The following is an 87,037-nucleotide window of genomic DNA, read 5'->3' on the forward strand; positions in this document are numbered from 1 at the left end:
TAATTGCAAGACTTTCAGAAGCCGCCGCATGGGCGGCTTCTTTTGTCTCAATGTTTGGAAAAGAGCGTTCAAAATGAATTATGAAAACCGCCGATCAGCAGGTGTGAAAGCTTCACCCAGTATGGCAGTTTCGATGGCCGCTAAAAAGCTACGCGCCGAAGGCCGTGATATTGTCGACTTATCTTTGGGGGAACCGGATTTCGAGCCACCAGCCCATGTTGTCGATGCCGCCTGTGCTGCGGTGAAAGCAGGTGGTGTTCGCTATGGGGCTGCCGCGGGAACGGAAGCACTTCGTAACGCGATTACTGCCAAGTTCAAACGCGACAATCAGCTGGATTTTAGCCTCGACGAACTGACGGTCGCGAATGGTGCAAAGCAAATCTTATTCGACGCATTTCTCGCCACCCTTGAGGAGGACGATGAGGTTATTATTCCGACGCCATGTTGGGTTTCATATGCCGATATTGTTTCACTGCACGGTGGCAAACCGGTTTTCATGAACTGCGGACCTGAAACGGGTTTTAAACTCACGTCAGCGCAGCTTAAAGCAGCGATCACCCCGCGCACGCGTTGGCTAATGCTCAACTCGCCATCCAATCCGACTGGTGCAGTTTACAGCGCTGATGAATATACGCAATTGGCTGCTGTGCTCGAACGACACGAACGCATTCTCATTCTTTCTGACGAGATTTATGAACACATCCTGCTAAGCGATGTCCCATTTGTCTCTTTTGGGAGTGTATGCCCGCAATTGCGTGAGCGCACGATGATCGTCAACGGTGTTTCCAAAGCATATGCCATGACGGGTTGGCGTGTTGGCTATGTGGCAGGCCCCAAGGGGCTGATCGCTGCGATCAATAAAATGCAATCTCAAAGCGTCACATCTGTGTGTGGCATTGCACAGGCGGCGGCAAAAGCAGCACTTGATGGCGATCAGGATTTTGTTGCGGATGCAGCGCACACTTTCAGCCGCCGTGCCGATTTGGTATCTGGTTATCTTTGTCAAATAACTGAGATTGAGTTTCTCAAACCAGCAGGTGCTTTTTATGCATTTATCGGGGTGGAGCAGCTGTTTGGAAGACAAACGCCGTCGGGCGTAACGCTTAATGATGATACGGACATTGCAAGTTATTTGCTCAATGCTTTTGGCGTTTCCAGTGTTCCAGGGATCGCGTTTGGTGCGCCGGGTTTTATTCGGCTATCGATTGCAGCTTCCGATGAAGAACTTATTCAAGCATGTTCGCGTCTGAAAGATATGGTTGCCTCTCTATCTTAGAAGAGTGCTTAAAAGTGAAAAGCCGCAGGTGAAAACTTGCGGCTTTTGTTTGTAGTTGGGACTTATGCAGCCTGCTTTCGAGCATATTTGCCGATCAAAGCTTCAAGCATTCCCTCTTCCTCACGCGTCAGATCGGAGAGAGGCGAGCGGACCTTGCCAGCGTTAAAACCTTGCAGACGAACGCCAGCTTTGACTGCTGCGACAGCATAGCCTTTGCGGCGGTTGCGAATGGCCATGAACGGATAAAAGAAGTCATTCAGAATGCGTTCACACGTGGCACGTTCGCCAGCGCGAAGGGCTTTATAAAACTCAACTGCCAGACCTGGAACGAAGTTGAATACTGCCGATGAATAGGTGGTAAAGCCTGCGCCGAGATAGGCTTCCGCAAAGAGTTCTGCTGTCGGCATTCCACCCAGATAGGTCAGACGGTCGCCCATTTTTGCCGTGATCTGACGAACAAGCCCGATGTCGCCGACACCATCCTTAAAGCCCACGAGATTAGGGCAGTCATCACACAAGCGAGCCAATGTGTCAGGCTGGATGACCGAGTTATCACGATTGTAGACCATGACGCCAATACCAATCGACTGGCAAACGCGTTTAATATGTTCGTACAAGCCTTCCTGTGGTGCATCAATCAGGTAATGGGGCAAAAGCAGAATGCCGTCTGCACCTGCTTTTTCCGCCGATCGTGCAATATCGATAGCGACTTCAGTTCCGTAACCGCAACCCGAAACAATAGCTGTGTCGCTGTTGCCTACAGCGTCCTTGGCGGCAGATACAATCGCAGGAATCTCGTCTGGAAGCAGTGAGAAAAACTCACCTGTTCCGCCAGCTGCGAAAAGAACCGGCGCGTCGAAGCTGGAGAGCCATTCGACATGCGCTTTATAGCTTTCAGGCGTAAACCGCCCTTCAGTATCGAAATGCGTGACCGGAAAAGACAGCAATCCGGCGCCCAGTTTTTGTTTGATCTGTTGCGGTTCCATATGAAGTTCCCTTTAGAGCGAAGTTTCATAGGGACTGTAGTAGAGTCAGATGATGAGTGTCAATAACTTATATTATAAGTTATCGCGTGCCTGCCGCAAAATTGCGCGATACCGCATCTGGCTACCCTTCAGGTGGCTACGCATCGCTTCTCGTGCACCATCTTCATCTCCGGTTGCGATAGCTTCGATGATCCGTTCATGCTCTTGATGCAGGTGAGCGATATAATTGCCAGAACTTGTATCATTACCAGGCTGAAGAGCTGCGCGTGGGATAACGCCGTTACCGATCATCGTCAGGAACTCTCGAAACCGCGGATTGTTGGATGCGTCGGCTATGGCAATATGTAATGCGAAATCCGCCTCGGCCGTGGATTCTCCAGCTTCAAGGCAGGCCAGAACTTGTCGGTGGCGAATGAATATATTTTCTTCCTGCTGCGGTGAGCGCCTTACCGCAGCAAGTCCGGCAGCTTCGATCTCGACGCCTGTTCTAAGCTCCAGAAGCTCAATAACAGACGAAATTCGCTCGTAATTCAGGTTTTGAAACGGCAATGTCTCTTGCGGCTGCGCTTCAAGCACGAATACACCTGCTCCTTGTCGCGCTTCAACAAGCCCGTCTGCGCGCAACGCTGCGATAGCCTCTCGAATGACTGTCCGGCTCACACCCATGGATTCCGTTAGCTTCGCTTCGCTTGGCAATTTCATACCTGGCTTAAAAGTGCCAGCTTGGATCGCCTCTTTAAGCTCGTCACTTGTTTTGACGACAAGACTGCCCCTGGTGCGAGGCAGCGGCTCATATTTATTGATCATTACCCTGATCTTCCTCAAATTATCTATTTTAGCTTTTAACAATTTGAGTTGCGGACAACAAGACAAAAGCTCCAGGTTATCTTATATGTCGAAGTGCTTTGACTATCTTGCATTATAAGTTAATGAGGTCGACGATGGGCTGCTGATGCCCATCACACCTCGTATTGTTATATGGGCCGACGAACTTGAATTGGAATGGAGAATCTTGCCTGGCACTCTGGATGCTGCGGATACCCTCGGGATTATAGGCCAGGTTTTTCGGCCTTGTACGCGCGTATGGGAATTTCATTGATGGTCTTAAGTTTCAATTAGGCTGCCTCATTGACATCTAAAAGTATATCCCGGACGGTTGGCTATCGATATGATATCAATATGGATAATGAGGTATTACGAAGATGGAACAGGGCGCAGTATTCCAAAGCAATCGAAGTCAAGCTATCCGCTTGCCAAAGTCAGTAGCTTTGCCTGCCGACGTGAAGCGTGTCGATATTGTTGCTGTGGGGCGCACTCGAATTATTGCACCTGCTGGGGAGGTGTGGGATAGCTGGTTTGAAGGTATTGAGCCCACATCCGACTTCATGATTGAGCGTGATCAGCCTGCATCGCAGGAACGCGAGGCGCTGTAATGCTGAAGTACATGCTGGCTACGAATATATGTATTTTTACGATTAAGAACAGACCACAGCAAGTTCGGGAAGCGTTTAACCGCTTCCGCGATCAATTGTGCATTAGCTCGATGAGCTTGATGGAATTGATTTACGGGGCGGAAAAATCCGACAATCCCGAAAAAACTTTGCAGTCGTGGAGGTGTTTGCAGCTCGCCTTGAAGTATTATCGTATGATGAACCGGCAGCAAACCATACGGCCCAATTACGTGCCGAATTGGCGCGTAATGGAACTCCTTTAGGCCCATACGATCAATTGATAGCTGGCCACGCCCGCTCACGTGGTCTGATTGTGGTTACGAACAATCGCAGAGAGTTTGATCGTGTTCCTGGTTTACGGGTAGAAGACTTGGCTGTTTGATTTCCAACAACATTTCGTGGGCTATTGATAGTCAGTAATTGTTTAATTCATCCCTATCACTAGCTGGTTGTGGGATTAGTTCCCTTCAAAAATATAGTGTACTATGTTGTCGTCAGTCACGGACAACCGCTGCGAAGCTTGACTGGAAGTCTGGAAAGCGGACAGCAGATTTTCTGCACGCGCGGATTCTTGATTTCAACTCTAAATCAGAAACATCCCACCGGATTTGCCCCACATACTACGGCGTTTAGCGTTAACACCCTTTCAGGGGTGAATTCGTGGGTCGCAGGGGTCTCTGGGGAGGCGCCCAAAACGTGATTGCGCCTGAACTTCGCTGCGGCCTATTGTCGAATTGATAAAGATGGATGATAAGGGTGTTGCGTTCGATACAGAAACGGTCGGTGGAGAAATCCCAGAGCGCCCTTCCTAAGGCCTTGGGATAGATCGAGTTTACGAAAGGTTTGAGTTGCTAGGCCGCAATTTTAACGCAAATGACTCGACTTTGGCATGGTAGAAACACTTGTGCAGAAGCCAGGGACTTGCACCGCCCTTTGTGAGTTGATTCTGACGCTTTAAAACCCATACTTATACCCCACCTGCTTGCCTTATCCCTGAACTCAGGTCCGGTTAGTGCTGTTAACTGTCCGCGTTGATCGCTAAGGAGTTTTTCATGGTGTGGCGATAATGCGCACGTTTTAAACGGACTTAGAAGTACAATACCTTGCCTGAATTTTATAAAAAAATTCTTAAATTTTATCTATTTAGCTTGATTCTTAGCGTATCTTTTACTGTTGTGGCTTCTTCCTGCATGAGAGTCATGAACTTGGCGATCAGCCGTGCATTCTTGCTTTTTTGTGGATGCCATAAGTGCATCGTATATGGGATTTCAATGCTGAAACGCCGTAGCGCAATGCCCATTTCAAGATAGTCACATGCTGTCAGAGGATTGACGATGGAAACGCCCAGTCCGGCCATGACCATTGAGCAAACACTGGCCGCGGTTGTGGTCTCAACAGAGTAGCGGCACATAATATCGTTCTGCGCAAAGATTTCATCGACTTTGCGACGGTACGGATCATCCTGCGAAAATGAAACGTAAGGAACGCAGTCGAAATCTTGCGGGGTTAATACGTTTTTCTGTGTCAGCGGATGATTGATTGGTATGACACATACGAGCGATCCAACGTCAATTTGCTCGTGGCAGAAACCTTGGTACTCGAACTGTCCCTCTGTGATACCGAGATCGAAAACAGTCGTCATCATCTCGTTTTGAAGCGAGATTTCTTCGTGGGAATGAAGCGAAAGATGAACGCTGGTCTTCGAATTTTGTAGCCTTTTTGCAACCCTTGGAATAATCGATTCCGCATAAGCGGGGATGGTTGCGATACGAAAGTTAGCTGCATTATGCGTGCGTATCGCTGAGGCTGCGCGGCTGATTTCGTCCATGCCAATGAATGCTCGCCGCACCACATCATGTAGAAGAAATGCCTGATCTGTTGGTGTTAAACGCTTGCCAAAACGAATGAAAAGATCAAAGCCGATCCGCTCTTCCATGTCGCGGAGTTCCCGACTGATGGTGGGTTGCGATGTGTTCAAATGAGCAGCCGCAACAGTCATGTTCTTATTGACCATAATGGCATTGAAAACTTCAATTTGCCTCTGGTTCAGTTTTCTCATCAGCCAGCACCCTCTCTATATATCAATTTTGAATAAAAAAGAGTTTTTGAGCATTTCACAAGCATAAAAAACTTTGGAATTATATTCCCAAAACACCCCCTACAACGATTGGGGAAAAATGGGTGATACAATGAAAACGTCGTCGTCGGTTAATCAGCGGCAGTCAAACTGCACGTGGTTCTCTTACAAAAAAGGAGAGCTTCACGCTGAAAAGGTTCGCCTTAGCGAAATTGCGCAGGATATTCCGACGCCATTTTATTGCTATTCTACGGATGCCATAAAATGGGCTTATCAAACGCTGGCGGAAGAGCTGAACAAGATTGACGTTTCGATCTGTTTTGCAGTTAAGGCAAATAGCAACATTGCTGTTTTGCGTTTGCTGGCTGAGTTGGGCTGCGGCATGGATATCGTGTCCGGTGGAGAACTGGAGCGCGTGCTCGCGGCTGGTATCCCGGCGAAAAGTGTCATTTTTTCAGGCATCGGTAAAACGCGTCAGGAAATTAAGAGGGCACTTAAGGTTGGCGTTCATCAGATTAATGTTGAATCAGCAGCTGAATTGGACGAGATCATTGACATCGCACGCCTTCTTAAAACGCGAGCACCGGTTGCATTGCGGGTTAATCCTGACGTCGACGCAAAAACTCATGCGAAGATTACGACAGCAACAAAGAAGAGCAAATTTGGCATTCCAATTGCCGAAGTGCCGCGCGTTTATGCATCGGCTTCTAAATGTGCGGAATTGGAGCTTAAGGGTCTAGCAGTCCATGTCGGCTCCCAGATGCAGGATCTGTCGCCATTCAGGAATACATTTTCAACGATGTCGGATTTGGTTCGCGATTTGCGTTTAAAAGGTCTTGAGGTTCCGCATCTTGATCTTGGTGGTGGCATTGGAATTTCGATCGGCGAAAAGCCCGGACCTGATGTCAAAGAATATGCGGCAATCATTGCTGAAACCGTGGGCAACCTTGGCTGCAAATTGACTGTAGAGCCCGGGCGTTGGCTCGTTGGTCGGGCAGGGCTTCTTGTAACCGAAGTTCTGTATCTGAAAGACGTCGATAGCGACGCTGTTGCTATCATTGACAGTGGCATGAATGATCTTATTCGTCCCGCACTCTATGACGCGACCCATCCTGTTATCCCGATTAATGAACCAGAACAGAATGCGAAGTCACAACATAGGATTGTTGGTCCCATTTGTGAAAGTTCGGATGATTTTGGTTATTACGAAGGTCTCGGAGAGCTCGCCGCTGGTGATCTGGTCGCCTTTGACTGTGCTGGTGCATACGGCGCAACCATGTCCTCCACCTACAATTCCAGAGATCTTATAGCGGAAGTCCTCGTTGAGGATGATCGTTACCGGCTCATTCGCAACCGGCTGGATATTCGGGAGCAGTTGAAGATTGAAGACAAAGGCGAATGGAAATCTGCCATTGGCTTTTAGAAGGATGTGGCGGAAAGCCTCGCCACTTTGAATTTTGATGAGAAAAAATACAAGAAAAAGGGGAATATAATGTTACAAAAAATCAAGACCATTCTATCGGCAAGCGTCGTCAGCTTAGCTTTGCTCGCACCAGCAATGGCATCCGACCATATGCTGCGTGTCTCATATCCTGAAGACCCCAAGACGGCGGATGTTCAAAAAACAACGGACGCCTATACTTTGCCACTCAACGTATTTGATCGGCTGATTGAGGCAGAGACAACCGCGCCCGGTAAGTCAGAACTCGTTCCCAGCCTTGCAGAAAGCTGGACGGTTTCCGATGATGGTAAAGTCTATACTTTCAAGCTGCGTAAGGGCGTGCTTTTCCATAATGGCGAAGAATTAAAGGCTGATGATGTCGTCTATACTTTTGACCGTATGCTGGATCCTGCTACCAAGGCATTAAGCACTGATATTCTGGACTTTGTTGATGGTGCGACCGAGCGATTGAATGGCAGCGCCGACAAAGTGCGCGGCATTGAAGCTGTCGATGATTATACCGTCCGCATAACGCTAAAAGAGCCATATGCAGCGTTTACTGCGCTCATGGCCAGTCCACAAGCATCGATCTATAATCGCAAATTTACTGAGCCACTTGGTGATCAGTTTGGCCTGTCACCGGAAACGACCAATGGCACAGGCCCATTTGTGTTGCGCGAGTATAATCTCAATGACAACCAAATGCTTGAGGCGAATGAAGCTTACTTTAAAGGAAGACCAAAGCTTGATCGTGTTCTGGTCCGCGTTGTAGCGGATTCAGAGACCCTGCGTCTTTTGTTCGAAGCTGACGAACTTGACGTGTTCGATCTCGATTACGCAATGAGCCAGACTCCATACTTCTATGGAAGTGACACATGGAAAGAGCACATCAAAAGCGGGCCGCGCGTTGGTATGTATTACTATCATATCAATCAGGCCAACAAACCATTTGATGATCCCAAAGTTCGTAAGGCTTTCCAGATGGGGATCAACCGTCAGGAAATTCTTGATAAGAACTTCTATGGCAAGGGTAAACTCGAAAACGGTGTCATGCCGCGTGGTTTGATCTGCTACACCGACGCGACCCCCATTGAATATAATCCTGAAAAGGCTAAGCAACTGCTTGCTGAAGCCGGCTATCCGGATGGTGTTGATATCAATCTCGCGCAGGTGAGCAGCTGGTCATCCAAATGGTCTGATATGAACCAGATCATTCAGGCGCAACTCAAGAAATCCGGCTTCAATACCCAGATTAAAACGATGGATGAATCCGCTTATTTTGATTTGCGGAAAGCAGGAAAAATCGACAATTACACGCAGACCTGGTCGGCGGACTTTAACGATCCCGACAATTTCTTTTATACGTTTTTCAGCAAAAGTGGGACGGGCGTGCGGGGTTTCAACAATAACGACCCTAAAGTCTTTGAAGATGTCGAGAAAGCGCGCGTTATCACCGATCCGGCAGAACGGTGTGCAGTTTATCAAAAGCTGACCGAACAAATTGTTCAGGACGATGCGGCTTGGGTGCCGTTGTTTAGCCTCGACCATAACTATGTGGTTCAACCAAGGGTCAAGAACTTTACGATCCCCTGGAATGGCTGGAGTGACATGAGCTATTACAAGACAGAAGTCGAATAGGGCTCTTAAAGCACGTTGCAGCAGCAAGACTGACTGCAACGTGTTTCGATCTCTCATCACATGCCGTTTTGGAAAGCAGTTGGCCCGCGAAAGAAAGCGGACCAGCAACTGCTTTTGATTAATTACGCCGCAAAAGCTGCTGGCGCATTGTAAAGGAACTCCTTGCGATGCTGAATTTCGTTATAAAGCGCATCGCGATTTCGATCCCGGTTTTGATCGGAATTACCGCTTTGTTGTTTATCATGCTGAATGTCATACCCGGTGATCCTGTAGCCCTTCTGATGAAGGAACATGCAAGCCCGGACGTGATTGCACGCGTGCGTGCGCAGATGCATCTCGATGACCCACTGATAACGCGCTATTTTCGTTTCCTTTTCGCCGCAGTGCAGGGCGATCTTGGTACGTCGATTAAGCTCAATCGCAGTGTTACGACGCTTATTATGAATGCCTTTCCAAACACATTGCTGCTTGCTGCATGTGCTGCAGTGGTGTCGTGGATGATCGGTATTCCTGCTGGAATTATTTCTGCTGTGCGCCGCGATACAATGGTTGACCATTTTTTCATGGGCTTTTCACTGCTCGGCGTTTCAATGCCGATCTTCTGGTCGGCTTTGCTGATGCAGTATGTGTTTGCGGTTCAGCTTAAATGGCTGCCGGTGTCGGGTTTTTATGGCTATCAATATGTCATCATGCCGGCACTTGTTTTGGGATGGAGTTCAGCAGGTGTTATTGCGCGTTTAACCCGCTCAAGTTTACTTGAAGTTATGCGCCATGATTATATTCGAACAGCGCGGGCGAAAGGCCTGCATGAAACCTTTGTTATCACCCGACATGCACTGAAAAACTCGCTCATTCCGGTTGTAACCATAATGGCTATTCAGGTGGCGAGCCTCTTGTCTGGTGCAGTGATTACCGAAGCGATTTTTGGCATTCCCGGAGTTGGGCGCATTTCAGTCAATGCAATTCAAGCGCGTGACATGCCACTTCTCCAAGGGTCGGTATTGTTTGCAACTGTCCTCGTCATTCTGGGCAATTTGCTCGCGGATATACTCTATTCCGTCCTCGATCCTCGCATCCGTAATCAAATGAAGGGTGGCTCGAAATGACGCAAATCGCACAAGTTGTTCAGAATATTGATGAGCAGATTCACGATGCGCAAAGCGACAGCTTTTTAAGTGATACGATCCGCAGTTTCAGAAGAAACAAGAAGGCGATGATCGGGCTTTTCGTTATTGCTGCCCTTGTTTTTATAGCGATTTTTGTTCCATGGATTAGCCCACACGATCCTTACCGTGTGGAATTGGATGAGCAGTTGCTGCCCCCGTCTTTGACCTACTGGCTGGGTACAGACAATTTTGGCCGCGATCTGTTGACCCGAATTCTTTACGGTGCACGTATTTCTTTGCTGGTGGGCATCATCCCAAGCATGATCGCATTGATCCTCGGCACGATCATGGGGGTAATCAGTGGCTTTTATGGTGGACGTGTGGATTTCGTCATCATGCGCTTGGCTGATATGATGATCTCCTTTCCGTCGCTCCTGCTTGCGATGGTCGTGATGTACACTTTAGGCGCAAACCTCTTTAACATTTTCATAGCATTGAGCTTGGTTGGTTGGGCGGGTGTGGCCCGTGTTGTTCGATCCCAAACTTTGGCAGTGCGCGAAAAGGAATTTATTGAGGCGGCTCGTGCGAATGGCACGTCTAAATCGGTCATTATGTTCCGGCATATATTTCCAAATGTCGTGCCGACGCTAATCGTGCTTTTTTCGCTCAGCATTCCCGAAGCCATTATGTGGGAGTCGAGCCTGAGTTTCCTTGGAGTTGGCGTTCAGCCGCCAGAGGCAAGTTGGGGGCTGTTGGTAGCAAAAGGCAAGGAGTATCTCTTTGCTGCGCCCTTAGTCGCCATCATGCCCGGCGTTGCCATTCTCATAACCGTTCTCGCGTTCAACTTCATCGGTGACGGTCTGCGTGACGCGCTGGACCCTTACATGAAAGATTGAGGCTCAAGTCATGTCGAACAGTGATATTCTTCTCAAAGTGCGGAATCTTTGCACCGATTTTAAAAAGCAAACTGGCTCAGTGCGCATTCTTGACCATGTATCCTTTAACGTTGGTCGGGGAAAAATAGTCGGGCTTGTCGGAGAGTCCGGCTCTGGCAAAAGCATGACCTCGCTTTCCTTAATGGGGTTGGTGCCAACGCCTCCCGGTAAGGTGACCGCAGACAGCATCACGTTGGATGGCTCGGATTTGAGCAAACTCAAGCCGGATGAGATGCGCCGCAAGCGCGGCCGCGAGATCGCGATGGTTTTTCAGGAGCCGATGACGGCGCTAAACCCTGTGAAGACAATGCTTCAACAGGTCGGCGAGCCACTCGAAATTCAAGGACAGTTGAGCAAACGTGAAATCCGCAAAAAAGTTTTGCAGATGTTTGAAATGGTCGGAATTCCGGAACCAGAAGCGCGTTTGAGTGCCTATCCACATGAGCTATCCGGCGGGCTTCGTCAGCGCGCAGCTATCGCCATGGGGCTGATCTGTGAGCCAAAGTTGCTGATCGCAGATGAACCCACCACAGCGCTGGATGTCACCACGCAGGCACAAATTCTTAGATTGATGCTTGAACTGCGCGACCGGGCATCAACGGCAATTCTGCTGATCACCCATGATCTTGGCATTATTGCTGAGATGTGTGACGAGGTGAATGTTATGTATGCGGGCCAAATTGTTGAGCAGGCAAATGTGTTTGACCTTTTTGACAAACCTTCCCACCCATACACACGTGGTCTTTTGGCTTCGATACCCAAGGCGACGGAACGACCAACAGGCAACCGTCTCAATAGTATCAAAGGTATGGTGCCCAATCTGGCTTACTTGCCGACAGGCTGTCGTTTTAGCCCACGCTGTGCAGACGCAATGCCAATCTGTCATGTGCAATCACCCGATATTTTTGACATCGGAAGCGGACATAAAGCCCGTTGCTGGCTTCATGAGAGAAAAGGAGTGGCAGCATGAACGAGGCTTTAATTTCCACCAAAGACGTCAGCAAATACTATCATATCAAGAGCGGATTTTTCACATCAAAGGAAAAGGTTGTCCGCGCGGTCGATGGTATTACGCTTGATATATACGAGCGTGAAACCTTTGCGCTTGTTGGAGAGTCCGGTTGCGGCAAGACGACCCTTGGACGGGTTATCTTGCGGCTTTTGGAAAAAAGCAGTGGCGGTATTCGTTATCGCGGGCACGACCTGCACGACCTGGACGACGATGCGATGCGATCCTTACGCAAGAAGCTTCAAATCGTCTTTCAAGACCCTTATGCGTCGCTCAACCCTCGTATGCGGATAAAGCACATTCTTGCGGAGCCTTTGCGTGCGCATAAGTATGGTTCGTCTGAACAGATCGAAGCAAGGTGTCGGGAATTGCTGGAAATGGTTGGTCTTCGCGCCGATCTTCTGAACCATTATCCGCATCAGTTCAGTGGCGGTCAGCGCCAGCGCATTGGCATCGCACGCGCACTTGCCAATAACCCTGAATTTATCGTGTGTGACGAAGCCGTGTCGGCACTTGATGTTTCAATTCAGGCACAGGTTCTTAATCTTCTGAGTGATTTACAAGAGAAGATGAAGCTCACCTATTTGTTCATTACCCATGATTTGAGCGTCGTGCGGCAATTTGCGGATCGCGTAGGGGTGATGTTTTTAGGCCGTCTTGTGGAAGTTGGTACAACCGAAGAGCTTTTTACAAATCCGCGTCATCCCTACACCATGTTTTTGATTTCAGCTGTTCCGCGTCCTGATCCGCATCAGAGAAAACGTGAGAGGCTGATTTTAAAGGGTGACATACCAAGTCCGATGAACTTACCTTCGGGGTGTCGGTTCCACACACGCTGCCCCTATGTGCAGGATATTTGTCGTGTAGAAGATCCTGTTTTGGAAATGCACCAATCAAGAAGTGTGGCGTGCCACTTTCCGTTGAACGAGAGTGCTATGCTATCCGTGTAAGAGTGCCCTCTGTAACATGGTGGCACAACGACGATGATGACTTATGGCTGAAGAGTAGAATAATGGACCTGTTGATCAAAAAAGTGGATGATAATCTCTGGCATGCACAGTTCGGCGACAAGATTTGGCGCTGTGCCGTTGGCAGAGGTGGTATTCAGCAGCATAAGGAAGAAGGGGATGGTGTAAGCCCCGTTGGGCGTTGGCCTCTCCGCCGTTTATTTTACCGAACTGATCGCATTTCAAAGCCGGAAACAGTCATTGATTGCCGTGAAATGACCGCTCTTGATGGATGGTGTGACGATCCTGCAAGCCCTGCTTATAATAAGCATGTGACTTTGCCTTTTGCAGCACGGCATGAAGTTTTCTGGATGGAAGACGATATTTACGACTGCGTTGTGGTCCTTGGGCACAATGACAGTCCAATTGTTCCCGGTGCGGGCAGTGCAATATTTCTACATATTGCCCGGCCGGAATATACACCGACCGCAGGTTGCGCAGCGCTAAGCAAAGAGGATCTGTTAGAGTTTTTGAAACTGGCGCAAAAGGATACTCATCTGCAATTTCTTGATAGATAACTCAGCTGTTCAAATTACCATTGTCTGATTGTCTAAGCCGTAGAATACGGTATATTTTATCACTGGTAATAGAATTTTTGCGCAATACAGTGAGTCCGATAGACTTAATGACTCTGATCGGCGGAAATTTGGACTGTCAGAGTTACGTAGAAATCAGGAAGGCAAAAAGGAGAGAGGGTGCTAAGTGCTCGCTCTCTGAAAATGGCTGGTATATGCAATTTCGGTTGTTAGAACGATTTGCTTAACGCCCGGAATGGTTGGTAAGATAGTGCAAGCTCATTGACTTAGAATTACTCTAAATGATTTTAGTTGCGTATGTTTTTTTGATCCACTAAGTCGAGCGCATCCTCAATAATACAGGTGCGTTTTAGTTTACGTATAGGTAATGTGGACAAGTTGAAACTTGGCAATCTTTTTTTAGCCTTTATGAAGGCCCGACCACGTCTTGAGGCGGCGGCGCGGATGCGGGCATCCAATAGCTCAATCGCTGAAGACGTTGTGCAAGATGCATGGCTGAAGCTTGAAGCTGCCAACGCTAGTACTCCCGTTGATAATGTTGGCGGTTATCTATCCCGTGTCGTCAATAATGCCGTTACCGATCATTTCAGAAAAGAGCGCAGACGCTCTGAAATTGATAAGGAGCTTTCCGAGATATTATGGGAAAGCGTTGATACAATCTCGCCTGAAAAGATGCTGATCGACCGGGAAAACCTTGCCTTGCTTTGCAACGCACTTGATGAGCTGCCTGACAAGACACGTGAAATCTTTCTGCTCAATCGTATGCAAGGGGTGCCTCATCGCAAGATAGCCGAGCAGATGGGAATGAGCGACAATGCAGTTTATTATCATATAAGGCGTGCGCTTGAGCATCTTGCCAGATTTCGTGATGAGTTTAACAGCTGATTTCTTGAATTTCTCTTTGGAAAATGCTGCGTTTAAACGTCTATAGTATAAGAGTATTTAATTTCCTACGTTTTGTGTGGGACCAGATCGCAAAGTTATAATGGCCGAACCTGAACAACGCTCTGACAATGAACGCCATACCGCAATGGATGCGCGCGACTGGATCGTGCGGCTGACCTCAGGCGATGTGAGTGAAGCGGATCTGAGGCGATTCAAGGTTTGGCGGGATGCATCAGACATAAACCGGCAGGCATTTGAACGTGAGCGTGTGTTCTGGCAGGAATTGCACGTGCTGGATGCAAAGCCTGTAACTCCTGTTCTCAAGCCAGATCAAATAGTCCTATCGCAACCACGGATCGGACGCAGAGCGTTTTTGGCTGGAGGTGGTATAGCGCTCGCTGCATCTGCGGCAGCATTTAATCTTCCAACGTTACGGACATGGTGGCAAGCTGATTTCACAACGGGTGTTGGACAACAGGCAGAAGTGCTTCTTGCAGACGGCTCTGTAGCTTTCCTGAATACAGACAGTGCAATTTCTGTCAATTTTCGTCCGGATTTTCGTTTCGTTCACCTTCTTAAAGGTGAAGTCGATTTCCGTGTTGCTCAGGAAAAGACACTGTTTCGGGTCACGTCGCAAAATGGCAACAGTGATGCACTAGGAACCGTATTTACGGTTCATGCAACGAATGAGACGACCACAGTGACTGTTACCAAGGGACAAGTTCGCGTATCTGCTGGTTCAGCTGCGAGTGATAAAGGTAGTGTCTTGCTGAACGCCAGTGAGCAGACAAGCTACGGCATAGGTGGTTTGCCAATGCGCGCGCATCGTGTTGATCTGGATACAGAGCTAGCATGGAAAACAGGGCGATTGATTTTTGAAGGTCGTCCTTTTGGCAATGTGGTCGCTGATATTGGCCGTTATCTGCCTGAACGGATTGTTCTTGGTCCGGGTGTCAATTCGGACGTGCCGGTCAGCGGCGTTTTCGCGACGAGTGAGCTTTTGCCCGCCATTCGTGCGTTATCACAGACGCAGGGACTCTCCGTTCATCGTGTTCCCGGTGTCGTTATTCTTATTGCCTGATATAATTTTTTAAATTTTACATTTTTCTCTTTGGGCAAATCACGCGGTAGCGCGTCTACATATCAGAGGGTTCAGGCAGCATTTCACCCACAATCCTTACAACGGGCTTCTCGGCCCGGCACTTTGACGTCTGTAAGAAGGATTGTGACGTTCGATGATAGTTACTGAGGGAGTTTCAGCAGGATTTTGGCACATGCGTGGTGGCCTGCTTGCGAGTTTGATGACAAGTACAGCGCTTTGTCTTGCTGTCGTGCCCGCTTCAATGCCCAAGGCCGCTTATGCGCAGACAACACAGACGCATCGGTTCAATATTCCGAGCCAGCCGCTCAATCGCGCCTTACGGCTTCTGGCTGATCAGTCCGGCATTCAGCTTGCCTATCAGACATCGGTTGCATCAGGCACAAATTCCCCGGCACTTTCGGGAGCAATGACCCGTGAAGAAGCGCTTTCGCGCCTCTTGAATGGTAGTGGTCTGTCCTATGGCTTCACAGGTGCCAACACTGTCACCATTCGCAGCAAAGAACCCGCATTGCCTCAGACGATGAGTGCTGAAGGTACGACGCTGCTCGACACAATTACAGTTACAACCGGATTGGGTGCAACACTTGCTGATGCGCCTTATCAGACAGCAGGCTCCAGCAATTATATTTCCGAAAAGGAGATTGAACGCTTTCGTGGGACTTCTGTTGGCGATTTCCTGAAAGGGACACCTGGTGTTCTTTCGGGCGATAACCGCAACAGCGGTGCCGTTGATATTAATGTTCGTGGTATGCAAGGCTTTGGTCGTGTGCCGGTGGTTATTGATGGCGCTCAACAGCAGAATGTTGTCTATCGTGGCTATTCTGGCGTTGCCTCGCGGAATTACGTCGATCCTGACATGATCGGCGGTGTGATGATCGAAAAAGGGCCAACGACTGGTGTTTATGGTGTTGGCGCTACGGGCGGTCTCGCGGTGATGCGTACTCTTGAAGCAGATGACATTATTACGGGTGATAAAAACTGGGGCATCCGCGTTCGTGGCAGTGTCATGTCAAATACCTCAAGCCCTCCGCCTGAAGGCACGACAGGTGGTATTTATGGCTATTCCGAGAAATCATACCGCACAGATTGCAGTTGGGCATGCAATCCGGTCGTTGCACCGGAAACGCTGCCAAATATCAACGATTATATGTCACCGACTGGCATGGATCGTCCGGCATTTTTAGAGCCGAAATCGGGCTCTGGCAGTGTAGCTTTTGCTGCGCGCTGGGAAAATGCTGAAATCGTTGCCGCTTATACGCGACGTAAGACGGGCAATTATTATTCCGGCACACATGGGGACGTTCCAGAGATTGAGCGCATCGTTGAACGTGTTCCGGCCACACGAGGGCGTTGGGTCGAGAATACGGTTTTCCGTCTTACGGGGCTCAATCGCTACCGTGGTGGCGAAGAAGTGCTCAACACTTCGCAGGACAACACGTCATACCTTCTGAAGGGAAAGATTACGTTTGAGGGTGGTCATTCACTGAAGCTTGGTTATATGCGCTATAACAGCCACTTTGGTGAGTTGATGCCATCGGTCATTGTCCGTGGTGAAGGCGTTGTGCAGGCACCTTTGAGTGAAGTGACAGTTAATACCTTTACGTCGCGATATGAGTGGAACCCCGATGATACTGATCTCATCAATCTGACAGCTAATCTCTGGCATACCAATACCGAAACGCAGATTCTAACACCCTATGAGTTCTTCGGTATCGATATGAGCGATGGTTATTGGGACATCGCCAAGAGGACAGGCTTTGACCTTTCTAACAAGAGCCTGATCTCAACGGGTTGGGGCGATGTTACTCTGAATTATGGCGGATCATACACCTATGAAACCCTTGCACCGCCAGACGATGTCGATCTCGGCGCATCCGGTGTAACGGCACTTCAAACGACGCGTGACGGCTGGCGTCGCGAGGCAAGTGGCTTTGTTGCATCCGAGTGGAAGCCGCAAGACTGGCTGAAACTTGAAGCTGCTCTTCGATATACCTGGAGCCACAGCTACGATAATAATCCTGAGCGGATTGTCAGAACCGATACATACATGAACAATGATCAGACAAATTCAGGCTTTGCGCCGGTCTTTGCTGGGACCTTAGAGCCGATCGACGGTATTCAGTTCTATAGCCGTTATGCAGAGGCAATCCGTTCGCCAAGCCTATTTGAATCGACGTCTGGCTGGTCGTTCGGCGCAGCACCGACGCTCGATGTAAAGCCAGAGCATGCCAAAAACTGGGAATTCGGCTTCAACGTTCTTGAAGATGACGTATTTACCAGTGGCGATAAGGTTCGCTTTAAGGCGGCATATTTCAACAACACAATTGATAATTATCTCACGCGAACCACACAAACCGTTACAGAAGGCGCAAATGTTCCTTCCGTGGCCATGCGTAATCTGAAATATGCCAAATTCCGTGGTTTTGAGGCGTCGGCTGAATATGACAACGGACGCTTTTTCACGCAAGCATCCGGTATTTATTACAAACACATGGAATTTTGCACGAAGGAAGAAGAAATCTATAGCATCATAGCTTGTCGTCCGGGCGGTGTTTCCAATGGCTTTGCACAATTGCATCTTCCACCAAAGATGACGGGTTCTATAACGCTTGGCACCCGCTGGTTTGACGAAAAACTCGAACTTGGCGGGCGTGTATCTTATACTGGAAAACGTGCGACAGACACTTCAAGTGCAAATAGCGGGTTCTATACTGCTGCGGTCAACTGGACATCCTACACTCTGCTCGATTTGTTCGGCAGCTATAAGATCAATGATAAAACGACGTTTGATTTTGCGGTCGATAACGCAACCGATGTCTATTATATGGATGCATTGACGCTTGGTCTAATGCCGTCGCCGGGCAGAACCGTGCGGGCCAGTTTGACAGCAAAATTCTAACACTTAATCCGGGTTCGGGCAAAGCTCGGATTTGACATTTCATGCTATGGCTTTTTTTAGCCTTGTCGTTCGGAAAATAGTGTTCTCAAACCTTGACCCCAGTCCCAGGCTCTCTCCAGTTTTTGGTGAGAGTCTTGGGTTTGTAATCCTCCTTCAATGCGGCGATCTCAATACCCGTATCAAGAACTGAATCTCATTGAGGTATGCATCGTAAAAACTGCCGTTGAAGCTTGCCACAATTTCGTTTTGCATCGGCCTGTCGGGTGCGATTTAGTGCCATTGGACATGAATATCCTTACACCCTTTCAAGCTGTCCGAGCTTGTCATGTCCGTGCCTTTGTCCGACATAATCGTTCAAGGCGAGCCCCTTCTTGTGATGATTGCATCCCAATTCCTGGTAAACCTCCGACGCGACGGAAATGTCTCCGCAAACAATGCCATGCACACTTGTGTGAAATCATCAACGACCGTCAGCATGCGGAAACTGTTGCCATCGGAGAAAGCGCCGCTGACGGAATCCAGGCTCCACTGCGCATTAGGGCGTGATGGCAATACCAATGGACGGCTAGCCCCAAGGGCACGCTTAAAGCGTACAGTTGGAAAAGATCTATAGAGTGTGTCATCTAAGACGACAGAGAGTTCAGTTTTGCAGTTGTATTTTCTTGACTTGCAATCTGTGCAAAAGGCATCGGCGTTCTCCCGGCATGGTGCCGAACATCATGTTCTTGACTTGAAATCAGATTATCTTTCTACATCACGATCAGGAGGCCGATAATTATGATTGTAATACCTATCGTACTATCAATGGTGATTAAAATCGAGCGTTATGCTGTAGTGTCTTTTGAATAAACTCGAAGTAGAGCGTCCTTTAATGCCTCGCGTGTCGCGGAAACCGTCATTTCTATGTGGCCGTGTAGAATTTTTACCCCGTTTTCGATATCACGGGTCATTGCAGCCGCGACAATACTGGAATGTGCGGAAATCAAATTCATGTCGTGGGTGGAGTGTTCGATTTGTATGCGACGAATGAAGCGGATTCTCGCATTGATTGATTCCAAAGTATTGACGATTTCTGGGTTTCCCGACAATTCGGCAATGAGAAGATGAAAACTTTCATCAATGGATAAGATCGCATCGGCCGGCAGATCATTATAGCCGATAACCTTGGCATCCCAATACGATTTTAGGCGGAGCAGTTCTGCGTCATCAGCGCGTTGGCACATCAGTTTAAATGCCGAACACTCCAGAATGGATCGCAATTCATAGAGGCCCAGTAAGCCTTCTATATTCAGGCTGCGCACAAAAAAACCGCGATTAGGGACAGCAGAGACGAAGCCCTCTGAAGCCAGACGGTTTAACGCTTCACGGATTGGAGTTCTTGAAACTCCAAGATTTCGTGAGAGCTGAACTTCGTTTAATCGTTCTTCAGGCTTGAGTTTGAATTCAACCAATAACTGTCGAATTGCTTGATAAGCTTTTTCACTACTATCGGCCGATCGGCGGGTGTCGCTCGTTGCTGAAAATTCCAGAGCCTCGGCCATATTTGTTGTGTCTTTCATAAAGTTTTTTGCCTATAACTATTATAGTGTCGACAGTTTGCAATACACATGTGCTTTTAATTTAGGACAGAGCAAAAGTCACGCGGTTGATTGGGGTCGAGTAATGATTTTCGGAATTTTGGGTGTAGGCCATCTCGCAAAGGTGATAATAAGTGGACTAATAGGTAACGGGTTTAAAGCTGATGATATACTTGTATCTCCACGAGGGAAAGCGCAAGAGGTATGTAGTCTATATGGCATCTCGATTGCTTCCGATAATCGAGATCTTGTAGACCGTTCAGATGTTATTCTTGTTGCTGTGCGCCCGTTTGATGCGATAAATTCTGTGGATGGGCTTCCGTGGCGCGAAAATCATGTGATTATTAATGTGTGTGCTGGTGTCTCAATTGACGCGTTGCCGGTAAATCCAGCTAGGGTTGTTCGAGCCATGCCGCTCACTGCCTCGGAGATTAATGCAAGCCCAACCGTTTGTTTTCCAGATTTGCCTGAAGCAACTGCCATATTAAGACATTTAGGTCCCGTTATTCCTTTAACTAGCGAAGCAGATTTCGAGGTCGCGACGGTGAATGCGGCGGTTTATGGTTGGGTTCAGGATCTAATCGGCCAAACGACAGATTGGTGTAGCGAAAAGGGTCTAAACCAAGCCACTGCCCGGCGGCTTGTTGCAAACACTTTTGTCGCTGCTGGCCGACTGATTGCGGAGAGGCCTGAGCCGATTGAGCAGCTGCTTTCGGAATTGGTCACTCCGGGTGGCATTACGGAGTTGGGTATAAAGGTGCTATCTGAAAAAGGGCATCCAATCATTTGGCGTGATGCCTCGGAAGCTGTACTAGAAAAATTGTTGCAAGACTAAACTTCTGCTGCGTAAAATCTGGGTCGTGTTTTCTACACGACCCCGACTTTAGAAAAGAGTATTTTTAGTCTGCTACTGGAGGGCTTTCAGGATATACAGCCCCGCCCGCGGCTTGCTCAGTTGGAGTAACCCACATCTTCGCTATATCAACATGCGAAGGAAGTGACAGTGCATCAATGAGTACTTGGGCGATATCATTTGGCACAAGAGGCCTTTGATGCCTGTACATCTTGTCACGTAGCTTTTCTTTGTCACCGCCAAAGGCCTGGACATAGAATTCAGTTTCCACGCGGCCCGGTGCAATTTCAGTCAGGCGGACGCCAGTCCCGGCGAGATCAAAGCGAAGAATATCTCCTGCTTGTGATAGTCCTGCCTTTGCTGCTCCATAAGCCGTTGTTCCAGTAAAGACAGCGCTGGCGGCTGTACTAGTAAGATTGAAGATGTGACCGCGCCGTTGTTCGATCATATGTGGCAACACAAGACGAATGAGTTGCAGCGGTGCGGTCAGGTTCAGCTCGATAGTTTCGGTCGTTTCCTCGGCTGTTTGCTCATGTAGCGGCCGCACCGTCGCTAATCCGCCCGCATTATTTACCAACACATCGATCCGCCCATCATTAAGAGCAGCAGCGATCGCTACATGATCTCGTACGTCGGCTGTGATTGGCCTGAAACGTTCACCAAAATTTCGGGCTTGCTCATCAAGTGCGGATAAATTGCGTGCCAGTCCGTAAACGGTTAGGCCAGCTTCAATCAGTTTCGCCGTGATCGCTGCGCCAATTCCTTTTGAAGCGCCCGTTACAAGTGCTGTTTTATATTGCATGGCAAACCTCCAAAGGGGCTATAGGGCTCCGTGGTCTGAGACAGTCTTGAGGATGTCAATAAGGCCGGTGTCACGTTGTTCTCGGAGTTCAGAAGATGAGCGAGACTTGACTGCTTCATCAGTTGAAGATGCAACGATCTTGATCGTGTCCTTATCAAGTTTCACGTCGAGTAACGTGTCCCAAATTGCCTGATAGGTCGGACCATATTTGACGAGAAAATCTTCAATATCGTTTGCATTAAGACAATTGGAAATAAAGGACCCCTGTAGTGTCCATTTAGGACCGGGGCCGTACATGAATGCGCGATCTACGTCTTCGACGGAAGCAACGCCGTCACGGACCAACGCAATTGCCTCACGCCACATCGCGCCCATCAGACGCAAGGCCAGATGGCCCGTCATTTCGCGATTTAGTATGACGACCTTCTTGCCAATTTCTTCATAGATAATCTTTGCTTTAGTAAGATTTTCAGAGCTTGTCACCCTGCCGCCAACGACTTCCACCAAAGGCATCAGATGAACTGGGTTGAAGGGGTGCCCGAGAATAATCCGATCTGGCTTGCGACAATCATTCTGCATATCGCTCACCAGTAATGCGGACGATGAAGATGCAATAATAATGTTGTCGCCAATATGGCTTTCGATTTCAGCGAGGAGCTTGCGTTTGAGCTCGATTTTCTCTGGCCCATTTTCTTGAATAAAATCAGCACCTGACAATGCTTCTGCAAGAGTTGGAAATAACTCGATCGTTCCCGGTTTCGATTGCTCTCCTTTCAGCATATCCAAATCGTGTAAGAGGGATGGCAAAACATCCTGCTGGTAAAGGTCTGCGTTCCCAGCCGGATCATAGACGCGGACTGGGTGACCCGCATGCGCAAAGGCTGCGGCCCAACGCTGGCCAATGACACCAAAGCCGATAATGCCAATTGTAATTTTAGCCATGGGTCACGTCTTTCTGTGGAGATGCCAAGCGAAATGCTTCGTTGATGTCGTTCCACGGGATAAGGAGATCCAACCATGCGCCAATGCGTCCAGCGATAAGAATAGCTTCGTCAATCAGTTGGCTAAATGGGATGTCTTCCAACATTGCCCTTTCCAATCGGAAAAGGGTCGCAGAGGTTTCATCAAGATGACAGAAGTCTCGCAGACGGGTTGCCGCCTTGTTGATAACAAGCGCCGCCGTTTTGCGTTGCGTTGACTCCTCAGCACGGCCAATCTCCGCACGAACCCACCATAGAAGTTCGTGCAGCACACGAGCCTCGGATTCTGCAGCAAAAACAGGGCCAGCCGGATGCATGATAGCGCGCGACTCCGTCAGCCGTATAATTTCTGTGGGACATGACTTCCACAATGCTATGCGCGCCTGAATAATATCGTCGGGAATGTCCGACCCTATTGCTGGTGAGGCTACAGCATTATCTGCCCGTTGCAGGGTGCCGTTGAAAATTTTCTGGCCTTGTTCAATCTTAAGAGATTGTGCCAGCGCAGCAATCCCTTCAATGGGGGCATCAAGATGGCCAAGAACCGTGATATGAGCGGTCTCAGCTTGCAAAGGCGCAAAAGTAATTTCTAGAAATTGGCGGACTGGCCAATAGATAAATGCACCGGGCTTGGCATCAAGCACATGCACAGCGCCTTCGACGTCTTCGACGAAAGGTGCGTGCCAGTAAATATGGCTTCCTGCAATTTTCGGTGTATGCAGTTGTAGTTGCATAGGGAGAGCGGCCAAAAGCGCCTTTTGCGTGCGCTCAGCCTTATCATTCAGTTTTACAGGCCATGACTGGCCTTGTGCAGAAAAAATCAGATCCATGTTATTTCTCTGTATTGAAGAAGGAAACCGGCTTGAGAATCTGATTGCTCATGTCCAACAGATAATCAGTTTCTATTACTTTCTGGCGGTATTCCTGCCATGCAGGATCAGCTTCCATCTTGTCGCGACGCGCCTCGCGGTCGGCCAAGCTTTCATATTTCCAAATATGAACTACTCTTGATAGATCGCCGATATGGGTTTGAAAGAAGCCAAAAGGTTCGCCAAGGTAATGCCGTTGCATAGGCAAACCGACTTCTTCATAGAGCTTGAGAAATTTAGGCAGCATATTGGGACGCGCGGTATAAGTGCGATGATCAAAAATCATATGTCTTGCTCCAAAATGACGAATAGGCGGTTGAAGGGATGGACGTGGCCGGGGTGATTGACTTTTCATTTGTCCCCAGTTGCTGTGTGTGATTGGGGCACCAGGTTGCGGTGGTCCCAAGCTAAAGCCATCGCCGAACTAAGATGCGCTTCGTACTGTTTGCAATATGAGACGTGCTGTCAGTGCAGGTGCTTCAAGCTGAGGCACATGTCCGATGTTCTCCAGCAGATGCGTTGCAATCTGCCCCGGGACACGATTGACGTGTGAGGCAGGAATGATCTGATCTGCGCGACCCCAGATAATGCGAGCTGGGATTTCCAGTTTTTGGAGAGCGGGCAACTGGTTGAATGCTTGGGTGCCGTCCGGGAAGATGTTTTGTGCCAATACACGCAACCCATCTTGTAGGCCATTAGTCTGCATTTGCCGCAGTGCCGCACGAGCAAACCCTTTTGGTAAGTTTGCTGCATCATCCACCATCAAACTTAACCAACGTTCAAGTGACTCTTCTGTAGTGGATCGAGTAAGTCCGTTGATAAAGTTGATGTTGATCTCTGGTCCAAGTCCAGCTGGTGCGAGAAGAGTAGCGGAACGAATAGAAGCTTTGCCGAGTGAGGTGAGGCCGAGCGCCACAGCACCACCAAGCGAATGGCCTACAATATGTGCGCGTTCTATACCCATCGTTTCCAGTCGGTCTGAAACATCGAAAACTATTTCGTCCAGGCTCGTTGGAGCGCTCCGAAGTTCAGCGCCATGAGCTGGCAGATCCAATGCAATTGTTTCGTATTCGGAAGGTAGAAGGGCGGTAACCTGTCGCCACGACGAACGATCGGCTCCAAATCCGTGCAAGAAAACAATGGTTTCTGATCTCAAAACAGGTGAGGAGATTATCGTTTCCGGTAATGCCGCTTTTGATATGGTCGCTGCAACCTTAACCGTGGCATCCGTTTGAGCATTTATTGCCGCCAGAACATCACGTTCCTTAATCCGCCCGTGTGGACCGGAACCTTTTATATGTGTAAGATCAAGTCCTGCACTCTTTGCTACACGTCGTGCCAATGGGCTTGCAACAACCCTCTGATCGACAATCTGTGCATTTAGAGTAGGCTGACTCACGGTGTCGGTAAGGCTTGGCGGAGTAGCAGTTGGAGCAGCTACCCGCGGAGCATTGCTTTCGAGAGATAGTTCGGTATCGGAGATCGTGCCAAGAACAGCGCCAAGAGGCGCTTCCTGTCCCTCATCGAAGAATACCTCAGCTAACCAGCCGTCGCGGTCGGCCTCAATCTCAGTTGCGGCTTTCGCCGTTTCGACCGTTAAGATGAGTTGACCTGCTTTGACAGTTTCACCAGGTTGGACAGACCAACCAACGATCACGACGGTTTCCATATATTCGCCGCCGGCGCTTTCGATGCTGATTGGGTGTTTTGCCATTGTTTCCCCCAATTATTTCAATGTCGCTAGAGCGGCAGCACGAATTTTTTCGGCATTCGGCAACATCGCAGTTTCGAGAGGTTCGGAATATGGGATTGGCATATCCGGCAGCGTGACACGGGCAACGGGCGCATCGAGATCATCAAAAGCATGGTCCATGATTGTTGCGGACAGCTCTGCCGCGTAACCACAGAAACGCCAGCCTTCATTCACCACAACAGCATGATTTGTCTTGGCAATAGATGCTTTGATCGTGTCCAGATCGAGAGGGCGTAGCGAGCGAAGATCAATTACCTCAGCTGTTACTCCATCTTTCGCAAGTAGTTCTGCGGCCTTGTTCGCCTCTATGACCATCTTTGATGTTGCAAAGATTGATATGTCTTTACCTTCGCGTGTGATGGCGGCTTTACCCAATGGCACGATGATGTCGCCTTCGGGCACTTCGCCCCGAATATTGTAAAGCAGCTTGTGTTCAAGAAATACGACAGGCTGATCATCCCGAATGGCTGCTTTAAGCATGCCCTTAGCGTCTGCTGGAGTGGAAGGTGCCACAACTTTGATGCCGGGAATATGCGCAAGCATGGAATCGAGAGCTTTCGAATGCTGCGCACCCGCACCCGCACCGCCGCCACCCTGCGTACGCAGTACAAATGGCATTTTTACCTGCTCATTCCAAATGTAGTTATAAATGGAAGCCTGATTAACAAGTGCATCCAGCGTTAGCGGGATGAAGTCTGCGTACATAATTTCCAGAATTGGACGAGTTCCGGTCATTGCTGCAGTCACAGCCATGGCGGTTAATGCTTGTTCTGAAATGGGGGTGTCACGGACGCGGCTTTCGCCGAATTCTTCCATCAGACCTTTACTGACTTTGAATACACCGCCGTATCGGGCGACATCCTCACCGAACAAAAAGACAGAAGGATCTGCGAGCATTTCTTCCCGAAGAGCAGCATTTAATGCTTCGGCATAACGCATAAGGGCCATATTAGTGCGCCTCACTATAAGGATTGCATTTTTCGTCGAGGCTGAACTCCGGTAATGGATCTGCGAGCGCCGTTGCGAATGCGGTATCGATTTCGACACGGGCAGCTTCTTCAACCTCCAGCAGTTTTTCTTCTCCAAGCTCACTCAACAGAGCTTTTCTGGAGATTATGAGAGGATCCCGTTCTCTCCAGTGGGCAATATCTTCAGGCTTTTGGTAGCCACCCATATCGGAGGTTGAAAAACCTTCGAGACGATAGGTTTTACATTCCACCATCCCAGGACCGTCACCTCTGCGGGCGCGCTCGACCATTGTCGAAACAGCGCGGTAAACCGCTACGGCGTCATTGCCATCAACGATTTCTGCGGGGATGTCATACCCTGCAGCACGGATGGAAAGATCTTGTATTGGAGACTGAACGTCAGTAGGGACCGTGAGACCAAATTGGTTATGTTCGAGTACGAAAACCACGGGTAATTTCCATAGACCAGCCATATTCATGGCCTCATGGCAGATACCTGTTTGCGCGGCACCATCGCCAAACACGCACATGGCGACGCCTTTCTGACCCAGAACCTGCATCGAAAGCGCCATACCTGTCGCCGCAGGAATGCCAGCGCCGACGATTGCATTACCGCCTATGACACCCTTATCAGCATCGGCGACAAGCATGTGTCCCGCGCGACCAGCACAGGCGCCAGTGGCACGTCCCAGAATTTCTGCGATGACCGGATGAGGTGCCATTCCTTTACCAAGATAGACAGAATGACCGCGATGCGTCGTTGCGACCTTGTCGTTGATTTCGAGTGTAGCAGTTGCAGCAACGCCAACAGCTTCCTGGCCATCACAACGATGGATCGGTCCACGGGTGCGACCTTCCTTATGCAGAGCACCCAAGCCTTCTTCCAGATAGCGGACCAGCAGCATTTTGCGGTAAATTTCGAGGTGTTCCTCGGTTGAGGGAGTATTTTTCACGAGTGCCTCCGATACAGTTGTCCTATTAAATACAAAAGTGTAGACACTTTGCAAGTGGTTGTGCAAGATTAGAAAAATTATTCAACAAAGGGGAAGTTTATGCGGCTGAAAAACAAGGTTGCTATCATTACGGGTGGCGGATCTGGAATTGGAGCTGCCGCTGCCGAACTGTTTGCAGAAGAAGGTGCAAAAGTTCTGGTGGTTGACCGTGATGCGGATCAGGCCCACATGGTAGCTCAACATATCGGTGCAGAGAGTTTTAGTTCTGATGTATCCGATGAAACGCAGGTTATCGCTATGGCTAGGTATGCCAGTGACACGTTTGGTCGGGTTGATATTCTCGTCAACAATGCTGGCTATGGCATTCGCGGTTCTGTCACGCAGACCCAAGTGGGAGATTGGGATGCCCTCATGGCTGTAAATCTTAAGGGCATATTCCTTTGCTCCAAACACATAATCCCTTTGATAGCTGATAGTGGTGGTGGCTCCATCGTAAATACTGCTTCGAACATTGCGCATGTTGGCATTGCGGATCGTGCAGCCTATGTCGCGTCAAAGGGTGGGGTGGTTGCTCTTACGCGCGCAATGGCGCTGGATCATGTCGCTGAAAATATCCGTGTCAACACAGTCGCGCCGGGTACGACCTGGTCTAGCTACTTTGACGAAATTCTCGCGAAGCACGAGGCTCCGGAAGAGTTCATCGCTGCCCTCAACGCGCGGGCGCCAATGAACCGTACGGCTAAGCCACGAGAAATAGCTCACGCCATTTTGTGGCTCGCTTCTGACGATTCATCCTATGCGACCGGGTCTGTACTCACAGTCGATGGTGGAATGACAGCTTGGTAATAGTTAAGCTGGCGAAACAGGGTTGGCCATCCGTCTCAGGGAGGCCAGCATGTCGTCTAAATTAACGCAGGGATAATACCCGAGTTCTGAAATCTCCTGCGATACTTCGACAGGAAGCCCCGAATTTGAATCTTTTGGTACTTCATTCAAGCGTCCGCCCATTATTACGGGAAGATCAAGATTACGCTCTTTTAGTACGGCTTTAACTGCCTTCGCGTAGGTTAACGCCACACCATTATAGGTGCTAATTGCAATAACATTTGCGCCATTTACAATCGCTGTGGTCACCAGAACTTCCGGATCAACGGCGACCCCGGCATCGACGATGTTGATGTTCATCCCTTCAAGCGCTTGCTCGACAAGGTATTTGCCGTGTTCGTGGACATCTGTAGTGCCGATACAAAGGATTAATGAATTTGCATTGGCAAAAGGGCTTTGCGCAGCCACCCAATGCTCGGCTTTTTCATTGAGTTCCCGTGCCCACTCAGCATGGATAAGCGGCTTACGCCCACGCTGTGTTTCTATGCCTGGCCCAAAAAGTGCTTCCATACGTTTTGGACCAATGCGGCGGATTGCCAGCAAAAGTGCTGCGGGGTCTTTGATGTCCACACCGCGCTCCTCCAATCCTTTCAGGACTGAGCTGGCGAATGCTTTGCCGCCCTCAACGAGGGTATCAGCCATCGCTTCCGGTTTAGACCAATCGTAGACGGGATTATAATAAGGTGCGTGCAAACTAAGGCGATGGGCGAAGGTTTGGGCATCGATGATCTCATCGACATCTGGTATTCGTTGGTTTTCGGTAACCGGGACAGGGTTGACTGCGTGACCACTCGGCCAACGACCAAGTGCGAGTATGTCTGCCAAAAGATAACTAGAAAGGCTCGCGTAATTTCCGGCCGGTGTAGATTGATAAGCGACGGTATTGCCGAAAATCATTGTACCGGGTGTCTCGCTCACTCGGATTAAAGCGGCATGAAATGCCGTTCTAGATAAAGGATCACTGAAATGGTGACCGTAGCAATGCGCGATTTTTGCGCCAATCAAATCTTCGATAATGTATTTTTCGACTAGCACCATACCGAGTGCGCAGGCCATATCGATGAACAATCCTGCGAAACCGTCGTCGAGATTGGAATGCACCAGCACTTCCGCTTCCTGTGCCGCGATCAACCCTAATGCTTTAACTGTAGACTCGGTTGTAGCGACATCGTCATCCCAATATGGCAGACGGAATGTGAAGTATTGTCCAAGGTTCCCTACCGCTGTTGCTCCCGCGGCCAGCGCAGCGCGGGTGTTCTCTACGGCTCCGGGCAGGCCAAGCATGAAATCACCAAAATGCGCTGCTGCGGGTGCCGCATTGGTAATTCGTGCGAAGTCTTCGGGCCCGGATAGAACAATTCCGGTGCCACGCGACGCTTTCGCACGCATGGATTCCGGGTATCCCATTGACCAGTCGAGGGTAATACCGAAGCGGTCAACAGTTATACCGCTTTTCAAACATGTGCCGTGAACTTCTGCAATGGCCTCAATTGTACGATTAACATCGCGAAAGCCAATATGTGCATGCTGCATCACGCGACCTTCAGTGATGGCCCTACGCTTCCACTCCAACTCCGAAGAAACATTCATTTCGGAAAGAAAGCGGCAAGTTCCCACGCGCCAGTCGCGCGCCATGGCGCGTCCCTCCGCCAGAAGATCGGATCCCGGTTTCAAGCGTGCATCTGTCAAGTTTGGAATTGGTTGAAACTGGTTCATTTTATTTAACCATTCGGCTAAGAAACTGTTGGATGACAGCCGCAAACTGGTCTGGACTGGCAAGCGGATGAAAATGCGCGCCTGACACCTGGGTCAGCGTAGAATCCGGTATTTCGGCGGTTATTTCTTCCGAAAGAACCGTTGGAGTTAGAATGTCGTCATTCGCTGAAATGACATGGACAGGCCGCTGTATTTTCGGCAAATCCGCTAGACGATCATGTTCCAATAGCATGCGGATTCTTGCTGCAGTCACTGAAAATGGTGAAAGACTGTTCGCGGCATCAGCAATACCAATGCCCCATATTTCAGGATTTTTTGTAATCCATTCAGCGGTGTGACCGAAGACGTAGGTCATTCGCTGATATGTTTCCGCCAGCCCGGCATCAATCATTTCTGCCCGGGCTTTGAAAAGCATCCTAAAGCGCTGATCGGCACGAGCCCAAGAACTGCTAATTGTATAACTCAAGCCGACATCGGAATGATCGAGTGCAATAACTTGGGTAATTGCACCACCTGTCGAGTGACCAATAACGTGCACTGGACGATCGAGTTCCCTTATAAGGCCTACTATGTCATGCGCGATCAGAGGGATGGAATAAGGTCCAGTAGGCCTGTCACTTTGTCCTGCCCCTCTATGGTCGGGCACGATTAGTCGAAACTTGTTTTTGAGTTGTTCGATGACCCCGTTCCAAAACCGCCCGTCGCCACCTAAGCCCGGAATCAGCACAAGGGAGGGGCCGGTGTGGCCGTAAAGCTGATAATGAATCCGACATCCATCTTGAGCTATATGATAAGGCATCAATCGCTTCCTTTCGTTTCCAGGAATTTCCGAAGCGATGATGCGAGACTGAGCGCTGTTATCATTGAAGTCTTTGGGTTCAATTCCGAGGGTACGTTTTCCAAACGAATGAATGCGGTGCCTGCTGCACTTTCGACTTCGATTTCATGTGTGTTGGCTTTCGCATCAGGGTCGACCAATACGCGAACTTCCAAATTGTGTGGTCTTATTGCTAGCGAAATGGTGAGCGCAGCGTTGAGGTTTTTCGGATAAAGACGTGCAGCTTCTTGCGATGAGCCTTCGAACAATATCAAAGCACCCCCATCGCAGACGAGATTTCTTTCCTCGAGTTCCGCCTTCCACGCGGCAGGTGGCTTCCTAGATGTGTAGCGGATTCGCACATCCTCAAGCGGAGCAATTGCGGAGAGGTAATCCAATCCCCCAACCGCGCCCGATGGAAAGATTAAAGATGCGTTTGTTTCTCGACAGGCTCTATCAAGAGTAGAAACAAGTGTTTCATCGGCAAAGGCGCCCACAGAAGCCGCAATAACAGAGATGCCAGCTTCGAGAATTGCGGGAACCTGATCGCGCAGTGCGCTTTGGGCTGCTGCTTCAACGACAATGCACGGACGCGACTGAATAAGTTCATCAAGGTTTTGTACGAAGGTGATGTTACATTCGGCGTCATCAACGACAGCGGCTGATCGTGTGTAAACGATCCACCTAACATTCTCATTTGTGAATCGCGTCAGAAGCTCTCGCGCAATAGCTCCGAATCCGATCAGCCCTATAACACGTGGTTGTGTAGCGTCTGATTGGAATTGATCCGATGAAAGCTGCCGTGACATTGTTTTAACGCTTGCTCTGGTTTACAGGATCGAATTTGTCGGAGAGATCTGCGCCAAAGACCGTTTGACGTTCAATCTCAAGAACATTTTCAGGTCGAGGGAAATTGGAAGGTACACGGTCCCCCGGCTTGCGTGGTTTGCCGATCAGTCGGAAGAAGTTCTCTAGTCCATTGGGAACGATTAGCCATACCCAGCGCATAGGCGTTTCGCCATCATTGATGAACATATGGCGCGTTGATTTTGGAATAAAGACGGTACTATCTGGCCCCAGCTTGTATTCCTGCCCCGCAATTACTGTTCGTCCGTGACCTTCGATTACGAAGACTGCTTCTTCATGTTCTTCGTGGGTGTGTTCACGTACGTATCCACCCGGCGCAAGCGATTGCGTACCCATACCGAAGGGATTTTCCATGCCAACAAGATGAGGGGCTAAGGCTATGCTGACATAGCCATTTGCTGGAACTGGTTGCCAATAGCTTTCGCGCTCCTCTGGACCAGAAACGTAGACTCCGCTGGGTGCAGATGCGGTCTGTATCGTGTCTTCCATCACTCAGTTCCCGATTGTTTATATGAGTTATTATGGCAAGGGATCGTAATCTGCAAAAAGTGTAGACACAATAGTAGACAGATAATTTTTTATTGGTTTATAAATGCCAATAACAATGCAGGGGAATTGCAATGAAGAATTTCGATGTCGTCGTCATTGGAACGGGCTCCGCAGCCTGCTCTGCCGCTTTGCGCGCCGCAAAAGGTGGATTGAAGGTTTTGGCAATTGAGAAGACTGCCAAACTTGGTGGAACTTCAGCAATGTCCGGTTCCGGTGTATGGATACCAGCCAATCATATTGCTGCTGCTCAAGGCGTTGACGATAGCCAGGAAGAAGCATTGGCCTATCTGCGTGCGGTTCAGCCTGTAGAATGGGGTGACAAGGAAAATGCACGTCATGCAGCCTTTGTCGCAAACGCACCGGCAATGTTGAAGTTCCTGACGGATAATACCCTTATTGATTTTCGGCTTATTGATGAGCCCGATCCTTATGTCGAAGCCCCCGGCGGCAAGAAGTATGGGCGGATGATGTCGCCGCGGCCATTAAGTCGCCGCCTGCTTGGGAAATATTCCAAGCATATTCGCCGCTCGACCTTGCCTCACACTTTCACATATCAGGAAAATGTAAATCTCGATCTCTACCACACACCTTTTCGTGCAGGTTTGAAGATGTGGCCGAAATTGCTCTGGCGCTGGCTTAACAATGCGGGTGCGCAAGGTACTGCATTGATGACAGGTCTGCTCAAAGCGTGTTTGGACAACGGTGTGGAATTGAGGCTTCAAACGCGTGCGGTTGGTCTCGTTCAGGATGAAACGGGACGCATTATCGGCGTTGAAGTCGAAAGCGACGGAAAACGCGAAACAATCGCGGCGAAGCGGGGTGTTATAATAGCATCGGGTGGCTTTGAGTGGGACAAGGACATGCGGGAAAAATACTTCCCCGGTCCATTTGATCGCATCGGGACACCATCTGGTAATGAAGGCGATGGCCAGAAAATGGCTGCTGCCGTTGGTGCCCATATGGATCATATGGAAGAGGCTAATGTTTACGCCTGTCTGCCCACTCGGTATGAAGGCAAGCGGTACGGATTACCTATCAATTTCTTATATGAGCCCCATTCAATCGTTGTGAATCGTTATGGAAAGCGCTTTGTGAGCGAAGCGCATTTCAACAGTGGCGAAGCCATTAATTTACGCAATGCCGATGGTTCTCCCGTTCATCTCCCTTGCTATATGATTGGCGATCATCGCTTCTTGCGCACTTCATTTCCTTTCCGCTGGTATGCATCTTATGAACCAGACTGGATAAAGAAAGCTGACACCATTGAAGAACTGGCAAAAAAGCTGGAACTGCCAGCAGCTGAGCTTCGTCAAACTGTCGAACGATGGAATGCATTGTGTGCAAAAGGGCGCGATGAAGATTTTCACCGTGGTGAGAATTACTGGGAGCATAAAAAAGATGGCTGCGGCGAGGATGGTTCAATTCGTCTGAAGCCAATCGATAAGGCGCCTTATATTGGTGTGTCCATGAACCGTTCTATTATTGGAACGAAGGGTGGACCAAGAACCAATGAGTTCGGACAAGTTGTTCGCCAAGATGGATCGATTATACCCGGTCTGTATGCTGCTGGGCTGGCGATGGCGAACCCTATCGGTACACGCGCGGTTGGCGCTGGAACGACATTGGGGCCCAATTTAACTTGGGGCTTCATTTCAGCTGAGACAATTTTAAAGCAGAACAGCTAGTATGGTGAATTCGAAATTTGGATCACTTTGAAGCAGCTTGCGGAGTGAATTTAGGTGTCAAATCCAGCGCACTAGCGCGGTTGCCTTTTCAGGGCTGGATGAACATATGTCCTAGCCAATGGCGTAAAATGAACTTCATCAACGGTACGGCCAGTGGTCGTATGTCCGATTAAATGCGCGCGCCTAACAAGCAGATTGGCATGTATGAAAAAATGAACGCAATAGTGTAGACACTTTCTTGACGTTTTATAAATTCTCTGCTTCCTTATGGCTTCAAGACTTTCAAAAAACATCTAGGGGAATAAAAATGAAGACCGTTTTTGCACTTTGCCTTGGCGCTGCTTTAATCAGTGCTCCCGCTATAGCTGAGGAAGTCACCATCGGCATCGCCGCGCCCTTGTCCGGCCCGCAAGCTTATTTTGGAGCAACCTGGCATAACGGCTTCAAGCTTTATGTTGAGAAGCTTAACGCCGCAGGTGGCGTCAATGGAACCAAGATAAATATCGATCAGCAGGATGATAAGGCTGACCCTCGGGAAGCAACCCTCGTGGCGCAAAAGTTTTGCGACAATGATGATGTCAGCATTGCATTGGTGAACTTCAATTCGGGTGTCGCTCAGTCGACTCTGCCGATCTATGAGGATTGCGAGTTGCCAAATATGACATTCGCGTCGAACCCAGCTTTGACCCACATGGACTATAAGTTTATGGTTCGTCCTGTCGGCAATGATCTCACAAATGCACGTCTTCCTGCCGAATATGCCCTCAACAAGCTAAGTGCAAAAACGGCCTTGGTCGTAAGCGACAAGCAGGTTTTTGGACAGGGCGTCGCGGAAATCTTTTCCGAGAATTTCAAAAAGGGTGGCGGCGAGATTGTCGATACGTTGAGTGTCGCCCCAGCAGACGTTGATTTCACAGCGGTTCTTGCAAAAATCAAAGCGAGTAATCCCGATGTTATCTTCATCGGCGCAGTGATGCCGCAGCTATCTCTTTTTGCAAAGCAGATGCACGAACAGGGCGTCAAGTCACAGCTGATCGTTCCAGATGGCGGTTACACGCCGGACTTTATCAATCAGGCCGGTGAAGCCAATGTGCAGGGTGTGGTTATGGCTATCCAGGTCCCACCTATGGATGCTTCGCCTGAGATCGCTGAATTCGCTAAGGCGTATAAAGCCAAGTTTGGTGAAGAAGCTGGCCCTTACTCGATATATGGTTATGTTCAGGGGCAGATTCTGGAAGAAGTTATCAAGACGACGAAGGGCTTCAGCCGCGAAGAGATGAACGCTGCTCTTCATGGGGTCAAAGTGAAAACGGTTGTGGGTGATCTTGAATTCGACGATATTGGCGAACTCAAAGTTGCACCATCTTATATCTATCAAGTTGAGGGTAAGGACTTTACACTCAAAGGATCAAACTAAGGTACAACCTCACTTGCCGGGACTAGCCCCGGCAAGTGAGACGCGTCGTGCGCCAGCCTTAACTTTATTGTAGGCGCACTCCTCTCCTTGTTCAGCAAAAAATGCTGACCCCTCGAGCAGGATCCCCCATGCTTGGAACGTTTATCCAACAAACAGTCAACGCTCTGACTATCGGTTCACTTTATGCCCTAATCGCACTCGGTTACACGATGGTCTACGGCGTATTGCGAATGATCAATTTCTCCCACGCAGAAATGTTTATGTTGGGAGCCTACGCTGCATTCTTCGGTCTCGTGCTTATAGTGGGGCAAATTGGAGGCGCTGGTACGATTGCTTTAACGATCGTCTTCTTTTTGGCCATTATAACTGTCGGCCTTATTGGCGTGGGCATCGAAAAAGTAGCGTATAAACCGCTGCGAAACTCATCTCGCTTAGCACCTATGCTTTCCTCACTTGGTGTTTCACTGACGCTTGTGACAGCAATTCAAATTCTTGCAGGCCCTCAGCCCATAGGCTTTCCAAGCTTTTTCCCATCCGTACGCTTTGAGATTTTTGGTGCAACAATCACTGCGATGCAGATCGGTATTCTGATCTCATCTTTCATACTCATGTATGGATTGCATCTGATCGTTAATCGGAGCCGGATAGGCGTTATTGTGCGTGCGGTTGCTGAAAATCGCGGGACTGCACGCCTTTTGGGTATAAACGTCAATCTTGCAATCTCGATGGTATTCTTCTTTGGACCGCTTCTAGGAGCCGCAGGCGGAATTCTGTACGCTAGCTATTACGGCATCATGTCACCAACTATGGGAGCGGTAATTGGTCTTAAGGCATTTACTGCAGCCATCTTAGGAGGAATTGGTTCCATACCTGGTGCGGTAATCGGGGCCTATATTCTCGCATTCATCGAAGTAGGTGGGGTCGCGCTGCTGCCTATTATTACAGGTGGAACATTGGGTACCGAGTACCGTGATGTCTTGTCGTTCGCGATCCTAATCCTTGTTCTGCTCGTCAAACCAGCAGGTATTCTTGGTGAGACAGTGTCCGAAGAAAGCATGGTCTATAAGAGGGAATTCTGATGTCGATCAATGCTGCTTCATTAACAAAAGAAAAACCAAAAGGGCGTTTGGCGGCATTCTTTGTGCTCGCTGTTGTTGTTGCCCTTGTGATTATAACCCCATTTTTACCGAACTATCATATCCGTGTCGTTAATGGCTTGCTGATCTATATCCTGCTTGGAATTGGTCTCAATATCGTGATCGGCTATGCTGGTTTGCTTGATCTGGGTTTTGTCGCGTTCTATGCTGTTGGCGCTTATACTTATGCACTGCTAGCGAGTCCCCAGTTCGATCTTCATTTACCCTTTTTCGCGATCTTATTTATCGCGGTTTTTCTGGGTGCTATGATGGGGATACTCCTCGGCATACCTGTTCTGAAGCTTCGAGGGGATTATCTTGCGATTGTCACTCTGGGCTTTGGTGAGATCATTCGTATCGTTGTCAATAATGTTGATTGGCTAACCGGTGGGCCGCAGGGCATTGCACGCCTCGATAAACTGTCGATTTTTGGACTCGACGTCAGCAAGCCTGGTCAAATTTATTGGCTGCTTCTGGTTACCGTTATCATCGTCGCCATCGTTGTCTGGCGTTTGGAACAATCCATTCTCGGCAAAGCATGGTCAGCAGTACGTGAAGATCAAGACGCTGCACGTGGCATTGGTATCAACACAACAAATGCCAAGCTTGCAGCCTTTGCGACCTCTGCATCGATTGGCTCGATTGCAGGTGTCATTTTTGCGGCGTCGCAAAGGTTCGTCAGCCCAGAAAGTTTTACTCTGCAGGAATCCGTACTCATCGTTCTGATGATTGTGATCGGTGGGATTGGAAACATTCTCGGAATTGTCGCTGGCGCAACTATTTTGATCATTTTGCCCGAAATTCTACGTGAATTTGCAGAATGGAGAATTTTGTTCCTCGGATTGTTGATGGTCACACTTATCATAATTCGGCCAGCGGGTATCGTGCCGCGCAGCTTTGGCCCGGATAAGCTATTCAAGAGGCTACTCGGAAAATGACTCTTGCCTTCAAAAATCTACGCAAGCAGTACGGAGAAGTTGTAGCAACAGATAATGTTACAACGCAGTTCGCACCGGGTTTGATCCACGGAATTATCGGCCCGAATGGTGCTGGCAAGTCGACTTTGATCAATATGACTGCCGGTTCGTACGAGGTTTCTTCAGGTTCAATTGTTCTTGATGGGCAACATCTTGAGAACCTAAAGAAATATCAGATTGCCAATGCTGGCGTCGCGCGAACCTATCAGAATATCCGGCTATTCGATCAGATGACGGTACTGGAAAATCTGGAGGTCTGTTTTTATCCCGAGGACGTAAAGAACACCTGGAAAGAGGTTCTTTGGCCACCATTCAGCCGCGTGGAACTGGCCAGGCGCCGTGCGATATGTATGGAAACACTCGGCTTGTTCAACCTCCAGGGTTATGCTGATCTGGAAGCTGGCAGCTTGTCTTATGGACGACAGCGGATGTTGGAAATAGCGCGGGCCTTAGTTCGGAACCCGCGGGTGCTGCTGCTCGACGAACCCGCGGCCGGCTTGAATCATCACGAAACTGCGGAGCTGACCCAGCAATTGGCCGCGCTTCGTTCTTCTGATCGGATTATGATCGTCGTTGAGCACGACATGGATCTGGTTATGACGGTTTGCGATAATATTGTGGTGATGCATCACGGCAAACTGCTTTTCGAAGGAACGCCTGAGCAGGTTCAGGCAAATCCCGACGTTCAACTCGCCTATCTGGGGACAGACAATGACATCGACGAAATCCGCACCGCTGCTGAAGATCGCCGGACTAAGCTCGGGTTACGGCCGCGTCGGCGTTCTTGAAGGCGTGAACTTGGAGGTTGATTCTCACGAGATCGTTGTTATCCTCGGGCCAAATGGCGCGGGCAAGACTACATTACTCAATTCGATCTCTGGTGTCGCACAGACTAGGGCTGGCTCGATCCATTTCGATGGCAAGGACATCACAGGCGCCAAGCCTGAGCAAGTCGTCCGCATGGGCCTGACCCATTGCCCTGAGGGCCGCCAAATCTTCCAGCGCCTCACAGTTGAAGAAAACCTCATTGCCGCACATGTTGGGCGAGTGGGAAAAAGCTTTGAAACGCTTCGTGAAGAAGTATTTGAGCTGTTTCCGGTTCTTAAAGAACGACGCAATGGTATGGCAAGCCGGATGTCGGGTGGGCAGCAGCAGATGCTGGCCATTGGGCGTGCGCTGATGTCTGAACCCAAACTATTAATGCTGGACGAGCCGTCGTTGGGGCTTGCTCCAAAAATCATTCATCAGATTTTTCGGATCATTCTTGATCTTTCACAGGCGGGTATTTCCATTTTGCTTGTTGAGCAAAACGTCCAGTTGGCTCTTGAATGTGGTGATTACGCTTATCTACTCAATACGGGTCGTGTTCGATTGCATGGTCCGGCACAAGAAATGATAGAACACTCCGATTTAAGTGATCATTATCTCGGTGGAGCGTCGGAAGAAAACATTCATGTTTGAAGTCGATTGGAAAACACCACATCTTTGGCGGAAGACGGCGTCAAACCGGATTACAGCATCAAAACTGATCGGAGAACATCGCACAGACCTCCTGGTAGTGGGTGGTGGTTTTACTGGCATGGCAGCAGCATTGGGTGCCCGCGATTGTGGTGCGAGCGTCATTTTGCTGGAAGGTAATGAGATTGGTTCTTCGGCTTCAGGTCGAAATAACGGGCTGGTTATATCGCATCATTCCAAGGCTTCACCAAGTGAGTTTGAGGCTGGTTATGGCAAGAAGGTAGGTAGCCGATTTAATGAAATGGTTGCAGAGTCTGGAGCTATTGCTTTTGGACTGATGCAACGATTTGGTATTGATGCACATCAGGTCCAGAACGGATGGATTCAGCCAGCGCACAATACAGCTAGTCTAGCGCGCGCCCGGCAGTTCTATAGCGAATGGAAATCGCTCGGCGCAGACGTTCAATGGTTAAACCGCGAGGAAGTCTCGGCAAGGATCGGAAGTCCGTACCTAGGGGGATGGATTGTCAACAACTCTGGTCACATCAATCCGTTTGCTATGACGATAGGGTTGGCAAAGGGTCTTGAAGATGATGGCGTTAGAATATTCGAGAATTCAAAAGCCTTGTCCCTTGAGAAAAGCGGCAGCGGATGGAAGGTCACGACAGTTAATGGTTCGGTTTATGCGTCAAAGGTAGTTTTGGCGACCAATGCCCTGACTGATAAACTATGGCCGGGACTGCAACAGACGCTCATCCCGTTCAAAGTTTTTCAAGCGGCAACAGAACCTCTTTCAGACGAGCTTCGTTCGCAAATACTTGTTGGTAATCCGGCGGTATCAGACATGCGTAACGACCTGCGTTATTTTCATTACGATTGCGACAACCGTCTTGTTAGCGGCGGCACGCACACTTTTTGGCATAATGAAGCTGAACGCGGTCGTCATAAGGTTGGACAACTCTTGAAAAAGGCATTTTCGGCGTTCGACCATACGCCGAAAATTACCGAATATTGGCATGGTACTTTTGCAGTGGTCCCTGATCGCAGTCCCCGATTGTATAGACTAGCACCAGGCTTGGTTTTTGGTGGTGTCTATTCGGGCCGCGGCGTGGCACTCTCAATGTCTTTGGGACAGGCGATAGGCCGTTGGGCAGTCGAGCATGATCAGGATGATCAGATGCCGCTACCTATTACAAACATGCAGCCCGTTCCGTTTCATCCGATTGCCAAGCAAGTCGCAAATCGAATACATTTTTGGAACCGTATACAAGATGCTCTTGATAAATAAATTTTTTATTGCCCATCACGGAAGTTAATACGCAACGGTATTGTTACGTGAAGATTAACGATCGCTTTCCTTGACTCCAACTCTAAATCAGAAACATCCCACCGGATTTGCCCCACGTACGTAAGCGAGGGGGTAAACGGAGCATATTGGTTGGGAACGCCGGTACAAACCGGTAAGGAGTAGATGGTGAAAGTCCATTACGATGAAGGATTAGCGATCCACATTGGCCCCGAGTCATGCGCGGGCACTCGTGAGGCTGTAAGTGAAGTGTTGACAGGGGAGTATGCAGGCCAGCCATTGAGCCGCGAAAGATTGGACATTTCGGGTGCCGACGCTCTCCAACTATGCGGAAGGCAATATGAACGGTCACGCTATCGCAAGTGGCCGTTCGACCCGGCGCGGTCGAAGACCCTGGCATGCATAGACGCTTCTTGCACGGGAACCGGGAGGCCTCATGATTGGCCAGCATGGCTAAGCCATACTGGTCCGCATTGGAAAGGTGAGGAACCGTAGCCAATGATGCACGATCATGAGGAGTCTGATTTCGCCATAGTAGCGATGAAGCTTGCGAACAAAACCGGCCTGCCGGTGGCGGAGCAGGGGGAGCGAAGGGTGGGAACCGAGAGGAATGCGGATCAGCACAACACGCGCCGGGCACAGGACCGGGAAAGTGTGTCCCATGAGCTGGACCGCATACGGCAAGCCGCAAGGCAAAGGAGGAATGAGAAGTTCACCGCGCTCTTCCACCACATTAATCCAGAGATGATGAGGACGGCGTTCTACGCACTCAGGCGTAACGCAGCCCCTGGTGTTGATGGACAAACGTGGAGGACCTACGAGGCAGACCTCGATCAACGTATTGTGGAGTTGCACGATCGGGTCCAACGAGGAGCGTACCGGGCGCAGCCATCGCGGCGGATGCATATACCGAAGCCGGATGGAAAGCAGCGACCGATTGCGATCGCCGCGCTTGAGGACAAGATAGTCCAGAGGGCGACGGCAATGGTTCTGAACCAAATCTACGAGGAGGAATTTCTCGGGTTCAGTTACGGGTTTCGACCGGAGCGCGGCCAGCACGATGCGCTGGACGCCGTTTTTGTTGGAATTGATACGCGAAAGGTGAGCTATATTCTGGACGCCGACATTGCGAGTTTCTTCGACCGGGTCAATCAGGATTGGTTGATCCGCTTCGTGGAGCATCGCATCGGCGATAAACGCATTATCCGTCTGATCCGCAAATGGCTCAGCGTGGGCGTTCTGGAAAACGGTGTTGTACAGACGAGTGAACAAGGGACTGGGCAAGGATCGGTAATCTCACCGCTCCTCGCCAACCTCTACTTATACTATGTCTTTGATCTGTGGGCTGAACGCTGGCGACGGCGCGAGGCTACAGGCGACATGATCATCGTGCGCTACGCGGACGATATTGTCGTTGGCTTTCAATATGAGGCTGACGCGCGTCGTTTCCGGAACATGATGCGAGAGCGGTTGCTGGAGTTTTCGTTGCAACTCAATCCGGACAAAACCCGACTGATCAGGTTTGGCCGCTTTGCGGCCCTCACCCGTGAGAAGAAGGGACTGGGCAAACCGGAAACGTTCAACTTCCTCGGCTTTACACATATCTGCGGGAAAGATCGGTAGGGCCGGTTTCAAATCCGGCGCAAAAGTCGCATCGACCGCAGACGCGCAAAGCTGAAAGAGGTCAGGAACGAGTTGCAGCGGCGTATGCATCACTCAATCCCTGCGCAGGGGAAGTGGCTGAAGCAGGTGATGAAAGGCTATTTTGTCTATCATGGGGTTCCAACCAACCATCGGTCGCTTTGGTCGTTTCGTGAAAATGTCAAACGCATTTGGCTTCGCACGCTGCGGCGTCGAAGTCAGAAACATGCGTTGCGATGGGATCGAATGCTGAGGATTGCCGATGAGTGGCTGCCGTTGCCAAAAATCTTTCACCCATGGCCGAATGCGCGCTTTGCCGTCAAATACTCAAGGTAGGAGCCGGATGCGGGAATTCTGCACGTCCGGATCTGTGCGGGGGCGCTCAGTAATGAGCGTCCCTACCGCGAACAGTGCCGTTTTGGTAGGCAGTCGCGCCTGATCGTAATCTATCATAAGGTGACAACTGACAGCAAACATACTTTCAATATAGCGCCGAACTTACTGGATCAGGACTTCTCGGCTGACAAGCCTAATCAGAAATGGGCGGGTGATATCAGTTACTTATGGACACGAGAAGAATATATCTCGCTGTCAAAATTGATCTTCATTCACGGAGGTTGTTGGTTTGGCTGTCAGTGATCGCTTGAAACAAGACCTTATATTACAGGCATTGAACAGAGCAATTGCTTTGCGCAGTCCAGAGCCCGGCTGCATTCATCATACAGACCGAGGCAGTCAATATTGTTCTCATGACGATCAAAAGCGGTCGAAGCAGCACGAATTTTAAGTCTCGATGATTGGAAAAGGAAATTGCTTGGATAATGCTGTGTCAGAAACATTCTTCAAGACACTGAAGGCCGAGTTGATTTGGCGACATGCCTGGCAAATACGTCAACAGCTGACAGATGCGCTTTTCAAATATATCAATGGATTTTACAATATACGCAGACGGCATTCGACGCTCGGAGGAATATCGCCCGCTCAATTCGAACAAATAAACGCCGAAAAGAGATAAAGAGGCGGAAATAAAACGGGACAAGTCCACCTCCTTTTGGCCTGATTTTATTCCGCCGTTGACTTACAATGGAGTATCAAAGTTTAGCGAGACGCTCAGTCAGTAGCGTGAAAAAACCATCCGCATCAACATCCTTGATGAAGAGTGCGTTCTTTGGACGATCGGTAACTTCCCACCAATCGACGACTGTTTCACCGATTGTCATTTCCGAATTGATCTCGATTTCCACGTTGCAATGACGGCCCGAGTAAAGTTCAGGCTTCAGCAGAAAGGCGATGACGTTCGGGTCATGCAGCGGGCCGCCATCGGTGCTGTATTTTGCTTCGTCATAGCGCTCGAAGAATTCAAGCCACGCAGCAACCACTTCGCCGACATGCGTGCCGAGGCCGCGAATGGCTGCGATGCGCTTCTCGGTGGTTAGAACCTTGTGCGTGACATCAAGCGGCATCATGGTGATTTGAATGCCTGACTTGAACACAACTGCGGCTGCATGTGGATCGACATAGATGTTGAACTCAGCCGATGGCGTGATGTTGCCGCCCTCGAAATAGCCGCCGCCCATCAGCACGATTTCTTTGACGCGTTCAGCGATCTTCGGCTCGCGGATGAGTGCAGAGGCAATGTTCGTGAGAGGGCCGAGCGGGCAGAGAGTGACAGTGCCAGCTTCTTCCTTCATCAGTGTTTCGATAATGAAATCGACGCCATGCTGTGCCTGAAGCGGCATGGTGGGTGCAGGCAGATCATAACCATCAAGGCCTGTTTTGCCATGAACGTTTTCAGCCGTTACGAGGGGGCGCACCAGCGGACGGATAGAGCCCGCAAATACTTTTGTGGCCGGCTTTTTCGCAACTTCACAGATGGTGCGGGTATTGATTTCAGTGCGAGCCAGCGGGCCGTTGCCAGCAACGGCGGTGATGCCGAGAATGTCGAGCTCAGGGCTTGCGAGTGCCAGAAGAATGGCGACTGCATCGTCCTGACCGGGATCGGTATCGATAATAATTTTACGGGCCATGATGTGTTCCTAATAGGGGATTTTAAAGAGCGTTGCGCGCTGCACTAACCGTCTGATCGACAAGCGCATCGAATGAGATTTTCGCCGGGCGGCGCATATAGGTGACGATGTCGTCGGCGAGGAGTGGCTTTGACCAGCGTTCTGCAATAATGCCGGGGCCGTGCTGGATGGCGATCATGCTCAGAATCTGCGCGGCATTGCAGTCAACGTCATGGCCGATGCCGCAGACGATTTCCAGCGTCTGATCGAAGTCGCCTTCGCCGAACCAGAGCGCCACAACTTGTGCCGCGGCATTTGGCGTGACGTGAATCCAGTTATACTCGGCATATTCAGCGTCGCATTTTGCCCAGGCGTCCTGCCAGTTGTCAGCAGCACGGCAGGCATCAAGCGCGAACGCGAGAACCGCACCATATTCCGTGTCAGTCGAGAAAAGCTCTGCGGTTGAGACCAGCAATTCGCGCGTGTTTTGAACCGCAAAGGCGCGGGCCGCCATGACGGCATTGAAAACTTCGCCCAGGATTCCGTTACCGGCGTGGGAGATTTCCGCATCCATCCAGGCAAGGCGGGCAGCTTCACGCGCACGTCCCGGCACGACCATGCCGCAGATTGTGCCGCGCATCTGAGCGCCGATCCATTCATCGAACGGATTGTCGGACGTGCCGGTTTCAGGCGCCGTGAGGCCGCGACGCATATTCGAAAGGGCGATTGCCTCTGCCGACCAGCCAAGCGGGATCAGCGACGTCCAGCGTTCGGCAATGTCGGCGCTGGTCACAGAAGAACCCTTCTCGCCAAAGGCTTCCAGAAAGGCGATTTCAAAGGTGATGTCGTCATTATAGGTGTTGGGCTCGCGCACATAATCGCGGATTGGACCGAAAACCTCCATGATGTTTTCAGCCGTATAGCCCTCAAGTGCTGTGCCAGCCGCAGCGCCCACCAACTGCGCCATCCATGCGCCCGCGGTACGGTCTCGGAAATCATCAGACTGGATAGGATAAGCCACATCGTCCGGCCACTTCACGCTCGCGTCAAACGCTTCCCATGATGCAAAGCGGATGGTTTTCTGCGATGGATGCTCGGGATCGGGCTTTGCCGCGCGCATGAGTATGCGCAAACGCATATCGATGCGATAAAGCGTTTCAAAATCAGAGCGCTCCAGTGCTGCAAGCCCGTCGCGCAGAAGCTCTGCATAGGGTGCCAGCACATAGCCCTTGTTTTCAAGCGATTGCAGCGCACCGGCCATCAGGCATTCGGGTGCGGCTGACCCCGGCACATTGCTTTTCCAGAACATGGCCATGAGATCGTCCTGCGCCTTCATGACGGCGCTTGCGTCCCATGTCTGCTCTTCTGCCGTGCGTATAACAGGCTTCGTGTCGCGCAGCAGATCGCGTGTCAGCTCCCAAGCTTTCATGTTTTTCTCGTTTTCATGCATTTCAGGATTTCTTCAACTGTCTTGCACGCCGCTGTCTTCTTGCGGCATGTACCGTCAGCACCACAACGGGCACGAGATAAGGGATCATCTGCATCAGCTCGAACGGCAGTCCAAGGCTTTGCAAGGTGATTGCCAGCGATTCCGCTGCAGCCAGCACAAGACTTGCGACCAGCGTTCCCCAAGCTGTTCCCTGTCCCATCACTTCGGCTGCAATCGCGATGAAGCCACGACCAGCGGTCATGTTCTGGCCGAACCATGTCACATAGCCGAGTGAGAGATAGGCGCCTGCCGCGCCGCCAAAGATGCCAGAAAGTATAAGCGCCTGCATCTGAACGCGTCCGGTGTGAATGCCTGCAGCGCGCGCGGATTTGGGATCAACACCCGTTGCGCGCAGATGAAGGCCGAACCGCGTGCGCATCATCAGAAGGCTGACGGCCGGAACAGCCAGCAATGCGACAAAGCTCAGGATATGGATATTGCCGATATAAGGAATGCTGAGGCTTGGCAGCGCCCCGCTTTTCAATGCGCCCGACATGCCCTTGTCGCCGGTGGCAACGAAAAGCCCCAGCGTTGTGCCTGCTGCCGCGGCAATATTGAGCGCGATGCCGGTCATGATGAGATCGGTGCCGAGCTTGTTGACCGATAGCGACATCAGCCAGCCGAGAAAGGCGCCGACTATAAGAGCCGCAAGGAGACCAATGGCCGGGCTTCCCGTCGCCGCACTTGCGAGAACCGCAATCAGCGCTGCAATCAGCATCATGCCTTCCATGCCGATATTCAGCACGCCTGCACGGTCAGAAATCATCACGCCGAGCGCTGCCAGCAAAAGTGGCGTGCCGACACGCAGAATGGTCGCGATGAAAGCTGGATCGAGGATTTGTGCGAGAACTGCGCTCATGACTGCTCTCCTTCACGATTGCGCAAGTTTCGGATCACACGCAGCACGGTTGGATGTTTGTGAATGACGCTTGCCGTGGCACCAACCATGATAGCGGCGGTGACAAGGCCCACAACTTCGGTCGGGATATTCATGTTGCGGGCGAGAAGATCGCCGCCAACCTGAACGAACCCAAGGAACAAAGCTGCCGGAATGAGCAGGAATGGGTTTTCGCGGCCAAGGATTGCAACCACCAGCCCCGTCCAGCCGTAACCGGGCAGGTCCAGCCATGCGAAGCGGTTATGCAAGCCCAAAACTTCGAGCGCACCGGCCATGCCTGCCACCAGACCACCAACGATCTGCGCGCGCATGATGATGCCCTTGAGTGGCAGGCCCAGATGATTTGCAAATCCGGGACTGGAGCCTGCAATGCGGATATTGAGACCGGAACGTGTCCAGTAAAGCCAGATGCCACCTGCGATACAGGCGAGAATGGCAATGATCGAGCCGGAGTTCAAGCGCGTGCCTGCCAGAAGCCGGTCGAGCTTTGCTTCGGGTGGAATGCGCATGGACATCATGCCGCCCGCAGCCGGGTCGCGAATGACATAATTGAGCACGAAGAGGCCGAGAAACAGGAAGGCGTAGTTGAGAACCAGAGACGTTACCATTTCAGATGCGCCGAAACGCAGGCGCAGCGCTGCCGGGATCGTGCAGGCAAAGCTGCCCGCAACCGCACCGCACAAAATGGCAACCGGCAGCGAGAACCAGCCAAGCGACGGCAGCAGAACGGCTCCCGCAACCGCACCCAGTCCACCAAGATAGAAACCGCTTTCAGCACCCAGATTAAACAGGCCGGAGCGGAAAAGAATGGTGATGGCGAGGCCCGTCAGCATGATCGGCGTTGCAGCTTCCACCACATTGCCCATGTGGCGAATGCTGCCAAATGGTCCGAGGAAGAAGGTCTTGAGCACACCTGCCGGATTATCCTGCATCAAGGCCAATGGAACGAGCAGCAGCGCCATGATGACGCCGATCACCAGCACGGTCAGAAAGAAGGGAATAAGATAGGATACAAATCTACGCATCAGGCTGCATCTCGCGTGCCCAGCATATAAGGTCCAAGGACCGCTGGAGTAATATCGGGTCCGTTTCTGAGAACGGCAACAATGCGACCATTGAAGAACACGACAATGCGATCGCTCAACCGCAGCAATTCATCGAGATCGGCACTGACGAGAAGCACAGCACAGCCACCCTGCGCCACTTCATCGATGCGGCGATGCAGGAAGGCTGCCGCTGAAACATCAATGCCGCGTGTTGGCTGATCGGCGATCAGGAATTTCGGTTTGGTGGCAAGTTCGCGCGCAGCGATAAGCTTCTGCGCATTGCCGCCCGACAACGAGTCGAGCCTTTCGGTGATCGCTCCTGCACGCACCGAATATTGTTTAATCATGCCGCTGACACGCGCTTTGATCGCGCTCCATCGCAGGAAGGGGCCGAAATCAGTGTCGCGGTTTCCGTCCGTGCCGGCAATTGTGTTTTCAGCCAGAGACAGGCCCGGCGCACCGCCTTGTGAAAAGCGGTCGGCAGGCAGATAGGCCAGGCCTTTTTTGCGCCAGCTGGCCGTGTCGGCAGCACACATATCTGCGCCGTTAAGGGTGATTGCACCTTGAGATGCGCGCATCAGACCAGACAATGAGGAAACCAGTCCACGCTGGCCGCTGCCATCCACACCGGCAACACCGACGATTTCGCCTTCGCCGATGGTGAGGTTTACATCGCGGATACGGTCGGCAGGGTCGAGGGCTTCAATGGTGACGCCCTTCATTTCAAGAACTGTTTGCGTCGCATTCAGCTTGTGTGCGCGTTCCGGAATTTCGACCGCGTGGCCCATAACCATCTGCATGATGGCATCGTCCGGCACATCGGCGAGCTTTTCGGTTCCTGCAACTGCGCCTGCGCGCAAGACCGTGACGCTTTCAGCCAGTTCGCGCACTTCATTGAGCTTATGAGAAATGAAGAGAATGGTGATGCCTTCATCACGCAGTGCTTTCAGCCTGCGCATCAGCTCTTCAATTTCGGGCGGCGAAAGAACGGCGGTCGGCTCATCCAGGATCAGCAGCCGTGTGCGACGCGCCAGCGCCTTGAGGATTTCGATCTTCTGCTGGGCTGCAACAGAAAGCGTACCGGTGATCGCATCCGGATCCGCGTGCAGATCATAATGCTGCATCAGCTCTTCGACCGATTTGCGCGCGCTCACACGGTCGATAAACCCGCCTTTCACCGGCTCATGGCCGAGAATGATATTTTCGGTGACGGTCAGTGTCGGCACCAGCGAGAAATGCTGATGCACCATGCCGATACCTCGGGCGCTGGCATCTTCCGGTGACCATGATGAGATCGTCTGGCCGTCGATCACGATCTCGCCTGCGGTGGCATTTTCGATGCCGAACAGGATTTTCATGAGCGTGGATTTGCCTGCACCGTTCTCGCCGCAAATGGCGTGGATCGAACCGGCGCGGATCGAAAACGACACATCGCGCAGTGCAACCGTTCCGTTCGGATAGACCTTGCTCACATCTCGGAAGGCGACGATTGCATCGCCGCCTTCAATGTTTTCAGCTTGTTTTTCCACGATTATGGACGAACCTTGTTGCGGATCGCATTGAGATCTTCGGTGCTCATGCCAAATGCGGTTGGGACCGTGACCTTGCCTTCGGAGATTTCATCGGAAGCCTTCTTGATGGCGTCCTTCATTTCCTGCGTGGCCATGGAAGCCATGTTGCCATCCTGCACGATGCCGACAGCGCCTTCCTTCAGGCCGAGCGCTTCAGCCTTGCCGAATGGAAGATTGCCTTCCTTGAAGCGGTCATAGGCTTGCAGAAGGCTGACATCGACATTCTTCAGCACGGAGCTGACGACCTGCTTGGCCATTGCCGGATCACTGTCCTTGAAGATGGCTTCCTGATCGGAATCGACGCCCAGAACGTACTTGCCGGTTTCTTTTGCAGCCGAAAGCTGACCAAGGCCAGTCTGCGAGGCAACGACGAAGCCGAGCGATACACCCGAACGATACTGCGCGAGGCCAAGTTCCTTGCCCTTTGCCGCATCCATGAAGGAGCCTGCATAGGAGATCGCGATTTTGGCGTCCGGCTCAATTGCCTGCACGCCAGCAATATAGCCAACGAGGAAGTCGTTGATGACCGGAATATCCATGCCGCCAAGGAAGCCGAGATTCTTTCCGGTATCGCCGAGCTTGCCGTCTTTCAGGAGCGAAGCCGCCAGCATCCCACCGAGATAGGAACCTTCGTTCTGCTTGTACTGGATCGAATAAACGTTGTCGTAGCCGCCTTCTTCATAAGGCACGCTTGCATCGTAAAGGACGTATTTCTTGTCCGGATATTGCTGCGCAACGGAGCCAACGGTTTCCGACATCTGGTAGGTACCGCCGATGATCAGATCCCAATCCTGTTCGGACGCATCAAGGAAAACCGGCTCCCACTTGGTCGGATCATCACCGATTTCCAAAATCTTGGTTTCGACGTCGTCGCCATACTTGTCCTTGATCATCTTCATGCCATTGGCAGCGGAATCGAAGAAGGATTTATCGCCGAGCGCGCCATTGATGATGAGCAGGATCTTGTCCTGAGCCTGTGCTGCCGTTGTGGCAAGGCTGCCCAGCGCCGTGGAACCGGCGAGAGTGAGAGCAAGATGAAACATTCCCCGTCTGGTGAACTTGAACACAACAGAACTCCATTTTTACATCAATAAAGAGATGGAATTTCTGCTTTGGGCTTTTGCCTCATTTTACAGATCCCCCACACTTGCCCGATCAAACGATGCCAACAAGTGTGAGTCAATCTTCAATTTTTGGAACCTCTGTGGACAAGATATCGCACCTTGGAAAAGCTAACCCAAATGTATCATGCTCTTGGTTGGGTCAAACCAACGGACCACTTTTGCAGGCTTGTTTTCACAGCATATGGAAACGTTGTCCGACGGGCTTTAATCAGAGCTGGGATTTTTGACTGGCACTCAAGCCTCGAACGCTTTCGATTCTTATATGGTAATTACAAATACGAGTGATTGCAAGAAACGCAGCAAAACGAACTTGTCTTGACGAACCATGACGGTTCATAGATAATCTAAGTGAACCATGGGGAGTTGCATCATGACTGCTGCGTTCACAGTTCGTGTTCAGGATGACATCGTCAGAAAACTTGATAAAATTGCTGCGCTGTCTGATAGATCACGTGCATATCTGGCTGCACAAGCCATCGAAGACTATGTGGCTCGGGAAGAGTGGCAATTGGCGGAGATTCATGCAGGTATGGCTGAAGCTGATCGCCAAGAATTCGCGACTGCAGAAGAGCTGGGCAACGTAATAGAAAAGTACGTAGGAACTGGCCGCAGCGCATGAGTGCTTCGACGTTATGGTGGACGCGCCGCGCCATTCGGCGACTCGACCAGATAGGTGGCTATGTCGCGAAAGACAATCCCGATGCTGCTGCTCAAATTGTAACGCGGATTGTATCGGCCGTTGATAATATCCTAAGTTATCCTTCAATGGGACGGGTGGGGCGTATAAAGGGCTCTCGCGAATATCCGTTGGGAGACATTCCGTATGTTATCGTATACCGGCGACAGTCCGGGGTAGTGGAAATTATTACTGTTTTCCATGGCGCTCAGAAATGGCCATTGCAGTTGGACTAATACGTAAAAAAAAGCATTGCACTGAAGCGCTGTGCAGGCCGTTAAGAATACTATTAAGGTTGTTGGCTGGACATAGTGACATAGTCGGTCGTGGCCAATCTTAATAGACATCGGGATGCCAGGATATCTTGGCGCGCATATATTAATGCCGATCCTCATTCTCTTTGCTGGCTATCATAGTTATTTTCTTTGATCCGTCACTCGCGGGCTCGCACTCTGTTTGCTTTGAACAGCTTGCTCGTTGACGGGATGATAATCCATTCATTATTTTTTCAGCAGGCTTTCCGCGATATCGGAGCCTAGCGTTATTTTTAATGCTTCAACTCCGTTTTTGGGCAATCTCGAAAGGCCACTGACGATGCCTTTTTTCCATGCGCCACCGCGATCACATGCTTCTTCCCACGCATCTCTCAGTTCATCACCGTGACGCGTTTACACCAGAGCTTCGAAGAGCAGAGCGGCCTTTGTAAGGCCTTTGTCAGCCTTCAAGTGTACTAACGTGTCTGTAAGCCTCCGCGAAGACATAATCAGTTTGTGAATGGCATATCTTTCGGGAGCAGGAACGAGGATGTTGACGCCTTTACGGAAAAGAAGCACCGTGCGGATAGGCTTGCTTTATCTGTCTTATGCGCAACAGCCCGGAAATGTGGATTAACCGACTGTAGTATTTTGAGGATTGGCGGCAGGCTGTTCTGGACCTCAGATGATATTGCGAAGTCCTGGGCAAAATCCGCGTCGCCTGTCTGCATCGCGGTGGCAGGCAAGCGGGCACCTGGCATTCCAGCGTAAGTGCTGAATGCCACTGACCCCATCAGCAAAGCGTGCAAGCGAAACAGTCCGGCCTCGGCTAAGGCTTTGGTGACATCGCCTGCAAAAGGATCAGAACCGGGAAAGCCAGCGCGTCGCAGCGTGCTGACCATGCGCCTTCTCTCCCTAATGTGGTCCTTGATCTCTTTGTCGGCATTTACCGGCTCACTGATCGCTTAGTCACTCGCAGGGCCTACGTAACTACGCTTATCTTTGCCTTCGGGTCTGGGGAGGTCGCGACACCAGTAATCACCATTTTTGACTGTAACGTTCACGAACCATCCTTCCAGAGGAAAGTCTGCTGCAAATTGTGCATCCATTGTCCGGTTGAGTAACTCCGCGAACATTGTTCGATAACTGATAACGATATCTTTCCTCGCTTACGCTTTTTTTCGGGTGATGGCTCTGGTGAGGGTCGAGAGAACCATTCTGCAGCGGCGTTATAAGTGTCTGTCAAAACCTTATAACGAGTAAGTCGGCAAAAGAACTCCAAATAGCGGAAGTAAATATTTTTCGTTTGATTCAATCACTGTATTGTCGTGAGGCTATAGCGTGCGTTTCATTCGTCGCTCCCTCCTGCCAGTCACCCGCTCGTGACGTAATTTCCCCCGGAGCTAATTGATTTTAAAAGTAGAATTTTTACAATGATTTTGGAGAAGATTCCGATGAAGACATCACAATTCACCGACTAGCTCTGGATCAGTATCATCCAACATTTGCTGATTTGCTGCGTTTAAATACTCAACTCGCCACCTCAGATCCTTGTTGCTGTAGCGGCGAGTTGAGGGTCACTTCCGTCAAACCCTTTGCTGCTTTTCCTGAGGCAGTATAATGTTCAGAATGATCGCGAAGATAGCGCCGAATGCGATTGACGAGCCGAGCAGGTACCGCACGAGATCAGGCAGGCCATCAACAAATTCTTTAGGCACTAAAGTTGCAAAAAGTGCCATCAGGATCGGCAGGCCAACCACCAGCATGTTGCGTTCGGTCAGCGCGCAATTACGGATCACGCGAAAGCCATTGATCGCGATGACAGCGCAGACGACGCCAAAAACACCACCGATGACGGGAGCTGGTATCACTGCGATCACTGCAGCCAGCTTGCCAATCAAACCGAATAGAACAAGAAAGATGCCAGCTGCTGCAAAGGCCACGCGGCTGGCAATACCCGTTACAGCAATAATGCCGGCATTCGACGAGTATCCGGTCACAGGAGTGCTGCAGAGCAACGCACTGGCAAAACAGCCGAGGCCCTCACCTATTGCACCGCGGTCCAGCTGCTTGTTGGTTAACGGTTTGTCGGTTACGGCGCTTATTGCAAACCACGTTCCCGTCGTTTCAGCCAGTACGACGAGATAAACCACAATCATTGTGAGTATCGCTGAGATGGAAAAGCTTACATCGAAATTAACAAACGCGATGCGGGGAGCGCTGAACCATTCCGCATCGTATACAGGCTGTAAGCTGAAACGCCCCATTAATGAGGCTGCAATGCAACCGCCGGCGAGCGCGATGATTACTGATGAGACACGAAGCCAATTGCCTCTGTTACCCATGCTGAGCCCAACGACAATGCAGGCAACGAGCAGTACAGCTGATGTTGCTGCAAGCACTATGTTCTGGGTGAGAGTTCCTGTTCCATGAACAGCAAATACGCTTTCGCGCAGCGCAACAGGCATGAGGGCGATGCCCACAACAATGATGATTGTTCCGCCAACCAATGGTGGCACCAGCCGGCCAACAATTTTATGGAAAACACGTGTCATTCCAAGCAGGGCAATAATTATGGCTCCGGGGATTAGTGCGCCGATGACGGTTGAAAGACCAGCTACGCCACCACCTGCACCGAAAGCTATAGCAAGAACAGCACCGATTGGCACGTAAGACGGGCCCTGGACAATCGGCAGCCGCATGACCCATTGCGATTGGATAAGAGTTGCGATGCCCGCTGCCAGAAAACCCGATTGGATGAACGCCGCTGAATCAGGAACGTTAAAGGCCAGCACAGAAGCAATGATAAACGGTACGATGTAAACATCCATCGCCAGCACATGCTGAAGGCCGAGAAACGCTGCCTTAGCAGGAGGGATTTTATCCTCAGGTCCGGCGACGAGAGCACCCTCATATGCTTGTTGTGATTCCATTATATGTCCCTTTTTGGCACCGCGTAGCCATTATTTGCTGGGCGCGTTCGTACCCTCTGATCTTAATATAGAAATGGATCGACAATTCACTTAGAAGATTTCCGTCAGTTTCGGTTTATCCCAAGTTTTGTTGCCGGTTTCCCAAGGCTTCACAAAACGAACGGTATTGAGGATTTTTATGCGTAATACGGTAATCTGCGGTGCGGCCTTCCACACTCCCGAGCGCGGTCGAATAGAGGCGATGGATTGCGTGGCGATAGCCGTTGATTCAAAAGGCGTCATTACCCACGTCGAGGCAGAAGGTACGCCGGATTTCGATGAGTTGGTCTTGAATGCAAAAGTCTCGAACCGGTTGATTGAGCTTTCTCGAGAAAGCATTCTCATGCCGGGCCTTGTTGATCTTCATATTCATGCGCCGCAGTGGCCGCAACTCGGCAAAGCCTTGGACGAACCACTCGAAGTCTGGTTGCAGAAATATACCTTTCCGCTCGAAGCCCGTTATGAAGACGTTGATTTTGCACGCATAGTTTATCGCGATTTGGTGCGCAGTCTGTTAGCACATGGCACCACAACTGCGGTTTACTTCGCCACGACGCATGTGGAGGCCTCAGTTGAACTGGCCCAAATCTGCCTTGATGAAGGTCAGCGCGCCTTTGTCGGAAAAGTGGCGATGGATGATGCCGGGCAATGCCCGGAATATTACCGCGATCAGAGTGCGCACACCGCGATCGAGGATACGCGCAGTTTCATTAATCGTGTACATGCTTTGGCGGGAAGAGAAGAGGCGTTAGTCAGGCCGATCATTACGCCGCGCTTTATCCCGAGTTGCACCGATGAACTTCTGCAAGGGCTCGGAGAACTGGCCGCCGAAACTGGCTGTCTCGTTCAGACGCACTGTTCGGAAAGTGATTGGGAACGCGACTTTGTTCTTGAACGGCATGGGCGTACCGACAGCGAAGTATTGCGCGACTTTGGATTACTGCGTGAACATACGGTGCTCGCACACTCAAATTTCGTGAACGAGCAGGATCTCGAGCTTATTCGAGAGAAAGGTGCAGCGGTTGCGCATTGTCCGTTATCGAATTTCTACTTCGCCAATGCGGTGTTTCCGCTCAGACTCGCACTCGATATGGATGTGAGGACGGGCTTGGGTAGTGACATTTCCGGTGGCCATAGCCCCTCAGTTCTTGATGCGTGTCGTCATGGCCTCATAGCATCCCGGGTTCATGGAAGCGGTGTTGATGCAACGACGCCAGCAGCCAACAGAGGTGTATCCAGTGCTCCGGTAACGGTTGCAGAAATGCTCTGGTTAGCGACCGCCGGTGGAGGTGAAGCAATTGGATTGTCAGTTGGAAAGTTCGCGCCAGGCTTCCGCTTCGATGCAGTCCTCATAGAGACTAATCGCCCGAATAGCCCCATTAAAATTTGGCCGGGCATCGACACCCTGGAAGAAACAGCTGCAAAGATCATACTGAACGCCAGCAGAGATGATATTGTGCGTGTGTGGGTCGAGGGTAGAGAGGTCTTGCGAGCTTAACGTTTCTTTCAAAGCTTTTTATGGAAGCGAACTGAAGCGCATCTTCAGACACCGCGACCACGTAGGCACGGCTCACATAATTGCGCCACGCAGACCAGGGCTTGCCACTCGTGCCCGGCTGCGCCGTGGTGACAACCATGTTTTGCGAAATGATGATTGTCATATTTACAATTCTCCAGCGCACTGCGTATTGTCTCCCGACACGCAAACGGGCCTTCTTATTTGCTTACTCGGTGGGGGATTTTTATTTGAACAAAGCGGTATCGACGGTCACAGCGCTGAGTTTGATTGCAGGATTATTTTTCTTGGGATGGTGGCTCGAAATTAGCTTCACGAACGACATGGGCAAATGGATGATGTCGTGGGTGCAGTAGCCTGAGCAGGCAGGGATAACGCCATCACTCCTCTGTTATATAATGCTGATGTAATCCAAAGTTTACATTTCTACTGACAAGCGCTTCTTTGTGAACTAAAGATTACGCATGATCGAAGTTCGCTAAACCACAACATTTGCTAAATGGCTCGCCGAGCTTCGAAACAACAATGCTTGTCTACGGATTGTTACACGTATCCGTAGAATGGAGCTTGGCAATCCTGGTGACGTGAAAGTCGTTGGAGAAGGTGTCGACGAAATGCGGATGACCTAAGGCCCCGGTTATCGGATTTATTTTGTAACAATGGGGTCAACCATTGTTATGCTGTTGTGCGGCGGCGATAGTTCATCACAAAGCCGAGCCATTTCATTGGCGAAGCAGATGGCAGAGGTGATTTAATATGCCTCTCGAAACCACCCGTTTTGACATTCTCGATTACCTTAAAACACCAGAGGATCGAGTTGCTTATCTCGAAGCCGCCTTTGAAGATGGCGATAGCGAGGATAATGCTATGTCTGTCGGAGACATTGCTCGTTCTCTTGATATGACCAATGTTGCGAAAGAAGCAGGCGTAACCCGCGAAGCCCTTTACAAAGCCCTGAGCGAAAAAGGCGACCCTAAGCTTTCAACTCTGCTTGGTGTGATGAAAGCCCTTGGTATCCACCTGATCGTAAGCGCCAACCAACAGGCGGCGTAAAAGTGGGCAGGGCAGTGTTATGTTAAGCAGAGTACAGACGTAAGTCATCCTTTGGCTCCCCTGTTATGCAGATCGCAAGCATGCAATTTCGCACCACATGCTGGTTGTGGCTTGTCGTAATTCACGGTGATCAGTCGGACCTGAAAGTATTTCTTGGGAAGAAATGCAGGTTGTAAATAGGATCGTGAATGGAAGCTTACTTTTTTAAATGTAGTGCTGATTTAAAGCGCTTCATAACACGCTCCTGTCGTCGGATCGGCTGATGCGAGTTCTCTGCCCGATTGTTAAAACCTTTATGCTGGCGATGATTGCAACCACCAATGCCTGTTACCCGCCTGGCAGCGCCATTTGATCGTAGTCTATCAGTGACCATAATTCGTGGTGCGCAGTCCGGAGCACAGAGTAGTTTGCGTATGAAACGCTTGGCTTCCTTAATATTGCGGGGTTTCTGAACAAGGCATGCAGCACGAAGCCATCCTGATCAAGCTATCACCAAAGAATGTTATGCTCACCTTTGATGGATACGCACATTCGTCGAGGTGCCATTTGTCACCCGCCGTGGCGTACGACGACAGATGGTATTGGCATAGGCTCGCCCGAACTTCGCGGATAGTCTTATATGTGACGATGATCCCGCGATATGCCCGCATGTCTTCAACCATGCGATAGCTCAAATGAAAGCGGAAATACAACCATAGGGCTTCTGCTATAATCTCAGCGGGATAACGGTGACGACGATAAAGCGAAAAAAGTGGTTCGGTAATCACCCGTTATCGCCACTGATGTTTACACTAAGGTTAAGGTAACAGGGCCCTTGAGAAGCTTAACTTGCATGATAGGTCAACGGCTCGATCCCTAAGAAAGAATTTAAATTTGATGCATTCTTTTATGTAAGTGGCGATATGACTGACGGGTCGCAGCTATTTTAATACTGTGATTAATGATGGAACGTTATTCAAACATGATCGTTAAGCACGCGAAATAGTCGCTTGTGGGAAAATGATGGAATAGTTTCAATCGGCACTTCATGAAGTTTTGAATGCGGATAATTTTAATGTCTGGCCGCATGTTATAACCTTAGCAGCTGCGTATATATTAGCTTTGCCAATTGGTTGGCATCGCGAGCGAGAGGAACGCAGCGCAGGTCTTCGGACATTTCCGCTTGTGGCAGTCGCGAGTTGTGGCTTTGTTCAAGCCACTGAAGGCTTAACTGCGGATAATCCAGAAGCGATGGCTCGCATCATAGAAGGGGTTATTACGGGAATGGGTTTCATAGGCGGCGGAGCGATTTTACGCCTGAGTACCTCAGTTAAGGGAACTGCGACTGCAGCAAGTCTCTGGTCTACCGGTGCCATTGGCATCGCTTGCGCTGTTAATGCCTTCGATGTGGCAATTATTATAATGGTCTTTGCTCTTGTCACACTTGCATTATTCTCTAACGGTAAGGATCATATCGTTAAGGAGACTGAGAAAAATTCAAACGTAGATTCCGAGTAAGAAAATACTATTCGGTCCTTATAATTCCAAATATATAGATCATATTTGATATTTTAACATAGTATAGATGAATAAAATGGGAAATACTATTTAATTAATAATCGATTCTTGTGGGACCCAAATTATTTTTGAAGGATCAATTTTCATATTTTTTGCAACAGATAATGCTTTGCTTTTGAGAGACCTGTTTAGCTTTGGTTTCCGTGATAGAATCCAAAAATATTTATCCGGATTCGGACCAACTATGATTGCCCACTGATAATTCTGATCGAGTGCAACAACATTATAACCACCGTAAAACGGACCGAAAAACGAGACCTTGAGTGCGCCTACATTTGGTGCATTGGCGAACTTTGCTTTACCGATAGCGCTGCGATATGCCCCCTTTGCAGGATCAAAACCCGCATTGATGACTTTTATTGTTCCGTCTTTATTCAACGAGTAATGGGCAGTTGTTTCTGTCATGCCACGCTCGAAGCTATTCTCGATGCGACCAAGCTCATACCATTTTCCGAGATAGCGATTTGCTTCAAAGTTTTCTACAGGAATAATGCGTGTTTGATTATTGAGGGCATCTTTGCCGACACAACCCATAAGAGCAGAAAGCAATAGAATTGCGAGTGCTTTGCTTTTCATTTTTGCTATCCAATGAACTCACTAATGACTTAGTGCCGACCGCGCTTGATTCAATATCGTGTGAAGAACAATTTACATAGTGAGCAACGAGCGCCATCGGGAAATACTAACAAGTCTTGAGTAATCGAAGCGGTATTCAGAATATGGCACGAAGAGCATTTATCGAAGTAATTTTTACTTTAAAAAACCATCCAGGTTAAACTCGTCCCAGCCTTGCAGTTTTGGTTCTGCGATGTTTGCTTCCGATTTGAGTGCACTAGCCTTTTTTCCTTTAGCAGCCCTGAGAATTTTTGCCTTCATTGCCGCACGTCGCCTGTTTTCAGCCGCGGTCACCAAATCTTCTTCACGCCAGATCATCACTATATCGCGATCCAGAATATCCTCGATTAACTCGATATCAAAAACATGGAAGGTTATCTTTTTTGCCCGACCTCTTAATCGTACTGTCCGGGTCCCGGCACTCGGCAAGCGCCCATCATTTAACCATCTGCGCCTTTCCGTACTCGAAATTACCAGAATATCTTCAATTTCACGCGGAATAATGGGTAAAGCAGCGATGTTTTTGAGCGCTTCATCCACAATCGTGATTGCAGCACGGAAAGTCGTTCGCAAATTGTAGGATGCAGTCAATATAAGCGTTTTTGAGTCCAGAGTAAGAGCTTTGCGAACCGTTATGGGAAGCCTGGCCCTAATCTCCTGTAGAATACCCTTCGCGCGTACAGAAGAACCGAGGGTCGCCGATAACGGTAACTCCCATGTTTTAATCAACTCAGTGGCGACAGTTGCGCCTTCTTTTTCTTTTGGCATCGCTTATCAAATGGTTGTCTTAAAGAGGAAATCAATACCGGTATTTCATCCTGAAGCGGCATGTGAAACGTCAAGCCGTCGGTCTGTCATCTGTACCCCAAATTCCATAAGACTATTATTCCTAATTTTTCTACTTGTTTGCTACTCTCTTTTCATGCGCGGCGCGCTGTCTATCAACTGACGTGTATAGGCATGTTGTGGCTTCGCAAAAAGGTCCTTGGCGGTCGCTTCCTCGACGATTTCCCCATAATACATGACGGCTACGCGATCGCTAATGGCTTCCACCACCGCAAGATCATGGCTTATGAAGAGATAGGACAGGCCAAACTGCTCTTTAAGTTCATCGAGCAGCAGCAGCACTTGCGCCTGAACGGAGACATCAAGTGCACTTACCGGCTCATCCAGCACGATGATTTCGGCATCTGCTGCAAGTGTGCGGGCAATGGCGATACGCTGTGCCTGTCCGCCGGAAAATTCATGCGGATAGCGCAGAAGAGTATCTTTTGGCATCTGCACGGCATCGAGCAGTTCTTCCATCCGCTTTCTGCGCATTTGACTATCAAGTTCACCGAGTAGTTTCAGGGGTGTTTCCAGTATCTGCCAAATGGTCTTGCGCGGATTAAGCGACGCCACGGGGTCCTGAAACACATATTGGATCACTTTGCCGAAAGCCCGCGGACCAGAGCGGCGAAGTGAACTGGCATCCTGTCCGGCGATTTTCATCGTGCCCTCGCTCGGCTCTGTAAGCCCCACCAGCATTCGCGCCAACGTGCTTTTTCCTGATCCGCTTTCGCCTACGATTGCCAGTGTTTCGCCGCGAGCGAGATTGAGCGAGACAGACTTGACTGCTTCAACAACATGGCGCTGTTTGCCGAAAAATGTACGTCCGCCACCAAAGGTTTTGCTCAGATTGTGGACACTGATTGCAGCCCGGCTCATGTGGCGGCCTCCGTCTGTTTGCGGCTGAACAGCTTTGCCACGCGCTCATAGAAGTCTTTGCCGTGGCCAAGTTCTGGCACGCAGGCAATCAGCCGCTTGGTATATCTGTGTTGCGGGTTGGCGAGCACCTCTCGGGCGGCTCCTGTCTCGACGATCACCCCGTCTTTCATGACGGCAACGCGATCGCAGATTTCGGAGACGACGCCAAAGTCATGAGTAATGAACAATAGCGCCATGCCGCGTTCGCGCTGGAGATCGCGTAAAAGCTCAAGAATGCGCGCCTGTACGGTCACATCAAGTGCGGTGGTCGGCTCATCGGCTATGATGATGTCCGGATCATTTGCAAGTGCCATGGCTATGCCGACACGCTGACGCTGACCGCCTGAAAGCTGGTGCGGGTAATGATCTGCACGCTCCTTTGCATCCGGAATACCCACTTTCTCCAGCAAGGCGATGGCTTCTGCCCGGCGTTCGGATGCGCTGATCGATTTATGCGCAGCGATTGCCTCCTCGACCTGTTTGCCGATTGAGTACATCGGGTGCAGCGTAGTCAACGGATCTTGAAAGACATAGGCGACCTTGCTGCCGCGCGTGGCGGTGAGTTCGGTTTCGCTCATGTCGAGTACGTCTTCGCCGTCAAGATAGATGGCGCCGTTGCGGATCAATCCGGGCGGAGAAGCGACCAGCCCCATGATGGAAAGTGCGGTAACGCTTTTGCCTGAGCCGCTTTCGCCAATCAGGCCAAGACATTCACCGCGATTAAGATGCAGGGAAACATTGTTGACCGCAGGCGTGTAGTTGCCATTGTTGACGAAGCCTGTTTCGAGCTTTTCGACCGCGAGGGCTGCATTCAGCATCCTCGTCTTGGGCGCGGTTCTGTTCCTGGCGATTGCCGTTACCGAGCCGGGACGGGCAAGAGCACCGGAGCGCAAACGCGGATCAAGCACATCGCGGATACCGTCGCCCAGTACATTGAGGCTGATGACAATCAGAAAGATCATCAGGCCCGGCACGATGGAAACATGCGGTGCCGTGAACATTTGCGCGCGGCCTTCACCGAGCATCGAGCCAAGATCAGCCTGCGGCGGCTGTGCACCGAGACCCAGAAAGCTGAGACCTGCCGTTTCAAGGATCATCCAGCCTGCCGTGGTCGACATGGTGATGACGATAACCGGCAACACGTTGGGCAACACTTCGGTAAGCAGGATTGAAATGTGCCCTTTGCCGGAAAGCCGGGCAGCATCGACAAATTCGCGATTGGCGAGGCCGAGTGTTGCGCCGCGCACATTACGTGCGAAGAACGGGATATTGACCACGGCAATTGCATAAAGCGCATTCATCAATCCCGGTCCGAGCGCTGCAACGATTGCAAGAGCCAGCAGGATATAGGGGAAGGCCATCAGCATATCGATGCCGCGCATCATAAAGTTGTCGGTGCGCCCGCCTGCATAGCCTGCGACGATGCCGATAGCCGAGCCGATCACGGCGGCAATCAGCGTGGCTGCAAAGCCAACCGCGACCGAGACCCGTGCGCCCCAGAGAAGGCGACTCAGAATATCGCGTCCAAGCTGGTCTGTGCCCAGCAGATGACCTGCAGAGAAGACGGGTTGCAGCCGGTTTGCAGGTGCTGTCGCATCCGGGTTGGGTAATGGCAGGATTGGCACGACTATTATCAGCACGCAGATGAGCGCGAGCAGAAAAAAGCCAAAAGCTGCCAGACGATTGCTCATCAGCAGACGCCATGACGACAGGCGTGCAGGAGCGGCTGGGGTGTAGGTTTCCGAAAGGGCGCTCATGTGCGTATCCTCGGATCAAGCATGGTCTGAAGGACATCGGCGAGCAGATTAAACAGCACATAGCTGGCTGCCACGATCAGCACGCCGCCCTGCACAAGCAGGATGTCGCGGGTCGAAATTGCCTTCACAAGCATGGCGCCAATACCGGGCCATTGAAACACGGTCTCGATATAGACTGCACCGCCCAGCACGAAGCCTGCCTGAATGCCGATGACGGGAATGACACTGACAAGGGCTGCACGAAAGGCGTGGCCGTAAATCACGCGACGCTCATTGAGCCCTTTGGCGCGTGCGGTGCGGATATAATCCTGACGCAGCACTTCAAGCATTGCCCCGCGCGTCAGCCGGGCAATCACACCGGCAGCAACGACTGCAAGCGTCGATGCAGGCAGGATCAGATGCCAGATTAGGTCCTTGAGATCACCGCCGCCATAGACTGCATACATGCCGGAGGCCGGAAGTATGCGCCAATGCACTGCGAAGAGATAAATCAACAGAAGGCCAAGCCAGAATGACGGGATCGAAATGCCTGCCAGAACGATGAAGGTGATGGTGCGATCTGCCCAGCCAAATTGACGAACGGCTGAGACAATGCCTGCGAAAAGTCCGAAGATTGAACAGAGCACGAGAGCAACGCCCGCCAGAATAAGCGTTGCCTGAAAGCGTTCCAGCACCTCATCGAGAACAGGACGATTGAGCACGAAGGAGCGACCGAAATCACCGTGCAACAGATTGCCGATCCAGATGAAATATTGCTGGACCAGTGGCTTGTCGAGGCCGAGATCACGATTGATACGCTCGACATTTTCCGGCGTTGCATAAGAGCCGAGCAGGGCTGTCGCGGTATCGCCAGGAATTGATGCCATCACCAGAAACACGATGATGGACAGCCCGAAAAGTACGGGAACGACTGCGATGAGCCGCTTGAAGATATAGGCTGGCATTGGCCCTCCTCCGCTTCATCTGGGGCGCATTTCGTGCAAAATCGGGTTTCGCTTCTGCTTAAAATGCGCAAGTAAAATTGCGCCAGCGGCCCTAGAGCGCCGTGCGTCCAATTGGGCGCACAAAGAACGCTCTAACTTATTGAATCTACGCACCGTGCTTTCCAAAAATCAAATACGATTTTTGGGCCAATGCTGTAACCTCTGGCGCAAAGCTTCATTGTTTGGTCACATCTTTGAGATGCAGCAGGAATGACGGCTGGAGCTTGAAGCCCTGAACCGCAGCTGTTGTGACAGCGTTCTGTTTCCAATTGGCAACAAAGAGCCATGGCGCATCGTCGTGGACGATGGACTGGATCTCGCCATAAAGCTTGCCGCGCTCTGCCTGATCGGTCGATGTGCGTGCCTTGGTCAGCAATTCATCGACTTTCAGATTGGAATAATAGCCCGAGTTAAAGCCGCCTTTGTGCGGCAGGGCTTCGGTGCGAAGCGTGAGAAATGGAACCGTGTCCGGATCATTGGTCATCCATGCCATTTCTGCCATGTCTGCCTTGCCATCGAGACCGGAATTCACGCGACCAAGAAAGGTGTTCCACTCGTAGGTTTCAATCTTCACCTTGAAGCCGACGGCCTGAAGATCCGCCTGAATAGCTGCGCCCATATTGATCGGGTCAAGCATCCCCGAGCCACCTTCTGTCACATAGAAAGTGAGTTGAGGATTGGTAGCGCCTGCTTCCTTTAACAGCGCCTTGGCTTTTTCCGGATCGTAAGGATAAGGCTCGGCTTTATTATCAACCCAGTTGAATGCAGGTGGCACGGGACCGGCCGCGACAGTTGCAGAACCTTGGAGGACATTATCGACCAGACCTTGTTTGTTGACTGCATAATTTGCAGCCTGACGAACTTTCTTGTCGGCGAACGGTCCGCTTTTGGTGTTGAGAATGCTGAACCAGACATGTGGTCCCGCCTGTTCTGCGACAGCGAAATTTGCATCCTGCCTGAAGGTTGCGAGATTATCCGGCGGAACCTCGACCATGATGTCGATGCCACCTGCCATCATTTCAGCAACGCGCGTATTGGCGTCGGTGATGGGACGGAAAACAATCGCGTTCAGGGTCGGAGCCTTATCCCAGTAGTCGGGATTGCGCTCGACCACCACGCGCTGGCCAGACTGCCATTCGGCAAACTTGAATGGGCCGGTGCCCGACGGATGGCGACCAAATTCAGTGCCATATTGTTCAACGGCGGCTGGCGAAACAATGAGGCCGGTCGGATAGGCGAGGTTTGACAGGAAGGGCGCGAACGGCTCTTTCAGGTTGAACTCAACTGTGTTTGCATCGACCGCATTGACGCTTTCAATGGATTCAAAGTTAAAGGAGAGGGGGAACGGGCCGGTATTGTAGAACGGATGATCCTTGTTCAGCATCCGCTCGAAATTGAATTTGACCGCTTCAGCGTTGAAATTGGAACCGTCATGGAATTTCAAGTGCTCTCTCAGCTTGAATGTATAGGTTTTGCCATCGTCCGAAATGGTCCAGCTTTCAGCAAGCGCCGGCTCGATTTCCAGCGTGCCATCCTTATAGCGGACCAGACCGTCATAGATGTTCACAAGGATGCGGAAATCATTCGTTGCCGTGACCGTGTGCGGGTCAAGTGATTGCGGTTCAGCAATTTGCCCGACGATCAGAACATCGGGCGGTGTCTGCGCGCCAGCGTGAAATGTCGCTGAAGCCAGAACCAGAGTGGCCGCTGTCAAAACGGCGCGAAATAACCTCTTCATCAGCGGGTCCTTTCGTTTGGCCATACCTGCCTGCAAATCTGTCAGTATTTAATTGTAGGGCTGAAAAAACGGATATCAACAAATTGTAGAAATTAATTTATTAAGCCTATTAGTTTAAATTTATAAAACTCATCTCAATTAATATCTAATATTTTTATGGATGATAAAATATTACCAATCATTCATTATTTGTTTTTCAATGAAATTTACTATTATTATCATGAAATAATTATAATTATATTATGCTATGGGTTGGATGACGTTCTTGATTATTCAATTGATCGCACTGAATTTCAGATACATTATGTAGTCGCGTGACCAGAGGCCTTTTTAAATGAAAAACCCAGCAATAGGCTGGGTTTTTTCAATTGCAGCGATTAATCGCGATGCTCTGGCATCTCTTTTAGCTGGTCTTTCGTCCAGCTCGTCACAGCATGAACGTCTCCGCTTTCATCGCGCATGAAATCAAGATCGGTTAAAGCTACTGCCACGGGCTTTGCACCAATGCCAAGAAAACCTCCCACATCAACAATCACTTGACTTGCAGCGCCCATTGCATGGACATGATCTACTTTACCGATTTTGTGATCATCGGCTCCATAAACGACTGCCCCCTCCAAAATAGAAGGTGTCAGCTCTGTGGGTAAAAGGCGCGTATGTTTACTGTGATCCATAACAGGTTTCTCCTTATAAATTCTTACCGCTCTAAGTTTTAAGAGCATCAATTGATGGCCTCGGTATAAGAGCGACTGACGATTGGTATGAGAATTGACCAAGAAGCCTTCAACTCGCTATTTCATATCAATCGCCAGAAGTTTTTTATCATCGACATGGTCTATGATCGCGTGCTTTATAGATAACGACTGCGCTCACGTTGCACTTCATCAGCGGTGTATGGTGCTGCGGCCGTATCAAACCGCTGCCAGCCATCTTCGGTATAAACGCGGCGGCGCTCTACAAGGTCGACGCGATTTGCACGCGAGAGAATAGCCTCTGCCTCTGCGTAGCGATCTTCAGGCACCTTTGCAGTGACCACAGTGCCGCCACGTCTTACACCTTCTGCATAGAGATGTGCATCTTCTTCAGACACTCCCGCTTCAGTGAAGGCACCGATTAGTCCGCCTGCTGCACCACCAACAACGGCACCTCCAACTGCGCCAGTAAGTGTGGCGGCTAACCAACCTGCCGCAACGACAGGTCCAACACCTGGAATGGCCATAATGCCAAGACCAGTCAGCAATCCACCCGCACCACCGACGGCAGCACCTATACCTGCACCAACGCCAGCACCTTCAGCAGCATTGCTTTCTTTCTCATGGTCGCGTGAAACAATGCTGATATCAGACGATGGAATACCAGCAGATTCCAGTTCTGAAACAGCTACCTTAGCTGATGAATAAACGTCAAACAGACCTGTAACGGTTCGCATTTTAATCTCCCTTAGTTAAACGATTTCTCAAGCTGAATTACATAGCTTTTTTTGTAACATTGCCTTGATAGTCGAGCTGAACGGAAACCTTGTCCGCTCCCTTCATCGCGGAAGCTTCCCAGATTCCTGCTTCTGTCAGTTTAAGATCGTTTACTTGTGAATAGCCTGCTTCTTCGAAACGATCTTTTGCCTGCTCTTCTGTGAAGCTATTTTTACCTGCTACCGGAGCTGTTGGGTTATTCGTTTCTGGTGTTGCAACAGCCGGCGTTTCCGCACTTTTTGCGTCCTGTGAAAAGGCAAAAGTTGGCGCGAATGCCAGCGCGCTAGCAAAGGCTAACGTTATGATTTTCATAGTATTTCTCCCAGTTAATAGACTGAATGAACCAGTATTACGAAAACGTCCAAAACTCTTTTGAGTTCCACGTTGTTTTCATAGTTTGCAGAAAATTTAGATTTCTGATGCCAACTAGTTCTTAAGCTCTTTACCAACAAACCCGCGTTGAAGCTCGTCAGATACCAATTTAATTGCGGTCGCAGCCTCTGTGGGCGCCCAGCCAGCATTGACCGCTTCGTTTATCAGGTCGCGAACACCAGGTACACTTGTTCCCAAAACAACTGCATCAGCTTCCTCTTCAGAATGTCCTGTCAGAGTGGTACGTTTAATAAGATCTACAATACCTGGCGATACAGCGTCTTTGCAATCGCGCTGTCTGCCTGGATAATCACCTGCTGATTTGGGACTTCTCATTGACGTCCTTCCTTCATACTTGATAGGATAGTTTAGTCTTCAGATCGATCTTTATATGGCTCGTTTGGAAGCTGCTTTCTTGAGCTGCCAGGAGCGTTTCCCTGCTCATGAGTAGGTCGCATTTGTTGGTCTCTGGGTTCAACAGATGATGGATCTGATGACTTATCCGTGCGATTCAGATCAGGATCAGACCAAGGGGACTTTCTCTTATTCATTTTCTCTCCAATGAATAAAACCCCGCCGAAGCGGGGTTACTCGATTTAAGCAGCTTTTAAATTGATCTTGGTTTCTGCAAGTTTGGTGAGATCCTTGTCGGTCTGACCTTCTTCCTGGAGCGTGGCATCTAACAGCTTGGCAATGTCTTTATGTCCAAGCTCTGAAGCCCACCGCTTGAGGGTGCCATATCGGGTAATCTCGTAGTGTTCGACCGCCTGCGCTGATGAAATAAGACCAGCATCAAGCGCCTTGGTTCCCTTAAACTCGTCAATGATTTCTTCGCCCTCAGCAATAATACCCTCAATGGCATCACATGTTTTGCCTTGAGCTCGCCTGCCCAGGATTTCAAACACCTGCTGAAGGCGTTCAATGTGTTCCTGGGTTTGGTCTTTATGCTTTTCAAAGGCCGTTTTAAGCTCAGGAGACGATGCTGCGCGAGCCATCTTCGGTAGCGCTTTCACAATTTTTCGCTCAGCGTAATAGATGTCCTTGAGCGTATCGTAAAAAAGATCGTCGAGCGTTTTTTCTTTTGACGTTGGCATGGTTCTCTCCCTCAAATTTGGTAGAAAGCCCCCGCCTGTAGGTAATGCAATTGCAACTCATAAGTTCCGCGATTTTCGCAATGCTGCTACTGAACTCGTTTACGAAAAAATATTATGACGACACGTAAGATAAAAAACTTGGTTGCCCGATATGCAACAATGCTATGCTTTGGTAAAGAATTCTCCAGGGCTGTTTTCACACTATTCTATGGTGGATAAGCACCGCTGCGAATTGTTTGAACACCAATTCGATGAATGGTCTCTGAAATAAGATTGTCAGTGCCTTTGATTTCAAACTGATCGACCTGATCTATCAATAGCGAAATTGTCGTCTCAACGATTTGCAATCTTAAACGCTCGTTCGAAGTGTAGAAGCTCGCTTTGTTATACAGCAACCGCCTCAAGTTGAACGGGTCTGTGTCGCATGCAGTGTTGAGGAGAACCATGGTGCTCCTCCTTCCTGGCAGGCAAGAGCACATATGAACCCTCAGCCGTCACCGCCTACGTATTCGGATTGGTGACGATGAAACAAGCATACCCCCACACAATTAAGAGTCAACCTCTTGGACATCATGCGAGTAAGAGAGCGTTTCTGCCAGAACTTGCAGTCACCATCCCGAACTCCATTTATTGACAGTTCGCAATACGGTTTCATTCTTTCGCCATGCTGTTTGAACGATCAATTATTGGAAATCCAGCATCAAAACGCGGCAGCGATACGGGCTCAATTGCTCTCAAAGTAAATTTACGTCCAGCGTTAATCTGCCCGGCAGACCGCATCTCTCTCAATTTCCAATGGAACCTTAACCTTGAAAGAGGGTTGATATTTGTAGGAAACACAATTGGAGGAATTGTTATGAAAATCTCTGCCCTTCTACTTGCCAGTGCAATGGTGCTCGTACCAGCAATTGCTGGTGCACAGGCAACTCAAACACCCAACACTGATGCGCCGGGCGCAACGAACACCCCGACACACGATGACAAAACACCTGATGCCGGCCAGAACAGCATAACCGAGGCGCAGGCAACTGAGTTGTTAGGTAAAGCAGGATACACTGACCTCACAGGATTAAAGCTCAACGATCAGGGGGTATGGGAGGCTTCCGCTATGAAGGACGGTAAAAACGTAATGCTCTCGCTTGATGCAGAGGGCAAGGTTTCAGAACATATGATGTAGGCTTGTAAGCTAATTTTTTGAAAGCCGCTTTGGCGGCTTTCAAAATTAATAGCCCTGATAATCCAACAAGAAGGCATTGAGGAAATGAAACCTGAATCTACTGATCCATTGACGCATGACAAGGACGTTAAATTTCTAACTGAGAATTCCGATCTTTCCCCTCTTAAGGCAAAAGAATTGATTCAATCACTTGGACGTGATCACCCTGATTTGCTCAAAGAAGCGAAGAAATTCAAAGCAGAAAGCTGACAGATTTAGCAAATAAATACTTTCATTTTTAGCTATCTTTCAAGAAAACAAGAATTAAACGGAATCTGAACGCACTGCGTCTGGGAAATACAATTTTGTTTAGTCGATGCTGGCGTCCAGAAATCTTGGTTACATGTGCGGTATGCGGCTATGGCGACAGATAAGCTTTCTTTGTACAGAAGTAAGCGCGACTTCAGCTTAACGACTGAACCGAAGAATTCAACTTTAAAAAACCGTTCAAAACAAAGACGTTTCGTCATTCAGAAGCACGACGCGACCCGGCTTCACTATGATCTTCGACTTGAACTGGATGGCGTTTTCAAATCCTGGGCAGTCACAAAAGGGCCGTCACTTGATCCTCATGACAAGCGCCTTGCAGTCGAAGTTGAGGATCACCCGCTCGATTACGGCGACTTCGAAGGGATAATCCCAAAGAAGCAATATGGTGGTGGTACCGTTATGCTATGGGACCGGGGTTACTGGGAACCTGAAGGCAATAGAACACCGCAAGAAGCCCTTGAGAAGGGCGATCTGAAGTTCACCCTTGAGGGCGACCGCTTACATGGCAGTTTCGTGCTGGTGCGCATGCGCCATGATCGCAATGCTGGTAACCGCATTAACTGGCTGCTGATCAAACACGAAGATGAGTTCTCCGTGGCAGAGAATGGCGCAGGGGTCCTCGAGAAGTACTTCAAGTCGGTGGCGTCCGGACGAACGATGGAGGTTATCGCGTCTGGCACAGGCAGAAAACCAAAGCCATTTATGACCACAACCGCCGGCGTCGAGGCAGATGCTGTGTGGGATAGTAGTCGTGGTCTGGCCGCTCAGGAGCGCAAGACCGGTGGAAGAGTTAAGCCCCCCTCTGAAAAGCGGAACGAAAAATTGGCTCCTGTGCGTCGCAAGATTGCCGGCAACGCATCAGTTATGCCTGCATTTATACCACCGCAATTGTGCAAGACCTTGGCGCGGCCGCCATCTGCCCCTGGCTGGCTCCATGAAATCAAGTTTGATGGCTATCGGCTGCAGATGCGCATCGAACGCGGCACGGTTACCCTGAAGACGAGAAAAGGCGTCGATTGGACGATAAAGTTCCGTGCCATCGAAAAAGCAGCATGCATGCTTCCCGATGCAATTATCGATGGAGAAATTTGCGCACTTGATGACCACGGGGCACCGGACTTCGCAATCCTGCAGGCAGCTCTTTCAAAAGAGCAAACAGATGCCCTAGTATTCTTTGCCTTTGATATGCTGTTTGAAGGCCATGAGGACACACGCGAACTGCCGCTTTTTGAGCGCAAGCATAGGCTTGAGGCGCTTTTATCAGACACAGGTGAGAATACGCGTATTCGATTTGTTGAGCATTTTGATACCGGTGGAGATGCCGTTCTCTACTCCGCCTGTCGCCTGTCACTTGAGGGGATCATTTCCAAAAAAGCCGATGCGCCCTATCGCTCGGGCAGGAGCCAGTCCTGGACGAAATCCAAATGCCGTGCCGGTCATGAGGTGGTAATCGGTGCCTACGCTAAAACCAATGGCAAGTTTCGGTCTTTATTGGTAGGCGTCAATCGCGACGGCCAATTCGTCTATGTTGGTCGTGTCGGAACGGGGTATAGTGCCAAAGTGGTGCAGACCATTTTGCCCAAGTTGCAAGCGCTGGAAACATCTACGTCGCCGTTTACAGGCTTGGATGCTCCAAAAAGCCATGATGACATCGTCTGGCTTAAGCCCGAATTGGTGGCCGAGATCGAATTCGCCGGATGGACAGGAGATGGTCAGATACGTCAGGCGTCATTCAAGGGCTTGCGCGAAGACAAACCTGCGGAGGAGGTTGAGACAGAGACACCGACAAATCCCGAAGAGACTGATTTACCTCAACCGGAGACGGCCAGGCCCCATCCCGAACGTTCTGCCAGAGGCCGCAAGGCGCAGGTGATGGGGGTGATGATTTCCCATCCCAACAAGCCGTTATGGCCCGATACTGAGGATTGCAAGGCGGTTAGCAAGCTTGAGCTTGCACGATATTACGAGGCCATAGGCCCCTGGATGATAGAACACTTAAAGGGTAGGCCATGTTCGATCCTGCGGACACCCGATGGCATTGAGGGTGAACAATTTTTTCAGCGTCATGCAATGAAAGGTATGTCAAACCTCCTGGAACTTGTCACCATAAGCGGTGACCGCACGCCCTATCTGCAGATCGACCGGATTGAGGGGCTCGCTGCCATCGCTCAGATCGGTGGTGCAGAGCTTCATCCGTGGAATTGCCAGCCGGGCAAACCCGATAATCCAGGTCGTCTGGTCTTCGATCTGGACCCCGGTCCTGGTGTCGCGTTTCCAAATATCGTTGCCGCGGCGCGAGAGATACGTGACCGGCTGGAGGAACTTGGTCTTCTGAGCTTTTGTAAGACCACCGGCGGTAAAGGCTTGCATGTGGTCACGCCGCTTGCCTCGTACAAAGAGAAGGTCGAAGGCTGGGATGCGGCAAAGATGTTTGCTCACGATATTTGTAAGCAAATGGCACGAGACAATCCAGACCTTTACCTGATCAAAATGGCGAAGAACCAACGCGAGGGGCGTATTTTCCTCGATTATCTGCGAAATGACCGCATGGCGACAGCTGTTGCGCCGCTTTCACCACGCGCCCGCCCGGGCGCTCCCGTCTCCATGCCACTTAATTGGTCGCAGGTCACACCCGACCTCGATCCGAAACGTTTCAATATTAGCACTGTGCCAAGGCTCTTATCAAACATAACTGCCTGGCAGGATTATAATCAGAGCCAACGGCCGCTTGCAGAGGCGATAAAGCGGCTGGCCAATATCAACGGGGCCTGAAGTATCAACGGCAAGACTTACTTTCGCGGCTGCTTTTGTTCAGCGAGAGATTTGCGCAATGCATCCATGATATTGATCACATTGTCAGCTGTTTCGTGGGACTGTTTTTTCGCTCTGCTTTTCGCCGGCTTTTTAAGCATCTTTTTCCGAGTTTCAATAATATCGAGCAGCCGATCCTGCACAGGATCAATCACCATACTGGCATCCCAATTCCTTGTCTGGCTTTTAATTAGTTTCTGTACCAACTGCATCATATCGGCATCTGGCTTTTCTTTACTGACGCCTTTGAAATAACTTTCCTCATCACGAACCTCGTCACCGTAGCGCAAGGTCCAGAGCACTATGCCTTTGCCCCGGGGCTCCAGCATCACAGCGCGTTCGCGGCGGGCGATGACCAGCCGGGATATGCCTACCATTTTCTGCGCTTCCATCGCATCACGAATGACGGAGAATGCCTCTTGGCCGACCGGTTCATTTGGAGACAAATAATAGGGCGTATCGAGCCAGATCCATTCAATGCTGTCGCGCGGTATGAAGGTTGAAATATCAATGGTTTTGGTACTGTCGAGGGACACATTCTCTAACTCGTCATCTTCCAGTATCACGTAGTCAACTTCACCACGCTTATACCCTTTCACCTCGTCCTCTTCCCTGACGGTTTTTCCTGTCACTGAATCCACATATTGACTAATGACACGGTTACCGGTTGGCCGATTTAGCGTGTGGAAACGAACCCGCTCACTTTCGGATGTTGCGGGTACCATTTGAACTCCGCAGGTCACGAGTGACAGCTTCAGATACCCCTTCCAGTAAGAACGAATAGCCATGGTGATTTCCTATCAGCTTGCCTTACGGCCCTTCGGAGCGTTATGGTTCGGTTTTGCGGCAGTCTTTTGCCCTTGTTCGCCCGAGTTGACATTGGCCGCTGGACGCTTGGACTTTTTCTTGTTCGTATCCATAGCAGCACTTTCACGCAACGCCTTGAGAAGATCGGCTGGCTTTGAGGCAGCGGGAGTTTTTCTTCTTGGAATCGACCGGCCTTCCATCTTGGCTTTTACAAGTTCATTCAGCGCTTCGTCGTAGCGGTCTTCAAACTTGGTGATATCAAATGAGCTGGTCTTCGTTGCAATGATATGCTTTGCCAGTTCGAGCATCTCGCCTTTGATCTTGAGATCGGGAAGTTCCTCGAAAGCTTCTTCGGATGCGCGTACTTCATAATCGAAATTCAGCGTTGTGGCGATTAACCCTTCACTGTGCGGACGGATTAAGACCGTTCGCAGCCGACGAAACAACACGGTTCTCGCAATCGCTGCAACCTTTTGCTGTTTCATGCCGTCGCGTAAAAGTACAAAGGCTTCTATGCCTCTTCTATCGGGTGCCAGGTAATAGGGTTTGTCAAAATAAACATTGTCGACCTGCGAGCAGGGAATGAATGCATCAATCATCAGGGTCTTGTCGCTTTCCGGGACTGCTGCTGATATTTCATCCGCCTCCAACACGACATAGCGACCATCGTCGATCTCATAACCCTTGACCTGTTTGTCGCGATCCACAACATCACCGGTTTCGCTATCGACGAACTCCCGTCTTACACGGTTTCCGGTTTTGCGATTTAGAATGTTAAAACTTATCCTGTCTGAGGTAGATGCAGCAGTGTAAAGCGCCACGGGGCAGGACACTTCACCGAATTTAATGAAACCCTTCCAGTTCGCTCGCGGAGCCACCATGGTGGTATTCCTTCTGTTCACTCCAGCAATAAAACCGAGAGATTGACTGCCACTAATTCTCAGAGATCATGGTGAGGGCTCAACTTTTTCGACGCTGAACGCAATTTGCTCACTGATTGATCAATCATCTGGATATCTTCCACCGTGACGACCGGTATAGGATCGGACGCCATAGCCTCCAGAACATCTGTCGAAAGACAGTTGTTTCGCAAGACCCACTCCATCGCCTCGCGCGTCTCCCGTTCAGCGCGCAGCTGGGCATAAAGGACAAGGATGAGCCGATCGCGGGCATCGAATGAATTTCCTTGCGATTTTATCGGATTTTTTGACATGGCCACTGTCCCACAATTACCCTATTCCACGGCCGCCTGTTGCACCATAAACCTCACCATTGATGAAGCTTGCCTCTTGCGAAGCGAGCAAGACATAAATGGGGGCTATCTCAACAGGTTGACCGGGGCGTCCAAAGTCACTGCTTTCTCCAAAATGGCGCACCTTTTCATCGGGTTGCCCGCCACTTGGTTGAAGCACTGTCCAGAAGGGGCCGGGTGCCACAGCATTGACACGCACACCTTTCTCAATGAGTTGTTTAGAAAGGCCTTTGGTGTAAGCAATAATGCCTGCTTTGGTCGTAGCGTAATCCAATAGGATATGTGAAGGGTCATATGCCTGGATTGATGCGGTAGTAATAACCGAAGCCCCTGCATAAAGGTGCGGGGTGGCCGCCTGGGTAATCCAATGAAGCGCATAGAGATTTGTTTTCATCGTCTTGTCGAAGTCAGCGCTCGACAATTCGCTGATATCCTCGCGGTATTGTTGTCTGGCGGCATTGATGACGAGGATGTCCAGGCCACCAAGATCACGAAACGCCATTTCCACCATATTTCGGCACCATGCCTCGTCTGATATGTCCCCTGGAAGAGATATGCCAATCCGACCTTCTGCTTTTATAAGATCGATTACGGTTTCGGCATCGGATTGCTCTTCCTCAAGGTACGAAATCGCTACATCAGCACCTTCGCGAGCAAACGCAATTGCCACTGCGCGACCGATCCCTGAATCACCGCCGGTGATCAGAGCCTTTCGTCCTGTCAGCTTTCCCGAGCCTTTATAGCTTTTCTCTCCGTGATCTGGGGCTGGAAGCATGTTTTCAACCAGTCCCGGCATCGGTTGTGGTTGCGCATCAAAGGGTGGAGCCGGATATTGAATGCGTGGATCCTGCTTTGTAAGGCGGTCCCTCATCATAATTGTCCTCCATATTGCAAATTAAAGGCTCGCTCGAATTGCACGTCCGATGCGAGTAATTAAATGCTTATAAAGGTAACGTTCGCCTTCTCACGTCGTTCCACAATTTGAGAGGATTTTAGGCTAAGCTGTCATTTTAGCGCGAACAACTCCGCGTCGGCGTCTCGAGCTCCATTAATTGCGGTAGAGATTATCTCCGCAGCAATCTGGCTGTAAGTAATACCATTGCCACCAAATCCCATTACACAGTAGACATTTTGCAAATCAGGTACTGGGCCAATCAACGGCAGTCCTGTGGTTGTTGAGCCGAAAGCGGCAGCCCATCGGTATTCCACTGGTCCAATATCAACACCAAGCAGTTTACTCACTTTTCGCTGGATAGTCTTCTCTTTTTTATGCAGTTTTTCTTCAGAGTGATAAGCGCTGGCGTTGTTCTCATCTTCACCGCCCGCGATCAAACGTCCCTGATTATCTGTTCTCAGATAAAGATAGGGGTCGGATGCTTCCCAAAGGATATGGTTTTTCAGCCAGTGGGGAAGGGCGACGCCTGCTTTACTCGCTATCGCCCATGTTGAAATGATCTCGTGTTTTTTGTTGGCAAGGCTCTGAAGAAACTCATAACCAGTACAGAATACGACATGTCCAGCGGATATTAGTTTGCCTGCTGCAGTTCCCAGAACGACCCTCTCTTTGAAGGCCTTTATGTCAGTGATTTCCACTCCGCTCACGATTTCAGCCCCAACCCTGGCCGCATGACGTAGCAATCCAGCGGTCAACTGACCGGGGTTGGCGGATGCGGATATGTCACTCAATATGGCGCCACTACGCTCAATATCGTAGAGCTTTTTCATACCAACCTTATCAATGAACTGCGCGCCTATTCCAGCTTTTACACGTGCTTCCATTTCATTTTTAAGACCGCGGGCTCCAATTTCGTCACCTGCAACGTAGAGTGCTTGCTTGCGTTGCATGAAGCAGGAAATTTCAAGCGAGCGAACAATTTCTTCGAGTTTAAGCACAGCTTTTGCAGAACGCAACCAGGCCCTGTTTGCCTGTTCTTGTCCGATCATTTTTTGAAGCTTATGTAAGGGCACATCAATTTCGTGCTGGATCATTGCCGTGCTGGCAATACTACTGCCATGAACAGGAGTGCGTTTATCAATAATGAGTATGGACTTGCCGGGTTTGACGAGAGCTTGCGCAACGAGCGCTCCGCTAATCCCCGCGCCGACGATCACAATATCGTAGTGATCCATGCCAATGGAGCTTTTGCTTCGTACAGTGATACGAGGGCTATCAATCCATAGGGGACGAGAATCTCGCAGATCACGAGTCTTCGTAAGCTTTTGTTCTGTCATGACGCTCTTTCATGTGCAGCTATTATGGCTCTTTGTAGCCGACCACATGGATAGTGAGTGTGCCGGACGATGGGTTGGTTTTAAAAAATAAGATCCCCGTCTCATGGGATTCAGATGCGACGTAATCGAACGTTATGTCAGAGCTTTCAGTGCTGCTGGATGAGGAAATGTCTCCGCGAACCTGCACCTGGGCGGCTGTTGAAAGAGAAGTGTTACGGAGATCGAACGTTACGCGGTAAACTTTGTTCATAGAGTTTATCGACATGATTGATATGTCGAACTGAGGCTCTTGAACTTCATATCGATAAATGTCCCGGCCAATCCATACGAAAAGGGCAATGACCAACAAAGTGCAAATTCCGCCTGCAACCCATTCTAACCAATGAGGTTGAGCGGTTTCGGTATGTGTATTGCCTTTGGATTTTGTCATCGTTCAATCACAATATGAGACGTGCGGCGGCAGCGCCGATGGAGGCGGGGAATCCGAGGATGACGGCGGCAGTAAGTATTTGGGAGAGGGATGTGTGATCGAGACGTTCAAAAGTCCACAAGGCATAAATGCTGACCACGATGGCGATGACATATCCAGGCATTGTGAAACGGATGAAGGGTTCCCACCAAGGCATTCCCGCTGAGGTGCTATGTGAGCCCTTAAAATGAAGCGCGTAAACAAAGCCGTGCATTAGCGTAACGGAGATCAGGGCGATGCAGGCGGTATGAAACGGGCTGATCTTATACGCAATTAGGATCATTTCATCAGTTGGGGCGACATTGAGACTGAGAAACAGCGATCCAACCAACATCATGAAAAGTTCATGGAGATATCCGGTTTCGCCTTCATATTCACCGTCTTGTTTGTCGCGTTCTTCCGAGCGAAATCCAAGCTGACTGCGTCCCAGTAATGCGCCGATACTGGCTGGCACAGACTGCAAAGCAATTTTGGCCACCATGATGCTGATGGTCAACTGGTCATCAATAACGCCCAGAAGAAGCAAAATGGCGGCACTTACGGCAATACCCAGCCCATAAGCTATTACGGCATCACGAAATGCTTCATGCCAAGTGGTGGTCTTTTCAAAACCTATCCGCCTGGCGAGTACCCAAAGCAAAGGCAAATTGAGAAGGCAAAGTAGCAGCAGACGCGAGCGATTTACGTATAGGCCAAGGAACCACATTTCCATAGTCATCAACATCGGCAGAGCGAAAAGAAGTGCTCCTGCAACACCACGCGCGATACCGATAATAACGTGACTGGCTTTATGGTCCCCAGGTCTGCCTGCTGCAATTGCCACCATGAAAAGCCTCCAGCTCCATGTCAGCATTAACGCTTGTCTCAGACACTGGTTCCCCGCTCAGCTCGACGTATCGATAAGTGCAATGCCAAATTCTGGACGATAGCGACGTCGCAACTCTTGAGGTGTCTCCCTAATGATCACTTCGAGGGTCGGCCTTACATACCCGTTGACAAAATGGCCGCCCCGCGTGTGCCCGTCTGCCAGACCGAGAACGGCATGCAAATGTGGATTTGGTTTTCCCTTCTCATCTAGCGTGACATCGCCTATCAGGCTCAAAACCTCGCTTTGAGCGTCGACGGGAATATTTAAATAAGATTTTGATGTCAGATCGAAGAAGGCTAGCATGGCAGTCTCGAACGCGCCGATGGCTGTAACTGAAGCGGCAGTAATATCTTGTTTGATTGCGAAGTCTCTAATGGTTTCGAAAGCTTCTTCACCGGGGTCAACGATAAGCATAAAAACACGTTCATCGTCATTTAATAACATTTTGCTTTGCATGATCTTAATCCCTTTCTCTCCAGTAGAGGGCTACCAACCAAGTAAGTTACCAGACAAGATATGCAATTTGTCAGCCAACGCGGCGCAGATGACGCCCTTCTTCGATTTCTTCGACGATCTTGTTCACAAATGCATCAAGATCGTCCGGCGAACGGGATGTGATAATACCCTGATCGACTACAACCTTTTCGTCTGACCACACGCCACCGGCATTTCGCACATCTGTCTTAATTGAGCCGTAGGAAGTTACATTTCGTCCTCTGATCGCATCTGCTTCTATCAACAACCAGGGCGCATGGCATATCGCAGCAACGATTTTGCCAGATTGGGTAAATTCGCGCACAACACGCATGGCGTTTTCATCAGTTCGCAGCTTGTCAGGATTAATCTGACCGCCCGGCAGCACAAGCGCATCGAAGTCTTCAACGTTAACATTCTCTGCCAAAAGGTCGACGTTGACTGAATCACCCCAATTGGAGTTGTCCCAACTCTTGATCGCACCGCTTTGAATGGACGCGATTTTTACGTTTGCACCCCGGCGCTGCAGTTCTTCATAAGGGACATGGAGCTCGGAACGCTCATAACCATCAGTTGCCAGTATAACGATCTTTGCATTCTTTATAGCTTTCATATTTTGGTCCTTTCCAATTTCTCGGTATTTGATCGATGTCGTTGAATTGCAGAAAAATTAGACATCTTAGCATTGGGATCTATTGAAAATTTCGAGCGGGCGGAGCGCGCGCCGGACGGGTAAGAAGCTCGTCTGCCGTTTCGTTGGCCATCAAGGGAAAACGGAAAAATCCTGATGTTCTTCAGCACCGTCGAGTCCGTTTGACACAGCGCGGCTCCTTTCAAACCAACGTAAGCAAAGAGGGATTGTTCCCTCGATTGTGCCAGCCCGTCGTATTAAACTTTTTTAGTTAGGGGGGCGGAGCTGAGTTTGATTTATTAAGCAAGCAGTTCGAAAGCGCAGAGATTCTAAGCAAGCACCAATCCGGGTTGAATTTATCTCCACGTTTCCTGAGCCATCGCTGGCTGAACACTTTTTGGGCTGGTATTTCAATACCTCTAAAGCACTATGAAATGGCAGATCATTGCGTGTTAATAAAATATATGTCTACTAGTGCACTGGCGTTTTTATAGCTTTAAGCTATTGATTTGACCTTATTAATGAGCGGGATACGAATCATGCTGTTGTGTTGCGCTCAAGCGCCTCAGTCTGCCATAAGTTTTTCGAGGCTTTCAAAGCGTGATGGCTGTTATTTCAGTCAGTGCAACTGCAACATCGTCGCGAGACAGCCATGAAAACAAGCCACCGTTTCATCCGGTCAGGAAGGCTTTTAGGCCTTGATTTCGGTGTGGCCATGGGCCTCGCTGCCGCTTTATTGTTTTTTGCGATAAGCGGCGTTCTGACCTATTTCAATTTTCAAGGTATCCGCGAAGCAAACCAGAAAATTGTTCAGACGCATCAGGCTATTGTCTCCCTGCAAAGCCTTTTCTCAAAGCTGCAAGATGCAGAAACGGGCCAGAGAGGATATCTTTTAACTGGTGAGGTCAGTTACCTTGCCCCTTACCAGACCGCACGCAGCGCGATCGATAATGAAATCGCAAAGGTTGCTGAACGTACGGGAGAAAACTTAGGACAAAGCGAAAGGCTTGATAGTCTCAGGCAGCATGTCAACGCTAAGCTCGGTGAATTGGCCGATGCAATTGCGCTCAGGAGAAGCGGTGGATTTGATGCCGCGCTTGCTCTGGTTCGCTCTGATCGCGGTAAGCTCGAAATGGATGCTATTCGCGATGGTATTAGCGCAATGTCAGAGGTCGAGAACAATGTACGCAGCGAGCGCTTATCAGAAATGGCAAAGGCGCAGCAACAAGCGCTAATAAGTACGGTTCTTGCGGCAGTCCTCGGTATAATTCTTACATTGGTAGTCGGGTACCTCATTCGGAACGCATCCCTTAGACAATACCGCGATGAATGGCTGCAGACTGGCGAAATTGGCCTCGCATCGGCAATGATAGGCGATCAGCGCATTGATGAATTGGGTGAAAATATCCTCGACTATCTGACGCAATATACGGGCGCTGTGGCGGGAGCTTTTTTCAGCGGCAGTGGTGGTCAATATCGACTGGGCGCTGTTTTGGGCGTACCAGACACGAATAGTGTGCCTGAAGCTTTTGCTACACGCCAAGGATTGTTAGGGCAAGCAGCGGCAAAAGGGGATCTAATTGTTCTCAACGATGTTCCAGACGGATATCTGGCCTTTGGATCAGCACTCGGCAGGGACAAACCACGTCATCTCGTTATCATTCCAGCGGCCTTAAATGGCACGGTCAACTCAGTAGTAGAACTTGGTTTTCTGGAACGAGCAGACGAAAAAGTAGTGACGCTGTTGAACAGGGCTGCCGAAACGATTGCGGAGAGCGTCCAGGCTGCAGCATATCGTGATGAGTTGCAGAATTTGCTCGAAGAGACACAGCAACAGTCTGAAGAGTTGCAGGCTCAGGGCGAAGAGCTTCGTGTTTCCAACGAAGAACTCGAAGAGCAAAGCCGGGTCTTGAAGGAATCGCAGTCGCGGCTCGAGCAACAACAAGCTGAACTTGAGCAAACTAACAGCCAACTTGAAGAGCAGGCAAACCAACTGGAACTACAACGCAGTGATCTGGAACGTGTGCACGCGTCAGTGCAGATGAAAGCCGATGAGCTTGAACGCTCTAGCCAGTATAAATCTGATTTTCTAGCAAACATGTCGCATGAGCTGCGCACACCGCTGAATTCGTCGTTGATCCTTGCTAAGCTTCTTGCGGACAATCCCGACGAAAACTTGACTCAAGACCAAGTCAAATATGCGCGAACCATCCAGTCTTCGGGCAATGATCTTCTCAATCTCATTAATGACATTCTTGATTTATCAAAAATCGAAGCCGGTCACGTTGAAATTCATCCGGAAGTCACGCCTCTTGCACGTCTTTCGACAAGTCTGAAGCAGCTGTTTCAGCCGTTGGCAGATGAAAAAGACCTTAAGCTTGTTATCGAGGTTGATGATCGTCTGCCGAAATCGTTTGTCACAGACCCTCAGCGACTGGATCAAATACTTAAAAATCTTCTCGCCAATGCCATCAAATTCACTGAACGTGGACAAGTCGAGGTGTCAATCCGACTACAAGAAGGGCAACAAATCAGCTTTTCCGTAAAAGACAGTGGCATTGGGATATCTTCAGACCAGCTCAAAAGTATCTTCGAAGCATTTCATCAAGCGGACAGCACTATCAGCCGACGATTTGGCGGCACTGGACTTGGTCTGTCTATCTCAAGGCAGCTTGCCAGATTGTTGGGTGGCGCAATAAGTGTGGAAAGCACTCTCGGACAAGGCAGCAATTTCACCGTCACTTTGCCGCTGCGATATGAGCCTGGCGGGAAAAGCGCGTTGCCCCTCACGCAGGTTGTTGCGGCGGGAGAAACGCCAACGAACACGCCAGTTACATCCAAGAGCTTGCCACAACCTTTTCATTTGGAAGACGATCGGGATGCGCTCACTGATGACAGGCGTGTTCTTCTGGTTATCGAAGACGATGACACATTCGCCGCAATTGTGCGCGATCTGTCTCGTGAGATGGGGTTTCATTCTGTTGTGGCCCGCACAGCAGAGGAGGCCGTGCGCTTAGCGCGTGAGTTTTCGCCAAATGCTATCGTGTTGGATGTTGGCCTGCCTGACGAGTCCGGTTTATCAGTTCTCGATCGGTTAAAAAATGACGTGCGCACCCGTCATATCCCAATCCATGTCATTTCTGCGGGCGATCATACCAGAACCGCTTACGCGCTTGGCGCTGTTGGTTATCTTAACAAACCAGTCAGTCGTGAGGAGCTTGTTGATGTTCTGAGCCAGCTGCAAAATCGAATAACCAAACGTGTACATAAGGTTCTCATCGTTGAAGATGATGAGCGGCAGCGTGAAGCGGTTGCAAAACTTTTAGGTTCAAGCGATGTTGAGACTACAACTGCCGGCAATGTGGCCGAATGCCTCGATCTGCTGCGCGAGCAGACTTTTGATTGCATGGTGCTGGATCTTTCTTTGCCCGATGAATCAGGCTTCTCACTGCTTGAAACACTTAGCAATGAAACTGCCTACGCATTTCCACCAGTAATTGTTTATACCGGAAGAGAACTTTCCAGCGAAAGTGAGCAGAAACTCCGGCGGTATTCCAAGTCAATTATCATTAAAGGTGCAAAGTCCCCCGAGCGACTGCTCGACGAAGTCAGCCTTTTCCTGCATCAGATCATTTCTGAATTGCCCGCAGAACAGCAACAGATGATCCGCAAAGCGCGTCATCGCGATGCGATGCTTGAGGGTCGTCGTATTCTCGTCGTTGAGGACGACATCCGTAATGTTTACGCACTCACGAATATTTTGGAGCCGCGTGGTGCCCAGGTCATTATTGCCCGCAACGGCCAGGAGGCTATCGAAGCACTCAATCGGTCGCTCGAAAATGCTGAGGCACGTATTGATCTTGTGTTGATGGATGTGATGATGCCTGTCATGGATGGATTGACAGCTACAAAGGAAATTCGTCGAAATCCAGCCTGGAAGAAACTGCCCATTGTAACGCTGACGGCCAAAGCGATGCCTGATGATCAGCAACGCTGTATTGAAGCCGGCGCAAATGACTACATGGCGAAGCCGCTGGATGTTGATAAACTCCTGTCACTTGTTCGGGTCTGGATGCCCAAATGACAGGGCCACTTGAACACGGCTCCGCTGAAGAAATTGAGATCAGACTGTTGTTGGAGGCACTGTACCTTCGATACCATTATGACTTCCGCAGCTATTCGCTTGGTTCGATCAAGCGTCGGCTTCGGCAGGCACGCGAACAGATGGGCTTTGCCAGTTTTTCTGCGATGCAGGAAAGTGTGTTGCATGATGCAACCATACTTCCGCATTTGCTGCGCTACCTCACAGTTCAGGTCAGCGATATGTTCCGTGATCCAAGCTATTTTCGAGCCATTCGCGAGCATGTTGTGCCGCATTTGCGAACGTATCCCTCACTCAAGGTTTGGATTGCTGGATGCTCGAGTGGCGAGGAGCTTTACTCCATGGTCATTCTTTTTCGTGAAGAGGGTTTGGAGGAGCGAACGCTCTTTTACGCTACCGATATTAATCCGGAGGCGCTCCAAGCGGCCGAGGCCGGTGTTTATCCGATTGATCGCGTGCAGTCGTTCACTTCCAATCACCAGCAATCAGGCGGTTTGACATCGCTATCTGACTATTATCAGGCTGCATATGGCAGGGTCTCGTTTGATAGGTCACTGCGTCGAAACGTTGTGTTCTCGGATCACAGCCTTGCGACCGACGCTGTTTTTGGAGAGATGCACCTGATTTCATGCCGCAACGTGCTTATCTATTTTGATCACGACCTGAAAAATCACGTGCTGGGCTTGTTCAAAAGTTCCTTAGCCCATCGTGGATTCCTGGGATTGGGGGCAAAAGAAAGCGTTCGCTTTTCTCGTTATGCGGAGACCTACGCTGATTTTGTGCGTGAGGATAAAATTTATCAGAAGGTGTCGTCATGACGGTCTCCAAAACGCAGGCCGTGGTCATCGGTGCGTCGGCGGGAGCGTTTGATGCATTGTCGGCGATCCTGCCCTCTCTGCCGGTCACTTTTGGATTGCCTGTGATGGTCGTGGTGCATCTTCCGCCAGACAAGCGCAGCTTGATGGCTGGACTTTTTCGGCATAAATGCATACTGGCGGTGGAAGAGGCTGAAGATAAGCAGCCACTGTGTTCTGGCACAATCTATTTCGCACCACCTGATTATCATATGCTTGTTGAAAGGGACAATACACTGTCACTTTCCAAGGATGCACCAGTCCTCTATTCCCGTCCATCTATCGATGTTCTTTTTGAAAGCGCGGCCGATATCTTCGGGCCCAAACTGCTGGGCATCGTGCTGACAGGCGGCAATGAAGACGGTGCCAAGGGTTTACAGTCTATAACGGCGGCGGGCGGCAAAACACTGGTTCAGGACCCCAAAAGCGCCTTCGTACCAACGATGCCAGAGGCTGCTATCCGCTCTTGTCCGGATGCCAAAATTTTATCGCTTGAAGCGATAGCGCAATATTTGAGAGAGGTTTAGGTCAACACATGGAGCCCATTTCGTTTCTTCTCGTTGACGATCTTGAGGAAAATCTTATCGCCTTGGAAGCATTGCTTCGCCGGGATGGCTTGAGAATACTAAAAGCCAATTCCGGTGATCAGGCACTTGAACTGCTTCTTCAACACGATATTGCTCTTGCTCTTGTCGATGTTCAGATGCCTGGGCTCGACGGTTTTCAGCTCGCAGAACTTATGCGCGGAAACGAGCGCACACGTCACGTGCCAATCATTTTCGTAACAGCTGGTGGTGGTGGACAGCGCCGTTTTCAGGGTTATGAAGCAGGAGCGGTAGACTTCATACAGAAACCTATCGAACCGGATGTATTGCGCAGCAAGGCCGATGTTTTTTATGCATTATATCGGCAGCGTCAACAGCTTGCTTTTCAACGCGACGAGCTCGCTGTTCAGGCTGCGGCCTTGCGCCAATCAGCGCAGGAAAAAGACATTCTTCTTAAAGAAATCAATCACCGCATTAAAAACTTGTTTGGCTTGACATCTGGCTTGATATCCCTCAGCGCTCGATCCACAGACAACATTGATGACCTGGTCACCAACTTGCGGTCTCGCATGCAAGCCCTTGCGCGGGCGCACGAACTCACTCTTCCCGTACCCGGAACGAGTGAAGCCAACGAGAGATCCACATCCGTGGTGGCGCTTATTGAAGCAATCCTCGCACCGCACAATAACGAACAAAAGTCGGCTGTTACAATTACCGGAACCGATGTAGCGCTTTCCGGTAAGGCGCTGACGTCCCTGGCTCTTTTGTTGCACGAGTTGACCACGAACTCGGCAAAGTATGGCGCGCTCTCTTCGCCAGAAGGCCAACTGGCGATTGAGATTAATCTGGACGCAGAACTCCTTCAGCTTCATTGGAGAGAAATCGGCGTCAAAATGCTGTCCAACCAACCTGATCGTCAAGGATTTGGGGCCACGCTTGAAAAGGCCACCGTGCAAGGTTTGAATGGGACGATCTCTCGTGATTGGTGTCCAGATGGATTGTCTTTGGTTCTTAAAGTTCCATCAGCCCAACTTAATCCCCACCTTTAAGATAAAATTTAAAAATAGTCAGTCGGCGAGGGATCGTTTTAGTTTGTGCGTGTTGTCAATTTCAAAAGCATTTTAAGGAAGTTTAATGACTGACAACAGCATTCCCTTTGCCCTCGTGGCCGAAGATGACGTCATAATCCGCATGGATGCTGTAGATATTCTAGAATCCGCGGGTTTTCGCGTCAAAGAAGCCGGTAATGTTGAAGAAGCATTAGAATTGCTGAATGACGGTCCAGACAGATTCCGTCTTTTATTCACAGACTTACAAAGGCCGCCAAGTGAGCAGACTGGTTTTGATCTCGCGCGCCATTGTTCAAAACATTGGCCTCACATAGGAATTTTAATTGCTTCCGGGATGATGGTGCCAGAAGACAATGATGTACCTGATGGAGCCATTTTTGTAAGAAAGCCCTTCAGTTCGCACGTGATCTACAATCATCTTCAAGTTATTCTGCCTGACGGTAAAAAACCTGAGCCACTGAAAAAATGGCTATCTAATTCAAGACTTATAAATGTGCTCGGAACGTGAATGTAACACCACTCGCTCATACTTCAGATCAACACTGCCTTGAGCTGAATAAGCGAGCAGGTGCGTTGTAATTTTAAATCTTCACTAGTCTATACTGAATCGATGACCAGTTGCCCTGAAACCTCCCCTCAGACAGTGTTGAACACGTTCGTATCTGGTGTTTAATCGATCTGCATATGACGCGATGTATTAAGAGTTAAACCATAACTCTAAGCATTTGTTCCGAGTGCACTCAGCCCCAACATTGGACCGCCGGGAAAATAGCGCGGAAAACTCCAATCATAAGTGGTCCAGTTATAAGGGAGCAGAGTAAGCGGGCTTGGTTTTTACGGAACGATGACTAATCAAATACCACAACAAAAAAATCGACTTTTGTCGCTTTAGAACAATTTTTGTTAGTATCAGCATAGACTTTGCTTTTCCTCATGTTGAAAGTGATATTTGGGTAGTTAGCGTCTTTGAGGGGTCGATTCAGCATTTATTACAAATGAAGATTACTGACTTTTTTTGGAGAAAACATTTCTTGCTGTGTATAGGTATTTATAAATTTTTTAGATAGCATCGTTTGAGAATATTACGTGTCAGTTGATCTTATTTTGTAAGTGCCTGAACTCGTTAATTATTGACCCTTGAAGCTCATTCGCGAATTGAGGAGAGCGTCATGGTTGCAGTTGTCACGAATAAGGCGAGTGGTAGTTCGCGAACAGTAACTGGTAATGATATTATCCTTTCGGCGCCGAGCGTCGTCAAAATTTCTTTAAATCCAAAATCTATTTCTGAATATCAAAGAATTGGAGATGACCTCCTCATCAGATTGCATAATGGCGATACAATTCGCATCGTTAATTATTACACGCACTATAGCGACGGTCAGGACAACGACCTCGTCCTGCAAGATGAAAACGGCCAGCTCTGGGCTGGTAATCACAGCGATGGGCTGGCAGATTTTAATTTCTCGGAAATTCAAGGTGTTGATCAGCTTGCAGGTGGCGGTGGCGATCTGGGGCCGGTCCTGCTTGGGCTCGCCGGTTTGGGAGCTTTGGGTGCAGCAATTGGTGCTGGTTCTCGAAGCGATAATGATGATGATAGCGACGCTGACGCTGACGCAGATGCCGACGCCGACGCCGATGCGGACGCCGACGCAGATGCAGACGCTGATGCGGACGCCGACGCCGACGCAGACGCAGACGCAGATGCTGACGCAGATGCCGATGCGGACGCAGACGCAGACGCTGACGCTGATGCCGATGCCGATGCGGACGCCGACGCTGACGCTGACGCTGATGCCGATGCCGATGCCGACGCTGATACGGATGCACCAGACGCTCCTGAAGTAACACTTGGAGAGGATGGACGCACGCTCACGATCACTGGCGAGGCTGGATCTACGGCTACGATCCGTGGCCCTGGCGGCGCTGTTCTTGGCACAGTTGTA

80 protein-coding genes and 4 pseudogenes (1 of these 84 running past the window's edge) are annotated in these 87,037 nt (G+C 50.0%); 39 read left to right on the plus strand and 45 right to left on the minus strand.

Translation table 11 applies throughout. The annotated features are described in order from the left end of the window. Both J2782_RS19460 and J2782_RS19465 read left to right on the plus strand, forming a co-directional pair. A protein-coding gene (locus J2782_RS19460) for a hydantoinase B/oxoprolinase family protein (protein WP_310015560.1) crosses the window boundary here: on the plus strand, positions 1–3 show its end. 1,635 nt of this gene lie to the left of the window's left edge; only the last 3 of its 1,638 coding nucleotides appear in the window; the start codon falls outside the window, past its left edge; the stop codon is at positions 1–3. 70 nt (positions 4–73) lie between these two features. Then, on the plus strand, positions 74–1,276 hold the full coding sequence (locus J2782_RS19465) for a pyridoxal phosphate-dependent aminotransferase (protein ID WP_310015562.1): 1,203 nt from the start codon (positions 74–76) through the stop codon (positions 1,274–1,276). A gap of 62 nt (positions 1,277–1,338) precedes the next feature. Here J2782_RS19465 and kdgD read toward each other — a convergent pair whose 3' ends face one another. Then, entirely contained in the window at positions 1,339–2,262 is a 924-nt protein-coding gene (kdgD, locus tag J2782_RS19470) for a 5-dehydro-4-deoxyglucarate dehydratase (protein WP_310015563.1), read from the minus strand. A 72-nt stretch (positions 2,263–2,334) separates the two neighbouring features. Then, positions 2,335–3,069: a FadR/GntR family transcriptional regulator gene (locus tag J2782_RS19475; protein WP_310015564.1), complete on the minus strand. Its 735-nt coding sequence runs from the start codon at positions 3,067–3,069 to the stop codon at positions 2,335–2,337. Positions 3,070–3,464: 395 nt separating this feature from the next. On the opposite strand from J2782_RS19475, the gene vapB reads away from it, so the two are divergent. Both vapB and vapC read left to right on the plus strand, forming a co-directional pair. Further along, positions 3,465–3,695 carry a type II toxin-antitoxin system VapB family antitoxin gene (gene vapB / locus J2782_RS19480; RefSeq protein WP_310015565.1) on the plus strand — a complete coding sequence of 77 codons (231 nt, stop codon included), beginning with the start codon at positions 3,465–3,467 and terminating at the stop codon, positions 3,693–3,695. Then, positions 3,695–4,095: pseudogene (gene vapC / locus J2782_RS19485) on the plus strand (type II toxin-antitoxin system tRNA(fMet)-specific endonuclease VapC). Before vapB ends, vapC begins: the two are co-directional and overlap by 1 nt. A gap of 753 nt (positions 4,096–4,848) precedes the next feature. Here vapC and J2782_RS19490 read toward each other — a convergent pair. After that, the gene (locus J2782_RS19490) at positions 4,849–5,772 is read right to left on the minus strand and encodes a LysR family transcriptional regulator (protein WP_310015566.1); all 924 of its coding nucleotides are present in this window, start codon (positions 5,770–5,772) and stop codon (positions 4,849–4,851) included. Between the two features lie 130 nt (positions 5,773–5,902). On the opposite strand from J2782_RS19490, the gene lysA reads away from it, so the two are divergent. The 10 genes from lysA (at position 5,903) to J2782_RS19540 (ending at position 18,348) form a co-directional block, all read left to right on the plus strand. Beyond that, a complete protein-coding gene (lysA, locus tag J2782_RS19495; RefSeq protein WP_310015567.1) occupies positions 5,903–7,213 on the plus strand; it encodes a diaminopimelate decarboxylase in 1,311 nt (436 codons plus the stop codon). Between the two features lie 69 nt (positions 7,214–7,282). After that, positions 7,283–8,869, plus strand: coding sequence for an ABC transporter substrate-binding protein (locus J2782_RS19500; protein WP_310015568.1), 1,587 nt, complete (start codon positions 7,283–7,285; stop codon positions 8,867–8,869). Between the two features lie 167 nt (positions 8,870–9,036). Next, positions 9,037–9,975 (plus strand): ABC transporter permease, encoded by a 939-nt coding sequence (locus tag J2782_RS19505; RefSeq protein ID WP_310015569.1) that lies wholly within the window; start codon positions 9,037–9,039, stop codon positions 9,973–9,975. Beyond that, the gene (locus J2782_RS19510) at positions 9,972–10,871 is read left to right on the plus strand and encodes an ABC transporter permease (RefSeq protein ID WP_310015570.1); all 900 of its coding nucleotides are present in this window, start codon (positions 9,972–9,974) and stop codon (positions 10,869–10,871) included. Before J2782_RS19505 ends, J2782_RS19510 begins: the two co-directional genes overlap by 4 nt. A 10-nt stretch (positions 10,872–10,881) precedes the next feature. After that, positions 10,882–11,880, plus strand: a complete 999-nt coding sequence (locus J2782_RS19515; protein ID WP_310015571.1) for an ABC transporter ATP-binding protein — start codon at positions 10,882–10,884, stop codon at positions 11,878–11,880. Continuing rightward, entirely contained in the window at positions 11,877–12,869 is a 993-nt protein-coding gene (locus tag J2782_RS19520; protein WP_310015572.1) for an ABC transporter ATP-binding protein, read from the plus strand. The genes J2782_RS19515 and J2782_RS19520 overlap by 4 nt, the downstream gene beginning before the upstream one ends. Continuing rightward, positions 12,827–13,444, plus strand: a complete 618-nt coding sequence (locus tag J2782_RS19525) for a L,D-transpeptidase family protein (RefSeq protein WP_310015573.1) — start codon at positions 12,827–12,829, stop codon at positions 13,442–13,444. The genes J2782_RS19520 and J2782_RS19525 overlap by 43 nt, the downstream gene beginning before the upstream one ends. Positions 13,445–13,870: 426 nt before the next feature. Continuing rightward, on the plus strand, positions 13,871–14,347 hold the full coding sequence (locus J2782_RS19530; RefSeq protein ID WP_310015668.1) for an RNA polymerase sigma factor: 477 nt from the start codon (positions 13,871–13,873) through the stop codon (positions 14,345–14,347). 100 nt (positions 14,348–14,447) lie between these two features. Beyond that, positions 14,448–15,428, plus strand: a complete 981-nt coding sequence (locus J2782_RS19535) for a FecR family protein (protein WP_310015574.1) — start codon at positions 14,448–14,450, stop codon at positions 15,426–15,428. A 193-nt stretch (positions 15,429–15,621) separates the two neighbouring features. Beyond that, positions 15,622–18,348 (plus strand): TonB-dependent receptor, encoded by a 2,727-nt coding sequence (locus J2782_RS19540; protein ID WP_310015575.1) that lies wholly within the window; start codon positions 15,622–15,624, stop codon positions 18,346–18,348. A gap of 824 nt (positions 18,349–19,172) precedes the next feature. On the opposite strand, the gene J2782_RS19545 is transcribed toward J2782_RS19540, so the two are convergent. Continuing rightward, positions 19,173–19,907 (minus strand): GntR family transcriptional regulator, encoded by a 735-nt coding sequence (locus tag J2782_RS19545; protein ID WP_310015576.1) that lies wholly within the window; start codon positions 19,905–19,907, stop codon positions 19,173–19,175. 103 nt (positions 19,908–20,010) lie between these two features. Between J2782_RS19545 and J2782_RS19550 the strand changes: the two genes are divergently transcribed. Further along, complete coding sequence (locus tag J2782_RS19550; RefSeq protein WP_310015577.1) at positions 20,011–20,760, plus strand: pyrroline-5-carboxylate reductase family protein; 750 nt, start codon at positions 20,011–20,013, stop codon at positions 20,758–20,760. A 64-nt stretch (positions 20,761–20,824) separates the two neighbouring features. Here the strand turns inward: J2782_RS19550 and J2782_RS19555 are convergent, their stop codons facing one another. The 7 genes from J2782_RS19555 to J2782_RS19585 all read right to left on the minus strand — a co-directional run bounded on the left by J2782_RS19555 (position 20,825) and on the right by J2782_RS19585 (position 27,103). After that, on the minus strand, positions 20,825–21,580 hold the full coding sequence (locus J2782_RS19555) for an SDR family oxidoreductase (RefSeq protein WP_310015578.1): 756 nt from the start codon (positions 21,578–21,580) through the stop codon (positions 20,825–20,827). A gap of 18 nt (positions 21,581–21,598) precedes the next feature. Next, positions 21,599–22,522, minus strand: a complete 924-nt coding sequence (locus tag J2782_RS19560; protein WP_310015580.1) for a 3-hydroxyacyl-CoA dehydrogenase NAD-binding domain-containing protein — start codon at positions 22,520–22,522, stop codon at positions 21,599–21,601. Then, positions 22,515–23,390 carry a hypothetical protein gene (locus tag J2782_RS19565; protein ID WP_310015581.1) on the minus strand — a complete coding sequence of 292 codons (876 nt, stop codon included), beginning with the start codon at positions 23,388–23,390 and terminating at the stop codon, positions 22,515–22,517. The genes J2782_RS19560 and J2782_RS19565 overlap by 8 nt, the downstream gene beginning before the upstream one ends. Position 23,391: 1 nt before the next feature. Continuing rightward, positions 23,392–23,715, minus strand: a complete 324-nt coding sequence (locus J2782_RS19570; protein WP_310015582.1) for an NIPSNAP family protein — start codon at positions 23,713–23,715, stop codon at positions 23,392–23,394. 138 nt (positions 23,716–23,853) lie between these two features. After that, positions 23,854–25,143 (minus strand): acetoin dehydrogenase dihydrolipoyllysine-residue acetyltransferase subunit, encoded by a 1,290-nt coding sequence (locus J2782_RS19575; protein ID WP_310015583.1) that lies wholly within the window; start codon positions 25,141–25,143, stop codon positions 23,854–23,856. 12 nt (positions 25,144–25,155) lie between these two features. Then, complete coding sequence (locus tag J2782_RS19580) at positions 25,156–26,130, minus strand: alpha-ketoacid dehydrogenase subunit beta (RefSeq protein WP_310015584.1); 975 nt, start codon at positions 26,128–26,130, stop codon at positions 25,156–25,158. A gap of 1 nt (position 26,131) precedes the next feature. Beyond that, complete coding sequence (locus tag J2782_RS19585; protein ID WP_310015585.1) at positions 26,132–27,103, minus strand: thiamine pyrophosphate-dependent dehydrogenase E1 component subunit alpha; 972 nt, start codon at positions 27,101–27,103, stop codon at positions 26,132–26,134. Between the two features lie 99 nt (positions 27,104–27,202). Here J2782_RS19585 and J2782_RS19590 point away from each other — a divergent pair, with 99 nt between their 5' ends. Next, on the plus strand, positions 27,203–27,949 hold the full coding sequence (locus J2782_RS19590) for an SDR family oxidoreductase (RefSeq protein ID WP_310015587.1): 747 nt from the start codon (positions 27,203–27,205) through the stop codon (positions 27,947–27,949). Between the two features lie 3 nt (positions 27,950–27,952). Here J2782_RS19590 and J2782_RS19595 read toward each other — a convergent pair whose 3' ends face one another. The 4 genes from J2782_RS19595 to J2782_RS19610 are packed head-to-tail and all read right to left on the minus strand — an operon-like array spanning position 27,953 to position 31,877. Continuing rightward, positions 27,953–29,749: a cobalamin-dependent protein gene (locus J2782_RS19595; RefSeq protein ID WP_310015588.1), complete on the minus strand. Its 1,797-nt coding sequence runs from the start codon at positions 29,747–29,749 to the stop codon at positions 27,953–27,955. Beyond that, positions 29,706–30,503, minus strand: coding sequence for an alpha/beta fold hydrolase (locus tag J2782_RS19600; protein WP_310015589.1), 798 nt, complete (start codon positions 30,501–30,503; stop codon positions 29,706–29,708). The genes J2782_RS19595 and J2782_RS19600 overlap by 44 nt, the downstream gene beginning before the upstream one ends. Further along, complete coding sequence (locus tag J2782_RS19605; RefSeq protein WP_310015590.1) at positions 30,503–31,330, minus strand: aspartate dehydrogenase; 828 nt, start codon at positions 31,328–31,330, stop codon at positions 30,503–30,505. Before J2782_RS19605 ends, J2782_RS19600 begins: the two co-directional genes overlap by 1 nt. A 4-nt stretch (positions 31,331–31,334) precedes the next feature. Continuing rightward, entirely contained in the window at positions 31,335–31,877 is a 543-nt protein-coding gene (locus J2782_RS19610) for a cupin domain-containing protein (protein ID WP_310015591.1), read from the minus strand. Positions 31,878–32,008: 131 nt separating this feature from the next. Between J2782_RS19610 and J2782_RS19615 the strand changes: the two genes are divergently transcribed. From J2782_RS19615 to J2782_RS19655, 9 genes and pseudogenes are all read left to right on the plus strand, one after another. Beyond that, positions 32,009–33,622 (plus strand): FAD-binding protein, encoded by a 1,614-nt coding sequence (locus J2782_RS19615; RefSeq protein WP_310015592.1) that lies wholly within the window; start codon positions 32,009–32,011, stop codon positions 33,620–33,622. A 307-nt stretch (positions 33,623–33,929) separates the two neighbouring features. Further along, a complete protein-coding gene (locus J2782_RS19620; protein WP_310015593.1) occupies positions 33,930–35,039 on the plus strand; it encodes a branched-chain amino acid ABC transporter substrate-binding protein in 1,110 nt (369 codons plus the stop codon). A gap of 128 nt (positions 35,040–35,167) precedes the next feature. Then, positions 35,168–36,118 (plus strand): branched-chain amino acid ABC transporter permease, encoded by a 951-nt coding sequence (locus tag J2782_RS19625; protein WP_310015594.1) that lies wholly within the window; start codon positions 35,168–35,170, stop codon positions 36,116–36,118. Beyond that, positions 36,118–37,113, plus strand: coding sequence for a branched-chain amino acid ABC transporter permease (locus tag J2782_RS19630; RefSeq protein WP_310015595.1), 996 nt, complete (start codon positions 36,118–36,120; stop codon positions 37,111–37,113). The genes J2782_RS19625 and J2782_RS19630 overlap by 1 nt, the downstream gene beginning before the upstream one ends. Continuing rightward, positions 37,110–37,940, plus strand: a complete 831-nt coding sequence (locus tag J2782_RS19635; RefSeq protein WP_310015596.1) for an ABC transporter ATP-binding protein — start codon at positions 37,110–37,112, stop codon at positions 37,938–37,940. The genes J2782_RS19630 and J2782_RS19635 overlap by 4 nt, the downstream gene beginning before the upstream one ends. Beyond that, entirely contained in the window at positions 37,864–38,613 is a 750-nt protein-coding gene (locus J2782_RS19640; RefSeq protein WP_310015597.1) for an ABC transporter ATP-binding protein, read from the plus strand. Before J2782_RS19635 ends, J2782_RS19640 begins: the two co-directional genes overlap by 77 nt. Further along, on the plus strand, positions 38,606–39,898 hold the full coding sequence (locus J2782_RS19645) for an NAD(P)/FAD-dependent oxidoreductase (protein ID WP_310015598.1): 1,293 nt from the start codon (positions 38,606–38,608) through the stop codon (positions 39,896–39,898). The genes J2782_RS19640 and J2782_RS19645 overlap by 8 nt, the downstream gene beginning before the upstream one ends. A gap of 516 nt (positions 39,899–40,414) precedes the next feature. Beyond that, positions 40,415–41,539 (plus strand): group II intron reverse transcriptase/maturase, encoded by a 1,125-nt coding sequence (gene ltrA, locus J2782_RS19650; RefSeq protein ID WP_404989680.1) that lies wholly within the window; start codon positions 40,415–40,417, stop codon positions 41,537–41,539. Between the two features lie 465 nt (positions 41,540–42,004). Continuing rightward, positions 42,005–42,572, plus strand: a pseudogene (locus J2782_RS19655) (IS3 family transposase); the annotation flags it as partial. A gap of 76 nt (positions 42,573–42,648) precedes the next feature. On the opposite strand, the gene J2782_RS19660 reads toward J2782_RS19655, so the two are convergent. From J2782_RS19660 to J2782_RS19685, 6 genes are read right to left on the minus strand one after another with little or no spacing between them, the layout of a single operon-like run. After that, complete coding sequence (locus J2782_RS19660; RefSeq protein WP_310015600.1) at positions 42,649–43,584, minus strand: nucleoside hydrolase; 936 nt, start codon at positions 43,582–43,584, stop codon at positions 42,649–42,651. Positions 43,585–43,606: 22 nt separating this feature from the next. Beyond that, positions 43,607–44,992 carry an ADP-ribosylglycohydrolase family protein gene (locus tag J2782_RS19665; protein ID WP_310015601.1) on the minus strand — a complete coding sequence of 462 codons (1,386 nt, stop codon included), beginning with the start codon at positions 44,990–44,992 and terminating at the stop codon, positions 43,607–43,609. A 22-nt stretch (positions 44,993–45,014) separates the two neighbouring features. Further along, entirely contained in the window at positions 45,015–45,911 is an 897-nt protein-coding gene (locus J2782_RS19670) for an ABC transporter permease (RefSeq protein ID WP_007877405.1), read from the minus strand. Further along, the gene (locus tag J2782_RS19675) at positions 45,908–46,975 is read right to left on the minus strand and encodes an ABC transporter permease (protein WP_310015602.1); all 1,068 of its coding nucleotides are present in this window, start codon (positions 46,973–46,975) and stop codon (positions 45,908–45,910) included. Before J2782_RS19675 ends, J2782_RS19670 begins: the two co-directional genes overlap by 4 nt. Beyond that, complete coding sequence (locus tag J2782_RS19680) at positions 46,975–48,525, minus strand: ABC transporter ATP-binding protein (RefSeq protein ID WP_310015603.1); 1,551 nt, start codon at positions 48,523–48,525, stop codon at positions 46,975–46,977. The genes J2782_RS19675 and J2782_RS19680 overlap by 1 nt, the downstream gene beginning before the upstream one ends. 2 nt (positions 48,526–48,527) lie before the next feature. Next, a complete protein-coding gene (locus J2782_RS19685; protein ID WP_310015604.1) occupies positions 48,528–49,634 on the minus strand; it encodes a BMP family ABC transporter substrate-binding protein in 1,107 nt (368 codons plus the stop codon). Positions 49,635–50,061: 427 nt separating this feature from the next. On the opposite strand from J2782_RS19685, the gene J2782_RS19690 reads away from it, so the two are divergent. Both J2782_RS19690 and J2782_RS19695 read left to right on the plus strand, forming a co-directional pair. Continuing rightward, positions 50,062–50,310, plus strand: a complete 249-nt coding sequence (locus J2782_RS19690; protein WP_310015605.1) for a CopG family ribbon-helix-helix protein — start codon at positions 50,062–50,064, stop codon at positions 50,308–50,310. Next, complete coding sequence (locus J2782_RS19695; protein WP_310015606.1) at positions 50,307–50,603, plus strand: type II toxin-antitoxin system RelE/ParE family toxin; 297 nt, start codon at positions 50,307–50,309, stop codon at positions 50,601–50,603. Before J2782_RS19690 ends, J2782_RS19695 begins: the two co-directional genes overlap by 4 nt. A gap of 264 nt (positions 50,604–50,867) precedes the next feature. Here the strand turns inward: J2782_RS19695 and J2782_RS19700 are convergent. Both J2782_RS19700 and J2782_RS19705 read right to left on the minus strand, forming a co-directional pair. Then, positions 50,868–51,757 (minus strand): annotated as a pseudogene (locus tag J2782_RS19700) (GSU2403 family nucleotidyltransferase fold protein). Positions 51,758–52,207: 450 nt separating this feature from the next. After that, complete coding sequence (locus J2782_RS19705; RefSeq protein ID WP_310015607.1) at positions 52,208–53,554, minus strand: solute carrier family 23 protein; 1,347 nt, start codon at positions 53,552–53,554, stop codon at positions 52,208–52,210. Between the two features lie 178 nt (positions 53,555–53,732). Between J2782_RS19705 and guaD the strand changes: the two genes are divergently transcribed. Next, on the plus strand, positions 53,733–55,091 hold the full coding sequence (guaD, locus tag J2782_RS19710) for a guanine deaminase (protein WP_310015608.1): 1,359 nt from the start codon (positions 53,733–53,735) through the stop codon (positions 55,089–55,091). Between the two features lie 774 nt (positions 55,092–55,865). Next, on the plus strand, positions 55,866–56,162 hold the full coding sequence (locus J2782_RS19715) for an addiction module antidote protein (RefSeq protein WP_310015609.1): 297 nt from the start codon (positions 55,866–55,868) through the stop codon (positions 56,160–56,162). Positions 56,163–56,225: 63 nt separating this feature from the next. On the opposite strand, the pseudogene J2782_RS22975 reads toward J2782_RS19715, so the two are convergent. Next, a pseudogene (locus J2782_RS22975) lies at positions 56,226–56,926 on the minus strand (IS6 family transposase). A 271-nt stretch (positions 56,927–57,197) separates the two neighbouring features. On the opposite strand from J2782_RS22975, the gene J2782_RS19725 reads away from it, so the two are divergent. Then, positions 57,198–57,659 (plus strand): MgtC/SapB family protein, encoded by a 462-nt coding sequence (locus J2782_RS19725; protein WP_310015611.1) that lies wholly within the window; start codon positions 57,198–57,200, stop codon positions 57,657–57,659. 90 nt (positions 57,660–57,749) lie between these two features. Here the strand turns inward: J2782_RS19725 and J2782_RS19730 are convergent, their stop codons facing one another. The 12 genes from J2782_RS19730 to J2782_RS19785 all read right to left on the minus strand — a co-directional run bounded on the left by J2782_RS19730 (position 57,750) and on the right by J2782_RS19785 (position 67,939). Then, positions 57,750–58,295 (minus strand): lipocalin family protein, encoded by a 546-nt coding sequence (locus J2782_RS19730; protein WP_310015612.1) that lies wholly within the window; start codon positions 58,293–58,295, stop codon positions 57,750–57,752. 174 nt (positions 58,296–58,469) lie between these two features. Then, entirely contained in the window at positions 58,470–59,102 is a 633-nt protein-coding gene (locus J2782_RS19735) for a hypothetical protein (RefSeq protein ID WP_310015613.1), read from the minus strand. A 141-nt stretch (positions 59,103–59,243) separates the two neighbouring features. Then, on the minus strand, positions 59,244–60,041 hold the full coding sequence (locus J2782_RS19740) for an ATP-binding cassette domain-containing protein (RefSeq protein WP_310015614.1): 798 nt from the start codon (positions 60,039–60,041) through the stop codon (positions 59,244–59,246). Continuing rightward, a complete protein-coding gene (locus J2782_RS19745; protein ID WP_310015615.1) occupies positions 60,038–61,837 on the minus strand; it encodes a dipeptide/oligopeptide/nickel ABC transporter permease/ATP-binding protein in 1,800 nt (599 codons plus the stop codon). Before J2782_RS19745 ends, J2782_RS19740 begins: the two co-directional genes overlap by 4 nt. After that, positions 61,834–62,781 carry an ABC transporter permease gene (locus J2782_RS19750; RefSeq protein WP_079213247.1) on the minus strand — a complete coding sequence of 316 codons (948 nt, stop codon included), beginning with the start codon at positions 62,779–62,781 and terminating at the stop codon, positions 61,834–61,836. The genes J2782_RS19745 and J2782_RS19750 overlap by 4 nt, the downstream gene beginning before the upstream one ends. Before the next feature lie 214 nt (positions 62,782–62,995). After that, positions 62,996–64,558 carry an ABC transporter substrate-binding protein gene (locus J2782_RS19755; protein ID WP_310015616.1) on the minus strand — a complete coding sequence of 521 codons (1,563 nt, stop codon included), beginning with the start codon at positions 64,556–64,558 and terminating at the stop codon, positions 62,996–62,998. Between the two features lie 377 nt (positions 64,559–64,935). Continuing rightward, a complete protein-coding gene (locus J2782_RS19760) occupies positions 64,936–65,232 on the minus strand; it encodes a PRC-barrel domain-containing protein (protein ID WP_310015617.1) in 297 nt (98 codons plus the stop codon). A gap of 176 nt (positions 65,233–65,408) precedes the next feature. Beyond that, positions 65,409–65,987, minus strand: coding sequence for a hypothetical protein (locus tag J2782_RS19765; protein ID WP_310015618.1), 579 nt, complete (start codon positions 65,985–65,987; stop codon positions 65,409–65,411). Between the two features lie 37 nt (positions 65,988–66,024). Then, positions 66,025–66,339 carry a PepSY domain-containing protein gene (locus tag J2782_RS19770; RefSeq protein ID WP_310015619.1) on the minus strand — a complete coding sequence of 105 codons (315 nt, stop codon included), beginning with the start codon at positions 66,337–66,339 and terminating at the stop codon, positions 66,025–66,027. A 114-nt stretch (positions 66,340–66,453) separates the two neighbouring features. Then, entirely contained in the window at positions 66,454–66,735 is a 282-nt protein-coding gene (locus tag J2782_RS19775) for a hypothetical protein (RefSeq protein ID WP_310015620.1), read from the minus strand. A gap of 260 nt (positions 66,736–66,995) precedes the next feature. Next, a complete protein-coding gene (locus tag J2782_RS19780) occupies positions 66,996–67,493 on the minus strand; it encodes a YciE/YciF ferroxidase family protein (protein ID WP_310015621.1) in 498 nt (165 codons plus the stop codon). Positions 67,494–67,699: 206 nt separating this feature from the next. Beyond that, on the minus strand, positions 67,700–67,939 hold the full coding sequence (locus J2782_RS19785; protein WP_310015622.1) for a hypothetical protein: 240 nt from the start codon (positions 67,937–67,939) through the stop codon (positions 67,700–67,702). Between the two features lie 410 nt (positions 67,940–68,349). Here J2782_RS19785 and J2782_RS19790 point away from each other — a divergent pair, with 410 nt between their 5' ends. The 3 genes from J2782_RS19790 (at position 68,350) to ligD (ending at position 71,751) form a co-directional block, all read left to right on the plus strand. Next, entirely contained in the window at positions 68,350–68,670 is a 321-nt protein-coding gene (locus J2782_RS19790; RefSeq protein ID WP_310015623.1) for a hypothetical protein, read from the plus strand. Positions 68,671–68,754: 84 nt separating this feature from the next. Continuing rightward, positions 68,755–68,919, plus strand: a complete 165-nt coding sequence (locus J2782_RS19795) for a hypothetical protein (protein WP_310015626.1) — start codon at positions 68,755–68,757, stop codon at positions 68,917–68,919. A 150-nt stretch (positions 68,920–69,069) separates the two neighbouring features. After that, positions 69,070–71,751, plus strand: coding sequence for a DNA ligase D (gene ligD, locus J2782_RS19800; RefSeq protein ID WP_310015628.1), 2,682 nt, complete (start codon positions 69,070–69,072; stop codon positions 71,749–71,751). 17 nt (positions 71,752–71,768) lie between these two features. Here ligD and ku (J2782_RS19805) read toward each other — a convergent pair whose 3' ends face one another. The 9 genes from ku (J2782_RS19805) to J2782_RS19845 all read right to left on the minus strand — a co-directional run bounded on the left by ku (J2782_RS19805) (position 71,769) and on the right by J2782_RS19845 (position 78,505). Continuing rightward, positions 71,769–72,578, minus strand: coding sequence for a non-homologous end joining protein Ku (ku, locus tag J2782_RS19805; RefSeq protein ID WP_310015630.1), 810 nt, complete (start codon positions 72,576–72,578; stop codon positions 71,769–71,771). Positions 72,579–72,590: 12 nt separating this feature from the next. Further along, positions 72,591–73,478, minus strand: coding sequence for a non-homologous end joining protein Ku (ku, locus tag J2782_RS19810; protein WP_310015633.1), 888 nt, complete (start codon positions 73,476–73,478; stop codon positions 72,591–72,593). A gap of 59 nt (positions 73,479–73,537) precedes the next feature. Beyond that, entirely contained in the window at positions 73,538–73,810 is a 273-nt protein-coding gene (locus J2782_RS19815) for a hypothetical protein (protein WP_310015635.1), read from the minus strand. 16 nt (positions 73,811–73,826) lie between these two features. Then, positions 73,827–74,720, minus strand: coding sequence for an SDR family oxidoreductase (locus tag J2782_RS19820; RefSeq protein WP_310015671.1), 894 nt, complete (start codon positions 74,718–74,720; stop codon positions 73,827–73,829). 134 nt (positions 74,721–74,854) lie between these two features. Next, complete coding sequence (locus J2782_RS19825) at positions 74,855–76,081, minus strand: NAD(P)/FAD-dependent oxidoreductase (protein ID WP_310015637.1); 1,227 nt, start codon at positions 76,079–76,081, stop codon at positions 74,855–74,857. Positions 76,082–76,103: 22 nt separating this feature from the next. Then, a complete protein-coding gene (locus J2782_RS19830) occupies positions 76,104–76,511 on the minus strand; it encodes a TIGR02588 family protein (protein WP_310015639.1) in 408 nt (135 codons plus the stop codon). A 7-nt stretch (positions 76,512–76,518) separates the two neighbouring features. Further along, complete coding sequence (locus J2782_RS19835; RefSeq protein WP_310015641.1) at positions 76,519–77,376, minus strand: TIGR02587 family membrane protein; 858 nt, start codon at positions 77,374–77,376, stop codon at positions 76,519–76,521. 57 nt (positions 77,377–77,433) lie between these two features. Continuing rightward, positions 77,434–77,874 carry a PPC domain-containing DNA-binding protein gene (locus J2782_RS19840; protein WP_310015643.1) on the minus strand — a complete coding sequence of 147 codons (441 nt, stop codon included), beginning with the start codon at positions 77,872–77,874 and terminating at the stop codon, positions 77,434–77,436. Positions 77,875–77,944: 70 nt separating this feature from the next. Next, on the minus strand, positions 77,945–78,505 hold the full coding sequence (locus J2782_RS19845; RefSeq protein ID WP_310015645.1) for a type 1 glutamine amidotransferase domain-containing protein: 561 nt from the start codon (positions 78,503–78,505) through the stop codon (positions 77,945–77,947). 670 nt (positions 78,506–79,175) lie between these two features. Between J2782_RS19845 and J2782_RS19850 the strand changes: the two genes are divergently transcribed. From J2782_RS19850 to J2782_RS19875, 6 genes are all read left to right on the plus strand, one after another. Further along, positions 79,176–82,607 (plus strand): response regulator, encoded by a 3,432-nt coding sequence (locus tag J2782_RS19850; RefSeq protein WP_310015648.1) that lies wholly within the window; start codon positions 79,176–79,178, stop codon positions 82,605–82,607. Continuing rightward, on the plus strand, positions 82,604–83,443 hold the full coding sequence (locus J2782_RS19855) for a CheR family methyltransferase (RefSeq protein ID WP_310015651.1): 840 nt from the start codon (positions 82,604–82,606) through the stop codon (positions 83,441–83,443). Before J2782_RS19850 ends, J2782_RS19855 begins: the two co-directional genes overlap by 4 nt. Beyond that, positions 83,440–84,006, plus strand: a complete 567-nt coding sequence (locus J2782_RS19860; protein ID WP_310015653.1) for a chemotaxis protein CheB — start codon at positions 83,440–83,442, stop codon at positions 84,004–84,006. Before J2782_RS19855 ends, J2782_RS19860 begins: the two co-directional genes overlap by 4 nt. A gap of 62 nt (positions 84,007–84,068) precedes the next feature. Beyond that, complete coding sequence (locus J2782_RS19865; protein ID WP_404989681.1) at positions 84,069–85,073, plus strand: sensor histidine kinase; 1,005 nt, start codon at positions 84,069–84,071, stop codon at positions 85,071–85,073. 85 nt (positions 85,074–85,158) lie between these two features. After that, entirely contained in the window at positions 85,159–85,602 is a 444-nt protein-coding gene (locus tag J2782_RS19870; protein ID WP_310015658.1) for a response regulator, read from the plus strand. A gap of 661 nt (positions 85,603–86,263) precedes the next feature. Then, the coding region (locus tag J2782_RS19875) for a BapA/Bap/LapF family prefix-like domain-containing protein (protein WP_310015661.1) at positions 86,264–87,037 on the plus strand (774 nt) is incomplete at its 3' end.

It is taken from the genome of Brucella pseudogrignonensis, from assembly GCF_031454375.1.
In the GTDB taxonomy this organism is placed as follows: Bacteria; Pseudomonadota; Alphaproteobacteria; order Rhizobiales; family Rhizobiaceae; genus Brucella; species Brucella pseudogrignonensis_A.

Coding starts and splice junctions, on each gene's coding strand:
- J2782_RS19635 (WP_310015596.1), top strand. CDS start 37,110: ATGACTCTTGCCTTCAAAAATCTACGCAAGCAGTACGGAGAAGTTGTA.
- ku (WP_310015630.1), bottom strand. CDS start 72,578: ATGGCTATTCGTTCTTACTGGAAGGGGTATCTGAAGCTGTCACTCGTG.
- guaD (WP_310015608.1), top strand. CDS start 53,733: ATGCGTAATACGGTAATCTGCGGTGCGGCCTTCCACACTCCCGAGCGC.
- J2782_RS19840 (WP_310015643.1), bottom strand. CDS start 77,874: ATGCAAAGCAAAATGTTATTAAATGACGATGAACGTGTTTTTATGCTT.
- J2782_RS19580 (WP_310015584.1), bottom strand. CDS start 26,130: ATGGCCCTTATGCGTTATGCCGAAGCATTAAATGCTGCTCTTCGGGAA.
- J2782_RS19815 (WP_310015635.1), bottom strand. CDS start 73,810: ATGTCAAAAAATCCGATAAAATCGCAAGGAAATTCATTCGATGCCCGC.
- J2782_RS19830 (WP_310015639.1), bottom strand. CDS start 76,511: ATGACAAAATCCAAAGGCAATACACATACCGAAACCGCTCAACCTCAT.
- J2782_RS19775 (WP_310015620.1), bottom strand. CDS start 66,735: ATGAGAAGTCCCAAATCAGCAGGTGATTATCCAGGCAGACAGCGCGAT.
- J2782_RS19615 (WP_310015592.1), top strand. CDS start 32,009: ATGAAGAATTTCGATGTCGTCGTCATTGGAACGGGCTCCGCAGCCTGC.
- J2782_RS19620 (WP_310015593.1), top strand. CDS start 33,930: ATGAAGACCGTTTTTGCACTTTGCCTTGGCGCTGCTTTAATCAGTGCT.
- J2782_RS19560 (WP_310015580.1), bottom strand. CDS start 22,522: ATGGCTAAAATTACAATTGGCATTATCGGCTTTGGTGTCATTGGCCAG.
- J2782_RS19530 (WP_310015668.1), top strand. CDS start 13,871: ATGAAGGCCCGACCACGTCTTGAGGCGGCGGCGCGGATGCGGGCATCC.
- J2782_RS19520 (WP_310015572.1), top strand. CDS start 11,877: ATGAACGAGGCTTTAATTTCCACCAAAGACGTCAGCAAATACTATCAT.
- J2782_RS19490 (WP_310015566.1), bottom strand. CDS start 5,772: ATGAGAAAACTGAACCAGAGGCAAATTGAAGTTTTCAATGCCATTATG.
- J2782_RS19540 (WP_310015575.1), top strand. CDS start 15,622: ATGCGTGGTGGCCTGCTTGCGAGTTTGATGACAAGTACAGCGCTTTGT.
- J2782_RS19715 (WP_310015609.1), top strand. CDS start 55,866: ATGCCTCTCGAAACCACCCGTTTTGACATTCTCGATTACCTTAAAACA.
- J2782_RS19740 (WP_310015614.1), bottom strand. CDS start 60,041: ATGAGCCGGGCTGCAATCAGTGTCCACAATCTGAGCAAAACCTTTGGT.
- J2782_RS19690 (WP_310015605.1), top strand. CDS start 50,062: ATGACTGCTGCGTTCACAGTTCGTGTTCAGGATGACATCGTCAGAAAA.
- J2782_RS19500 (WP_310015568.1), top strand. CDS start 7,283: ATGTTACAAAAAATCAAGACCATTCTATCGGCAAGCGTCGTCAGCTTA.
- J2782_RS19855 (WP_310015651.1), top strand. CDS start 82,604: ATGACAGGGCCACTTGAACACGGCTCCGCTGAAGAAATTGAGATCAGA.
- J2782_RS19640 (WP_310015597.1), top strand. CDS start 37,864: ATGACATCGACGAAATCCGCACCGCTGCTGAAGATCGCCGGACTAAGC.
- J2782_RS19535 (WP_310015574.1), top strand. CDS start 14,448: ATGGCCGAACCTGAACAACGCTCTGACAATGAACGCCATACCGCAATG.
- ligD (WP_310015628.1), top strand. CDS start 69,070: ATGGCGACAGATAAGCTTTCTTTGTACAGAAGTAAGCGCGACTTCAGC.
- J2782_RS19545 (WP_310015576.1), bottom strand. CDS start 19,907: ATGAAAGACACAACAAATATGGCCGAGGCTCTGGAATTTTCAGCAACG.
- J2782_RS19695 (WP_310015606.1), top strand. CDS start 50,307: ATGAGTGCTTCGACGTTATGGTGGACGCGCCGCGCCATTCGGCGACTC.
- J2782_RS19780 (WP_310015621.1), bottom strand. CDS start 67,493: ATGCCAACGTCAAAAGAAAAAACGCTCGACGATCTTTTTTACGATACG.
- J2782_RS19550 (WP_310015577.1), top strand. CDS start 20,011: ATGATTTTCGGAATTTTGGGTGTAGGCCATCTCGCAAAGGTGATAATA.
- J2782_RS19660 (WP_310015600.1), bottom strand. CDS start 43,584: ATGGCCCGTAAAATTATTATCGATACCGATCCCGGTCAGGACGATGCA.
- J2782_RS19510 (WP_310015570.1), top strand. CDS start 9,972: ATGACGCAAATCGCACAAGTTGTTCAGAATATTGATGAGCAGATTCAC.
- J2782_RS19860 (WP_310015653.1), top strand. CDS start 83,440: ATGACGGTCTCCAAAACGCAGGCCGTGGTCATCGGTGCGTCGGCGGGA.
- J2782_RS19625 (WP_310015594.1), top strand. CDS start 35,168: ATGCTTGGAACGTTTATCCAACAAACAGTCAACGCTCTGACTATCGGT.
- J2782_RS19730 (WP_310015612.1), bottom strand. CDS start 58,295: ATGAAAAGCAAAGCACTCGCAATTCTATTGCTTTCTGCTCTTATGGGT.
- lysA (WP_310015567.1), top strand. CDS start 5,903: ATGAAAACGTCGTCGTCGGTTAATCAGCGGCAGTCAAACTGCACGTGG.
- J2782_RS19565 (WP_310015581.1), bottom strand. CDS start 23,390: ATGGATCTGATTTTTTCTGCACAAGGCCAGTCATGGCCTGTAAAACTG.
- J2782_RS19870 (WP_310015658.1), top strand. CDS start 85,159: ATGACTGACAACAGCATTCCCTTTGCCCTCGTGGCCGAAGATGACGTC.
- J2782_RS19790 (WP_310015623.1), top strand. CDS start 68,350: ATGAAAATCTCTGCCCTTCTACTTGCCAGTGCAATGGTGCTCGTACCA.
- J2782_RS19825 (WP_310015637.1), bottom strand. CDS start 76,081: ATGACAGAACAAAAGCTTACGAAGACTCGTGATCTGCGAGATTCTCGT.
- J2782_RS19590 (WP_310015587.1), top strand. CDS start 27,203: ATGCGGCTGAAAAACAAGGTTGCTATCATTACGGGTGGCGGATCTGGA.
- J2782_RS19745 (WP_310015615.1), bottom strand. CDS start 61,837: ATGAGCGCCCTTTCGGAAACCTACACCCCAGCCGCTCCTGCACGCCTG.
- J2782_RS19750 (WP_079213247.1), bottom strand. CDS start 62,781: ATGCCAGCCTATATCTTCAAGCGGCTCATCGCAGTCGTTCCCGTACTT.
- J2782_RS19835 (WP_310015641.1), bottom strand. CDS start 77,376: ATGGTGGCAATTGCAGCAGGCAGACCTGGGGACCATAAAGCCAGTCAC.
- J2782_RS19850 (WP_310015648.1), top strand. CDS start 79,176: ATGAAAACAAGCCACCGTTTCATCCGGTCAGGAAGGCTTTTAGGCCTT.
- J2782_RS19645 (WP_310015598.1), top strand. CDS start 38,606: ATGTTTGAAGTCGATTGGAAAACACCACATCTTTGGCGGAAGACGGCG.
- J2782_RS19600 (WP_310015589.1), bottom strand. CDS start 30,503: ATGCCTTATCATATAGCTCAAGATGGATGTCGGATTCATTATCAGCTT.
- J2782_RS19755 (WP_310015616.1), bottom strand. CDS start 64,558: ATGAAGAGGTTATTTCGCGCCGTTTTGACAGCGGCCACTCTGGTTCTG.
- J2782_RS19475 (WP_310015564.1), bottom strand. CDS start 3,069: ATGATCAATAAATATGAGCCGCTGCCTCGCACCAGGGGCAGTCTTGTC.
- J2782_RS19555 (WP_310015578.1), bottom strand. CDS start 21,580: ATGCAATATAAAACAGCACTTGTAACGGGCGCTTCAAAAGGAATTGGC.
- J2782_RS19605 (WP_310015590.1), bottom strand. CDS start 31,330: ATGTCACGGCAGCTTTCATCGGATCAATTCCAATCAGACGCTACACAA.
- J2782_RS19505 (WP_310015569.1), top strand. CDS start 9,037: ATGCTGAATTTCGTTATAAAGCGCATCGCGATTTCGATCCCGGTTTTG.
- J2782_RS19845 (WP_310015645.1), bottom strand. CDS start 78,505: ATGAAAGCTATAAAGAATGCAAAGATCGTTATACTGGCAACTGATGGT.
- J2782_RS19515 (WP_310015571.1), top strand. CDS start 10,882: ATGTCGAACAGTGATATTCTTCTCAAAGTGCGGAATCTTTGCACCGAT.
- J2782_RS19795 (WP_310015626.1), top strand. CDS start 68,755: ATGAAACCTGAATCTACTGATCCATTGACGCATGACAAGGACGTTAAA.
- J2782_RS19705 (WP_310015607.1), bottom strand. CDS start 53,554: ATGGAATCACAACAAGCATATGAGGGTGCTCTCGTCGCCGGACCTGAG.
- J2782_RS19665 (WP_310015601.1), bottom strand. CDS start 44,992: ATGAAAGCTTGGGAGCTGACACGCGATCTGCTGCGCGACACGAAGCCT.
- ku (WP_310015633.1), bottom strand. CDS start 73,478: ATGGTGGCTCCGCGAGCGAACTGGAAGGGTTTCATTAAATTCGGTGAA.
- J2782_RS19670 (WP_007877405.1), bottom strand. CDS start 45,911: ATGAGCGCAGTTCTCGCACAAATCCTCGATCCAGCTTTCATCGCGACC.
- J2782_RS19770 (WP_310015619.1), bottom strand. CDS start 66,339: ATGAAAATCATAACGTTAGCCTTTGCTAGCGCGCTGGCATTCGCGCCA.
- ltrA (WP_404989680.1), top strand. CDS start 40,415: ATGATGCACGATCATGAGGAGTCTGATTTCGCCATAGTAGCGATGAAG.
- J2782_RS19570 (WP_310015582.1), bottom strand. CDS start 23,715: ATGATTTTTGATCATCGCACTTATACCGCGCGTCCCAATATGCTGCCT.
- J2782_RS19575 (WP_310015583.1), bottom strand. CDS start 25,143: ATGGCAAAACACCCAATCAGCATCGAAAGCGCCGGCGGCGAATATATG.
- J2782_RS19675 (WP_310015602.1), bottom strand. CDS start 46,975: ATGCGTAGATTTGTATCCTATCTTATTCCCTTCTTTCTGACCGTGCTG.
- J2782_RS19760 (WP_310015617.1), bottom strand. CDS start 65,232: ATGGATCACAGTAAACATACGCGCCTTTTACCCACAGAGCTGACACCT.
- J2782_RS19785 (WP_310015622.1), bottom strand. CDS start 67,939: ATGGTTCTCCTCAACACTGCATGCGACACAGACCCGTTCAACTTGAGG.
- J2782_RS19820 (WP_310015671.1), bottom strand. CDS start 74,720: ATGAGGGACCGCCTTACAAAGCAGGATCCACGCATTCAATATCCGGCT.
- J2782_RS19630 (WP_310015595.1), top strand. CDS start 36,118: ATGTCGATCAATGCTGCTTCATTAACAAAAGAAAAACCAAAAGGGCGT.
- J2782_RS19465 (WP_310015562.1), top strand. CDS start 74: ATGAATTATGAAAACCGCCGATCAGCAGGTGTGAAAGCTTCACCCAGT.
- vapB (WP_310015565.1), top strand. CDS start 3,465: ATGGAACAGGGCGCAGTATTCCAAAGCAATCGAAGTCAAGCTATCCGC.
- J2782_RS19765 (WP_310015618.1), bottom strand. CDS start 65,987: ATGCGAACCGTTACAGGTCTGTTTGACGTTTATTCATCAGCTAAGGTA.
- kdgD (WP_310015563.1), bottom strand. CDS start 2,262: ATGGAACCGCAACAGATCAAACAAAAACTGGGCGCCGGATTGCTGTCT.
- J2782_RS19735 (WP_310015613.1), bottom strand. CDS start 59,102: ATGCCAAAAGAAAAAGAAGGCGCAACTGTCGCCACTGAGTTGATTAAA.
- J2782_RS19610 (WP_310015591.1), bottom strand. CDS start 31,877: ATGGAAGACACGATACAGACCGCATCTGCACCCAGCGGAGTCTACGTT.